Genomic DNA, 113,243 nt, shown 5'->3' with positions numbered 1-113,243 from the left:
GCGTGCTGCCCACCTTCCGGGCCGACAAGGCCATGGCCGTGGACGATGCCGCCAGCTACAACGCCTACCTCGACCGCCTGGGCCCCGTGGCCGCAGTGGACATCCGCACGTTTGCAGACTTGGAAACGGCGCTACGCCGCCGCCACGACTTCTTCGCCAGCGTGGGCTGCCGCCTGTCAGACCACGGCCTGGAGCAGATTTATGCGGCCGACTACACGGCGGCGGAAGTAGATGCCATCTTTAGCAAAATCCGCGGCGGCAGCGAGCTGACTCCGGCCGAGAACAATCAGTTTAAATCGGCGATGCTGGTGCTGCTGGCTGAGATGGACTGGGAAAAGGGCTGGACGCAGCAGTACCATATCGGCGCGCTGCGCAACAACAACTCGCGCATGCTCCGCGAGCTCGGCCCGGACACGGGCTGGGATTCCATCGGCGACTTCCCGCAGGGCCGGGCCCTGTCCACGTTCCTGGACCGCCTCGACGGGCAGAACAAGCTGGCCAAGACCATCATCTATAACCTGAATCCGGCCGACAATGACTTGATTGCCACAATGATTGGCAATTTCAACGACGGTTCCGTAGCGGGCAAAATGCAGTTTGGCTCCGGCTGGTGGTTCCTCGACCAGAAAGACGGCATGGAAAAACAGCTCAACTCGCTCTCGAACATGGGCCTGCTGCCCCGTTTCGTGGGCATGCTCACCGATTCGCGCAGCTTCCTCTCGTACCCGCGCCACGAGTATTTCCGCCGCGTGCTCTGCAACCTGCTGGGCAACGACGTGGAAAACGGCGAGCTGCCGGCTGATATGGAATTGCTCGGGCGCACCGTGCAAAACATTTGCTACGGCAATGCCAAGGAGTACTTTGGCTTCGGCAAAGTGACGGAAGCCGCTGCTGTAACCGCGTAGCTGCTGAGTAATCCAGACAATAACTCACCCGTCATGTCGAGCGCAGCCGAGACATCTCGCTCGAATCGTTGAACGATTGAATTACTACCCCACGCGAGATGTCTCGGCTGCGCTCGACATGACGTTCTAAGTACCCAAGACCATAAGTCCCTACGCATGAAGCAAGTTGTCACGTTCGGCGAAATCATGATGCGGCTCTCGCCGCCGCTGAATTACCGGTTCGCCCAAACTCAGAGCCTGGAAATCACCTACGGCGGCGGCGACGCCAATGTGGGCGCTTCGCTGGCGGGGTTGGGCGTGCCTGCTGCCCACGTCACTTGCTTTCCCGCCAACGACCTAGGCCATGCCGCGGCCCAGCAGTTCCGCGCCCTGAGTGTGAACATGGATGCCACCGTATTCCGGGGCGACCGGCTTGGGCTGTATTTCCTGGAAGTAGGAGCGGGGATGCGCCCCAGCAAGGTGGTATACGACCGTGCCAACTCTGCTTTCGCCAACCTCGACCCAACCGGCTTTAACTGGGATGAAATCCTGAAAAACGCTGGCTGGCTGCACTGGACGGGCATCACGCCCGCCATATCAGCCAGCACGGCCGAGGCCACGCGCCAGGCCATTGCCGCCGCGCGCCGCCTGGGCATCACCGTATCGGCCGATGTGAACTACCGCCGCAACCTGTGGCAGTACGGCCAAACGGCTCAAGCTGTGATGTCGGAGCTGGTGGAAGGCTGCGACGTAGTGGTGTGCTCCGAAAACGATGCCGACGATTTGTTCGGCATCCAGCCGCTGCTCGGCACCGACAACAAGTTCGTGTCGGTAGCTCAACAAGTGATGGCGCGCTTTCCGCAAATCAAGCAGGTCATCACCACACACCGCATCACCCACAGCGCCTCCCACAACGGCCTGAAAGGCCTGTGCTACGACGGCCGGCAGTTCCTCGAAACCGTCACCTACGACATCAACCCCATTGTGGACCGTATCGGCGGGGGCGACGCTTTCATGGCCGGCTTCATCTACGGTTCCTTGGCTTACAACAACCCGCAGCAGGCGCTTACCTTCGGCGTAGCGGCTTCGGCGCTCAAACACACCATTCACGGCGACATCAACCTCGTGACAGTGGCCGAAGTGGAAGAAATCATGAAAGGCAACACCAGCGGCCGTTTGCTGCGCTAAAGCTCAATTAGACATAATGGCTCAACTCACCGCCTCCGCCGATACGCTAGCCACCTTGCTGCGCTATCCCGTGGTACCCGTGTTCTACCACGCCGACGCGGCGTACGCCCAGCGCATGCTGCAGGCCTGCTACGCTGGCGGTATTCGGGTGTTTGAATTCACCAACCGCGGCGGCAACGCCCTCGAGGTATTCACGCAGCTCCAGGCCTACGCCCAGGAAAATTGCCCCGATATGGTGCTGGGCATCGGCACGCTGTTCACGGCCGAGCAGGCCGAGCAGTTCATCGCAGCCGGCGCGGCCTTTGTGGTGCAGCCCTGCGCCACGGCCGAAGTGGCCGAGGTGTGCCGCGCCCACAACATTCCGTGGCTGCCCGGCGCGCTCACACCCACCGAAATTTATCAGGCCAGCCAGATGGGGGCGGCCGTGGTCAAAATCTTCCCCGGCAACGTCGTCGGGCCTGATTATGTGAAAGCTCTGCGCGGCCCCATTCCCCACATCAAGCTCATGGTGACGGGCGGCGTGGAGCCCACCCGCGAGAGCGTCAGCGCCTGGTTTGGGGCTGGCGTGAGCGCCGTGGGCATGGGCTCGCAGCTCTTCAAAAACGCCGACGATACCGACGCGCTGTCCGCCAGCATTAGCGAGCTGATGCAGTTTGTCGAAACGTTGAAAAAATAGTTGCCAGCGGTGCGCGTGGCGCGCCTTTGGTTCTTTTCCGAGTATTGCCCTGGTTTCAAATTCCCGAACTCGATGAATCCTACTTCCGCTCAAGCGCCGCCCGATTCCCCGCTGGCTTCCGCCAATGCCGTGATGGGCAAATTCCGCTGGACCATCTGTGCCCTGGTGTTTTTTGCGACCACCATCAACTACCTCGACCGGGCCGTCATCTCGCTGCTCAAGCCGTACCTCGAAACAGAGTTTCACTGGAACGCGGGCGACTACGCCAACATCGAAATTGCCTTTAAGCTGGCCTACGCGGTGGGCATGGTGGGTGCCGGCCGCATCATCGACAAGCTGGGCACCAAAATTGGCTACGCTCTTTCCACTGCCCTGTGGAGCGTGGCCGCCATGGGCCATGCCCTGGTGAGCAGCACGTTCGGCTTTGGCATTGCGCGGGGATTTCTGGGCATCACGGAGGCCGGTAACTTTCCGGCCGCCATCAAAACCACGGCCGAGTGGTTTCCGCAGCGGGAGCGGGCACTGGCTACCGGCATCTTCAATTCGGGCTCGAACGTGGGCGCCATCGTGGCGCCGCTCACCGTGCCGCTCATTGCCGAGTCCATTGGCTGGAAGTGGGCCTTCCTCATCACGGGCGCGCTGGGCTTTATCTGGCTGGTGCTGTGGATGGTGTACTACGAAACGCCCGCCAAGCACGCCCGCTTGACAAAGGCCGAATTTGACTACATCAACGCCGACATTCCGGTGGGCCTGCCAGCCGAGGGCGTGACGGAAGAAAAACCTAAGGCTTCGTGGGCTAAGCTGCTTACCTTCAAACAAACCTGGGCCTTCGTCATTGGCAAGTTCCTGACGGACCCCATCTGGTGGTTCTACCTGTTCTGGTTGCCCGATTTTCTGGGCAAGCAATACAACCTCAAGGGCACGGCCATTGCCCTGCCGGTAGCGGCGGTGTACGTCCTGTCGAGCATCGGCAGCGTGGGCGGCGGCTACTTGCCGCTGGGCTTCATCCGGCGCGGCATGCCCGCGTTTCAGGCCCGCAAAACATCGATGCTCGTCATTGCCTTTTGTGTGTTCCCGATTGTGTTTGCGCAGTGGCTGGGGCACCTGAACATGTGGCTGGCGGTGCTGGTCATTGGCATTGCCGCGGCCGCGCACCAAGCCTGGAGTGCCAATATTTTCACCACCGTCTCGGACATGTTTCCGAAGCGGGCCGTGGGCTCGGTCACGGGCATTGGCGGCATGGCCGGCGGCCTGGGCGGCATTGCCCTCACGGCCCTGGTGCAGAAGCGCATGTTTGTGCACTACGAAAGCATTGGGCAAATCGACAAGGCCTACTACATCATGTTCTTCATCTGCGGCGCCGCTTACCTGGTGGCCTGGGCCCTGATGTTCACCCTGGTGCCGCGCATGGAGCCCATCACCCTCGACGACGAACCCACCCAACCCGCAGCCTAGCGCTAGCCTCTTGCGATGAAAAAACTGATAACGCTGGCGCTGCTGCTCGTGCTTGGCCTGGCCGCCGTGGCCCCATCCATGGGTACCCAGCCGGCCCACAACAAGAATGACAAAGCCGCCAAAGAAGTGGAAGCCCTGGAGCGGCTGCGCTTCGAAGCCCAGGTAAAAAAGGACTACGCCTTTCTGGAGAAAGCCTTCGCCGATGACCTGGTGTACACGCACTCCAACGGCAAGCAGAACAACAAAACGGAGTACCTCCAGAGCATCCGCGACGGCAAAAGTGTGTACGATAAAATAGATGTGGAAAACATCAATGTGCGTGCCTACAACGACGGCAAAACGGCGGTGGTCAATGGCCAAATCACTATTTACCAGCCCAACAAGCCCGACGGCTCGCCCAACGTCGCCCACCTCAAATACGTGGTGGTGCAGGTGAAGAACAAGCAGGGCTGGCAGGTGGTGCTCTGGCAATCGCAGAAACAGGCCAGCTAACTATGTAGCGTGGACTCTGCGAGTCCGCGCGTAATAAGAATGTTCCTACACGCGCGGACTCGCAGAGTCCACGCTACCTGTCCCACCCATGTCCCAGACCACTGAAAATACCCTGGCTACGCCGGTCGGCACCACGCTGGAGCGCTACATCATGCGCAAGCAGGCCGAATTTGCCTACGCCACCGGCGAGCTCGCAGCTGCTGCGCGACATTGCCTTGGCCGGTAAAATCGTGAACCGCGAGGTGAACCGCGCTGGACTGTCGCGCATCACGGGGGCCATGGGCGAGAAAAACGTGCAGGGCGAACATCAGCAGAAGCTCGACGTGGAAGCCAACATCCGCTTCGTGCGCGCCCTCACCAATGGGGGAGAGGCCTGTGCCGTGCTGTCGGAGGAAGACGAAGAAATTATCCAGACCGGCAACGTGAACGGCAAGTACGTGGTGGCCATCGACCCGCTCGACGGCTCCTCGAACATCGACGTGAACGTGAGCATCGGCACCATTTTCAGCATCTACCGCCGCGTGTCGCGCATCGGTGGGCCACTCGCAAGGAAGACTTCCTGCAAGGGGGCCGTGCGCAGATAGCAGCGGGCTACGTTTTGTATGGCTCCAGCACCATGCTGGTGTACACCACGGGCCACGGCGTGGCGGGCTTCACCTACGAAAACTCGCTGGGCGAATTCTTTCTTTCGCACCCCGACATTAAGATTCCGCGCCAAGGGCCGGTGTTTTCCTGCAACGAAGGCAACTGGTTTGATTACCCGGAGTTTGTGCGCACTTTCCTCACCACCTGCAAGGAGCGCCGCCTCACGGCCCGCTACGTGGGCTCGCTGGTGGCCGACTACCACCGCAACCTCTTCACGGGCGGCATCTACCTCTACCCGCCCACTGTGGACAAGCCCGGCGGCAAGCTGCGCCTACTCTACGAATGCTACCCGCTGGCCTATCTCATTGAGCAGGCCGGCGGTGTGGCTGTGACTGGGGCCGATTTGGTGCTCGACGTGCACCCGACTTCCGACCTGCACCAGCGTGCTCCGCTCTTCGTAGGCTCTGCGGATTTGGTGGAGGAGCCTGCGCTGTAAAGCGACGAAATAAGGCCTATTCCATGCGTGCCAAGGCCCTTCTGCTTGCTCTGGTGGTCCTTGCTACGGGCTATTCGGCGCGTGCGCAGCAGTCCAGCTCAACCGTGCTGGATTGGAAAGCCCCCGCCACGCTGAGCACCTACCTATTGCAGCAGATGCACGCGCAGTATGCCCCGCGTGCGGCCGAGCTGGACCGGGCAGCGCAGTCGGCAGCCGGTGCGGCAGCCTACCGCGATAGCGTACGGGCGCGCTTCCGGCGGGTGCTGGGGCCGCTGCCGGCGCGCACGCCGCTGCGGGCCAAGGTCACCGGCAAGCTCACGCGCGACCGGTACCGCATCGAGAAAATCATCTACGAAAGCACGCCGAACCATTACGTTACGGCCAACCTGTACGTGCCCGCGGGCAAAGGCAAGAAACCGGGTGTGCTGCTGTTTTGCGGGCACGAGCAGGAGTCCAAGGCCACTGTGTCGTACCAGAAAACGGCTATTCTTTTTGCGCAGCACGGCTTTGTGGTACTGGTCATTGACCCCATCTCGCAGGGCGAGCGCATGCAGCTCACTGACGCGGCCGGCAAGCCGCTGGCCCGGGGCGGCACCACCGAGCATACGTTGCTCAACGCCGGCGCGGCTTTGGTAGGCGAAACCGTGCCGGCCGAACAGTTCTGGGACAACGAGCGCGGCCTCGACTACCTGCTCACTCGCGCCGAAGTGGATACCGCCCGCTTGGGCTGCCTCGGCAACTCGGGCGGCGCTACCCAAACGGCCTACTTCATGGCCCTGGAGAAGCGGATGAAAGTAGCGGCGCTGTGCAGCTACGTGGCTAGCGGCGAGCGCAACCTGGAGCTGACCGGCCCCGCCGACGGTTGCGTGATGCTGCCCGGCGCCGGCCGCGCCCGGCTCGACCTGGCCGACTGGCCCATCATGTTTGCCCCCAGGCCCCTGCTGATGCTGGCCGGTCGCTACGATTTCGTGGATTACACCCAAATCGAAGCCGCCACGGCCGAAACTCGCCGCATCTACGCTGCCTTGGGTCAGCCCGAACAGCTCAGCTTATTCACTTATGACGACGGGCACGGCATATCCCAGCCCAAGCGCGAGGCGGCCGTGACGTGGTTCCGGCGGTGGTTCTATGGTGATGCCAGTCCCGTTCGGGAGGGCGCCTTGGCTACGCTGTCGGAGAAAGAGCTGCGCTGCACGACCTCCGGCCAGGTCAATACCGCTTTTCGCAACGAAGCTAATCTGGCCACCATTCATTTGGCCAAGGCGCAGAAGCTGGCACCGGCCCGGGCCGCCGCTACACCGGAAACAGTAGGGGCTCTGGTGCAGCGGGAGCTGAACATTTCCTTTAACGCCAATGGCCAGCCGTTGTCCATAGCGCTTCTCGACACCCTGCGCCGCGATGGCCTCCTGCTGCAAAAGCTGATTCTGCGCCGTGAAGGCGAGCCGCCGCTGCCGGCGCTGCTGGCCCTGCCATCTACCCGGCCCACCCGGTTACTTATCTGGCTGCCGGAAGCGGGCAAAGCCGCTGTTCTCGATAGCGCGACCCAGGTACAGGCCTACCTGCGCCAAGGCACGGCCGTGCTGCTGGCCGACCTGCGCGGCATGGGCGAAACCACAGACCCCGCGGCGTTCAACGACCCCAAATACTACAACCGCGAGTACCGCAACGCCATGCTGGCCCTGCACGAAGGCCGCCCACTGCTGGCCCAGCGCGTCGAAGACCTGAACTCCATCCAAACTTTTGTGCGCAACCATGCGCAACTTAATGGTCTGCCCTTGGAAATAAGAGCCAGCGGGCGGGCCGTAGGGCCGGCACTGCACGCCGCGGTGCTTTGGCCCGTATTCAGCCGCGTGGTGGTTGAGCAAGCGCCCCGCTCGTATCAGCAGCTTCTGGCGCAACCTACGGCCAAGGATGTCTATTCGGAAGTGCTGCCGGGCGTGCTGCGGCGCTACGATTTGCCGGATTTGCAACGGGCACTTGGTAGTAGGTTAGTGCTTCCACAGAGCCGATAGCGAATAATACTTGCTAACAGAGCAAGGGCATTCGGCAATCAGCTCAGTTCTCCAATTTGGAAATGCAGGGGTCTACCGGTCATGTTATGAAGTTCACAAAACTCATGTTCAAATACATTTTCAGTACTTTGATTTAGTGAACCAGTTTTCTGAACTCAATCTGGGCTGGGAGTTACTTCAGCAGCTCAATTACTGATTACTAGCCTACCATTCAGGAAAAGGAGAGTTTAGTTACTTACTATCTAAGCAGTCAAGGCCACAAGCGCCATCGGTTCGTACACCCACCTTGTTTCGATTTAAATCGGCTACCAACTCGTCCAAGGTGTCGTGCTGCCACCCGCTAAAGCTAGGAGCTAAAATGGCTCGCAAGGTCCCGCGTTCGTAGACCCGAACTTTAAGTTGGTGGATGCCTTTGCCGACCAGTTCTTTACGATAGGTGACTTCCAAGTCAGTATAAGACACCCGGAGTGCTTTCCTCCGTCCGCCGAAACGGAACGTGGACAGCACCATTGCCTGCGGCTGGACCAGTACCTGGTAGACCCGCCTTGGGATGAAAAACGCCAGCAAAGCCACGGCATAGATGCTAGCTATCAGCCAGCACAGCGCTTGAAATGAAAGGGAGAGTTGGGAGAGACAAATAAGGAGTAGCAGATTCAGGGCCGCAAACTCCAAGGCAATTTTGCGGTAGCTGATGGTGTACATCCGAACGAATAATATTGCTGGAAGTAGGAAGAATTAGGGTCAAAAGTAATTATGCATTTCCAACGATACTTCACTTACACGCAGTTAGATGTGTTCAGCCAACTGGTGGAATTTCTTAACGCGTCGTCACTGATTATGGAAATCGCGACAATGCGAGACGCATTCTACCACGGTCTTGCGTTTGTGCCCGGCTACTCTACCGCCCGCTCTCAGTCGGGCCCTCCAGCAGCTCGTTTTGCCACAGGAGCTGCTCCTCGCGAATGGGGTAGGGAGCCCCGTGGCGAATGGTTTGGAACACCGCTTCGAATAGGTTCATGTAGTCACCCGGTTCGGCCGGGTCAGGTCGGGTGGCGATGGTGCCATCGAGCCCAGCCAGGGTCAGGCGGCCTTCCTGGCCGGGCTGCTCGCGGCCATATTCGGGGGCTAGTGGCGACATGCCCTGGAGCAGCTGAGCTTCCTGGGGGTCGGTGCGGCCTTTTTGGTAGCTGCCGTGGGTGCCGTGTAGGATGAAGGCGGGGCCGGGGGCGGCCACCAGCAGGCTGGAGGTGAGCCACACGTTCAGGCCCTGCGGATAGCGCAGGTGCAGTGAGAAAAAGTCGTTGACCTGGCTGCCGGGGCGGTACTGGCCCAGGGTTTTGTGGAAGCCGAGCGGCTGGCCAAACAAATTGATGGCCTGGTCGATAAGGTGCGGGCCCAGGTCGTAGAGCAGGCCGCTGCCGGGCAGGGACTCTTCCTTGAATTTCTTGGAGTTGAGCTGGGGTTTGTAGCGGTCGAAGCGAAAGTGCGCTTCGATGAGCTGGCCCACTGCCCGCTTTCCACCACGCGGCGCACGGCGCCGAAGTCGCTGTCCCAGCGGCGGTTTTGGTACGCCAGCAGGTGGCGGCCTTCCTGCTTGGCCAGGGCCCACAGCGCCTGCATTTCGGCCACCGACGTAGCCACGGGTTTTTCCAGGAGCACGTGCTTGCCGGCGCGCAGGGCCTGTTGGGCCAACTCGGCGTGCGTGTTGCTGGGCGTGTTCACCACCACCAGGCTCAATGGTGGGGTCGGCCAGCACTTCGGCCACGCTGCGGTAGCTCCGGATGCTGGGGTAGTCGTGGCGCATGCGCTGCTCGGTGCGCTCGACCACGGCCTGCAGGGCAAACCCGGGATGGGCGGCAAGAAACGGCGCCTGGAAAAGCTTGCCCGACATGCCGTAGGCCAGCAGGGCGGTGCGAATGGGGGCAGTGGTCATGCTCCAAAGTAACGCCGTGGCGTTTCAACGGCCCAACGCCGCAGTCCCCGGGGTGCAATCGCAAAGGCAATTCCGCACCTGCAGGAGCGACTCCCGAAAAAATGGGATAATGCAAGAATAGTAAAAAGGACGTTGTTGAGAATATTATTGATAATCAATAGGTATCATTCCTTAAGTACTACAGTTGGTGGATTGCTTTATTGATTGTGCCTAACTTGTACCGGGTTTTTTAGCGCAGCATTGGGCACTATACTTGCTGCTAGGCGTTTGCGTTAAAATAAGCAGCCCGCCAACTCAGGCCCTTGTCTTTCGCTAACGTGCGGGGCAGGGCAGAAGCGACTCAGGAAATATTTACAAAAGCGGGGGCGGCCCGCGGTTTGCCGGGCAAGCCCATTACTACAGACGAGAACTAGCCGATATGAAGCATTTAGTTATCCTTTCTGCGTGGCTGAGCCTGATGCTGGGCGGCTATTCGTCGGCCCAGGCCCAGACGAAAAAGCCGGCTCCCAATGCCGCGCCGGCTGCCGCCGCGCCCGCCGCCCTGCCGCGCTACCAGGTGGGCAAGCTCTCCACCGAGCCAGCCCAGTACATGCTCGACGTGCAAAGCATGATGGCCAGCACCAACAATGCCAACGCCCGCGCCCTGGCGGCCCGCCTGAAGGAGCTGTGGGGCACCAACCGGCTCACTTCGTCGCAGCAGGCCCGCATCGTGGCGCTGTCGCAGACCATGCTGGCCAAGCGCTTCCGGCCCCGGCCGCACTTCGAGATGCTGTTTGGCGCCATTGTGGGCGGGGCCACCACGGCCAAGCTCAGCGACCAGCAGATGGACCAGTACCTCGACGTGCTGGGCCAAATGCTGGAAAAGGAGCAGCCCCGCGAGACCGAGAAATTCATGCTCAGCAGCTCGCGCTTCCTGAACGGCGGCTACCTCTACCGCACGGGCTACAACTCCCTGCGGGCCGTTGGCGGCACGGTGTCGTTTGACTATACGCCCATCGCTGCGCCCGTGTCCAACTTCGAGTTTGGCTCGCCCGCGCCGAAAGCCGAGCCGCAGCCCGCAGCCCAACCGGCCGCTAAAAAGCCTGCGGTAGCCAAGGCTCCGGCCAAGGCCGCACCGAAACCGGCCGCCAAAAAGAAGGCCAGCAGCAGCGGCTGGGATACGGCCGACTTGTGGTCGTCGCCCTCCGGGGGCGGCTGGGGCGATACCGACGACGGCTGGGGAGCCCCGGTGAAGAAAAAGCACCGGCCAAAAAGCCCGTCGCCAAGGCAGCTCCGGGCAGGGGCGCGGCGCCCGCCAAAACCGCGGAGCCGGTGGTGAAAGCTTCCGATTTTGAAACGCCCACGGCTTCGTTTGCGCCATCGGCGTTGCCTTATGAAGAGTACATGGCACCACCCGCCCGGGGCGGGGTCATCGTGGTGAAGGATGCCGACCTGCACCTGGCCACGGCCGGCGACTCGGTAGTGCTGAAGAAAGTGAGCGGCACGGCCGTGCCCAACTCCAACCGCTTCATTGCCACGGGCGGACAGCTCGGGTGGTCCATCAAAGGCAACCCGGTGACGGCCGACCTGGCGGGCTTCGACTTCGACTTTACCCGGCCGGAATTCACGGCTCAACCCGTAACGCTGACGTACCCGGCCCTGCTGGAAGCGCCCGTGAAAGGGGCCCTGAGCTACAAGAGCCAGCGGCGCAAGGCCGGCGCGCCCGACACCGGCTACCCGCGCTTCATTTCCTTACCAACGACGCCCGCATCAAGAACCTGGGCGAAAACCTGAAGTACCGGGGCGGCCTGTCGATGGCGGGAGGCAATGTGCTCAGCGCGGCCCTGGACGGCTCGCTGTCGAACCTCATCGTGAGCCTCGACGGCAAGCCCAAGTTTAAAGCCGCGTCGCGGGCCTACGTGCTGGGCGACTCCCTGATTACGGCCAGCCGCGCGGCCGTGACCATTTACCAGGGCGCAAAGGACTCCGTGACGCACCCCGGCACGCAGCTCAAGTACTCCAAAAGTAAGCAGCAGCTCAAGCTGGCTCGCGAAGACGGCCTGTATAAAAACACGCCCTACAGTGACTCGTACCACCAGATGGACATCCGCACCGAGGCCCTGACGTGGAACCTGCGCCAGCCCACCATCGATTTCGCGGTGCTCTCCTCGAAGAACCAGCAGTCGGCCAATTTCGAAAGCAAGGAGTTCTTCACCAACAGCCGCTACCAGCAGCTCAAGAGCATCAACCGCCTGCACCCGCTGCAAATGCTGGTGGGCTACAGCCAGAGCCACGGCAACGTGAAGACGGTCAACGTCAAGGAGCTGTCGACCAATCTGCAGACCTCGGAGCCCAACATGCGCAGCGCCATGTCGGGCCTGGCCCGTGACGGCTACGTGCAGTGGAACCCCCAGACCGGCGACGTCACCATCCTGCCCAAGGGCGCGCACTACGTGGCCGCCGCCCGCGATAGAAAGGACTACGACCACATTGCCATCAAGTCCTTGTCGGGCACGGGCCGCAACGCCACCCTCAACCTCAACACCAACGAGCCTGCTGGTGCGCGGCGTGGACCGCTTCAACTTCTCCGACGACTCGGCCGCGGTGTTTGTGCAGCCGGACAGCTCCATTATCCGCATCCAGAAAAACCGCGACATCAAGTTCAACGGCACGGTGGTGGCCTCGGCCATGCGCTTCAAGGGCCGTGAGTTCAAGTTCGACTACGACGGCTTCTACGTCGACATGGCCAAGATTGACTCCATTGTCATTCGCAGCGAAGCCCGCGATGCCAAAGGCAAACCCACCGGCAAGCGCGCCGACTTTGCTCTGACCAACAAGGGCAAGGTGTCGACGGGCCGCCTCTTCCTGAACGACCCCAAAAACAAGTCGGGCCGCAAGAAGAAAGGCCAGTACCCAGCCTTCGACTCGCAGAGCGGGGCCAACGTGTACTTCGGCCACCAGGGCGTGCTGGGCGGCGCCTACGATTCCACCATGGTGTTCGACATTCCGCCGTTTAAGCTCGACTCGCTCAACGGCATCGGTAAGTCGGCCTCGGGCTTCGATGGCACGTTCCGCAGCGGTGGCATCATCCCCGACATCAAAACCAAGCTCACCGTGCAGGAAGACGGCTCGCTGGGCTTCGTGTACGACGTGCCCAAGGACGGCTTCCCGCTCTACAAGGGCCGCGGCCGCGTGTTCAACAAGGTGAAGATGAACAGCAAAGGCCTGCAGGGCGACGGCAGCATCACGTACCAGACCGGCACGTTTACCTCGAACCAGTTCGTGTTCTACCGCGACTCGGTGGTGACGGTGGGCCGCTCGGGCATGATTACCGCCAAGAAAGAAGGCAATGTCGAAATCGCCAAGATGACGCTGCCGCCCAACTACCTCATGAACTGGAACGTGCGCCGCGACTCCATGTTCCTGAGCACGCCCCGCACCGGCGAGCCCATTCGCCTGTACAGCGCCGCCAACCAGAAAGCCAAAACCGTCACCTCGTACAACTTCAAGGGCACGGCCCTGCTCACGCCCCGGGGCACGGGCGGCACCGGCACCCTCGACGGCCCGCAGTCCTTCATCAAGTCGCCGGAATTTGTGTTCAAGACCGACAGCTACTCCGGCCGTAAGGCCACGCTCAACGTGAAATCGGGCGAGGTGAACAAGCCGGCCCTCACGGCCAACGACGTGGCATTTGACTACAACCTGAGCAAGGGCTACGCCGACTTCAAGCGCGAGGAAGGCAGCAAAGCCAGCATCGACCTGCCGTACTCCCGCTTCAAGACCACGCTGAGCGGCGGGCGCTGGGACTTCAAGAAAAAGCAGGTGAAGCTGCGCGTAGCGGCCAATGCCGACTCGACCAAATCCTACTTCTACAGTACCAACCCCGACCAGCAAGGGCTGAAGTTTAAGGCCGCGACCGGCGTCTACGACCTGGCCAAGTACCGCATGCAGGTGGGCGGCGTGCCCTACATCGCCGCCGCCGATGCCTGGATTATGCCGGACTCGGGCAAGGTCAACATCCTGGCCAACGGCCGCATTCAGAACTTCAAGAATGCGACCGTGGTGCTCGACTCGCTGGGCAAGTTCCACAAGCTCGAGAAAGGCACCATCGAAGTGGTGTCGCGGCTGGCCTTCACGGGCAATGCCCTGTATAGCTACAAAACGGCCCGCGATACCGTGGCCCTGCGCTTTTCCAACTTCGAGCCCGACCCGGCCGCTATTCTGGCGGGCAAAGGCCGTGGGGTGAAGCTGCTGCAGCGCGACAAGAAAGACGAGTTTGAGACCAACGCCAATGCCCCCGGCCCGCCCACCGTGGCCACGGCCATCGTGAACACCAAGTTTCAGCTCACGCCCCGCATCGGCTACCGCGGCAACGTGCAGCTGCACTCGCTGCGCCGCGGCTTTGTGTTCGACGGCCAGGTGCAGCTGCAGTTCGGCAAAAACCGCAACTCGGCGGCCTGGGTAGCGGTGAAAGACTCCATCGACCCGCGCAACTTTAGCCTCAACCTTAAGGACATTAAGTCGGAGAACGGCACGCCGCTCGTGACCGGCCTGTTCCTGTCGGACGAGACCAACAAGGTGTACCCGCTGTACGCCGCCACGGTGCCCAACGAGTCCGACGTGCCCCTGCTGAAAGTAGACGGCGACCTGCGCTACGACGACAAGAAGGGCGTGTACACCATCTCGCGCAACGACCCCAGCGACGTGAACGCCTACGAAGGCAGCCTGCTCACGTACACGGACGCGACCAGCGCGCTGGGCTTCCGCGGCCCGATGACCTTCATCAAATCGAACAAGAACTACGGCATGGTGGGCAGCGGCGTGGGCACGGCCAACCCCGACAGCGCCCGCTACGCGGTGGACGCGCTGCTGGGCATCGACATCAACATGCCGCAAAAAGCCATCGATGCGATGGGTGCCGAGCTGGCCAGGGTGACCAAAGGCTCGCCCGAAGCCCAGGACGGCTCCATCAACGAGCTGTACAAATTGGGCCAGTTCATCGGCAACAAAGGCGTGGAAGCCTACAACATGCGCAAAGGCGCTGCCGACCCGTATATGAAGCTTTCGCCCAAGCTGATGCACACCATCATGCTGAGCAAGGTGAACCTGCGCTGGAACGAGAAGCGCCGCGCCTGGTACTCGGTGGGCAAGATTGGGCTGGCCGGCGTGGGCAAGCAGGCCCTCAATGCCCTGATTGACGGGTACGTGGAAATCCGCCGCGAAAACTCCATCGATGTGGTGGAGCTGTACCTCGAGGCCGAACCCCAGACCTGGTACTACCTGAAGTATTCCAACAACCTGCTGCTGACCAAGTCGCCAAACGAAAACTTCGAGAACGAAATCAGGGCCAAGGCCAAGTACGACTACAACACGGCCACCAGCTACGGCGCCTTCGTGGGCGACTTCTCGGATGTGGACGCCTTCCGCTCGCACTTCCAGCGCGACTACCTGGGCAAGAGCGGCAAGCTGGCCGCCCGCCCGACGGGCCCGGCAGCGCCCACCGGCAACTTCGACGAGTTTGAGGGCAAGAAGAACAAGAAGAAAAAGAACAACGACGACGCCTTCGGCACCACTGACCCCGCCGCTAACCCTGGCGCGGCAGAACCGGCACCCGAATCAACCAAGAAGAAGAAAAAGGCCAAAGCCAACGACCCCTTCGGCGACGGCGTAATGGAAGACCCCAAAGCGACAACTGCACCCGAGCCGGAGCTGAAAAAGGTAAAAACCAAAACCAAGGAAGGCGACGCTCCCGCTACCGAAGCTGCTCCCGACCCCGCTCAGGACAAGAAAGAATCCGCCCGTCTCGCCAAAGAAGCTGAAAAGCAGAAAAAGGAAGAGGAAAAGCGCAAGAAAGAAGAAGAGAAGCGGAAAAAGAAGGGCACCGAAGACCCCTTCGGCGACAGCTAAACCCGTAACGTTTGGCCGCCCAGCAGGTCATGCTGAGCGCAGCGACGGAACCTCACCCCGGCCCCTCTCCAAAAGAGAGGGGAGCCTGACGTAAAGCATTCGCATTACGAAAGCCTCAGCTCAATTGAGCCGGGGCTTTCTTTTTAAGAATTGAGCTAAACCTTACGCCGCCGTGGCTCCCCTCTCCGCGGGCTTCGCGCATCAAGCGAACCGGGGCCGGGGGTGAGGTGTCCCCACGCGAGATGCTTCGACTTCGCTCAGCATGACGTACTGTTTTTTACGGCACCTTGGTTATGCCTTTAAGCGGAACTGCACGCTACTTTTATCCCCGCATGAACTACCTCTACATCTTCCTGGCGCTTTTGGCCGCCTACCTCCTTGGTTCTATCCCTACGGCGCTGTGGGTGGGCCGCCGCTTTTTGGGCTGGCCGACATCCGCGAGCACGGCTCCGGCAACGCCGGCGCCACCAATACCTTCCGCGTGCTCGGGCCCAAGGCCGGCTCGGCGGTACTGCTCATTGATGCGCTGAAAGGCTTTGTGGCCGCGTACTTTTTGCCGGCGTGGCTGGTAGCTCAAGGCGCCATTCAGCCCGAGCACGAGTTGTACTTCAAGCTGATTTGTGGCGTGCTCGCCATTGTGGGGCACATCTATCCGGTTTTCGCGCAGTTCCGGGGTGGCAAGGGCGTGGCCACGGTGCTGGGCATGATGCTGGGCGTGGCTCCGGCCACGGTGGGCGTGTGCATGCTGGTGTTTATCGTGATGCTGCTCCTGTTCCGCTACGTGTCGCTGGCTTCGATGACGGCGGGCCTGACCTTTGCGCTGCTACAGCTGCTGCCCCAGTTTCGGCCAGCCCAACCGTTTATGGTGTGGGTGGGATTTGTGCTGGCGGCCCTGCTCATCTACACGCACCGGGCCAACATCGGCCGCCTCCGCGCTGGTACGGAAAGCCGCGTGCCGCTGTTTGGGCGGAAGTAAGAGCGCAGGGCGGGTAGTTGCATTTCTGCTGAAACCCGCTTAAGTTTCTGCACTTACACACTCCCAACCCGGCCCATGCTTCGTCTCCTGTTTCTGCTGCTCCTCGCGCTGCCCGCTGCCGCGCAGAAATACAACACCGCCCTGGGCACGGCCCCGGCTGGCTTTCGGTGGCAGGCGCTGCCCGATGTTAAGGCCGCCATGCCCTTGCCCGAAGGCTGGTACTACAAGGCGGAAGGGCAGAAAGGAGCCACCACTTTCTACCTCACGCAGGACGAAATAGGGGAGAGCGGCGAATTTCAGACCGGGGCCTCGCTGAATGTGGTGCGCAAAGTGAAAGCCAAGACCGGCCGCCAGGCTCCGGCCTACGCCGAGCTGCTGATGATGCGCACCGGTTTCGGCCAGGGCCAGCAACAGCTGGAAAAGACGTCGACGGCCGATGGCCCCTTCTATAAGCTCGCCGTGCGCTACCGGGATGCGCCCTCCGAAGCCGAGCCCCGCGTGGTGTACCAAATGGCGCTGGCCAACGCCAAGACCGATACGCTCTACCTGCTCACCTTCGAAAGCCCCGAGAAAAATTGGGCCGAAGCCTGGAAGCTGGGCGAGCAGATGATAAAAGAGTTGGTGCTGGATGCGCGGCTCTAGAGGAGCTGCTGAGGAGCACAGGACTCCGGGTATAGCCGAGCCAAAACCCCCGAAACGTGTAGGAGCCGTATCGGCTGCGCCCGCTACTTTTACTCCACAGTTCCCAACCCACCACCATTCAACTCCTGCCTCGCATGGCCAATTACCTCGCCGATAACCAAACCCGCTTCCTCAACGAGCTGATTGACTGGCTCCGCATTCCTTCGGTTTCGGCCGACCCCAAGTTTCACGGCGATGTGCTGCGCGCGGCCGATTACCTGAAAACGCGCCTGGAAGAAGCCGGCGTGCAAAACGTGGAAATCTGCCCCACGGCCGGCAACCCCATCGTATACGGCGACTATATCACCGATGCGAGCAAGCCCACCGTGCTGGTGTACGGCCACTACGACGTGCAGCCCGCCGACCCCTACGAGCTGTGGACGTCACCGCCGTTTGACCCCGTTATCAAAGACGGGAAAATCTACGCCCGCGGTGCCTGCGACGACAAAGGCCAGGTGTACATGCACGTGAAAGCCTTCGAGATGATGATGCGCGACGGCCAGGGCGGCGTGCCCTGCAACATCAAGTTCATGTTTGAGGGCGAAGAAGAAATTGGGTCCAACAACCTCGAAATCTTCGTGAAAGCCAATAAGGCGAAGCTGAAAGCCGACGTCATCCTGATTTCCGACACCGGCATTCTGGCCAACGACGTGCCCAGCATTGAGGTGGGCCTGCGCGGCCTGAGCTACCACGAAGTAACCGTGACCGGCCCCAACCGCGACCTGCACTCCGGCCTCTACGGGGGAGCCGTGCAAAACCCCATCAACGCCCTGTGCGAGATGATTGCCAGCCTGCACGACGAAAACGGCCACATCACCATCCCCGGCTTCTACGACAACGTGGATGAGCTGAGCGCCGAGGAGCGCGCCGAAATGGCAAAAGCGCCGTTCTCGGAAGAGGAGTTCAAGCAGAGCATCGGCCTGCCCGCCAGCTACGGCGAGAAAGGCTACAGCAGCATGGAGCGGACCAGCATCCGGCCCACGCTCGACGTGAACGGCATCTGGGGCGGCTACACCGGCGAAGGCGCCAAAACCGTCATCGCCTCGCAGGCCCACGCCAAAATCTCTATGCGCCTGGTGCCCCACCAGACCTCGGCCGAAATCACGGCACTGTTCCAGAAGCACTTCACGAGCATCGCGCCTGCCGGCGTCACGGTGGAAGTACGCCCCCACCACGGCGGCGAGCCCGTGGTGACGCCCACCAACTCGGTGGCCTACAAAGCTGCGGCCGACGCCATGGAGACCACCTTCGGCAAGCGCCCGGTGCCCACGCGCGGCGGCGGCTCCATTCCCATCGTGGCCATGTTCAAGTCGGAGCTTGGGCTGGATACGGTGCTGCTGGGCTTCGGCCTCGACTCCGACGCCATTCACTCGCCCAACGAGCATTTCGGCGTCTTCAACTTCCTGAAAGGCATCGAAACCATCCCGCATTTCTACCGCAACTATGCCGCGGCGCAGGTCTAGCCGGTAGGCACAGCTCAATAAAAAAGCCTGGCTTCCATTGCGGAGGCCGGGCTTTTTGATGGGCTGCTGCCAGGGCTAGCGGCCGTTGAAGGAATACGTGAGGTACAGCTGAAAGGCGCTGTTGCGGGCCCGGATCTGGTACGTGGTGCTGCCCACCGTGGTCTCTTTGCTTACGTTGGTAACGCCGCCGTTGTAGCGCAGGCCCACGCCCAGGCCGGTTTTGCGCTGGTAGCCCAGGCCGGCCAGGTAGCCCACGTCTACGGTATTATAAGCGGCTTTAACATCGGTGGAAGCACTGCCCAGCTTGGATTGAGCAGCGGCCAGGAACCCCACTTGCGGGCCCGCTTCAAAGAACAGCCCGTCTACATTGAGGTGCAAGGCCAGCGGCACGTCCACGTAGTGCAGGCGGTAGGTGAGTTTGTCGGTGCTGCCGTCGAGGGCTGCCTGGGCACCTTTCTGCGAATAGAGCAGGCTCGGGCTGGAAGGCAATGTGGTTGGTGAGGCTGAGGTTGGCCAGAACGCCGGCGTGGAAGCCGAAAAGATTTTTCATCGACGTCGCATCTGCTCCGGAGAAAGTCGATAGCGTGCCGCCGGCTTTCAGGCCCAGGGAAAGGTTGCCGCTTTGCGCGTGCGCGGCGCCGTGCAGGCCGGCAAGTAGTAGAAGAGAAAGGAGGGCTTTTTTCATATTTCGGCGGGTTAAATGCGGCTGTAAAGCTACAGCGGCGGTTTTTTCGGCCTGACAAAAATCGTTTTAACCCAACGAAAAAGCCCGGCTCTGGGGAGAAGCCGGGCTTACTTACAAGCGCGAAGCGCAAGCCAAATTACTTACCGCCAAACATGTAGCCCAACTGGACTTGGAATACCGAATTGCGGTTTTTCTCGGTCGTCGACGGGTCGCTCAGGTCGCTGATGCCGCCGTTGTAGCGCAGGCCCAGGCTGGGGCCGCTGGCCGCCTGGTAGCCCACGCCCAGCACGTAGCCCAGGTCCACCTTGCGGGTGCCATCGGTGCTGGTGCTGGAGTTGGTTACGCCGCCAATGTCGTAGGTCGTCTTTTGCGACACCAGGAAGCCTACCTGCGGGCCCGCCTCGAAGAAGGGGCCGTCGGCGTTGAGCTTCAGCAGCAGGGGCACGTCGAGGTAGTTGAGCCGGCTTTCAACCTTGTCGCCGCCTTCCTCGAGCTTGGCGCCTTTCATCGAGTACAGCAGCTCGGGCTGAAACGAAAGCAGGTCCGAAAAGCCGAAGTTGGCCGCGACGCCGGCGTTGGCGCCCACAAGGCTCTTGAAATTGTCGGTGTTGTCGCCCGACACGTTGGACAGGTTCACGCCGGCTTTGATGCCGAACGTGACGTTCTGGGCTTGGGCCGCGGTAGCCGCGCCAACCAACACCGCCAGGGATAGAACAATCTTTTTCATTTGGGTGAAGAAAAAAGGTGAAGAGAATGGGGTTCGCTGCAAATCTATAACTAAATCTTTCGCAGCATCCCCGAGGCTTTTTCATTCGTTACGTCGGCCATTTCAGCCCAATGGGCTACTACTCATCCGGCCTGAAAGTGCAAGGCCGCGCCTGGCCCACAAAAAACGCTGGCCGCCCGGAGGCAGCCAGCGTTTCAATCCTGAGCTAAATTCTTATTGCCCGAAGGGCAGCAAGTAGCCCAACTGCAGCGTAAAGGCGTTGTTGAAGGCCTTGGGCTCGTTGTTGGTGTTTTTGGAGTCAATCAGCGAGTTAAAGCCGCGGGCGTAGCGCAGGCCCAGGCTCAGGCCACCGTCGGTCATGTAGCCAACGCCGGCCACGCCCGAGATGTCGAATTGAGCCAAGTCCGACTTATCGGCATCGCCGCGCGACACGCCGGTGTAGTCCAGGAAGCTGCTGTCGTCCTGCACCTTGTCCTTGTCGCCGTTGCTGAACTTGGTCGTGGTCTGCTGCTTGTTCTTCGAGCCGAAGAGGTAGCTCACCTGCGGGCCGAGCTCAAAGAACAGGCCGTCGGCGTTGATGCGGGCCAGCAGGGGCACATCGATGTAGTGCAGCACGCGCTGCTGCTCGCTCTCGACGCTGGACACGCCCGCGGGCAGGCCGCTCTTCTGCGTCGACTTTATCTCGTAGCCTTTGCGGTTGTACAGCAGTTCGGGCGCAAACGAGAAGAAGCCGTCGCTGCTTATCGGAAAGCTCGTGCCGATGCCGGCGTTGTAGCCCAATTTGTAGGAACCCAGGTCGGTGTTGAAATTAGGCCCGGTGATTTGGGATACCTGGTCGCCCGAAATGCTGGAATACGTGGCGCCTATTTTTACGCCGAGGCGAATTCCGCCGCTGTCCTGAGCATGGGCAGCCGAAAGGCCGAGCAGGGACAATCCTAGTAATGCGAGTTTTTTCATGGCCGATAGTGATTAGTAAGGTTTAGTGAAGAGAATAGATGTATGAGTAAATCTGCCGTTTCTTCCGGCGAATTCGGCCCTCTTACCCCATAAGCTGGGGCAGGGTTGCGGTTGAGCTGCAACTCCTCATTCCGCTGGCTGGCAGCCATGCGCAGCGTCCGCCGTCCGTAGCGCGGGTAAAGGGGCAAGAGTCAGGGGGTTCGCAATTACTGGTTCTCACGTCTGGCTTCTTTTAAAATGCCCCCATTTTTGTCATAAGCCATTTGCTGTTCTGGTCGTCTTCAGCCCTGAAGGCCGGTCGTTTCAGTGGTGCTTTGCGGGCATGAAGCCGTCACGCGTCTACAGGCCCGGCGGTGTGGTCCTGCCTGTGCAGAAGGCTTGGTTGCCGGCGCGCCGGGCCCAAACCATGGGAGGGAGTCAGTAGGGAGCTATCTCGGGATGGACAAGACGAGGAAAACGGGTGGGACCATAAATTCAAAACCATAAATTCGTTGCTGCGACTCAGCCCGTAGGCCGTTGGCTCATAGAGGTTTTTGAATCTTCATATTACTTAAAAATACAAAATAATTTACGACATAACAAGCTGTTAATGCAACTGTTGAGCTGTAAATTTGACGCTACTCTCTAGCTTTGATTATGGGGCCTTTCGTACTGCTGCGGCTGCTCAGGGGCCGCTTCTGGGTGGCCTTGCTCTGGCTGATGGCGGTGCCGGCGGCGGCGCAGGTTGGTTCGGCCGCGTTGCCGGCCGCAACACGCTCGCCGCTGATGCTGGGGGCCTACGCGCAGGGCAGCATCTTGGTGGCGCACACCTACGCCATCCGGCAATTGGTGGCCTCGCACCCCACGGGCTTCGAAATCAACCTGCAGCGGCAAACCACCGGCGCCGCGCCCTGGCACGGCTGGTACCAGTACCCCAAAGTGGGCTTGGCCCTGACTTACTGCGATTTTCACAACCCCGGCTGGGCCACCTGGTCGCGGCCAGTCCCTACCTCAATAAGTCGTTTTCGCGCGGTCCCAACCACGATTTCAGCTTCCGCTTGGGCGCGGGCCTGGCGTACCTCACCAACCCGTACAACCGCGACACCAACCGCAAAAACAACATCGCCAGCTCGTTTCTGAACGCTACCCTGCAGCTGCGGTTTGAGTACGACTATGCCCTCACGCCGCACCTGGGCCTGCTCGCCGGCCTGGGCCTCAACCACTATTCCAACGGCGCCACCACCAAGCCCAACTTTGGCGTAAACCTGCCCTCGGTGGTGCTGGGGCTCAACTACCACGAGCAGCGCGCCGCACCCCGCACCAACGCCAACGCGCCCGACCCGGCCGAGGTCGGCGGCTACTTCTTCAACCTGAGCAGCAGCCTGGGCTACAAGCAGCGCAACGGAAGCGACCCGAAAAATACCTCGTGCACTCGGCCACCGCCGCCGTGGGCCGGCGCGTCAACCGCAAATCCAACCTGCTGGCGGGCGTGGAAGGCTTCTACGACCGGTCGCTGAAAGCCACTCTGGAAGACACCACCCGCGCCGGCCTCAGGCAGCCCGACGTAGCCAAGGCGGGCGTTTTTGTGGGCCACGAGCCTGCTGTTCGGCCAGCTGGCGTTTGTGTCGCACTTGGGCCTGTACGTGTACGCGCCCTACAAATCGAGCACGTTCTACTACGAGCGCCTGGGCCTGAAATACCACTTCAACGACGTGGTATTCGGCGCCGTGGACCTGAAGATTCACCGCGGTGCCGCCGATGTCATTGAATTTAAGCTGGGCGCTAAGCTGTAGCTATGGCTCCGGCAGCGGCATCCGGGCAGCATTGTTGAGCTAGCCCTGAGCCTTGACCAGTGCTTTGTTTATCTGGTTCACCAGCGCCGGCCCCTCGTAAATGAACCCGGTGTAGAACTGCTCCAGCGCTCGGCGTCGAGGTTGAAGAAGAGCAGGTTTGACTAGCGCCTTGTACATGGAGATTTAGCCAGCCCAGCCTTCGCGGTCGAGGCTGCGGTACTGGATGGCTTCGGCCAGGTGCTGAATCTGGATTTCCTCGGTTCCGGCCAGGTCGGCAATGGTACGGGCCACTTTCAGAATGCGGTCGTAGGCACGAGCCGAGAGGCCCAGGCGCTCCATGGCCGTTTTCAGGAGCGTGCGGCCCTCCTCGCTGATTTGGCAAATGTCCTTCACCATTTGCGGCGGCATCATGGCGTTGGAGTGAATGTCGGCAAATTCTTTAAAGCGGGTTTCCTGCACCTGGCGGGCCTGGTCTACGCGGGGCTGAATGTCGGCGCTGGTCTCGGCCTTGCGCGTCGCCGTCATCTGGTCGAAAGTCACGGGCGTGACCTCCACGTGCAGGTCGATGCGGTCGAGCAGCGGGCCGGATACCTTGTTCAGGTACTTCTGCACCACGCCTGGGCCGCAAACGCATTCCTTCTCGGGGTGGTTGTAATACCCACACGGACAGGGATTCATGCTGGCGATGAGCATGAAGTTGGCCGGGAATTCAATGCTCACTTTGGCCCGCGAAATCGTGACGCGGCGCTCTTCCAGCGGCTGGCGCATCACCTCGAGCACCGTGCGCTTAAACTCCGGCAGCTCGTCCAGAAACAGCACGCCGTTGTGCGAAAGCGAGATTTCGCCTGGCTGCGGGTTGCCGCCTCCGCCCACCAGCGCTACGTCCGAAATGGTGTGGTGCGGCGCGCGGAAGGGCCGCGAGCTCAGCAGTCCGCCGCCGGCCAGCTTGCCCGCTACCGAGTGAATTTTGGTGGTTTCCAGCGCCTCCTGCATGCTCAGGGGCGGCAAGATGCTGGGCAGACGCTTGGCTAGCATGGTCTTGCCCGCGCCGGGTGGCCCAATCATAATCACATTATGGCCGCCGGCCGCGGCTATTTCCAGCGCCCGCTTGATGTTCTCCTGGCCCTGCACGTCGGCAAAATCGGCAGTGTACTTGTTCACCGAGTGCTGAAACAGGTCGCGGGTGTCCACCTTCAGCGGGGTGATTTCCTGCCGGCCCTCGAAGAAGTCGATGGCCTCCTGCATGCTGCCCACCGGAATCACGTCGAGGTTGTTGACGATGGCCGCTTCCTCGGCGTTTTCCTTGGGCAGGATGATGCCCTTGAAGCCTTCTTTGCGTGCCTGAATGGCAATGGGTAGCACGCCGCGAATGGGCCGCAGGTTGCCATCGAGCGACATCTCGCCCATGATGACGTATTCCGACAGCCGCTCGGTATTGAGCTGTTGCGAGGCGTGCAGAATGCCCAGCGCAATGGGTAAATCATAAGCAGCGCCTTCCTTGCGAATGTCGGCCGGCGCCATGTTCACCACCACTTTGGTACGCGGCATGCGGTAGCCGCGCAGCTTCAAGGCCGCCTCAATGCGCTGCTGGCTTTCCTTGATGGCATTATCCGGCAGCCCTACCACGTAAAACAACGTCCCGGCCGTCACCACTACCTCAATGGTGATGGTATAGGCATTGACGCCCTGCACAGCCGAGCCGAATGTTTTGGTGAGCATGTGTTTGGTAGAGTTAGGGTTGCCAGGAGAAGCGGAAAGACTACCGCAAAGCTAGAACGCTTTTTCTCTATGTCTTCACGCCTAATCTACTATGAAAAAAGAACGTCATGCTGAGCCTGTCGAAGCATCTTTACCTCAATACTAAATTGAATTAGTTGCGCGGTAAAGATGCTTCGACAGGCTCAGCATGACGTTCGTGGAGTATGACGTTTGTCGCTTAGCCAATCACCAGCTTTTCAATCAGCAGTATCAGAATGTGAATCACCTTGATGTGAATCTCCTGGATTCTATCCGCAAAGCCGAAGTGCGGCACGCGAATCTCGACATCGCTGAGGCCCGCCAACTGCCCGCCGTCTTTGCCGGTGAGCGACACTACCAGCATCCCGGCTGCTTTGGCCGCTTCGGCCGCGCGCAATACGTTGGGCGAGTTGCCGCTGGTGCTGATGGCCAGGAGCACATCGCCAGGCCGGCCCAGGGCCTCCACAAAGCGGCTGAAGACGAACTCGAAGCCGTAGTCGTTGGCCACGCAGGTCATGTGCGAGGCGTCGGTGAGGGCGATGGCGGCCAGGGCGCGGCGGTCCTGGCGGTAGCGGCCGCTGAGCTCTTCGGCGAAGTGCTGGGCGTCGCAGAGGCTGCCGCCGTTGCCGCAAGTCAGAATTTTGCCGCCGTTGCGCAGGCTCTGGGAAAACAGCTCTGCAGCCTCGGCAATGCGAGTCAAATTGGCCGGGTTGGTCAGAAAGCGGTCGAGCACCGTGTGGGCTTCGGTCAGCTCAGCGCGGATAAGGTCGGGGAGCAGGGTAGCGTCTTGCACTTGAGAAATAACTCGGGATAGAATACTCGGTATCAGACCGGTCGTTGTGTTTGTGCGCGTTTGTTCGCACTGTCGCCCCACTACTTAACTGTCATGCTGAGCGGAGCGAAGCATCTTATCACCGCAGAACGAATCGTTGAGCCGTGAGAAGATGCTTCGCTAGCTCAGCATGACAGACATAAAAAAGGCAGATGCGATTGAAAGAAAACTACAGCAGCGGCCGCTCAGCGGGAGGCGTGTTGGGCAGGCTGGGGTCGTTTTGTGGAAACGTGGGCCGGGGCAGGTGGTCAGGCGTCAGCGTTTCAGTTGAGCTAACGGTGCCGGCTGGGCGGGTTTCCGTCACCGGAACGCCAGCGACGCGGCCATCAACGGTGCGGCTGGTCTGGGTTATAGGTGCCGGGGCAGTGGTCCGCTGCTGCAGGTCGTAAAGCTTGGCTTTTAGCTCGTTAACTTTCATTTCCTGCTGGCTCACCGAACGGCGCAGCATTACACTGTCCATGTTTTCGGTAATCAAATGAATGGCCAGGATAATAGCGCCAATTACAAACATGGTGTAGTAGAACTGCCGCTCCTGCTCCAGGGCCGAAAGGCCGGTGCCCATGCCCATCACGGAGGTGCGCACCGCGGGAGCGAGGATGAACAACAGCGCCAGCAACAGGTAAACCATTACGGCGACGGTGACAATGCGTTTGAGGGCAAGCATGGCGAAAAAGGTTGGTTAGGGGCGAAAGATAGGGTTTCTTATACCAGAGCCGCGTTGGTCTGCATGGAGCTCAGGCGCTGGTATACGCCGCCTTTGCGCCGCACCAGGTCGTCGTGGGTGCCGCGCTCCACAATGCGGCCGTGCTGCAGCACCACGATTTCATCGGCGTGCTGCACGGTGCTCAGGCGGTGGGCAATCACGAGCGAGGTGCGGTTCTGCATCAGGCGCTGCAATGCCTCTTGTACGAGTTTTTCGCTTTCGGTGTCGAGGGCCGAGGTGGCCTCGTCCAGAATCAGGATGGGCGGGTTGCGCAGAATGGCGCGCGCAATGCTCAGCCGCTGCCGCTGCCCCCGAAAGGCGCGAGCCCCGGTCACCAATTACCGTCTGGTAGCCTTCGGGGCTGGCCAGGATGAAGTCGTGGGCATTGGCAATTTTGGCAGCTTGAATAACCTCGGCCTCGGTGGCCTGGGTGTTGAAGCGGATGTTATTGAAAATGGTGTCGTTGAACAGAATGCTCTCCTGCGTGACGATGCCCATCTGGTCGCGCACCGAATGCAGCGTGCAGCCGCGCAGGTCGTGGCCGTCAATCATAATCCGGCCCGCGCTGGGGTCGTAGAAGCGCGGCAGCAGGTCGGCCAGCGTGCTTTTGCCGCCGCCACTGGAGCCCACCAGCGCCACGGTGCTGCCCTTGCGGATTTTTAAGTTCACATCGTACAGCACCTGCGAGTCGCCGTAGCTGAACTGCAGGTCTTGGAACTCAATTTCGTGCTTGAATGGGGGCAGTACCTCCGCATTGGGCCGGTCCCGAATGGCCGGCACCGTGTCGATAATTGAGAGCACCCGCTCGCCGGCCACCAGGCCCCGCTGAATATTGCCAAACGACGAAGACAAGGACTTGGCCGGGGTCAGGACCTGCGAAAACAGGATGATGTAGCCAATGAACTTGGCTGCCGTCAGGTCCGACTGCCCGCCCAGTACCAACGCCCCGCCGAAGTACAGTAAGCCCGCCACCACCGTTACGCCCGCAAACTCGGAGAAGGGCGAGGCCAAATCCCGGGTGTTGTCGATGTTGCGGGAGGTGCGCGCGTACTGGTCGTTCTGGTCCATGAACTTGCCCAGAATGTACTGCTGGGCATTAAACGCCTTGATGACGCGCACGCCGCCCAGCGTTTCGTCAATCACCGACAGCATCGTGCCCAAGGTTTTCTGGCTTTGCTTGGCCTGCTGGCGCAGCCGCTTGGATACCAGGGCGATGATGCCGCCCGAAATCGGCAGCAGAATCAGCGAAAACAAGGTCAGCTTGGCCGACATGGTGAACAGCACCACGAAGTAGAACACAATGGTGAGCGGGTCGCGGATGACGCCGGTCAGCGTATTCACTACCGAGGTTTCCACTTCCTGCACGTCGCTGGTAAAGCGCGACATCAAATCGCCCTTGCGCTCACCGCTGAAGAAGCTGAGCGGCAGCTGCAGGATGCGCTGGTACAAATTGAGCCGCAGCCCGCGAATCACGCGGGCCCGCACCCGGGCAATGAGCCGCAAGCTCAGGTAGCGGAACAGGTTGCTGAAAAACACCGATGCTACCACTATCGCGCACACAAACGTGAGCGCCCCAATGCGGCCGTGCTCGGCGATAATCTGGCCGAAGAAGAATTTGAACGAGCCCGTGACGTACTCTATGCTGAGCGCAAACTTGGGCAGCACCGCCGGGGCTTCAGCCACAGTGGCCTTGGTCGTGTCAAAAAGCACGTCCAGTAGCGGAATGATGAGCGTGAAATTGCCGATGCTGAAGAAAATCGTCAGCAGCGTGTAAAGCAGGTACAGCGGCAGAAAGCTGGCAAAAGGCCGAGCGTACTGCAGAATTCTAAGGTAGGTCTTCATCGAGAGGCGCTTACAGCAAGGTTAAGAACGCCGAAACTCAGCTATTACTTCAATCAGGCCTTCAATGTGTTGATTGAAGGTGGACAATTCTTCGGCGGGTACCCATAGCTCGTCGTGCTTTTGGTCGCCAACGTTTTGAACCGGGAACTGCCTTAGATACTCAGTGTTCACGTCAAATCGAACCACGTAGCCTATCCCATAATAAGGGACGTTCCAGTCGCGGCTGATTTGAGTGGCATACTCCTCGTTCAGTACCGGATAAAATATCGGCTGCTCGGGCAGACGCGGCGGAAAGGCTTTCCAGCCCAGGCTCGGCAATCAGGTCAAGCTCGTGCTGATTAACGGGGCGGTAAAGGAGCGTGGTACCGGACATGACTTAAAACTCGTGGAGGCGCTGCGCAATGTTCCAGCGCAGGGCCAGGGAGGCATACACCTCGTTGCCATCCAGAGCCGGGGTGCGCACGTAGGTTTGGTGGCGGGCAATGAGCTTGGCGTCCACAAACAGGTTCAGGCGCGGCTGGTAGGTGGCCGTGAAGTCGGCGTGCAGCAGGCGGCTTTTGTTGCCCTGGGCCACGCGGTTGTCGTACTCTTTCGCGCGGGTGTTGTACGACTTGAGCACGTTGCCGCCGTAGTTCTGGAGGTTAACATCCGCATCGTTCACATCGAGGCCCTGGTGCGAGTAGAAGGCCTTGCCCACCAGCATGAGGCGGGGCAGCGGCTGGTAGCTGAGCACGCCCAGAATCTCGGCAATGTTGGCACCCATGGGGTGGGCCAGGGGCTGCTGGTAGTGCTGGTAGTTGGTGTAGCTGTCCGCGTGCTGGTAGGTGTAGGGGCGGATGTAGTTGAACTCCACCTGCAGGTCGAGGTTGCGCAGGCCTGCTACGTCGATGTACTTGGCACCCAGCTGAACAGCCTGTTTGTTGGCCCACCAGCCGTTGCCGGCGCGTACCTCGCTTATTTTGAACTCATCTAGCACGAACTGCCCGTAAAGTTGGGCTGTGTGCAGGATGTTCCATTTGAAGTCCAGGCCCAGGATGGCGTTGTCGGCCGAGCCCGCGTTCTGTTCCACGGCCCGGTAGAAGATGATGGGGTTCAGGTACTGCAGGCTCGAAGCCGCGGCCCACTCGCCCGGGCACAATTTTGCCGCCGGCTGTCACGCTGTCGGGCTCGGCGTTGCGTCCGCCCAGTACCGTGCTTTCAAACACGCCAATGTTGAGCGTGGGCGTCACGTCGAAGCTGAGGTGGTGCATGGCCAGGTACTTCTTAGGGTACACCTGGTCCTGGTTTTTGCGCTCGGCCGTGAGCTCGGCAAACAGGTTCTGGTAGTTGAACTTCCAGACGCGGGTATTCACCTTCAAAAAGAAATACGGCGCGCTGTAGTCCGAGAGAATGAGCGAGCGGTAGCCGTTGCCGATGAAGTTGCGGTCGTGGGCCAGCTGCAGGTTGATGTGCTTCGTGGCGGCGTAGGTGATACCGCCGCGGGCCGTGAAGAAATCGTATTGGTCGGGCTTGTCCTTGAAATTCTTCTTGAATCCTTCGTGGGGCACAATGTCGTCGCGCAGAATCCGGGTCTGCACGTACTGCGGCACGGCCTGCTGGTTGTCGGCCAGAAACGTGTAGAAGCCGAGCTTTTGGTCGATGGTGCCTTCCAATTGCACGCCCCGGGTGTTCACGTAGCGCAGGCCGTCGCTCTCGGTGTCCTTGCCGGCCTGCAGCAGCAGCACAGGGTTTACGCGCAGCGTAAAGTCCTCGTTCTGGACGTGGTAGAGGTCGGTTTGATTGCGGTAGAAATTCGTGAGAAAAGGCTTCTGGCTTTCATTGATTTCCGCGCCTCGGGAGCTGTTAGCCCAATTGTCTTTCAACAAGTACTGGGCATTGAAGCGGTCGGCGCGCGACAGCGTGCCGCCGGAACGCGACGCACTGTCCGGCGAAAGTATCCGAGCACCTAAACGGGCGGCTGCGGCGCGGGTGTAGGGCCGCACGCTGGTGTGCGGGTCACTTAGGGAGTCAGCTCCGAATTTGATGGCGTACCGGTCGAGCAGCCGGTAGGTGTCCGGGTCCAGCGGCACGTAGTTGGCGCCCTGCGTGGTCTTGGCGGGTACTGCTGCAGGCTTGTCGGCCACGGGCTGGTCAAACACTATCCAAGGCGAATTGGCGTCCTTGGCGGGTTGGGTGGGCGTAGCGGGAGCGGGGCGCGTGGTGGTGTCTACCGGGGTTGGGGGCGTGGCCGGCACTGTTTGGGCAGCCAACGGGGCCGCCACCAGACCCATAGCGGAAGACAGGAGCAGAGCTTTATGCATAAAAACAGATAGTTCTCATAAAAAACGAAACCGCGGGGCCGGGAAAAACCAAGGGCAGCAATTTCTTAACAAACCTACGCAGCAAGCCGTTGGCACGGGTAAGCTGAACCTCTCCCGCGCCTGGTCCAAGCGGCGTTGGGCTGGCGGCCAGGCGGTAGGCCTCGAAGACTAATCCGCCGCAGCCTTCTTGCCTGCCCCCGGTTTTTGTGCCAACTTCGGGGCTCCGGCCAGGTTATTACGCTTGGCTCCACTTCCTTTTCCCTTGCAGCATGGCCAAAACTCCCCTTCCTACCGCTTCGTCCAACGCTGCCGTTCCCAGTGCTTCTTCCGACATGAGCGAGGCCCTGGCCCACGTGCACGTGGTGTGCGCTGAGCCCAGCATCGCCAACCATTTCCTAGCCGAGCTGCGCGACAAAGAGGTGCAAAAGGACAGCCTCCGCTTCCGCCGCAACCTGCAGCGCCTGGGCGAAATCATTGCCTACCGCATCAGCACGCACCTCAGCTACACCGATAAGCTCATCCAAACGCCGCTGGCTGAAACCACGGGCAAGCTGCTGCACGACTTCCCCATTCTGGCCACGGTGCTGCGCGCCGGCCTGCCTTTTCACCAGGGCTTCCTCAACTATTTCGACCAGTCGCCCAGCGCTTTCGTGGCCGCCTACCGCATCGAGGGTACGGCCCAGGTGCAGGTGCAGGTCGATTACCTCTCGGCCCCCAGCCTCGATGAGCGGGTGTTGATTTTGGCCGACCCCATGCTGGCCACCGGCAAAAGCCTGGTGCAAACCTACCGGGCCATGCTGCGCTTCGGTATGCCGCGGCAGGTGCACATCGCCGCCGTCATTGCCTCGCCCGAGGGCCTAGCATACGTGGCCCGCGAAATTCCCGAAGCCAACCTGTGGGTGGCCGCCATCGACGAGCGGCTGAACGACCAAGCCTACATCGTGCCCGGCCTGGGCGATGCCGGCGACTTGTCCTACGGCAGCAAGCTGTAGTGTCGGCTCCGTTCGAACAGTAAATCAGTGCGTTAAATCCAGCCTTCTCGGCTTGGCTCAACATCGTATTTCAGCTCAACATGCCGGCTGGGTCCTTGCCGCGCGCTCCGGTTTGAGCAGCACGCTGAGTTACAATAAACGGAGTGTGCGCAGCGTTTAAGGAACCCCCGCTGTTTAAAGTTGGTATCTTTGCAAACGCGCCTACCCCGCGTTGTTGCCTAGTTCTCACGCCTGCTTTTCCCTTTTGTTTTGCTCCATCCCGCCGTTAAATGCGCGTCCGTGTTTCTGCTGAGCACGGTCAAGTTTTTAGGCGGCCCCTTGGCCGGGACTTCCATGGGACTGCACTTTTGGCCCACCATGGGGCTCACCGTGGCAGGCATGATGACGAGTGTGTTCATCTTTTCGGGCATTGGCCGCGTCTGGATGCAGCACCGCCAGAAGCAGCGACGCCTGCGCCGCGAACCCATCTTCACGAAACGCTCGCGCAACATTATCAAGGTGTTCCGCAAGTTCGGCATGGGCGGCATCGCCTTCCTGACGCCGCTTCTGTTCACGCCTATCGGCGGCACCGTCATCGCCACGCTGCTCGGCGTGCCCCGGCCGCGCATCCTGCTTCATATGCTATGGAGTGCAATATTCTGGGGCGGCGTCTTCACGTTTGCCAGCGTACACTTCGGGCATTTGTTCGGTCACTAAAGACTCCATCAGCTACTTTTTCAGACCTATCAAAAAGCCCCGGTGGGGCGACACCTGCATAAGCAAGTGCCGCCCCACCGGGGCTTTCGATTTATAAAATTGAGCTGAAAGGGGAGAAGGGCCTAACTGGCAACCAAGCTCTACCGCCGCTTCCGCGCCTTGATGGCTTTCACGCCTGGCGCCGAGCCGCCTTTCTTGCCCACGTTGGCCTTAGAGCCTTTGGTGCTCTTTTTCTGGCCTTCCTTAAATGGTTTGCCCGTACGCTTGTCAATGGTCACGCCGGGTTTAATCCACTCTTTTTCTCGTGGAAAGCACCCTGAAACGTGGGGTCCAGCTTCTTGCGGCGCTCGTCGAGCTCGCGGCCCATTTTCTGCTGCTCCTCAAACGGGGTCTCCTCGATGGTGACTTCTTCGGGCCTGCAGTACCTCAATCTTCTGGTTGATAAGCGTCTCAATCTCGCCAATGTGCACCATTTCGGCCTCGTTGGCAAAGGTGATGGCGGCGCCGATGTGCTGGGCCCGGCCGGTGCGTCCGATGCGGTGCACGTAGTCGTCGTGCACAATCGGCACGTCGAAGTTGATAACGTGCGTCACCTGCGGCACGTCGATGCCCCGGGCGGCCACGTCGGTAGCCACCATGTAGCGCACCTCCCCGGCCCGGAAGGCGTCCATGCTGTTCATGCGAGCGTTCTGGCCCTTGTTGCCATGAATCACGCGCACCTCACCGGCGGGAGCCTTGCGCTCCAGAAAGTGGGCTACCTGGTCGGCGTGTTCCTTGGTGCGGGTGAAGAGCAGCACGCGCGTCATGGTTTCGGCGTCGCGGTGCAGCAGGAAGTTGAGCAGATTGATTTTGGTGAGCAGGTTGGGTGCCTGGTACAGCGTCTGGGTTACCGTAGAAGCGGTTTTAGCGGGCGGGCTCACTTCCACGCGCACTGGGAATTCCAGGAACTCCTCGCTCAGCAAAGTCACGCGCTCCGGCATGGTGGCCGAGAACAGCACGTTCTGCCGCTTGCGCGGAATAATCTCCAGAATGCGCCGAATCTGGGGCATGAAGCCCATGTCCATCATCTTGTCGGCCTCGTCCATCACGAAAGTTTTCAGCTCGCGCAGCACCAGGTCGCCCTTCAGGTAGATTTCCATCAGGCGGCCCGGCGTGGCGATGAGCACATCGACGCCTTGGGCAATGGTTTCAATCTGGGTTTTGGGACCCAGTCCGCCGTAGATGGCGAAAATGCGCAGGTCGGTATTCACGGCCAGCGCCTTCAAATGGGTTTCAATCTGGATGGCCAGGCTCGCGCGTGGGAGCCAGCACCAGGGCCCGGGGGTTGGTGCCCTGGGCATATTTGGCCTTCATCAGCAGGGGCAGGCCAAAGGCGGCGGTTTTGCCGGTGCCGGTTTGGGCAATGCCCAGCACGTCGTGTCCGGCCAGCAGCAACGGAATGGTCTGTTGCTGCACTGGCGTAGGCTCCGTAAAGCCCGCTTCGGCTACTGCTGAAAGAAGTTGTTTGTTGAGTTTAAAATCGTTGAACGATGGGGTGGTAGTGGGTTCCATTCTGCAAAGGTCGGGTTTTTGAGGCGCACGGTTCGAAAACGCTTAAAAAGAACGTCATGCTGAGCGAAGTCGAAGCATCTCGCTCGCATCGTTGAGTCAATGGATTACTGCTGCACGCGAGATGCTTCGACTTCGCTCAGCATGACGGCTTCTATGCCGTTGAAGCATCAAATACACCTCCCTCAGAACTTTTTTGCCCAATCCCGCTTCCTTTTCTATCTTTGCACCACCAAAACCAACACGGTAGATATAGCTCAGCTGGTTAGAGCGTCGGATTGTGATTCCGAAGGTCGTGGGTTCGAGCCCCATTATTTACCCACTAATTAAGTCCCCGGAGATTTCCGGGGACTTTTTTTAATTGCCGAACGTTGTAGTGTGGATTGCGGTGCCGTGATTGGCTTGAGCCAACCAGCAGGCGCCATAATCTTACCTGATTGAATCGATAAAAACCTAATAACCAATTTCATGAGTCTACTCGTCATCGGCAGCGTTGCATTCGACGCCATCGAAACGCCTTTCGGCAAAACCGACAAAATCATTGGCGGGGCCGCCACGTTTATTGGCCTTTCGGCTTCTTATTCGCTAAAGCCCGTGAAATTGGTGGCCGTAGTGGGCGAGGACTTTCCGCAGTCCGACATCATGCTGCTCGAAGAGCACGGCGTCGACGTGGAAGGCCTGCAGGTGAAGCAGGGCGAGAAGTCGTTTTTCTGGTCGGGCAAGTACTCGCGCGACCTCAACTCGCGCGAAACCCTCGTGACCGAGCTCAACGTGCTGGCCGACTTCGACCCCATCATTCCCGATAGCTACCAGGACTGTAAGTACCTGATGCTCGGCAACCTGGCCCCGCAGGTGCAGCGCCTGGTTATCCAGCGCCTCGTCAATCGGCCCAAGCTGATTGTGATGGACACCATGAACTTCTGGATGGACATTGCCCTGGAAGACCTCATCGCCACCATCGAAATGGTAGACGTGCTCAGCATCAACGACGAAGAAGCCCGCCAGCTCAGCGGCGAGTATTCGCTGGTGAAGGCCGCCAAGAAAATAATGGGAATGGGCCCGAAGTTTCTCATCATCAAGAAAGGGGAGCACGGCGCGCTGCTCTTCCACAAGAACAAGGTGTTCTACGCTCCGGCATTGCCCTTGGAGGAAGTGTTTGACCCCACCGGCGCCGGCGACACGTTTGCGGGCGGCTTCATCGGCCACCTGGCGGCTACCGACGACATCAGCTTCGAAAACATGAAGCGCGCCGTGATTCACGGCTCGGCCATGGCTTCATTCTGCGTCGAGAAGTTCGGCACCGAGCGCCTGCTCAACCTCACCGCTGAGGAAGTAGAAGCCCGCGAGGCTCTGTTTGCGGAGCTGGTACGGGTGGTGCCGGCTGCCGCGCTGGCCAACGTGCCCGCGGTTTAAGCTGGCGGCAAGCTCAAAAGCACAACTCTTTCGAGACGGTGTGGGTAAAAGGAATATCATTCCACCTTTTGCCTTCCACGCCATGACTGATAAGAAAAATCCCATCCAGAACGAGGAGAAGCCTTCGGTAGTGCCTTTCGAAAACGAGCAGCACAAGAAGACGAAGACTCCGAAAGTGGACTCGTCGACCAACCAAAACGTCAACCAGAACCACATTACCGAGCAGGGCAACGAAACCAAGGGCAACACCCCCGGCGGCAACTTCAACGAAGTGCGCCACACCCAGGCCAACAAGCCCCGCAGCAACCCGCAAGGTAACGCGCCCATGTCGATTGATGCGACCAACGCCAAGAAAGGGCCCGGCCGCAAAGCCGATTAACTAAGTTTTTGAACAGCAAAAAGCCCCGCCAATTCAGTTGGTGGGGCTTTTTTGTGACTAAAGAATTCGCCTAAAATTCCCAGCCCAACCAGTTGCGGAAGCCTTCCTGCTGGGCGGCGTCGGCCGTTTCCAGCTGGTCGACGGCGTACTTCTGCCCAAAGCTGATGCCGGGCATGGCCGCCAGGCTTACCGTCAGCAGCCGGTTTTGGCGGAACACGGTGACTTCGTAGCTCGGGGCCGCGTTGTTGAAGAGCGACTGCAGGTTCATGTCGACGCGGCGGCCGTTCACAGCTACTATTTCGTCGTCCACGGTGAGGGCCGCGGCGGCGGGCGAGTTGGGCCAGATGGCCGTCACTTCCGTGCGCTCGTTTTTCACCACCGTGCGGAAGCCAAAGGTGCCTTCCGACGCCGAAGCGTTTTCCGCTACCAGCAGCTGGCAGCCCACGGTGTGCAGCACCTTGTTCAGGGGCTCGGTGAGCGGGTCGGTGCCGTAGATAAACTTGTCGAAGTAGGTGCGCATGTCGCGCCCGGCTACTTCGTTCACAATGCGGATGTAGTCGGCCTCGGTGTAGCCAATGCCGGTTTTGCCGAATTCATCGTACAGCCTCCGCATCACGTCGTCGAGGCTGCGGGCGTGGCCGGAAAGCTGCCGCAACGTCAAATCCAGAATGAGTGCTGCCAGCGCGCCTTTGTGGTAAACCGACACCTTGCGGTCGGGCACGCCCAACTTGTAGCCATCGAGCCAGAGGTCCATGGAGGCATCGGCCAGCGAGAGGTTTTCGCCGCCCGCGTCGTCGTAGTGCTTGCGCAGCACCGTGTTCAGCTCCTCAAAATATTGGGCTGGCGTGTGCACGTGGCAGCGGGCCAGCAGGTATTCGCCGTAGTACGTGGTGATGCCTTCGGCAATGAAGCAGGTGCGGAAGTAGTTCTCGCGGCTGTAGTCGTAGGGCTGCATCTCGGCCGGCCGGATGCTCTTGATGTTCCAGGTATGAAACAGCTCGTGGCAGCTTATGCCCAGCAATTCCTTGTACAAGCCCTCGCTCATAATCAGCTCGGCCGGCCCCAGCGTAATCACCGTGGAGTTGTTGTGCTCCACGCCGTGGTAGTGCTTGTAGGGCAGAAACTGGTTCAGGAAGTGATAATCCGCCACCGGAAAGCCGCCGAATAACTGCAGCCTGCGCTCCCGAAAAGGCCTTGAAATCGGCCAGTATCTTCGGCCAGTTCAGCTCGGCGTCGCCCTGTACCCAGACGTGGAAAGGCAGCCCGCCAGCCTCGTACTGCTGGTGCACCAGCGTGGGGCTGGCAATGAGCGGCGAATCGGCCAGCTGGTCGAAATCCTGCGCGGTGAGGACATTTGGGGCCGTTTGGGGGAGGCCGCAGGCTATTTGCCAGCCTTCGGGAATGGCTAGGGTCAGGTCGCAGGCTTCCTGCTGGCGGTCTTCCACGTACATAAAGGCCTGCACAGGGTTCAGGTACAGCTGCGACTGGTCGAGCCAGGAGCCGCCGGCGTCCATCTGGTGGGCGTAGAAGTTGTAGCGCACCCGCACGGTGAGGCCCGCCACATCAGCCACTTCCCAGCGGTCTTTGGTGAGCTTGCGAAAGGGCAGGGGCTGGCCGCTGCCATCGAATACCTCGACCCGGTGAATCTTCTGGGCAAAGTTTTGGAGCTCGTACCGGCCCGGGCGCCAGGCGGGCGCTGCAGCTCCAGGGGAGCGGTGGCCTCGGCGGGTACGTCCAGCGTCAGCTCAATTTGGAGGTAAAACGTGAGGGGATTCTCGAAGGAAACGCGGTAGTGAATCATCGCCGAAAGGGGGTAAAAGTGGCTAAAGCTACTGCGAGCACGCCTATTGCCGGTAAAAGTGGCTGAGGACCTTGCCTTTTCCAGAGAAAGCCCGTACCTTTGCCGGCCCAACTCGAAACTAGACTTACCATGAAACGTACCTATCAGCCTTCGAAGCGCAAGCGTGTTAACAAGCACGGCTTCCGTCTCCGCATGGAAACCGCCAACGGCCGTAACGTGCTGGCCCGCCGCCGCGCCAAAGGCCGCAAGCGCCTCACCGTATCCGACGAAGGCAAGCACAAGCGCTAGCAGTAGGCTATTAGCTGAAAGCTGTTAGCTAATAGCTCACTTTATGCAAGAACCACAATCGCCGGGCTCGCCCTCTCCACCGGAGAAGGAGCCGGGGGCTGCGGTTACCGGAACAGCGCCCCCGCGGCGCTATACCTTCCCGAAAGAGGAACACCTGTGTCGCAAGAAGCTCATCGAAGAGCTTTTTAGCAAGCAGGGTTCCTCTTTGGCGTTTATCCCCTGCGCATTGTGTGGGTGGCCAGCCCGGCGCCCACGGCCGCGCCGCCGCAGGTGCTCATCAGCGTGAGCAAGCGCACCTTCAAGCGGGCCGTCGACCGCAACCGCCTCAAACGGCTGATTCGGGAGGCGTACCGGCTCAATAAATATCGGTTGGTGGAGCAACCCGGCGGGCATCAAGTCGCTCTTCTAGGTATTATCTTCACGGGTAAGGAAAAAGTCCTCTATCGTTGGTGGAAAAAATTAATTTCCGCAATCCATCGTTTATCAGGCACAACGGCAGGGTCGTCCGCTCCGCCGCCCGCCCCGTAGATTCGCCTACTTGCTACTTGTATTTTTATGACTATCCGTAAAAAACTACTCGCTACCCTGGCCTTAGGTACGCTGGGCTTGGTGTCTTTCCGGGCTGCTTCCGACAACGAGCGGTACTTTGAGATTGCCAAGAACATGGACATCTTCGTCACCTTGTTTAAGGAGGTGAATACCTACTACGTGGACGAGATAACGCCCGCCAAGCTGGTGAAAACGGGCATCGACGGCATGTTGCGCTCGCTCGACCCTTACACCAACTACATTCCGGAAGACGACATCGAAGACTTCCGCACCATGACCACCGGCCAGTACGGGGGCATCGGGGCGTCGGTGGTGAAGCGCAACGGCAAAACCGTGGTACAAACTGCCTATGAAGGCTATCCAGCTCAAAAAGCCGGCCTGCTCCCCGGCGACGAAATCCTCGACATCAACGGCGTGGTGGTGGATAAAAAGAGCAACTCCGATATCAGCAAGCTGCTCAAGGGCCAGGCCAATTCGGTGGTGAAGCTACTGGTGACTCGCTACGGGCAGGACAAACCCGTGCAAATCGATATCACCCGTGACCGGATTCAGGTAGACAACGTACCGTATACCGGCATGATTTCCGGCGACGTGGGCTACTTCCAGCTCGGCGGATTTACCGTCGATGCGGGCCGGGAAGTGCGCACAGCCGTGAACAAGCTCAAAGAGCAGGGCGCGAAGAAAATCGTGTTCGACATTCGGGATAACCCCGGCGGTTTGCTCAACGAAGCGGTGAATATTTCCAACCTCTTCATCGACAAAGGCCTGGACGTGGTGAGCACCAAAGGCAAGGTGACCGAGTGGAATAAAACCTACAAAGCCCTCGACCAGCCCCTCGACACCCAGATTCCGCTGGCCATCATCACGTCGAGCCGCTCGGCTTCGGCTTCCGAAATCGTGTCGGGCGTGTTGCAGGATTACGACCGCGCCGTGCTGGTTGGCGAGCGCACCTTCGGCAAAGGCCTGGTGCAGGCCACCCGGCCGTTGAGCTACAACTCGCAGCTGAAGGTGACTACCGCCAAGTACTACATCCCCAGCGGCCGGTGCATTCAGGAAATTGACTATGCCCACCGTGGCGACGACGGCTCGCTCGGCAAATTTCCCGATTCCCTGCGTACAGCTTTTAAAACCACTGCTGGCCGTACCGTGTACGATGGCGGCGGCGTAGCTCCCGACATTGAGGTACAGGACCGCGAAATTGCTGACATCACGCGCATTCTGCTCCAGAAAAGCTACCTCTTCGATTACGCCACGCGCTTCCGCGCCGAGCACGCTTCGATTCTGCCGGCCCGTGCCTTCAAGCTGACTGATATCGATTACCAGAAGTTCGTGAACTACCTCCAGGGCAAAAACCTGAGCTATAGCACCGACGCCGAAAAGGCCCTCGCCGACCTTGGCAAAAAGGTAAAAGAAGAGAAGCACTTCGACGACGTAAAGGCCGAGCTCGAAGCCGTTCGCAAGAAAATCACCGTGAACAAGGCCAATGACCTGCAGCGCTTCAAACCCGAAATCAAAGAGCTGCTGGAGCAGGAAATCGTGTCGCGCTACTACTTCGAGAAAGGTCGCACCGAAGCCGGTTTCGACGACGACCCCAACATCATCGCGGCCGTGGCCGTGCTCAATGACCCCAACCGCTACTCAGCGCTGCTCAAACCCACCGGGCAGGCTGCCAGCGCTAGGAAGTCGACCGGAACTCGGTAGTAATTTTGCTCAATCAAACGAAAAGCAGACTCTCGTAGGGTCTGCTTTTTTGTGTAACTCCAAATGCCGACGCTCCTTCTTTCTCTCGAAACATCGTCCCCAGTCTGCTCCGTTGCCCTGCACCGAATAGCCGACTGCTCTCTGGTTGGGCAATCTGAACTGCGACTTGATAAGTCGCACTCCACCCACCTCACCGTCTTGATTGAGCAGCTGCTCGAAAATACGGGCCATCAGTTGAGCGACCTTGCGGCTATTGCGGTGAGCGACGGGCCTGGTTCTTATACAGGTCTGCGCATTGGCGGTGCCGCGGCCAAGGGCTTGTGCTTTGCGCTGGACATTCCCTTAATAGCTATTAGCACGCTGCGCGCGCTGGCAGCCCAAGTAGCCGCTGGCACCGCTTCACCCGAGAATTTCCTGTATTGCCCGATGCTGGATGCCCGGCGCATGGAAGTCTACGCTGCTCTTTACACCCACGAAGGGCAGGAAGTGCTGGCGCCAACGCCGCTTCTGCTGGACGCCGACACGCTGGCCGAACAATTGGCCCACCATTCCGTGTTATTCTTTGGCCACGGCGCTACGAAGTTTCAGGCGCTGCTAGGCGAGCATCTCCACGCTGGTTTTCTAACGGGCATTGAGCCATCGGCCATATCTGTAGGGGCGCTGGCTGTAGGTGCGTACCACCGCCAGGAATTCCAGGACGTGGCCTATTACGAGCCGTTTTATTTAAAAGAAGTATACACCACTACGCCGAAAAGCAAGTAGCGCGAACTTTGTAGTTCGCGTTCCCGCGCCTCTCGCATCGTTCTGGCACGCGAACTACAAAGTTCGCGCTACATCGCACTAACTATGGAACCCCTCTTCGTCAACCGCGTCGCCAATAGCGGCCTCGTTACCCTGAATCTGGAAGAATTCATTCATCCCGGCGAGCGGGTGGTGTACGACATCAAGGAAAACCTCTTCCACGGGCTCATCCTGCGCGAAAAGGATTTCCGCGAGTTCATCAAAACCAACGATTGGGCGCAATACAACGGCAAGAACGTGGCCATCATCTGCTCGGCCGATGCCATCGTGCCCACTTGGGCCTACATGCTGCTCGCCACCAAGCTGCAAAACCACGCCCACCGCTACGTGTTCGGCAATCTGGAAGCATTGGAGCAAGCCTTGTTTCAGGAAGCCATTGCCGCCATCGACGCGGAAGAATACCGCGATGCCAAGGTGGTAGTAAAAGGTTGCGGCAACGTGCCCGTGCCCACTTACGCCTACGTAGCCATCATGCAAAAGCTGCTTCCAGTCGCCAGCAGCATCATGTACGGAGAGCCGTGCAGCACCGTGCCCCTCTACAAAAAGCCCAAAGTAAGTAGCGAACCGGCTTGAGCTAAAACGGGTAATTCCTAACGCTACGTGGAGCTATTAACCCAGTTCAAGCAGTCGTTGTAGCATCAATGCCAAGACTACACACAGGGCTTACTGACCAGTAATCCCGGCAGATGCCCGCATCTTTGAGGAGTTAAGTTCCTCAGTATGCCCTCCTCGCTCAACGCTCCTTACAAAATCACCTTCCTCACCGGCGCGGCCATCGTCATCGCCAACATGGTGGGCACGGGCGTTTTTACCAGCTTGGGATTTCAGGTGATGGGCATCCAAAGCGGTTTCGCGCTGCTGATGCTGTGGTTAGTTGGGGGGCTTATTGCGCTGTGCGGGGCTGTGTGCTACGGCGAACTGGCCGCCGCCATGCCTCGCTCGGGCGGCGAGTACCATTACCTGAGCCAGATTTATCACCCCGCGCTGGGTTTCCTATCGGGCTGGGTATCGGCCACCGTCGGCTTTGCGGCCCCCACGGCCCTGGCTGCGTTGGCGCTGGGTGAATACGCCAAGAGCCTGTTTCCCACGCTGCAGCCCACCTGGCTTTCGGTAGCCGTGGTGCTCTTCTTAACTGTTGTTCATGGCAGCAGCACCCGCATCGGTAGCCGGATGCAGGTAATTATCACCGCCCTGAAAGTGGTGGTGCTGGTGGTTTTCATCGGTGCCGGCATGGTAGTAGGAGAGGGGCAGCCTCTCAGCTTCCTGCCCGATGCGGCCGGTTGGCAGGCGATGCTCAGCCCAACTTTCGCCGTTTCGCTGGTTTATGTGAGCTACGCCTACTCCGGTTGGAACGCCGCAGTGTACGTCACCGGCGAAATCGAAAATCCCAAGCGCAACCTCTCGCGCATCCTGCTGGCCGGGACTACCGTTGTGCTCCTATTATATGTAGGGCTCAACTATGTGTTCCTTCGCTCCACGCCGCTGGCCGGGCTGAATGGGCAGGTAGAAGTCGGCTTTGTGGCGGCAACTTCACTTTTTGGCCCTTTCGGTGGTCGGCTGATGGGAGGTGTAATCGCGGCCTTGCTCGTTTCCACCATCAGTTCCATGATTTTCGCCGGTCCCCGCATCGTCCAAACGATGGGGGAGGACATCCCGGCCTTGCGCTGGCTGGCTCCGCGCAGCCGTGCCGGCATCCCCGTGCGAGCGCTCCTGCTCCAAACAGTCATCACTCTGGCTTTTGTGCTTAAGCCCAGCTTCAAGGAAGTATTGGTTTACGCGGGCTTTGTGCTCAACCTATTTACGTTCCTCACCGTGCTGGGCCTGTTTGTCCTCCGGTGGCGCCGGCCGGACTTGGAGCGCCCGTACCGCGCGTGGGGCTACCCCATCACGCCCCTCATCTTTCTGGGCTTGAGTGGCTGGACGCTGGCATTTATTCTGCGCGACAAACCTACCGAGTCGCTCTACGGCCTGGCTACTTTGGGCGTGGGGCTGCTGGTGTACTTCCTGGCCATGCGCACTGCTCGCCCCGTGCCGGTGCCCAAGGCTAAAGCCCTGCCGTAACTTGCGGCATCATCTGCCGGCTTCATTCTCTGCTGCCGGTTGTTTTTAATACACTACTATATAATGTATTTCCGCACCGCTGCGCTTCGGTTCCTGCCGGCCGCTTTGCTTCTGCTCACCGCTTGCTCCGAGTCGAACACTAAGACCGAAACGGTTTCTAAAACCGCGCCTGCCGCCGAAGAAACCATGGCTTCTACGGCCGAGGCCATGGATTCCACCAAACCCGCAACTCCAACTGCTGCCACGCGTCCCAATCGCCTCACCGCGCCGGATACTGCGTACGCCCAGGACGTCGCGTCCTTTCTCGGCGGCCAGCGCCCCAGCCAGCACAGTGACCTCACCAAGCTTGCCGAGCAACCCGCCTGGCAGGCCTTCGCCACCGACCAGGACAAAAGTTGGGCTAAATACCGCGCCACCCACACCACCAGCATGACCAAGTGGGCCAGCACCGAGCTGGACGAAGTGCACCGCAACAGCCCCACCATCTTTTACCCCTTCAGCGGCCCCGATTTCCTGAACGTCTTCACGATGTTCCCCACCAGCCAGACCTACGTGCTGATGGGCCTCGAGCCCGTGGGCAGCGTACCGGCCCGCGCTTCTCTGGAAAACCCCAAGCTGTTTCCCGCCGTCAAAGCCTCGCTCTGGTCGGTGCTCAATTTCAGCTTTTTCCGGACTAATGACATGGCCGTGGACCTGAAGTCCGTAGAGCTCGACGGCGCCCTGCCGCTGATGATGCTCTTCGCCGCGCGCACCGGCAATCTAATCACGGCTATCCGCCCCGTGCAGGCTCGACGCCACCGGCCAACTCACCGACGCGCCCACCGATACGACCCAGGCCGCCCACCCGAAATCCGTGCCCGGCGTCGAAATGAAGCTGCGCGGCCCCGACGGCCAGCCCAAGACCGTCTATTACTTTTCCACCGACCTCAGCAACCACGGCCTGCAGGTCAAGCCCGCGCCCATTCAGTTTGTGCGTTCCCTGGGCCCGCTGACCACCTACGTCAAGTCGGCCACGTATCTCATGCACAAACTTTATTTCAGCGAGGTTCGCCGCTTGGTGTTGCGCCACAGCCGCTACATCCTGCAGGACGATTCCGGCATCGCCATGAAGTTCTTTCAAAAAGGCGCCTGGCAGTTCAACTACTACGGCACCTACAAGCGCCCCATCAACCTGTTCGCCAAGCACTACCAGCCCGAACTCACCGCTGCCTATACTGACACCCTCCACCGTCCCAAAGCCCTGCCCTTCGGCACCGGCTACAACTGGCGCCAAACCGACTCCAATCTCCTCCTGGCCCGCCGCCTCATCCCATTGGCCGACTAGTTCTCCATAATAACTGCCTCCCAGGGCCGTGGTGGCAACACCACGGCCCTTTTTGTTTCTGGCTGCTATGAAATTAACCAATCCATTGCGCGTTTATCGATACTACTATATAATAGGAGTGGCCTTTGCGCTGCTTATCGCCGCTTTGGCAGCTCAGGCCACTACTACACGTCTGGAGCCCCTTCTATATGGTAAAGAGGGAAGGGGAGAGGGCGAAACTTCCCCCGACTCGCCCTTACTGGACAGCCTGCTCCACGCCAATCCGCAGTTAGCCCAAGTGCTAGCCCGCCCCGATACCTACGAGCTCCAGATTATCTACACCCAAATCAACCGCGACGCCCAAAATCGGCCCACCTTCACTCCCCACACCTACCACCTCAACCCCCGCCAATACTTCAACCCCGCCAGCCTGGTCAAGCTCCCGGTGGCCGCTCTCGCCCTCGAAAAGCTGAATCAGCTCAATAAGCCCGGAGTGAACCGCCGCACTATCATGGCCACCGGCACCGCCTTCCGCTGCCAAACCCCCGTCCGCTTTGCCGCTCCCGCCGATTCCGACCAGGCCGCCACCGTCGGCAACTATATCAAGCGAATGCTGCTGGTGAGTGATAACCTCGCCTACAACCGCCTCTACGAATTCCTGGGCCAGCGTCCCCTCAACGACCGCCTCGCCCAGCTTGGTTACCCCAACGCCCGCATCACCCGCCGCTTCGCCCCCTGCGATACCACGGCCAACCGCCACACCAATCCCATCGGCTTTCACACCCGCCAAGGCGACACCTTATATAAGGTGCCAGCCCAATTCAACCCAATCCCCTACGCCAGTCCCCTCGGCCGGGTCCTCAAAGGCCGCGCCCACCAAGCCGGTGGCCGCATTATCCCCGAGCCCTACGATTTCACTACGGCCAACCATCTTCCCCTGACCGATATCACCGCGCTGCTTCAGAGCATTCTGTTCCCGGCCTCCGTTGCCCCAAGCCAGCGGTTTAACCTAACCCCGACCGATTACGCCTTTCTGCGTCGCTACCTCCACGCCACCCCGCATCAGTCCGGCTTCCATCCCTACGCCGCATCGCGCTACTTCGACGCTTATAAGAAGTACCTCTACTACGGCCGCCGCCCCACGCTTCCCCGCCAATCCACCCTGCACATCTATAATGTAGTGGGCATGTCGCACGGCTACCTCGCCGACGTCGCCTACTTCGCCGATTCCCTCCACCAGTCCGAATTCATGCTTAGCGCCGTACTGTACGTCAACCGTGACGGCATCATTAACGATGGGGCCTACGAATACGACTCCATTGGTTTGCCATTCCTAGCCCAACTCGGTCGCTCCATTCAGCAATACGAATCCCAGCGGCCCCGCCAGTTCCGCCCCAACCTGGCCGAGTTCTTCGCATCTGAACCGACCCGTTAAAAAATCTCAAAGAAAGTGACATGGGTAAGTGACTGATTTATAAACGACCCTCGAACCGAAAGCCTCTACTGCGGGCTTCAATGAGTAAAAACATTAGCGCAGCTCTTTTCTGCCCCGAAAAAACCACTACTTTTGCAGTCCCAAATCGTCAAACGGACATTGGGTTCTTCAAATCAGAAAGCTTCTGAAGAAAATTGAGAGTTGCGGAACTTCACAGGTGGTTTAGTTGTCTTACCCCTCGTGCTGCCTGAGCAAAGTCCTAGAAAAGTTATTTTCGAAAGAGGTTGCAAAAGCCGAAAAAAGTGCCGTACCTTTGCACCCCGCTTCGATAGGAGGCGGAAAGGCTTGAAAAGCGAAACAGGAAAAAACTTAAAAACTTCCTACGAAAGCTTGTCAATTCAAAATTTCTTCTTAGCTTTGCACTCCCAAAACGAAAGAAGGGGGGACGAAGAGGAGAAAGGTACCGGTCGCAAGGCCCCACGGTTCGCTCAAATGGGGCGGGCAGACGTTCTTTGAATGCTTGGAAAAGACAAATGGTAAGACTTGCTTCGGCAAGTTGACAACCAAACGTAACATTGAATAAAAACTCGTCAAATACGAGTCGGATTCGCACTCGACATCAGCCCGTCTTCGGATGGGTGTAGAACATTTTACAATGGAGAGTTTGATCTTGGCTCAGGATGAACGCTAGCGGCAGGCCTAATACATGCAAGTCGAACGGTGGTAGCAATACCATAGTGGCGCACGGGTGCGTAACGCGTAACCAACCTACCCAGTTCTGGGGGATAGCCCGCCGAAAGGCGGATTAATACCGCATAAGACCATAGTATGGCATCATACAGTGGTTAAAGATTTATTGGAATTGGATGGGGTTGCGTGCCATTAGCTAGTTGGGGGGTAACGGCCCACCAAGGCGACGATGGCTAGGGGAGCTGAGAGGCTGGTCCCCCACACGGGCACTGAGATACGGGCCCGACTCCTACGGGAGGCAGCAGTAGGGAATATTGGGCAATGGGCGAGAGCCTGACCCAGCCATGCCGCGTGCAGGATGAAGGCTTTCTGAGTCGTAAACTGCTTTTGCCAGGGAAGAATAAGACTCATGCGTGGGTCGACGACGGTACCTGGTGAATAAGCACCGGCTAACTCCGTGCCAGCAGCCGCGGTAATACGGAGGGTGCAAGCGTTGTCCGGATTTATTGGGTTTAAAGGGTGCGTAGGCGGCCGTTTAAGTCCGGGGTGAAAGCCCACTGCTCAACAGTGGAACTGCCCTGGAAACTGGACGGCTTGAGTACAGACGAGGGTGGCGGAATGGATGGTGTAGCGGTGAAATGCATAGATACCATCCAGAACCCCGATTGCGAAGGCAGCTGCCTAGACTGTAACTGACGCTGAGGCACGAAAGCGTGGGGAGCGAACAGGATTAGATACCCTGGTAGTCCACGCCGTAAACGATGGATACTCGCTGCCGGCGATACAATGTCGGTGGCTTAGCGAAAGCGTTAAGTATCCCACCTGGGGAGTACGCCCGCAAGGGTGAAACTCAAAAGAATTGACGGGGGCCCGCACAAGTGGTGGAGCATGTGGTTTAATTCGATGATACGCGAGGAACCTTACCTAGGCTAGAATGCGCGTGACCGCCCCAGAGATGGGGCTTTCCTTCGGGACACAAAGCAAGGTGCTGCATGGCCGTCGTCAGCTCGTGCCGTGAGGTGTTGGGTTAAGTCCCGCAACGAGCGCAACCCCTATGTTTAGTTGCCAGCGCGTAATGGCGGGGACTCTAGACAGACTGCCTGCGCAAGCAGTGAGGAAGGCGGGGACGACGTCAGGTCATCATGGCCCTTACGCCTAGGGCTACACACGTGCTACAATGGACGGTACAGCGGGTTGCCAACCAGCGATGGTGCGCCAATCCCGAAAAGCCGTTCTCAGTTCGGATCGGAGTCTGCAACTCGACTCCGTGAAGCTGGAATCACTAGTAATCGCGTATCAGCAATGACGCGGTGAATACGTTCCCGGGCCTTGTACACACCGCCCGTCAAGCCATGGAAGTTTGGTAGACCTGAAGCCGGTGCTCGTCACAGAAGCCGGTTAGGGTAGAACAGGTAACTAGGGCTAAGTCGTAACAAGGTAGCCGTACCGGAAGGTGCGGCTGGATCACCTCCTTTCTGGAGCAGTTCGACTCGTGAGTTTTTATAATAGTATGTTACGGTTGTCACACCGTTTGTCTTTTCCTTCATTCAAATAATTTTTGAATCCGAATACGGGCTTGTAGCTCAGGTGGTTAGAGCGCTACACTGATAATGTAGAGGTCCGTGGTTCGAGTCCACGCAGGCCCACTTGGTTTACCCAGGTGGTCTGAAAGGTTCGGGATTCAGCAATAATTAGACGAATGCAATAGGCATTCTTCTACGATGTCATTAAACACCAGAATGACAAACGTTCTTTGACGTAAGGGGTAACAAAAACGAAGCGTAGCGCGCTTGGTCTGGCAACAGACAAGCACAACTCTAGCAATAGAGTAGCGATACGAAAGCGAAGTAAGCAAGAGCACACGGGGGATGCCTAGGGTCTGAGAGGCGACGAAGGACGCGATAAGCTGCGATAAGGCGTGGGGAGAGGCACATACTCTGTGATCCGCGCATTTCCGAATGGGGCAACCCCTGCCTGGAAGAGGCAGGAACCGACTCGCTTGACGAGCGGTGGCAAACGCCGGGAACTGAAACATCTAAGTACCGGCAGGAAAAGAAAATAACAATGATTCCCCAAGTAGTGGCGAGCGAACGGGGAGGAGCCCAAACCGGGTTGGTTACGGCCAGTCCGGGGTTGTAGGGTCGCGACATCTGATTGAATCGAGTTAGCTGAAGCTGTTGGGAAACAGTGCCAGAGACGGTGAGAGCCCGGTAAGCGACAATTCTGATTCACGGTAGCGATACCCTGAGTAGGGCGGGGCCGGAGAAACCCCGTCTGAAGCGAGCGGCACCATCCGCTAAGGCTACATACTCCTCAGACACCGATAGTGAACTAGTACCGTGAGGGAAAGGTGAAAAGAACCGGGAATACCGGAGTGAAAAGAACCTGAAACCGTGTGCTTACAAGCAGTTAGAGGGCTTTTGTGGCCTGATAGCGTGCCTTTTGCATAATGAGCCTACGAGTTACTCCTCCCCGGCAAGGTTAAGCGATTGTAGTCGCGGAGCCGCAGCGAAAGCGAGTCTGAACAGGGCGCGGAGTCGGGGGGTAGACGCGAAACTTGGTGAGCTACCCATGAGCAGGTTGAAGGTGCGGTAACACGCACTGGAGGACCGAACGAGTTTCCGTTGAAAAGGATTTCGATGACTTGTGGGTAGGGGTGAAAGGCCAATCAAACTGAGAAATAGCTCGTACTCCCCGAAATGTATTGAGGTACAGCGTCGTGGTGAGGTCGTTGGAGGTAGAGCTACCAATAGGACTAGGGGGTGTCAGAGCCTACCGAATCCTGATGAACTCCGAATGCCAGCGGCTATACACGGCAGTGAGGCCTGGGGTGCTAAGGTCCCCGGCCGAGAGGGAAAGAACCCAGACCATCTGCTAAGGTCCCTAAATCTAGATTAAGTTGAACAAAGGAGGTCCAGTTGCTTTGACAGCCAGGAGGTTGGCTTGGAAGCAGCCATTCCTTTAAAGAGTGCGTAACAGCTCACTGGTCGAGCGACCGGGCATCGATAATACGCGGGCATCAAATCTAGTACCGAAGCAATGGATGTAGCATGCAAGACTGCTACGTGGTAGGGGAGCATTCTCCTTGCGGTGAAGGTGCGTCGTCAGGCGTGCTGGAGCGTGGAGAAAAGCATATGTAGGCATGAGTAACGATAATGGGGGTGCGAAACCCCCACGCCGATAGACTAAGGTTTCCAATTCAACGCTAATCGGAATTGGGTTAGTCGGGACCTAAGGGGCAGCCGAAAGGTGAACTCGATGGACAGCAGGTTAATATTCCTGTACTAATGTTAAAAAGTGATGCAGTGACGCAGAAGTGAAAGCACCGCGGGCGGACGGAAGTGCCCGTTGAAGGCCGTAGATATAGGAGAGGTAGTTAAGTACGCCACTCTTGTCGAAAGCTGATAGTACCGCACGTCCTTCGGGACACGCGGATAGTGTGCCTAATCCGACTGCCAAGAAAACCTGCTAAGCGTTTTAATTTTAACATTACCCGTACCGCAAACCGACACAGGTAGTCAAGGAGAGTATCCTGAGGCGCTCGAGTGAATCACGGCCAAGGAACTCGGCAAAATGGACCTGTAACTTCGGGAGAAGGGTCGCTTCCTCGCAGCAATGCGAGAAGCCGCAGTGAAAAGGCCCAGGCGACTGTTTAACAAAAACACATGGCTTTGCTAACGCGCAAGCGGACGTATAAGGCCTGACACCTGCCCGGTGCCGGAAGGTTAAGAGGGGAACTTAGTGGCGCAAGCTGCGAAGGTTTGAATCGAAGCCCCGGTAAACGGCGGCCGTAACTATAACGGTCCTAAGGTAGCGAAATTCCTTGTCGGGTAAGTTCCGACCTGCACGAATGGTGTAACGATCTGGGCGCTGTCTCAGCCGTGAGCTCGGTGAAATTGTAGTCTCGGTGAAGATGCCGAGTACCCGCCACGGGACGGAAAGACCCCGTGCACCTTTACTATAGGTTGCCATTGGTGTTGGGTTCGGCATGTGTAGCATAGGCGGGAGGCGCTGAGCCGGGGACGCTAGTTCTCGGGGAGCCACCGTTGAAATACCGCCCTTGCCGTGCCTGATGCCTAATCCTTCCAAGAAGGAGACAGTGGCTGCTGGGTAGTTTGACTGGGGTGGTCGCCTCCAAAAGAGTATCGGAGGCTTTCAAAGGTCCGCTCAGTACGCTTGGTAACCGTACGCAGAGCGCAATAGCAGAAGCGGGCTTGACTGTGAGGCCGACTAGCCGAGCAGGGTCGAAAGACGGATATAGTGATCCGGTGGTTCCGCATGGAAGGGCCATCGCTCAAAGGATAAAAGGTACGCCGGGGATAACAGGCTGATCTCCCCCAAGAGCTCATATCGACGGGGAGGTTTGGCACCTCGATGTCGGCTCGTCACGTCCTGGGGCTGGAGAAGGTCCCAAGGGTTCGGCTGTTCGCCGATTAAAGTGGCACGCGAGCTGGGTTCAGAACGTCGTGAGACAGTTCGGTCCCTATCTGTGGTGGGCGTTGGAAATTTGACAGGACCTGTCCTTAGTACGAGAGGACCGGGATGGACCAGCCGCTGGTGCGCCGGTTGTACCGCCAGGTGCAGCGCCGGGTAGCTACGCTGGGACGAGATAAGCGCTGAAAGCATCTAAGTGCGAAACTCACCTGGAGATGAGATTTCCCAATATGAAGGCCCGTCGGAGATGACGACGTGGATAGGCGGCAGGTGAACCAGCAGAAATGCAATAGCTGAGCCGTACTAAGTGGCCGAGGGCTTCGCTACTTCAAGCAATTGAATTCATTCGTCGAGCGCGCAACACACGCTTCGTTTTTGTCCCCTTATGTCAACGTTATTGAGTCCTGCACGAACACGCAGTGACCCGCCAGCAATGGTGGCTTTAGCCCGGGTGTTCACCTCTTCCCATTCCGAACAGAGCCGTTAAGCCCCGGTGCGCCTATGGTACTGCCTTCACCGGTGGGAGAGTCGGTCGCCGCCAACCTTTTTGTAACGCCTGCCGCTTTCACCAGCGGCAGGCGTTTTGCTTTTACCCCGCCCCAAGCCGACAAGCATGAGCACACTTATATCTGAAACGATTATCAGGTGGCAATAAGCTTAGGAGAGAGGATAGATGCTGTTTTAAGTGGTAAATTTGTGTAAGCATCTAGTTGTCATTATTTGTGCAAGTTTCACCAGCACGTTATAGCCGTAGTATCGATTGGTTGACAGTGCTGCTTTATGTAGTTCTGGTCGGCATAGGATGGGTTTGCATTTATGCTTCTAGCTACTCGCCCGAGGCACCGTCAAATCCGCTGGGAAGCTTGAGCTTTGACAAGCTTATGGCCTTCAACTGGTTTAAACAGTTATTGTGGATTGCAACAGCGGTGGTGCTGGTAGTGGTGCTCTTGGTGGTAGATTACAAAGCCTACGATACATTGGCTTATGCCATGTACGGTGGCATGATTGTGCTGCTAGTGGTCACCATGTTTGTGGCGCGGCCCATTGCGGGGTCACGCTCGTGGCTGGAACTTGGGCCGGTGCGCTTGCAGCCGGCGGAGTTTGCCAAGTTTACCACAGCGTTGGCGGCATCCCGGTTTATGGCTAGTATCAACCTGCGGTACCAGAATTGGCGGGACCAACTGGTATTGGCTGGTTTGACGCTGCTGCCTCCTTTGCTGATTATTGCCTCCAATGAATCAGGCCAAGCATTGGTATTTGGAGCTTTGCTGCTGGCCTACTTTAGAGAAGGCATGTCTCCATTGATTTTGCTTCTGCTCGCGGCAGGTGCGGTGATATTGTTGTTGGCCCTGCTAGTGCCGAAGCTGTGGTTAGTCGCGGCATTTACAGTAATACTGGTGGCAGTTGTGGGACTTAACCGGCGAATACTACGGCACCACTTGCCGCTAGCGCTGGGGGTGTGGGTGGCAGTGGTGGGAATGGTAGTAGGGGTTGATTTCTTCTATAATCAGGTATTGCAGCCTCATCAGCGGCAGCGGATAGAGATATTGATTAATCCATCGGCTGACCCATTGGGCAAGGGATGGAACGTGACTCAAAGCAAAATTGCGATTGGGTCGGGCGGCTTCGTGGGCAAAGGTTTCCTGCAAGGCACGCAGACGAAGTTTGATTTTGTGCCCGAACAGAGTACAGATTTTATATTCTGTACTGTCGGGGAAGAATTTGGCTGGATGGGCAGCTTTGTAGTGATTGCTCTCTACATGACGCTGCTTTTGCGCATCATCTATGTAGCGGAGCGGCAGAAGTCCGTTTTTGGGCGAACCTACGGGTATTGCGTAGCCAGCGTACTGTTCTTCCACATCACGGTAAATATGGGAATGACCATCGGCCTGGCGCCCGTCGTGGGAATTCCACTGCCATTTTTTAGCTACGGTGGGTCGTCGTTGTGGTCATTTACCATTCTGCTGTTTAGCCTGCTGGCGCTCGACGCTTACCGCAAGCAGGACCTGTTGCGTTGATGGCGAGTGGGCGAGTGCCGGGGTGGGTATGGGCCATATTAGTAGGAGCACACGCGCTGGCATTGGGCTGGGCGTTGCACCAGGGCAGTTGGGCCTTCCCTGACTCGGGCAGGTACTTGCAGGCGGCACATAATGTATGGCAGCACGGAGAGCTTTATGCAAGGCCGTGGCCGGGGAGCATGCCGCGAGGGCAAGCGATGCAGGAGTTCACGATACGCCCGCCGGGCTATCCGCTCGCTTTAGTAGCGCTAAGAGCCGTTCATAATTACCCGCTAATTCTGTTGATAGTGCAGAACTTGGTAAGCTTGCTCAACCTAGCACTGGTGTTGGTGGTGGGCCCGCCGGGAGCGCCCAGCCACCCGTAATTGGGGAGCAGCTATACTTCTTATTCTCACGTTTCCGGCTCAACTCATCTATGCAAATGCAGTCATGAGTGAAATCATGCTGCAAATGGCGGTTGTGGCCATGGCAGCAGCCAGCCTGCTTTTGCTCAGGGCCCGCAAAAGACGGTACCTCGTTAGCTTAGCTGGAACTGTAATAATAGCGTTGCTGCTCAAGCCTGTCTTTTATCCACTAGCGTTGGTGTTAGCTGGCTTTAGTGGCTGGCTGGCTTGGCGCAGCAGGCGCGGTGAGTTTATGCTTATTGGGCTAATGCCGCTGCTGCTGGTGGGGCTATACATGGGGTGGAACAGCACTAGAACGGGGTATTTTCATTTCTCCAGCATTGCCGAAATCAATCTGCTGCATTACAACGCTGCCGGCGTGCTGCGCCAGGTGGAAGGACCCACGGCGGAAGAGCGCTGGGTGGCGAGTGTGCTGCGCGAGGCCAATACACAAGCTACTTTCGCCGCGCGACAGCAATTGATTCGGGCCCGGGCCGGGGATGTATTGCAGGCGCACCCGCTGGTATATGCTGGCCAGCATTTGCAGGGGATGGCCGCGTTGTTTCTCGACCCGGGGCGGTATGACATTGCCCAGTTTCTTGGCGTCAAGCCTCCGGCGGGAGGGGGCTTTTGGCTCAAGTCCGGACGGGCGGCCTGGGGCGTGCGTTGGGCCAATTGCCCCTGGGTATGATGGGGATATTGGCTGTGGTATTGCTGGCCAATGTTCTGCGTCTGGGATTGGCCGCGCGTGGGTTTTTGCAGCTCAAATACTACGGGCCCACTTTGCGCTACGGGCGATGGATAGCCATAGGGTTATTGCTGTACGTGGCGTTGCTAACCGGCCCATTGGGGGCGGCGCGGTTTCTAATGCCGGTGTGGCCCCTGTTGCTGGGCTTGACTTTGGTTGGGCTGACACGTGGAAAGACCCGGACCGAATCAGGCGTTGAGCAAGCGGCGCCAGTGCGTGAAAGCCAGCGCTAAAGCTGCGCAAGCAACCGGAGCAGCCAGGTAGCCCATGCGGCCCAGGTCACCCGATAGGAGCATGTGCACAGCGACGACTCCCAGTAAGCTCACTTCTGCCCAGCCCACAAAGCCATAAACACGAGCAGACGAATCGCTTGCGTGGCGCTTTTCCAGCCAATAGGCTGCCGGAATAATCAAAACGAAGAAGCCAAAGATGCTGAGCAATTCGCCCAAGCCTTTGAGCGAGGCGGCTCGCTGCAGTGAATAGTTGATGTTCTCGAAATGCTCCAGCGCGTTGGAAATGGCTTGGGCGCTGGCCGCCCCGATGCGACTGTCCACCAGGGTATGTACGAGGAGTAGGGCTGCGGACCCGCCGGCCAGTGCCAGGACCTGCCTGGGCCAGGCCATGGTTTTACGACCAAACCAAAGCAGCCACGGCAACAGAAATATAAAAGACTCTTTAGCCAGCGGGCCCAGCAGCAGCGCCAGCGCCAACGCCCAGACGCCCTGCGGGCCGCGGCGAATGGCATAGTAGCCCAGCCCAAAAACCAAGAGATACAAGCTGTCGATAAGCGGGAGGCCGGCAGCGTAGACTGCCCAGCGACTGGTGAGCAGTGCCACCATGGCCAAGGCGGCCGCTAAAGAAGAAGAACCCACCAAGCGGGCCGCATTGAACCAGCAGGCACCTGCGGCTGCTAGTAACAGGCAGTTAACCAGGTAAAAGGCGAAGCGCAGGGGCCACCGCCCATCCGGCCGTTGCGGCCATATGTGGCCATAAACTTGAGCTATCGGAGCTGCCACTACGGCCGCAGCGGCCGGCACCAGCACCCGGTAGCGGTGAGTCACCCGGACACTGTCGAAACGCCCAGCGGCCATGCGCAGGTAGCTGCGGGTATCGGGGGAGTGCGAGAAATCGAAGTGCGCATACATCGGGTAGGCCAGATTGGCCAGCGCCGCCACTGCCAGAAGCCACGGCAGCAGCCAGCGGCGCAGCCGGGGCCTGGCAGTGGCAATCCCGATGCGGGTCTAGGCAAACTTGCGCTCAATGAGCTTCAGAAGTTTGTTGACGTGCTCGTCCTTGCGGCTCCAGTCATAGCGCTGCGACAAGTCGCCGGTGACGTAGGCGCGGGCCTGGTCGGCGGTAGGCAGGGAGTCGAGGTGCTGGATGGCGGCGTGGTATTCCATGTTTTCGCCCCCAAACAACTCGTTGATAAAGCTGAAGCGCTGATTGATGGAAATGGCTTCGCGCAAGGTTTCGACTTTGGGCCCGGCTCGCTCGGCAAGCGGAGCCGGGGCTGCGGTCGCGCGCAGAGTTTCGGCCAGGGGCGCGGCGGTGGGCTGGCCGGCTTTTAGCTTTTCGTGCAGCGGTACCGTAATCACATCCGATGAGGCTGGCGCGCTTACGAGTGGAGCCGGGGCCGATACAGCTGGGGCTACTGGCGCTGCTTCAGGCGCTGGCTGCGGGGCTACGACAGACGAGGCGGGTGCGGCCGTACCGGCCGGATAGGCGACAAACTTGGGAATAACCACCGGCGCGGGCTCGGGAGCTTTGGGCGCGGGCGTAGCAACAGGCTCGGCCACGGGAGCCGCCGGGGCAGCGCCGGCCGAAACGGGACCGTCCTCCAGCAAATCGGCGGTGGTGAGGGGAAGCAAGGCGCTGAACTCGGTGACCAGGCGCTGCATGGGCTGGTGGGCCTTGTAGTTGGCCGCGAGGTAGAGCTCGAAGCGGTGAGCCAGAAAGTCCTGGCTGAACTCGCTGCTGGCGGGCAGGCTATCCACAAAGCCTTGGTAGAAAGCTTTGTCGATGTCAAGATAGCGCAGGTTGTCACGCAAACCCGCCGGGGTGATGGGCTCGGCGTTGCCGAGCAGCAGGCGCTGGAAGCTGCCCGCGGGGTCGGCTACCATGCCGAGCGTATCGGCAGCGGCTTGAGCCAGCAAGGGCTCAAAAGCCTCCCGGCCCAGGCTGATGTGACGCGACAACACGTTCATGAACTGAGTAAGGGCAGCCTGCACGGGCGCGGCTTCAAAATCGAAATAGGGGCTGCGCAAGCGGGCTGTTTCGGCCTGCCACTGGCCCAGTAGCTGACGGACTACCAGCAAGTTGAGCTGGCGAATGGGAGTGAATTTGAGCACCGCAGGACCATCGAGGGTGGCGGTGGGCTGAGAGCCGAAGTGCTGGTCGCATAGACGAGCGGCCAAGCGGCGACCGTATTGCGCGCACTTGGCGAGGCTATATTTGTCGTTCATGAAAAAGGCCGGTTTCGGTGGCCGAAGTTAGGCACAAATGGCCCTGTTGAAGATTGAAAACTTGTTTGGGGCGGTAGTGGACGTGCCCGCCGGCAGCACGCTGCTGGCCGCGCTCCAGGCCGCCGGGCACGACTGGATGCACGCCTGCGGGGCCAAGGGCCGCTGCACCACCTGCCGCTTGCAGGTGCGTGCCGGGATGGAAAACCTCAGCCTGCCGACTGATGCGGAGCTGCGCTACCGGGCCGCCGGGCGGCTGCTGGCCAATGAGCGGCTTACGTGCCAGGCCCGCCTGCCGGCCGGGGAAGTTACGGCCCGCGTGCCCGATGCCACGAAGCTGCCCCACGTGCAGTACAGCTGAACCCTAACGCCGGATGGCCGGAATTATTGGCCAGCCGGCCTCAATAGCAGAGCCACAGGCGGTCAATAAGTTTGCCATGCCCGCCCCGAAAATGAAGCAGGGGCGGGGCTTCGTGCTCCGCCGTTCGTTCCTAACTTTAGGTTTCTAAACCCTCCCAATCCCGCCTGTACCTTGTTTATTGAACCCCGCGTCGGCAACCGCCACAACGCCCCCGCCGGGGATGGATAGAAGTGGTCTGTGGCTCCATGTTTTCGGGCAAAACCGAAGAGTTGATTCGCCGCCTCACCCGCGCCCGCATTGCCCGGCAGCAGGTCGAAATTTTCAAGCCCGCCATCGATACGCGCTATGACATCGAGGACGTGGTGAGTCACAACGCCGCCCGCATCCGCTCGACGCCGGTGGCCGTGGCGTCGGAAATCCTGCTGCTCGCGGCCGGCTCCGACGTGGTGGGCATCGACGAGGGCCAGTTTTTCGATGACTCGCTGGTGGACGTGTGCCGGCAGCTGGCCAACAACGGCACGCGCGTCATCGTGGCCGGGCTCGACATGGACTACCTCGGGCGGCCGTTCGGCCCCATGCCGGCCTTGCTGGCCACGGCTGAGTACGTAACCAAGGTGCACGCCGTGTGCGTGTGCTGCGGCGAAATTGCCTCGTACTCGTACCGCATCGCGGCTAGCGAACACCAGGTCATGCTGGGCGAAACCGATTCGTACGAGGCCCGCTGCCGGCCGTGCTTTCTGGAAGGCATGCAAGCCAAAGCCCCGGCCCCGGAGGTGCGCTCGGAGGCCACGCACTAAAGCGGCTGGCGTTGCGTTGGCAAAGGCAGCTTTGCTTCTCCTTAACCTGTGTTTTTGCTGAGCGTATGTTGCACATCTTCCGTTGGTTGCTGGGCTTGACCGGGCTGCTTTTCCTGGCTTTGCCGGCTTGGGCTCAGGGCACGGCCGGCTACGGCGACTGGCAGCTGCACCTGCCCACCAACCGCCCGCTGCACCTAGCCGATGCCGGCGACCGGGTATACGTTGCGACGGAAAATTCCTTTTACTTTCTGGACAAAAAGCTCAACACCACGCAGGTGCTTTCGCGCCGCGATGGGCTGAACGACGTCGGCGTCACCGCCCTGGCGTATGATTCCGTGACCCAGCAAACCGTACTGGTTTACCGGAATGCCAACATCGACATACTGCGGCCCAACGGCAGTGTGCGCAACCTCAGCGACGTGCTTCGGAAAACGGTGCAGGGAGCTAAGGAAATCAACCGGGTGTCAGTAGGGGCGGGCAAGGCCTTTGTGTCGACGAGCTTCGGCCTGGTATTGCTGGACCTGGCAAAGCTTGAAATCAGCGAAACGTACAGCAACATCGGCCCGGGCGGGACCATGGTGGCCGTGTACGATGCGGCCATTGCCAACGGGGCGCTTTTTGTGGCCTCCTCGGCAGGCTTGCTGCGGGGCTCCCTGACCAGCAACCTGCTCGACTACCGCAACTGGACCGTGTATCGGCCGGTGCCGCTGAGCGCCAACCCCGGGCAGCGCATCTACCCTTTTCTGGCGGTGTATGCCGGCGAGGTGTACGCCGCCGTGGAAGGCAGCGGCGGGGCCGTGTATAAGTTCGTTCCGGGCAATCCCGGCGCCTGGCAGGCGGTGTCGGGTACGGGCAGTGCCCAGTTCCGGAACCTACGTGCGACCAGCACCGGTGTGTTCATTATCGATGATAATTCCGGGGTCCGCCGGCTGGACCGTGCGGGCGTGGTGACGCAGGTGGTGCCGCCCACCCCCGGCACCTTCACGCAGGACGCCGTGCGCTCGCGCGACGGCAGCTACTACGTGGCCAACTACCAGATTGGGCTGCAGCGGGTGCGGCCCGGCACTGGCCAGGCTCCGGAGCTTTTTGTGGCCAATGGACCCGAAAGCAGCTTGGCCTTCAGTATTCTGGCCGATGCCCGTACCAACACGGTGGATGTGTTCACTGGTGGCTACTCGGAGCGGTACCTGCCAACGGGGCGCCGGGCGGGATTCTACGAATTTGCCAATGGGCAGTGGGCCAACATTACCGCCACGGCCCTGCCCGCGGCCAGCTTTCCGAACCCCACCAGCCCCGTGCGCGGCACCCGCGCGCCCGACGGCACCCTGTACGTGGGCACCTACGGAGGTGGGCTGCTGGAGTGGAAAGGGCCGGGGAAATTCCGGCAGTTTGGCGAAGGCACCCCGGCGGGCAGCCCCTTGCTGGGTACGTTTGTGAGCAACAAGGACCGGGTGGAAGTAACCGACGTGGCGGCCACCGCCGAGGGCCAGGTATGGGTCGTAAACCGGCACCTGCAGTCGCAGAAGTCGGGCCTGTTCATCCTGGACCCCGTGGCCACCACGTGGCGCACCCTGCCCTGGGTGTCGGGCTTCGAGGCTCTCGAGCGCATCGCCCTCGACGACCACGGCTACGCCTGGGTATCTGTATCGCGCAAAACCGACCCCACCAACGCGGCGTTGGGCATTTTTGCCGTTGACCCCGCTACGGTCAATCCCAAGGCCCCGCGCTTTTTCCACGGCCTCGGGCTTGCCCGACAACCAAATCTATGAGCTGGCCAAAGACCGGCGGGGCTCCATCTGGGCCGCGACCATCAAGGGCGTGGCCGTGTTCAACGACCCGCTGGGGCCGTTTGATGCCACTACCAAGTTCATCCTGCCCTATGTGACGCGCGGCGAAGGGGCGAATTTTCCGGCCTTGTTCACCGAGGCGGTGCGCACCCTGGCCGTGGACGGCGGCGACCGCAAATGGTTCGGCACCGACAACGGCCTGTGGCTGTTCAGCCCCGATGCCGACGAGGCACTGCTGCACTTCACCACGGCCAACAGCCCGCTGCCCTCCAACCGCATTGTGGACGTGAAGGTGAACGACAAAACCGGCGAAGTCTGGGTGGCTACCGACGCCGGCGTGGTCACGTACCGCGGCGCGGCCAGCATCACCGAGGGCAAGCCCAGTTGCGCCGCCGTGTGGCCCAACCCCGTGCGGCCGGAGTTCACGGGCACCATGGGCATCACCGGCCTGGCCAATAATGCACTGGTGAAAATCACCGACGTGGCCGGGCACCTGGTGTACGCTACCAAAGCCAACGGCGGCACCGTTACCTGGAACCTGACCAACCCTGAGGGCCAGCGCGTCCGCTCGGGCATTTACCTCGTATTATCGTCCGACGCCGACGGTAAAAACGGCTGCGTGAGCAAAGTGGCGGTGCTCAGCAAATAAAATTGAAATGAGGAATGAAGCATGAGGAATTGAAACCGGCCAAGTTGAGCCAATTCTTCATTCCTCATTCTTCATCCTTCATTCTCTTTTAACATGTTAATTAAGACCCGGGGCATCGTCCTCAGCTACCTCAAATACCGCGAATCGAGCATCATTGCCCGCATCTACACCGAGCGGCTGGGCGTGCAGACCTACGTGGTGAACAGCGTGCGCAAGGCCAAGCCGCCGGGGCGCATTGCCTTGTTTCAGCCCTTTACGCTGCTCGAGCCTGGTGGCGTACGTGGCGCGGGGCAGCAGCGGGCTCACCCGGCTGTCGGAGTTTCGGTGTGCCGAGCCGTTTGTCTCGCTGCCCTACGAGGTGCAGAAAAGCAGCGTGGTGCTGTTTCTGTCCGAAGTAGTGGGGCGGGCCGTGCGCGAGGAAGAGCAGAACGAGCCGCTCTTCAACTTTCTGCACGACTCCATCCTGGCCTTCGACCAGCAAAAGACCGGCACCGAGAATTTCGCCTTGGTCTTTCTGCTGCAGCTGGCCACGTACCTGGGCTTCGGGATAAGCTCCGGCGCCGAGCTCACCGACCAGGTAATCATGGCCGGCCACGCGCCCACCACCATGGGCACCACGGGCCCGCCCACGCTCCGCCTGCGCGAGTTCGAAATCTACTTCGATGAGCTGCTGCGCGACCCGGCCACCAGCACCATTCCCAACGGCCGCGTGCGGCATGAGCTGCTGAACGTAATTATTCGCTTCTATCAGCTGCACGTCGAGCAGCTCGGCGACATTCGCTCGCTGGATATCCTCTCGCAGGTGCTGGCGGAATAATTGAGCTGAAAATGAGCGTGGTTGAGAGCAGTTGAGCTGATTATTTGAAATCAACCAGCTCAACTTCAAAGCGGAGCACGGCGTTGGGCGGAATGTCGCCACCTGCGCCGCGAGGGCCATAAGCCAGCGGCGAGGGAATGAGCAGCACCGCTTTGCTACCCTTGGTGAGCATGGCAATGCCCTGGTCCCAGCCGGGTATCACCTGGCCGGTACCCAGTGGGAAGGCAATGGGCTCGTTGCCGTGCTTGGCGGAGGAGTCGAACTCTTTGCCCGTAGCCAGCACGGTGCCGCGGTAGAGCACGCGCACGGTTTGGCCTTTTTGGGCGGCAGGCCCTTGCCGGGCTTGGTCACGATGTAGTAGGTGCCGCCGGCCGTTTTCTTGGCCACCAGCTTGTTCTTTTTCAGGTAGGCCTGAATCTGGGCGTCGTCTTTGGCCGATTGCGCCACGGCTTTCTGTTGGGCTTGCTTGGCTAGCTCGGCTTGCATCTTTTCCTGGCGCGCCATCATTTCGGCCATGGTGAGCAGCTCACGGGCGCTGGCGTGCACCAGCATGACATTGCCGCTTTTCCGGATGAAGGACGGCACGGGCTGGCGGAAGGTTTTGGCAAAAACGGTATCGGCCGGGAAGCGGAACACGGCGCTGTCGCCGGGCAGCAGCAGGCCCAGGGCTTCTTCTATGCTGCCGCGTTCGGGCTGGGCGGGCAGCGCTATGGGCTGCGGCGTGGGCAGCATCTGGCGCGACTTCATCAGCACCGAGTCGCGGCCGGTACGGAACTCCAGGTAGACGGTGAGCACCTGCCCGGCGCGGCTGGCGTAGGGCGCATCGGTGGGCGCCAGGGCCCGGGGCTGGTAGCGGCCCGTGGCGTCTTTGCGAAAGAGGCGGTACTCGGTGCCGGTGGGCAAACGAGCGAAGTCGGCCCCCGGCGTCTGCGCGTTGGCTTGTTGCAAAAGCAACCAGCGCACATGCCGCGCCGAGAAGAAGATGTCGCATAGAAGTTAAAATTGAGCTGGAATTGGGCGCAAGGAAGTATGGTGGGCAAACTCCGTAGCCGGCAACGCGCGGCTTAGCGCACGCTCACAACCTCCAAATCAAACACGAGGGCCGCATTGGGAGGAATCAGGTAGCGGGTGTCGTCGTCGGGGTCGCGCACGCCCGCGGCGCCGTAGGCCAACTCGGCCGGAATCCAGGCGCGCACCCGGGAGCCTGCCGGCACCAGCAGCAAGAGCTCATCCCAGCCGGCAATGACCTCTCGCCGGCCCACGCGGAAGCGGAGCGGCCCGCCCGAAGTCACCGTGGCATCGAAGATGTGCCCATCGGGCAGGAAACCGGTATAGCGCACCGCCACCCGGCTCCCGGTCTTGGGCTGAGTGCCCGTGCCGCGCTCCTGAAACACGAAGCGCACCCCACTGCGCGTGATTTGCGAAGCAGGGTGCGCCGTGGTGTCGAAACCGGTAACGGGAGCGCTGGGCGTAGAAGGTACGGCGGGCTTGGTGCCCGACTGAGCATTGGCGGCCGTAGCGGCCAGCAGGCACAGGCCAGTAATTGCGCGTCCTAGGCTGGTAGCCACGCTCATCGCTGAAAACTTAATAAACGTCCAGAATTTCTACGTCGAAAACCAGCGCCGCATCGGCGGGGATTCCCGAGTTGCCGGTGGGGCCATAAGCCAGCTTGGAAGGGATGAGCAGCAGCTTGCGGTCGCCCTTGCGCATGAGCAGCAGACCTTCGTTGAAGCCGGCGATGGCGCCGCTGCCCCCGGTGAAGACCGCGCAGCCGCACGCCGAGCGGTTATCGGCCGAGTTGTCGAAGATGCTGCCGGCCGGATAGCGGGGGTCGCCGGCTGACTTCGGATAACCCGACGACTCGGGGTGGGCGCCGTTGCTCAGGAAGCGGCCTATGTACTTTACGCTCACCTGCTTGCCCGCCGTGACCGGCGTACCCTGGCCCTGCGTGATGGGCACTAGGTACAAGCCCGAGTTGGTGCGCACAGCGCTATTCAGCAGCCCATTATCCTTTAAATAATTGACAATCGTGTCCTCGTCGATGCGCTTCATCTGCTCTTCGTGTTCACGCAGCGTCTTCTGGTAGGTCGTTTCGGTGTTGCAGCTCCACAAGGCCGGAGCGGCTAACAGCAGACCTGCCGCGAGCAGCAAAATCCGCGAACGTAGCAAGAGGTTTTTCATGGCAAAGGGGTAAAAATATTCCGACCAACGGAGGCCCAGGCAACTATGCCGCGCCGCCCGTTGGTCGGAATCAGAAATGATAGAAGACTATTGGATATCAACCAATTCTACTTCGAAGCGCAGAGGCGCATTGGCCGGAATGTCGGCGCCCGCGCCGCGCGTGCCGTAAGCCAGCGACGAAGGAATGAGCAGAATGGCTTTGCTGCCCTTGTTGAGCAAAGCAATGCCCTGGTCCCAGCCCGGAATTACCGCGCCCTGGCCAATGGGGAAATCTATCGGCTTGCCGGTTTTTCCGACGAGTCGAACAGCTTGCCGCTGAGCAGCGTGCCGTTGTAGTTCACGCTCACGGTCTGGCCGGGCTGGGGCTTGGCGCCGGTGCCGGGCTTCAAAACCTGGTAGTAAATGCCCGAGGGCGTCTTCTGCACGGTCAGGTTGTTTTTCTTGATGTAGTCCTGCAGCACCGCGTCGTCCTTCTTGAGCTGGGCCACTACCTCGGGCGCAGCCAGGGCTTTGGCCTGGGCGTCGGCCTGCTCTTTCATCTGCTTGGCGTACTCGGGCGAGGCCATGCGCTGCTTCATCTGGGCGGCCATGGCGCGCTTCTGCAGCTCGGGCTGCATGGCCTGGGCTTCTTCCTGGGTGATGAGCTTGGGCGTGGTGGCCACGTACATCAGCACCACGTTGCCGCCTTTGCGCAAGAATGGGGGCACCGGCTGGCCCGACTTGGGCTTGATGAGCGAGTCGACCTGGAAGCGGAACACGCCGCTGTCGCCGGGCTGCAGCATCGAGAGGGCCTCGTCGGGGGCGCCTTTCTGCTTCAGGCTCGAGCAGGGGCAGGGGCACGGGCAGGCCCACGTCGCGGCGGGTGTTCTGCAACACCGAGTCCTTGCCGGTGCGGTACTGCATGTTGCCTAGCAGGAACTTGCCCACCCGGTCCTTGTAGGTCGGGTCGCCCTCGGGGCTGATTTCGCGGCGCTCGTAGCTGTTGCCGACTTTCTTGAAAATCTTGTACTCGATGCCAGACTTGGTTTTGGCATAGTCACCGCCGTCTTTGTTGCAGGCCGTGAGAGAAGCGACGCCCAGCAAGCTGGCCCCCAGGGCCAACTGCCGCGCAGAGCGGGAGGAAAAACGCATGAATAAAAAAGAAGTGAGAAGTCAGAAACGATTCAAAGTTACGCCACTGGCGGCGCTACGGCCGCGGGCACGCCCGTAAGCTGCTCCTTGTACTCGGGAAGGATGCTCAGGAAGCGCTTTACCGTTGCATCGAGCGAGGCGTAACTAATGCCGCCAGCGGCGTTGTGGTGCCCACCACCGTCGAAATGCCGGCGCGAAAAGTCGCTCACCGAAAACTTGCCCACCGAGCGGAAGGAAATTTTTACGGCCACGCCCCGGTCGATAAACACGGCGGCAAACACGATGCCCTCGATGCTCAGCGCGTAGTTGACCAGGCCCTCGGTGTCGCCGGTTTTGCTTTCGTACTGGCGTAGCTCGTCCTGCGTGATGGCGATGTAGGCGGTGTTGAACTCGCGGTTGACCACGAGCTTATCTTTCAATACAAAGCCCAGGAAGCGGAGGCGGATTTCGGAGTGCGAGTCGTAGATGCGGCGGTGCACCGACGAAAGGTCGATGTTGACCTTGAGCAGCTCCGCGATGATGAGGTGCACGTTGCGCGAGGTGCTGGGGTGCCGGAACGAGCCCGTATCGGTCATGATGCCCGCGTACAGCGCCTCGCCGATGCCCTTGGTGATGAGGTGCTGGTCGCCCAGGTCGCGGATGATTTCAAAAATCAGCTCGGCCGTAGCTGCCGCGGTGGGCACCGAAAAAACAATGTCGGCGAAGTCTTCGGGCTCCTGGTGGTGGTCGATGAGGACCTTGGTGGCCGAGGACTGGCGCACGTACTCGCCCAACTCGTTGATGCGGCCCAGGCAGCTAAAATCGAGGCAGCAAATGACTTCGGCGCGGCTCACCAGGTCGCGCACCTGGCGGTCGTTCTGGCGGCGGTCGTACACCACCACTTCGTCGTTGCCCTCCATCCATTCGAGAAATGCCGGATAGTCGGAAGGGGTCACCACCGTCACGTGGTGGCCTTTCTGCTTTAAGTAGCCTGCCCAGGCCAGCGACGAGCCCAGCGCGTCGGCGTCGGGCTTGTGGTGGGTGGTAATAACAACCTGCTTGGGCTGCGCGAGCAAGGCCTGCAGGGCGGAAATAGGAGTTGACATCGACAACGTGAATGGCCCCAAAAAATAACTGAGGGCCGGTGGCTTACGAATAAATGGGGCGGCAAAAGTCGGAAGAAATCTTTTCTTAACAGCCAGCCCCCCGGAAGGTTCTCCCAAATCCAACGAACGGGCGAGCATGCCAAGCGAGTGAAAAGGCGGGTTTATCCTCCATATTGCCATTTCGTCCACTACTTGTAATGCGCACTATTTTCTTTGGGGCCGCTCGAATAAAAGACGGGGGAGGGGCCTGCTGGGCGCTGCTGGCAGTATTGCTGGGGCTGAGCGCCTGGTTCTACCACGATTCCATCCGGCTGTATCCGTCGTTTAATCATGCCTGGGCCCAGGCCGATTGGCTGGCCATCGCGATAAACTTTCGGGCCCGCGGCTACGATTTTTTCATCCGGCAACTTTTAATCTGCTTACCGACAACGGCATTACCGGCGCGGGCTTTCCGGTGCCCGCGTACGTGGCCGCGCTGCTCATGGGCCTTGTCGGCCGCGACGCGCCCGGCCTCATGCGCGCCGTGACGCTTGCCTTCAGCCTGGGTGGCCTCCTGGCTTTGTTTGGACTGGTGCGCCGGGCCAGCGGCTCTGCCTTCAAAGGGGCGGTAGCGGCGCTTTTCGCCTTCTGCAGCCCAATTTATGTGTTCTATCAAGCGAACTTCCTGCCTTCGGTTCCGGGCTTCGCTGCCGCTTTGGTGGGGTACTACTGGTTTTACCGAACCTTAGCGGAAGCTAACGCGCCTCCGACAACGCGCCGCCACCTGGCAGCGGCAGTGGCTTGGCTCACCCTGGCCGCGGCCATGCGCACCCCGTTTGTGCTGCCGCTGCTCTGCACCCTGGGCCACTTAGCGGTGCTTAGGCCGCGCCGCACAGCGGCTGAAGTAGGATGGCGAGCCGTTGGGCTACTGTACGGGGCGGCTTTCCTGGTATTAGGGGCTGACTTTCTGTATAATGAATACTTGAGCCACGCCTACCACGGCTCCATGTTCCTGGCCCGGCCGCGGGCTTTTTCATCGTGGGCCCAGGCCATGGAGGTGACCAAAACGGTGCGCGAGTATTGGCTCTGGAGTTTGCTGAGCAAGCCCCAATGGCTGCTGTTCTGCGCCGCGGCCGGGACCATGGCGGTGCAGCAACGCCGCGCGCTGCTGCAGAGCAGTTGGGCTGGCCACTGGCTGGCGTTGGTTGCCGGGGGCCTGGCTTATTACGGCCTGATGGGGCAGCAATACGCCATCCACGATTACTATTTGCTCGATACCTTCTTTCTGCCTCTCGTGCTCGGCTTTGGGGGCAGCCTCGCCGTGCTGCGGCTGGCGTGCTCAAGCCGCTACGGCTGGCGCTGGCCATGGCCGTGCTCCTGGTAGGCGCCCTGGCCGCCTGGCAAGCCCGAGCCGAGCAGGCTGCGCCGGATTTCTCCTCCGCCAACCGACAAGAGCGTGCTCACGCGCGAAAATTTTGAGCGAAGTGCGCAATGGCTCGACTCGCTCGGCGTACCCCGTACCGCTACCGTGTTGGTACTCGACGCCTACTCTTACAACCTGCCCCTGCTGCTGGCCCAACGGCGCGGCTGGACGATGTTGAAAAACAGAAAGTCGCCGGAGGACTTATCCGCTGAAAACCTGCGCCGGGCCATGCGGCTGCCGGCCAGCTACGTCATCACGCAAAATGCTACCTATGCTGCGGAGGTAGTGGATGTTTTTCCCGGCATTGCTGCCTACTTACGCCCGCTTGCCAACAACGGCCGCTTAACCTTGTGGCAGCTTCGCAAGTCTCCGTTGGCAGCCCGATGGACCGTCTACCCCGATTCTGCAGCCCAATCTGCCCCTGCCTGGCGAGCTGCTTCGGCGCACGTAACCGCAGGCCCGCCTGCTTTGGCTCAACCCGATGATGCACGCCTCCCCAACGGTTGTGCACAGCGCCTTATCTGCAGCTATTCCGCGCAGGCCGTCGGCATCAGCCCTGGCGAACAGCTGCTGCTGGCCGCCCGGTACCAGGCCGGCCCCGACACCGGCGCCTACCTGTCAGTTTGCCTGGAAGCCGGCCCCGGCGGGGCCTCTTACTGGCAGGAAAGAGTTGACTGCCGGCCTACACGTCCGGGCGAATGGGAGCCCGTGGGCGCTGCGCTGACCTTGCCCGCCCGGCGCGCTGCCACGGATATCCTGAAGGTGTACCTGATAAAAAAGGGCACGGGTAGCGTGGTCTTTGACGCTATGGAAATGAGTGTTTTACCAGCAACACCGCGCAGTTGACGACCGTTGGGTTGGGCGCCGGCCCGGGATTTGGTACTTTTGCTCTTTCAATTCTTCATTTTTATTCGAATTACCCTGCCCATGGCCACCAACCGCACATTCACGATGATTAAGCCCGACGCCGTCCAGGAAAACCACATCGGTGGTATCCTGAACATGATGGAAGAAGGCGGGTTCCGCATCGTGGAGCTCAAAAATTGACCCTGACGGCCGAGCGCGCCGGTCAGTTCTACGCGGTGCACGCCGAGCGTCCTTTCTACAACGACCTGGTGAAGTACATGTCGAGCGGCCCCATCGTAGCCGCTGTACTTGAGAAAGACAACGCCGTAGCCGATTTTCGTACCCTCATCGGCGCTACCAACCCCGCGCAGGCGGCCGAAGGCACCATCCGGAAGAAGTACGCCAAGAGCATCGAAGCGAACGCCGTGCACGGCTCCGACTCCGACGAAAACGCCCAGATTGAGGCCGACTTCTTCTTCGGCGCGAAGTAATCGCCAAGCGCTTAGCTCAACAAAAAGTCAACAAAAAGCCCGCCCTGCATTGCGCAGGGCGGGCTTTTTGTTTGTGCCAAAAGCTGACTGTTTTTGTACCAATTTTGTATTGTTGAGCTTAGTTTACCGGCTGAAACCGATGCGACCGGGTGTTTTCAGCTCGCTGATGAAGTCGGTTTTCTCGCGGTTGTAGAGGTCGGCCAGGGAAGTAGGCTCGGTTACCGGCTCGGTTTGGCCCAGGATGGTGGCCAGGGCCTGGGCCTTTTCCTGAGCCAGCGCTTCGAACCGGTAGGAGGCAATCAGGCGCCCCTTGCGCAGCAGGGCTTTGTCGATGCGGGCCAGGTCGGCGTTGAAGGTGCAGATAATCTGGATGTGGAAGCCGTCGGAGAGCAAGCCGTCGGAGAGGTTGAGCAGGTTGCTCACGGCGTTGCCGCCGTGGCCGTCGCGCTTGGCCAGGAGCTCCTCGGCGTCCTCGATGAGCAGGATGGAGTTCGTGTTGTCGTGGAGCAGGTTGATGAATTCCGGGTCGGCAATGCGGGTGGCCAGGTTGGGCGGAATAAACAGCTTGGGTTTGTCGGTGAGGCCGCAGAGGTGGCGGATGTAGCTGGTTTTGCCGGTGCCGGGCGGGCCGTGCAGGATGATGATGCCTTTCTCGTCGGGCTGCTGCAGGCGCCGGAGAATGGCCTCGTGGGCGGGCAGCAGGTCGTCGTTGTAGTGGCTGGAGAGGTCCAGCGCCGGAATCTTGATGGGCAGCGGCGAAAACTCCAGCTCACCAAAAGCCAGCCGCAACACTTGGATGCGGTCGTGCTCCAGCTTGCCGGTATCGAGTTGGGCCGCCAAGAGCTCCTGCACCAGCGCCAGCGGGTGGGGTCGGTCTGCGGGGAAAAGAACAGCTGGCCGGCGCGGTCGCCGTAGGTGCCGCGCTCGTAGAACCACAGCAGCAGGTGCGGCGCGAGGCACAGGGCGTAGTGACTGATGTCGGGCGCTTTGTCTTTCTTGTCCAGGTACACCGCGTGGGCCACGGTGGCCTGCTCCAGGTCATACGTCTTGGCTAGCGCATCCAGGATGGTCTGGCGGGCTTCGGCGCTGGCTAGCTGGTAGATTTCACGGCGCGGCAACACTCCAAACGCCGAGTAAAACCAGGAGACGGGCTGGAAATAAGTGTCTCTATCGAAAGATTGCGAGAGGTCGGGAGTGGCAACCGGAGGCAATGCTGTTTTCTTGCCGTTGACTTTCATTCCCAAAAATACATTTATCAGGTTGGAAAGCAACCCCGCTGGTCAGCCAATAAATGTGGGGATAGTGCCCCGAAAATCACAGGTTTATAGAAGGGATTTGGCCCAATATGCCCGGCTCAGGGGTGGAGCGGGCCGATAACGCCTTGTTAAGCGCAAGCATGGAACCGGACGTTATTTCACCAAAAAAGCCTCGCAATTGCGAGGCTTTTTTGGTGAAATAACGAAGAATGTCAAATCCAGCCCAACGGCGCCTGGCTATACTTGCTCTACCGTGAGAAGGCCCTCGGGGTGCGCTTCTGCGGTTGGCTGGGCGCTGTGCTTGTGCTTGAAGAAGATGACGAACAGCACGGCAATTGCCAGAGAGTAAGCAGCGAAGGAGAGCCAGATGCTGGGCCAGTCTTTGGCACCGCTGGCATCGGTGAAGAACTCCTGGATGACGATACCGCTTACCGAACTGCCCAGCACGGCCCCAAAGCCGTTGGTCATCATCATAAACAAGCCCTGCGCGCTGGCCCGGATGCTGGGCTGTGTCTGGGTTTCGACGAACAGCGAGCCGGAAATGTTGAAGAAATCGAACGCCATGCCGTACACGATGCACGAGAGAATAATCATCCACAGGCCCTCGCCGGGGTTGCCGTAAGCAAACAGGCCGAAGCGCAGCACCCAGGCTATCATGCTGAACAGCATCACCTGTTTGATGCCGAAGCGCCGCAGGAAGAAGGGAATGGCCAAGATGAACAGCGTCTCGGAAATCTGCGAGATGGACATGATGATGGCCGGGTACTTCACCGTGAGGGTATCCTGGTAAGCCGGAGTCTTGTCGAAATCGTGCAGGAAGGTGTCGCCGTAAGCGTTGGTGAGCTGCAGAGCGGCCCCCAGCAACAGCGCAAACAAAAAGAAGGTGAGCATCTTACGGTCGCGCAAAATCGCAAACGACTTGAGGCCCAGGATTTCCATCAGGCCCTGGCTGGAAGTATTGGTGGACTGCGGCGGGCACTTGGGCAGCGTGAAGGAATAGAGGCCCAGCACGAAAGCCGCGCCGGCCGCCACGTAGAATTGGCTGGCCGATTTTTCGAAGCCCAGCAAGCTCACCGTCCACATCGCCACAATGAAGCCGATGGTGCCCCACACGCGAATGGGCGGGTAGTCCTTCACCACGTCCAGCCCCTGGGTTTTCAGCACCGAAAACGACACGGCGATGGAGAGTGACAGCGTCGGCATGTAAAAAATCATGTTCAGCAGCATCACCCAGAACATCGTGGTCGGGTTGTCGACCATCGGAATGGTGAGTAGCGTAAGGCCGCCCAGAATGTGCAGGATGCCGTACAGCTTCTCCGCGTTCACGTATTTATCAGCCACAATGCCCATAAGCGAGGGCATGAAAATGGACGCAATGCCCATGGTCGAGAAGATGGCGCCAAACTGCGCCCCCGACCACTGCTTGGTTTGAAACCAATAAGCGCCAATTGTTATCAACCACGAGCCCCAGATAAAGAATTGTAAGAAACTCAATACAATGAGGCGCAACTTAGTATTCATGCGGAGGCGGGATAAAAGGAAGGTGGGATTTAGCCGATAAAGATACACGGCTTCCCGCCACAAGTGGCAAAGCAGCGCGGTTACTGCGGTGGTTTTGCCCGCTGGGCCTTAACAAAGGTTAGCTCAGGGCCTTGCCTGATAATTAATGCCTGGTGCCGGAACTCGGGCCTGCATATTTAGCTCAACGACATTTCTTGGGCAGTAAAAAAGCCCCGGCCAATGAAGGCCGGGGCTTTTTGTTGTTAACGGAAGCGGGGGCTGCCTATGCCTGATAGCTGGGCGAGAACGTACCGGCCGGCTGGCCATCGGCCATCGGGTAATCGGTGTAGCCGTCGGCAAAGCCGTTGGGGCCGGGTGCGTAGAAGGTCGCCTGGTCGGCTTCGGCCAGCGGGGCGCCACTCTTGAGGCGCTCCACAAAGTCGGGGTTGGCGATGAAGGGACGGCCCACGGCCACGAGGTCGGCGCGGCCACTCTCCAGGGCCTCGTCGATGGCTTCCAGCGTGGTGTAGCCGCCGCTCAGAATGAGCGTGTTGGTGAATTTCTCCCGGATGGTGGCCACCGTCTGGGCGGGCACGGCCGGGGCGCCCATGCTTTCGTGGTCGACCAAGTGCAGGTACACCACGCCGATTTTCTGGAGCTCCTCGGCCAAGTAGGCGTAGGTCTCGTCGATTTCGGGGTAGTGCGCCATGTCGCTGGCCATGCCCCAGGGCGAGAGGCGGATGCCGGTGCGCTCGGCGCCAATGGCGTCGGCCACGGCCTTGGTTACTTCGAGCACGAAGCGGGCGCGGTTTTTTACGCTGCCGCCGTACTCGTCGGTGCGCTGGTTGCTGTTGGGGTTCAGGAATTGCTCCAGCAGGTAGCCGTTGGCACCGTGCAGCTCCACGCCGTCGAAACCGGCTTCAATGGCGAGCTTGGCGCTGTGGACGAATTCGTCGCGCACCTGGGCCAACTCCTCGGTGCGGATGGCGCGGGGGCGGGCTGGGGCTGCATCTGCTCCTGGTCGGTCCACATGTCGCCGGCGGCAGCAATGGCCGAGGGGGCTACGCCTTCGGCCCCTTCGGGCAGGTTGTGCGGATGGAAAATGCGGCCGGCGTGCATCAGCTGCACAAAAATGTGGCCGCCGTGGTGGTGCACCGTTTCGGTGACGCGCTGCCAGTTGGTTACCTGCTCCTGGTTGAACAGGCCCGGGATGCGGGCGTAGCCCAAGCCGTTGGCGGCCGGGGAAGTACCCTCTGTGATGATGAGGCCGGCCGTGGCGCGCTGGCGGTAGTACTCCGCCATCAGGCTCGTTGGGCACGTTGCCCAGGGCGCGGCTGCGCGTCATGGGGGCCATTACGATGTGGTTGGTAAGGGTCAGGGAACCCAATTTGGCGGGCTCAAATGCTTTGTTCGACATAGGATAGGATAAGCCGCGGTGCGTGGGCGCGGCGGCGAATGAATGAAACGCGGTAATAAACCAGGTACGTACACGAATTGTTTGACAAATGGTTGTATTGAGCTGGGCATTAGGCTGAGCATCAGGCAGAAAAAGCCCGCCCCACAAAGTGGAGCGGGCCTTCTCAGGGCAATTCACCGGTGAAACCAGCAAGCGGCCGGTTTACATGGGCGTGGCTTCGGCGAAGCGGCGGTTCACCTCGTCCCAGTTGATGAGGTTGTAGAAGCCGGCGATGTAGTCGGGCCGGCGGTTCTGGTACTTGAGGTAGTAGGCGTGCTCCCACACGTCGAGGCCGAGCACTGGAATGCCTTTGCAGCCCGCGTCGGGCATCAGCGGGTTGTCCTGGTTGGGGGTTGAGCAGATTTGCACCGAGCCGTCGGGCTGTTTGCACAGCCACGCCCAGCCCGAGCCGAAACGCGTGGTGGCAGCTTTGGTGAATTCCTCCTTGAACTTGTCGTAGCTGCCAAAGGTGCTGTTGATGGCCTCGGCCACGGCGCCGGTGGGCTGTCCGCCGCCGTTGGGCGACATGATGGTCCAGAACAGGGAGTGGTTCCAGTGGCCGCCGCCGTTGTTGCGCACGGCCACCGGGGCCTTGGCAATGTTGTGCATGATTTCCTCGAGCGACTGGTTTTCCATCTCGGTGCCCGCAATGGCCGCGTTCAGGTTGGTCACGTAGGCCTGGTGGTGCTTCGTGTGGTGGATTTCCATCGTTTGCGCGTCGATGGTGGGTTCCAGCGCGTCGTAGGCGTAGGGGAGTTTGGGGAGTTCGAAGGCCATAATTGAAGTGTTTTGGGTGGTCGGGATGTGAAAAACTATCCGGGCAAAAACAGCCCAACTAGCTACCTAGTTACGACCATTTTCAGCCCAAGTTCAAAAGTAGATTTATTTACGTTTTAAACTAAAGAATTCTTGCATCAACGCGGCGCATTCGGCGGCCTGCACCCCGCCGCGCAATTGCGTGCGCGGGTGCAGCAGCTGCCCGTGCCGCCGAAACCCCACTTTGGGCTCCTCGGCCCCGAACACCACGGCCTTGAGTGAGCCCAGTAGCTGGCCCCGGCGCACATCACGCACGGCTCAATGGTGACGTAGAGCGTGCAGTCGGCCAGGTATTTATTACCCAGGTGGTTGGCGGCGGCCGTCAGGGCCAGCATCTCGGCGTGGGCCGTTACGTCGCGCAGGCTGCTCGGTCTGGTTGTAGCCCCGGCCTATTATCTGCTTCTCAAATACCACCACGGCGCCGATGGGAATCTCCTCGGCGGACAGCGCTTTTTCGGCTTCGGCCAGGGCTTGGAGCATGAAATAGTCGTCGGTCATGGTAATTAGAGCCCGGGCGATGCGGGTCCGACAAAATTAGCCCAATAAAAGAAGCCCCGGCGCTGCGCAGCGCCGGGGCTTCTTTATTGGGCTAAAGAAAAGTCAAGCCAGGAAAGAAATTCGCCTGTGCCGGCTGCCTTACTTCAGGGTGATGGCATTCATCACGGCCTGAGCCGTGGACTGCCATTGAGTCTGCTCTTCGGCCGGGGCCACAAAGGTGAATACGTACAGCTGCTGGCCCTGAATGGCGTACTGCACGGCCTGGTAGCGCTTGATGGGCGCCAGGCGGGCGGTGCGCCGCGCATCCGATACGGTCGACACGAATTCGAAATAGATGAAATCGCGCCCATTTACGGTGCGGATATCTTCCTTAATAAAATCAACCTTGGTATACAGGCGCTGGATGCTGGATTTGTAAATCTTAATCAAAACGCCATAGTCCATGCTTTCGAAGGTGGTGGGGCGCACGGCCACGCTGTAGTCCACGCGCCCGCTGGGGTTGGAGTACACGGCCAGCGGCTTGCGCGGCGAGGGGTACTTCACGGCAATGCCGTCGTCGGGCAGGGGGCAAAGCCGGCCGGTACGCCCACCGTCAGGCCCGAGCCCAACTTCACATTGGTAAGCTTGGGCTTGGGGGCAAAGGCGGTTAGGCCGAGAATCAACAGTAAAAACGAGAAAACCTTCATAGTAAGCAGCAACGATGCGGGGATAAAAGTAGTGCCACGGCTTAGGGGCCGTGGCACTGCCGGGAATAGGAAGCAGCGCTTAGCGCCGCGCGGCGGGGTACTTAATCCGCACCTTCTTCCAGTACACGTAGTTGCCGGTTTTGGCTTCTACCAGGTAGGTGCCGGCCGGAATCTTGCCCAGGTCCACGGGCGCGCCGGTGTTGTTGACCGGGTCCAGCTCGGTTTGGTAGATAACGCGGTTTTTGTAGTCGGTCATCACCAGTGTGCCGGGTTTGGTAAACTGCTGCGTAAAGCTGAGCAGGATACTGGTGGAGTTGGGCTTGGGGTACACGTCGATGCCCGACAGGGTTTCGATGCGCTTGATGGGCCCCTCGAGCGTCACGGCCCCGGCCGAGCCCTTGGACTTAACGACCGTGCCCGACTCGTCGGCCTTGCTTTTGGTTTTGATTTTGGTTTGCGCCTGAGCGGTGCCGGCAAACAAGAGAGCGGCCGCGAGTGCGAAGGAGGGAAGGAATTTCATGACAATTGAAGGATTGAGAAGACAAAGGAACGCACTTGCCGTCGGCCTTTGCATACTCCGTACCAAAGTTTGAGTTTCGACCCGCGAGCCCAGTGGCTAACTTCGCGGCAGATTCAGTTAATAGTTAGCAGTGAACCGTTAACAGGGCAACCGGTGGATAAACAACTGGTGAACCCTGGAAAGCGCAGCCTGGTAGTTGTTAATTGTTCACTGCTAACTGTTAACTGAAAAATGCTCCGTACCCACACCTGCGGCGAACTCCGCCCCGAACACATTGGTCAAACCGTCACGCTTTGCGGCTGGGTGCAGCGCACCCGCGACAAAGGCGCCATCCTCTGGATTGACCTGCGCGACCGGTACGGCCTCACCCAAATAGCCCTGGAAGAAGGCGTGGAAGCCAATGAAGTGCGCGAAACCGCCCGCACGCTCGGCCGCGAGTTTGTGCTGAGCGTGACCGGAAAGGTGGTAGAGCGCCATTCCAAGAACGACAAAATGCCCACCGGCGCCATCGAGATTCGTCCCGAAAAGCTCGAGATTCTAAATGCCGCCAAACTCCCGCCCTTCCTCATCGAAGACGAAACCGACGGCGGCGACGACCTGCGGATGAAGTACCGCTACCTCGACCTGCGCCGCACGCCCGTGCGCAACAACCTGATGCTACGCCACAAAATGGCCCAAGCCGTGCGCCGCTACCTCGACGGCCAGCACTTCATCGAAGTCGAAACGCCGGTGCTCATCAAGTCCACGCCCGAAGGCGCCCGCGACTTCGTGGTGCCTTCCCGCATGAACCCCGGCGAGTTCTACGCCCTGCCGCAGTCGCCGCAGACGTTCAAGCAGCTGCTCATGGTATCGGGTTTCGACCGCTACTTTCAGATTGTTAAGTGCTTCCGCGACGAAGACCTGCGCGCCGACCGCCAGCCCGAGTTCACGCAGATTGACTGCGAAATGGCCTTCGTGACCCAGGAAGACATCCTGAACACCTTCGAAGGCCTCACCCGCTACCTGTTCAAGGAAATCAAGGGCCTCGACTTCCCCACCGTGCCCCGCATGACCTACGCCGACGCCATGCGCCGCTTCGGCAACGACAAGCCCGACACGCGCTTCGCCATGGAGTTCGTTGAGCTAACCGACATTGTAAAAGGCCAGGGCTTTCCCGTATTCGACAACGCCGGGCTGGTTGTGGGCATCAACGCCGCCACCTGTGCCCAATTCACCCGCAAGCAGCTTGACGAGCTGACGGATTTCGTAAAGCGCCCCCAGATTGGCGCAACGGGCCTCATCTACGCCCGCGTCGATGCCGGCGGCGAGGTGAAATCATCGGTTGATAAGTTCTACTCGCAGGAAGAGCTGCAGCGCTGGAAAGCAGCCTTCCATGCCAACGAAGGCGACCTGCTGCTCATCATCGCCGGCGAGCCCAATAAAGCCCGCAAAGCCCTCAGCGAGCTGCGCCTGGAGATGGGCCAGCGCCTCGGCCTGCGCGACAAAGACGATTTCTCACCGCTGTGGGTGGTCGATTTTCCCCTGCTCGAATACAGCGAAGAGGAAAACCGCTACTTCGCCATGCATCACCCCTTCACCTCGCCCAAGCCCGAAGATGTGGCCCTGCTCGACTCGCCCGAAACCATCGGCCAGGTCCGCGCCAATGCCTACGACCTCGTGATTAACGGCGTGGAAGTGGGCGGTGGCTCCATCCGCATTCACGACCGCGCCGTGCAGGCCCGCATGTTCGGCCTGCTCGGCTTCACCCCGAAGAAGCCCAAGCCCAGTTCGGCTTCCTGCTCGACGCCTTCGAGTACGGTGCCCCGCCCCACGGCGGTATCGCCTTCGGCTTCGACCGCCTCTGCAGCCTCTTCGGCGGCGCCGATTCCATCCGCGACTTCATCGCTTTCCCAAAGAACAATTCCGGCCGCGACGTGATGATTGATTCTCCCTCGCCGATTTCGGGCGCTCAGTTGAAGGAGTTGAGCATAGCCACGGCGGTGGTGGCGAAGTAGTATTTAGAAACAGTAGAAACAAAAAGCGGCGGCTGATACTTCAGTCGCCGCTTTTTTATGCCCAATTAAGTAGTGCTGGTATTCATTTATTATATAATCTGAATATTTGGCCGGTTAAAAAGAGACCGTTCACCGAGTAACCCGAATCCTTCAGCGAGGTGGTAAATCCGAAGGCAGACCCGCCCAGTAAGTTTGAGCAGTTATCCTCTTAAACGCTGTCTGCTCGTGTCTAAATTCTACGCCTTCGCCGCCTTGGTTCTGTTTATGGGTTTGAGCACTTCGCTTATTCGCCTGCAACTTGTGTCGTCGCCCGTATCGAAGATGCGCGTGCCTACTTACCGCTCCGTATCGGTGGCCTCGCACGCCATGGTGCAGGTAGCCCGTCCCATCGTTCGTATTTACAATTAAAGAGCCATTGGCTACTTAAAGCATTCTAGCCATTTGCTGCAAACAAAAGAGCCGCTCCCATAAGGAAGCGGCTCTTTTGTTTGCGGGATATCAAAACTTAGAAGTTCCGCTCGCCGGTCTCACGTTTACCCAGCATCACCGAGCCCACCATGGCTGCCAGCAGCAATATCGAGGCAAGCTCAAACGGCAACGCGTATTGCTGAAACAACACCAAGCCCAACCGGTCGACCATACCAATCTGCGAATCGAAGCTAGCGGGGTCGTAGCCAGCCGGAGCGATGTCGCGCATAGCGGCCACCAGTATCAGCAGCAGAGAGCCGCCAGCTATGGCGGCCGCAACCTTGGCCAGGGCCGGCTTGTGGGGCTCGGTTTCCTCATTCAGGTTCAGGAACATAATCACGAACAGAAACAGCACCATGATGGCACCAGCATACACGATGATGTTCACGGCGGCCAGGAACTGCGCGTTCAGCAGCAGATAGTGGCCGGAAAGTGTGAAGAACGTGAGGATGAGGAAGAGTACGCTGTGGACCGGGTTTTTGGCCAGTACCACGCCCAGCGCACTCAGCAAGGCCACGAACGAGAGGAAGAGGAAGAGAGGGGACATAGGTAGCGTGGACTCTGAGAGTCCGCGTTTTGGACGGTGTGAAGGAATTACTGCAAAACGCGGACTCTCAGAGTCCACGCTACAAGATGTTACGCCATTTGAGCCCGTAGCTTGTCAGCTTGCTCGGGCGTGAGCTGGATGCCGCGCTTCGAGCGGTTGTCCGGCGTCACGGGCTCTACCAGCCGGTCTTTGCCGTAGATGAATTCGTCGCGCTCGAAGCGCGGCGGGGCCATTTTGTCGGCTTGCAGGTACACAGCGGCTTTCGGGCAGGCTTCTTCGCAGAGGCCGCAGAAGATGCAGCGCAGCATGTTGATTTCGTAGCTCACGGCGTACTTCTCCTCGCGGTAGAGACCTTCCTCGCCCTTCTTGCGCTCGCCGGCCACCATGGTGATGGCCTCGGCGGGGCAGGCCACAGCGCAGAGGCCGCAGGCGGTGCACCGCTCGCGGCCGGCTTCGTCACGCTTGAGCACGTGCAGGCCGCGGAAAACGGGGGAGAAGGGACGGGTCTCGTCGGGGTAGCGAACGGTGACTTGCTTCTTGGTCGCAGCCCGGAAAAAGTGCCGCATCGTAATGGTAAGGCCCTGGAAAATAGCCGGTAGGTAGGCCCGCTCGGCCAAGGTCATGGGCTTCTTTTCGAGGACTTTGGCGCGTTTGCTTAAGGATTCCATGGTCGTTAGTTAATTACGCCGAACGTAATCAGGCCGCCCGTAAGTAGGATGTTGAAGATGGCCAGAGGGATGAGGATGGTCCAGCCCAAGCGCATCAGCTGGTCGTAGCGGAAGCGCGGCAGGGTCCAACGCACCCACATGAAGAAGAAGATGAAGGCGAAGATTTTGGCGAACAAGCCCACCAAACCGAGGATGGTGATGATGTTCTGAGCCGTCACCAGTTCTAGGCCTTGCGACGATACCAGCCAGTTGCGCAGCTCGGCTTGGAACGGAAAGTTGAAGCCGCCGAAGTACAGCACGCTCATCACGGCCGAAGCCACGAACACGTTGATGTACTCTGCAAAGAGGTACAGGCCCATTTTCATGGAGCTATACTCCGTGTGGTAGCCGCCAATCAGCTCAGTTTCGCACTCTGGCAAGTCGAAGGGCGTCCGGTTGGTCTCAGCGAAAGCGCACACAATGAAGATGATGAAGCCCAGCGGTTGCTTCATTATGTTCCAATTGAAGATGTCCTGCCATACAAAAGAGGCATCCGACGTCTGCTGGAAGGTGATTTCACGCAGCGACAGCGTGCCCGACATCATCAGCACGGCAATCAGGGCGAGGCCCATGGCGATTTCGTAGCTGATGTTTTGCGAGGCCGCGCGAATGGCGCCGAGCAGCGAGAACTTGTTGTTCGAAGCCCAGCCGCCAATCATGATGCCGTACACGCCTAGCGAGACCATGCCGAACACGTAGAGCATGCCGACGTTGATTTCAATGCCTTGCAGGTGAATGACCGTATCCCCGAATTGCAGCACGTTGCCGAACGGAATTACCGCCGATGACATCAGGGCCGTGGTCATGGCCAAGCAGGGCCCAAACACAAACAGCGCCCGGTTAGCACCAGCGGGGAAGAATTCCTCTTTAGTGAAGAGCTTCACGGCATCGGCCAGCGGCTGCAGCAAGCCGAAGGGACCCGCGCGGTCCGGGCCCACCCGGTCCTGCAGAAATGCGGCGATGACGCGCTCGGCATAAGTAGAATACGTGGCAATCAGCAGCGAAACGCCGAAAACTACCAGAACGACGAGGCCTTGCCAGCCCAGAGCGGGAAGAGTCATATGTTATAATCGTTTGTCATGCTGAGCGCAGCCGAAGCATCTCGCTTGCACAACTAATTCAATCGATTGAGTTACTACCACACGCGAGATGCTTCGACAAGCTCAGCATGACGTTCGGTTTTAATTAGCCATTGATGCCGCCCAAGCGCAGGGGCGGGTTGCGTTCCAGTTCGCGGGTGGTGCTTTCGGGCAAGTCCAGAATTACCTGCGGGTTTACCACTGGCAACTCGTAATGATTCTGTGAGATAACCGAGGCGCGGTTGATGTGCGCCGGCCCTTCCAGTGTCCAATCCGAGGTTTCCTTTTTATCGAAGCGGCAGGTGTTGCAAATCCACTCCTTTACTTCTCCGTACTGGTCTTTGCGGGCCGTCACGCGAAGCACGTCCTTGCCTTTATACCAGAGGGTTACTCTGCCGCAGCACTTCTCGTTTTCGCAGTCGCGGTGGGCGTTCACGGGTTTTGTGAACCACACACGCTGTTTGAAGCGGAAGGTTTTGTCGGTCAGCGCGCCCACCGGGCAAACGTCGATGACGTTGCCGCTGAACTCGTTGTCGATGATGTTTTCGATGTAGGTGCCGATTTCCGACGCATCGCCGCGGCCCAGTACGCCGTGCACGCGCTCGGGAGTGAGTTGGTCGGCGGTGTACACGCAGCGGTAGCACAGGATGCAGCGCGTCATGTGCAGCTGGATTAGAGGGCCGATGTCGATTTTCTCGAAGGTCCGGCGCTCTTCCTCGTAGCGGGTGGTGCTCACGCCGTGCTCGAAGGCAAAGTCCTGCAAGTCGCACTCGCCGGCCTGGTCGCACACCGGGCAATCGAGCGGGTGATTGATGAGCAGCATTTCCACGATGCCCTTGCGCACGTCCATCACCTGCTGCGAGGTGGTGTTCTCGACCACCATGCCGTCTTGCACCGTCGTGATGCACGAGGCCACCAGCTTGGGCATGGGGCGTGGGTCTTTGGCCGAACCGGCCGCCACGCGCACCAGGCAGGCGCGGCATTTGCCGCCGGTGCCCTTCAGCGGGGTGTAGTAGCACATGGCGGGCGGCACCACGCCCCCGCCAATCTGGCGGGCCGCGTTCAGGATAGTGGTTCCGTCCGGAACCTCTACCTCAATGCCGTCAAAGGTAATTTTAGCCATTGTATGGGAGGATAATCGTCAAGGATATTAGGCCAGCACCGGGGCGCCGCGGTACGCCGCGCCGGGCATGGTGGCCTCTTTGGGGTTGGTCACGTGCCACTCAAACTCGTGGCGGAAGTGACGCACGGCCGCAGCTACCGGCCACGCCGCGGCTTCGCCGAGCGGGCAGATGGTGTTGCCTTCAATTTGCTTGGCCACGCTCACAATCAGGTCGATGTCGTGCATCGAGCCGTGGCCGTGTTCGAGGCGGTGCAATACTTTTTCCAGCCAGCCCGTTCCCTCACGGCAGGGCGAGCACTGCCCGCACGACTCGTGATGGTAGAAGCGGCTGAAGTTCCAGGTGTTTTTCACGATGCACGTGGTTTCGTCCATCGCAATGAAGCCACCGGAGCCGAGCATAGTGCCCGTAACGAAGCCGCCGTCCGACAGCGACTCATAGGTCATCAGACGGTTTTCGCCGGCGGCAGTTTTCAGGATAAGCTCCTTGGGCAGAATCGGTACTGACGAACCACCGGCCACTACGGCCTTCAGGTCGCGCCCTTTCCAGATGCCGCCACAGTACTCATCGGAGTAGATGAATTCCTCCACCGGCACGCCCAGCTCAATTTCGTAGATGCCGGGCTTGTTCAAGTGGCCGCAAGCCGAAATCAGCTTGGTGCCCGTGCTTTTGCCCACGCCGATTTTGGCGTACTCGTCGCCGCCTTCGTTCACTATAACGGGCACGGCCGCAATGGTTTCCACGTTGTTTACCACCGTGGGACGGGCGTAGAGGCCCTGCACAGCGGGGAACGGCGGCTTGTTGCGCGGGTTGCCACGCTTGCCTTCCAAGGATTCAAGTAGCGCGGTTTCCTCGCCGCAGATGTAGGCGCCGGCACCGGGGTGCACGTGCAAGTCGAGCGAGTAGCCCGAGCCGAGGATGTTTTCGCCCAGAAAACCGGCCGCATAGGCTTCGGCAATGGCTTTTTCCAGAATGCGCAGCACGTACAACAACTCGCCGCGGATGTAGATGTAGCTGGTGCGCGCGCCCAAAGCATAGCTGCCCGTAATCATGCCCTCGATGAGCAAGTGGGGCAGTTTTGACATCGCTGACGGTCCTTGAAGGTGCCCGGCTCCGATTCGTCGGCGTTGCAGACGAGGTAGCGCGGCACGCCCTCGGGCTTAGCCAGGAAGCTCCATTTCATGCCCGTGGGGAAGCCTGCGCCGCCGCGGCCGCGCAGGCCCGACTTCTTCACTTCTTCCACCACTTCGTCGGGCGTCATGGTTTTGAGCGCCTTCTCTACGGAGCGGTAGCCGCCGTGCTTGCGGTAGACTTCGAAGGTATCGATGCCTTCGACGTTGATATGTTCAGTTAATAGCTTGCGGCCCATAGTGGTAAGCGTTGTGCTGATGGCCAGCCGATTAGTAGTTCTTCAAGGAGTTGGGCAAGCCCGTTTCTTCCCATGGCAAAATGGGGCGGTGTACCAGACTCTTCAATTCGCTGAGCATGGCGTCCACCGCTTCCGGGGTATCCAACTGCTCGTAGTATTTCTCGCGCACCTGCACGATGGGGGCGAAGCCGCAGGCAGCCAGGCACTCTACTTCTTTCAGGGTGAAGGTACCGTCGGGCGAAGTGCCGCCCACTTTGGCGCCGGTGATGCGCTCGAGGTGCGCCGTCAGCTCGTCGGAGCCGCGCAGCATGCAGGGGCCCGTGCGGCAGATTTCCAGCACGTGCTTGCCCACCGGCTTCAGGTTGTACTGCGTGTAGAAGGACGATACTTCGTACACTTCAATGGGCTTGATGCCAAGGGTTTCAGCTACCAAGTCCTGTACTTCGGGGCTTACCCAACCGCCGAACTCGGCTTGCGCAATGTGCAGAATCGGCAGCAGGGCCGACTTGCTCCGGTCTTCTGGATAGTGCGTGAGCAGGCGCTTGATTTCCGCTTGGGCAGCGGGGGAGAATGTCGGTTTGGTGGGCGCGGTGGTCGGCTCCATATCAATCAGATTCAACGAAAACTAAGCGTCCAGCTCGCCAGCGATGACGTTCATGGACGAGAGAATGACAATGGCGTCCGAGAGGTGGTGCCCACGGCCATTTCTGGGTAAGCTTGGTAATAGATAAAGCACGGCCGGCGGAAGTGCAGGCGGTAAGGCGTGCGGCCGCCGTCCGAAATCAGGTAGAAACCCAACTCGCCGTTGCCGCCTTCCACCGAGTGATATACCTCACCAACAGGCGCATCAATCTCGCCCATGATGATTTTGAAGTGGTAAATCAGGGCCTCCATGTTCTTGTACACTTCCTGCTTAGCGGGCAAGTAGTAGTGCGGGGCATCGGCGTGGTAGGGGCCTTCGGGCAGGTTTTCCAGCGCTTGCTTGATGATGCGCAGGCTCTGCCAAATCTCCTCGTTGCGGACGATGAAACGGTCGTAAGTATCGCCATTAGTGCCCACCGGAATGTCGAACTCGAAGTCTTCGTAGGAAGAATAAGGGTTCATGGCGCGTACGTCGTAGTCGACGCCGGCCGCCCGCAGGTTGGGACCGGTGAAGCCGTAGTTCAACGCCTTTTCCGCCGAAATTGGGCCCACGTTCACCACGCGGTCCATGAAAATGCGGTTGCGATTGAACATCGACTCGAACTCCTTCATCACGGCCGGGAAGGTCTTGAGCCAGTCGCGCAGCTTCTGCAGCGCCACGGGCGAGAAATCCCGCTCCATCCCGCCCACGCGGCCCATGTTGGTGGTCAGGCGCGAGCCGCACACCTCCTCGTATATTTCGTAAATCTTCTCGCGCTCCTGGAACACGTATAGGAAGCCGGTGAAGGCGCCGGTGTCCACGCCGAGGATAGAGTTACAAATCAGGTGGTCAGCAATGCGGGCCAACTCCATCATAATCACGCGCATGTACTGTGCTCGCTTGGGCACGGTCACGCCGAGCAACTTCTCCACCGTCATGTGCCAGCCCATGTTGTTGATGGGCGACGAACAGTAGTTCATCCGGTCGGTGAGCGGCGTGATTTGGTAGAACGGCCGGCGCTCCGCGATTTTCTCAAACGCGCGGTGGATGTAGCCGATGGTGGGCACGCCCGACACAATCCGCTCGCCATCCATTTGCAGGATGTTCTGGAAAATGCCGTGCGTAGCCGGGTGCGTGGGGCCCAGGTTCAGCGTCGTCAGCTCCTGGCTGAAGTCGTTGAGCAGGGGCATGAGCTGGCCGTGGCGCTGGGCGGCGGCCTCCTCGTGGATTTTATGGGTGCCTTCCAGCGTGTCGTTTACTGCCATGATATATGTATCAGGGGCCTATCGGCCGAAAAACAGGTCGGTTTTGTCCTCGCGGGTACCGTCTTCGAGCGGGTATTCGCGCCGCATCGGGAAGTAGTCCATGTCCTCGACGTTGAGGATGCGAATGAGATTGGGGTGGCCGGTAAAGATGACGCCGAAGAAATCGTAGGTCTCGCGCTCCATCCAGTTGGCGGTGGCGTAGAGGTCCGTGAGCGTTGGCACCACCGGGTCGGCGATGGGGAAGTAGATTTTAATCCGCAGGCGGATGTTCTGCGTGAGGCTGTGCAGGTGGTAAATCATGCCCAACTCCTTGCCCTCGTTCTCGGGGTAGTTGATGCCACACATCGTGGTCAGGAAATGGAATTTGATTTCCTGGTCTTGCTGCAAGCCGGCGATGATGTCGTGGATGCGCTCCCGCGTGGTGGTCACCGTCAGCAGGCCGTAGGGCTCCTCCACATCGGTGAAAGTGGCCTCGCCAAACAGGCGGGTGAGCAAAGCCAGCACCCGCGCATTCTGGACCTTAATCGGGTCTTCGGCAACAGCGACTTCGGGAGCGGCGGCAGATTCCTGAGGATTCATTCGGGGTTGGTAAGGGCCGGTAGTCGGAAAAAGGCGGCCTTTCTTCCGACTACCCGCTACCTGATGCAGATTACTTAATGTTGTACGACGCCAGCAGGGCCTGATACTCAGGAGCGTTGCGGCGGCGGAAAGATTCGTTCTTGGCCAGGTCCTGCACGCGCATCAGGCCGTCGAGCACTTGCTCGGGGCGGGGCGGGCAGCCGGGCACGTACACGTCGACCGGGATGATGCGGTCGATGCCTTGCAGCACCGAGTAAGAGTCGAAAATGCCGCCCGAACAGGCGCAGGCGCCCATGGCCAGCACCCAGCGGGGCTCGGCCATTTGCTCGTACACTTGCTTCACGATAGGAGCCATTTTCTTGGCAATGGTGCCCATTACCATGAGCAAGTCGGCCTGGCGGGGTGAGAAGCTGGGCCGCTCGGAGCCGAAGCGCGAGATGTCGTAGTGCGAGCCCATGGTGGCCATGAACTCAATGCCGCAGCAGGAGGTAGCGAAAGGCAAGGGCCAGAGCGAATTGGCGCGGGCAATGCCCACCACTTTCTCCAGCGAAGTGGCAAAGAAGCCAGCGCCTTCAACGCCCTCGGGAGCCTCGACAGTTTTGATTTCCGGAACTCGGGTATCCATAGTTGAGATAGGTCTGATTTGGGGGCCTAATGGCCTATTTGCCAACACAAGCTGCGCGGCAAAAGTTTGGCTGAATTAGGCTTCGTTCCAGCGCAGAATGCCCTTTTTGATGATGTAGAGGAAACCCGCGAGCAGGAAGAACATGAATAGTATCATAGCGATGAAACCATCGGTGCCAAGGGCCCGAAAGTTCACCGCCCACGGATACATGAAGATGACTTCCACGTCGAACAGCACGAACACAATGGCCGTGAGGAAGTACTTCACCGAAATCGGCGTGCGGGCGTTGCCCACCGACTCGATGCCGCACTCGAAGGAGGCGTCTTTCACCGTGCTGTGACGTTTCGGGCCCACGAGGTGGGAAACAATCATGGCGAAGGCCACAAAAGCCAGCGCCAAGCCGAATTGAATGAGAATGGGGAGGTAATCGGAAGGCTGATAATTGGCAGCCGGCAGGACTAATAACATAACAATCAGACTAGTGGCAAGCAGGCCCCAAGGGCGCTGAAGGGCAAAGGTAGCGCGCACGGGTTTGGGGCGCAATGTTGGGGCTATGCGCAGGCCAAGAACCGATATCAGGAACGCAAGCTGCTACAAAAGCTGCGCCAATCGCAATCGGGTAACTATTTGTAAATCAATAATTATTTGCGGCTTCCTGCTGGCAATAATCAGGAGCTTATCACGCCTGGCTCAGCAAAACCCTTGACAACTATTCTACGCCTTGCCAGAAAGCGGTACGGTAAGAGGTGCTGCGCAACGTCCCCTGGATTTCGGTCATGCCGGGAGGCGCGCAGTTGATGCTGATGGATTAGCGCCAATGTGCTTTCTTTAGCAATGCAACCCGCTGGGCAGGTCTACACCCGCGGCGGGCTCTGGTACGACGAACTTCTCCAAACCATGCTAAACCGCGAAATGCCGGTGGACAGTGCGCCTTTCGAGCAAAGCGCGGAAGCCGTTTTTGTGCTGGACCAGGCCGGGAATTTCAAGCGCGCCAACGCCAGCTTTGCGCACTTGTTGGGCTGCGCCCCGCGCAATTGCCGGGCACGGCATTTTTGCAGTACCTCGCTTCGGGCGAGACGGAGCGGGGCGAGCAGCACCTCGCCCGGGCCGCCGCGGGCGAAATTGTGCGCTACGAAACCAGCGTGACGGCTGCCGCCGGACCCCTGAAACTGAATCTTGAGCCTGCTGCCGGTACTCACCGAGGCAGACCAACTCGCGGGCGTCTATGGCATCGCCACGCCGGTGCCTGGCCCACCCACCGCCACCGAGGCGTTGGTGGCGCGGGAGCATCAACTTTCCGTTATTTTCAATACCATTGCCGACGTCACTTTCGTGCTCAACGTGGAAGAGGATGGCCGCTACCGGTTCATTTTTGCGAACAAAGCCTTTGAAAGAACCACCGGGGTGCCGGCCGAAAAAGTGGTGGGCAGCTACGTCGACGAAGTAATTCCGGAGCCGTCGCTCAGCATGGTGCTGGCCAACTACCACCAGGCCGTGACCACGCTGGAACGGGTAATCTGGCAGGAAACGTCCGATTACCCGACCGGCCGGGTCACAGGCGAGGTGAGCGTGACGCCCGTGTGCGACGAGGCCGGCCGCTGCTTCCAGCCTGGTGGGAGTGGTGCACGACATCACCAAGGAAAAGCAGGCCGAGGAAGAGCTGCGCCTCAGCAACGAGCGGTTTGCCTACGCCCTGAAGGCCACTTCCGATGCCATTTACGACTGGAACGTGACCAACGACACGCTCTATTGGGGAGAAGGATTTGCGCACTTGTTCGGCTACCGGCTGGGGCAGAACCCGTCGCCCTTCAGCGATTGGGCCGATTACATTCATCCCAAGGACAGCCACCGCACCGTGACGGGCCTGCTGCACACCGTGTACGAAACCACGGATACCTTCTGGGAAGACGAATACCTGTTCCGCCGGTCCAATGGTTCCTGGGCCGTGGTAGCGGACCGGGGCAACATCCTGCGCAATGCCAAAGGCCAGGCCGTGCGGATGATTGGGGCGATGCAGGACATTACCGAACGCAAGAAGGCCGAGGTGCAGCAGCAGGCGATGGCCGAAAAGCTCATAAAGCAAAACGCCTACCTGCAGCAGTGCGGCTTCATGGTATCGCACAACCTGCGCGCGCCGCTGGCCAATGCCTTGGGCTTCGCCGATTTGCTTTCCCGCATCGACAAAGAGTCGCAGGTATTTGCCGATTCGCTGGCCAACCTGCGCATCAGCCTCCGCCGCCTCGACGACGTGGTGGCGGATGTCAACACCATTCTGTCTATCCGGGACCAGCAGGATGCCGACCTTACGGAGCCCGTGGCCCTGGCGGCCGTGTGCCGGCAGGCCCTCGAGCACGCCCGGCCCGACCTGGAGCAATGCGGTGGCGAAGTGCTTAGCTCAATTCCGGAAGCGCTGTACGTGGACGGCAACCGCGCCTTTTTCTCAGTATTTTCGACAACTTGCTTTCCAACGCCATCAAGTACCGCTCGGCGGCGCGTCCCTTGCGTATTGAGATTACGGCCTCGTGGACCCCGGCCAGGGCATCACCATTAATTTTCGTGACAACGGTTCCGGCTTCGACCAGGAGCAGGCGGGCGGCGACGTTTTTCAGCTTTACCGGCGCTTGCACGCCGACGTGCCCGGGCGTGGAATTGGGCTATACCTGGTGAAAGCGCACGTCGAAGCCATGAACGGACACGTCTCCGTCCTGAGCCAGGTCAACGTAGGAACCGAATTTACCCTCCAATTCAGGCCCCGTGCGGATGAGAACCTATCTGATTGACGACGACTACCTCGCCATTTACCTCACCGAGCAATTGTTGCGGGCCGAAGGCTTTTCCAATTCCATTTGCACATTCCGGTCGGCCGAAGAAGCCCTCGATACGCTGGTAAAAGGCGAGCAAGAGGTGCCGCAGGTCGTGTTTCTGGACCTGAACATGCCCGTGATGGACGGCTGGGAGTTTCTGGAGGCCCTGGCGCCCTACGAGAAGAAACTGCGCGGCAACTGCCACATCTACATCCTCACCTCGTCGCTGGCCCTCACCGACTTGGAGAAATCCAAGCACTACGACCTGGTAGCTGGCCTGATTCACAAGCCCCTCGACAGCGAAGAAATCCGCGCCATTCAGGCACAGCTGGAAAATGACTTGGAGGCTTGATAAAAGCCAGATAGCCTGCAGATTGAGCTAAATTAAAACCAAGATTCGTGGTAAAGCAAAAGCCGCCTCCAGTGCTGGAAGCGGCTTTTACATATTGAACTGAATTTAAATCAGTTCCAGGAAAACGCTCTTACAAGCCTTTGTCGCGGTTCAGGTCTTCGGCCGGCTCCGAACCCAGGAAGGGGTAGCGGTAGTCGGTAACCGGCACGAAGGTTTCCTTGATGGCGCGGGGCGACACCCAACGAATCAGGTTGAGCTGCGAGCCGGCTTTGTCGTTGGTGCCGGAGGCGCGGGCGCCGCCGAAAGGCTGCTGGCCCACCACGGCGCCGGTGGGCTTGTCGTTGATGTAGAAGTTGCCGGCCGCGTTCATCAGGCGCTTGGAAGCCAGGTCGATGGCGTACCGGTCCTGGGCAAACACGGCGCCGGTGAGGGCGTAGGGCGAAGTGGTGTCCACCAGCTCCAGGGTCTCTTCAAACTTGGTCTCGTCGTAGACGTGTACCGTGAGCACCGGTCCGAACAGCTCCTCGCACATGGTCACGTACTTCGGGTCTTTGGCCACGATGACCGTGGGCTCGATGAAGTAGCCTTTCGACTTGTCGTGGCCGCCGCCGGCAATGATTTCCACGTTCGGGTCGGCCTTGGCGTCGTCGAGGTACTTGGCGAGCTTATCAAAGGAAGCCTCGCTGATAACGGCGTTGACGAAGTTGCCGAAGTCTTCCACGTCGCCCATTTTAAACGAGGCGAGGTCTTCCTTCACGTAGCCCAATATTTCGGTGGCCGTGTTCGACGGCAGGTACACGCGCGACGCAGCCGAGCATTTCTGGCCCTGGTATTCAAACGCGCCCCGGCTCATGGCCACGGCCACGGCTTTGGGGTGAGCCGAATGGTGAGCCAGGATGAAGTCCTTGCCGCCGGTTTCGCCCACGATGCGCGGGTAGGATTTGTAGAGGTGAATGTTCTGGCCGATGGTCTTCCAGATGTTCTGGAACACGCCGGTGGAGCCCGTGAAGTGGATGCCGGCAAAGTCGCGGTGTGCGAAGATGACGTCGCCGGCCGTGGGGCCGTCCACGTACACGAGGTTAATCACGCCGTCGGGCACGCCGGCTTCCTTGAACAGCTCCATCAGCACCTGAGCCGAATAAATCTGGTGTTGGCGGGCTTCCACACTACCACGTTGCCCATCATAGCGGCCGACGACGGCAGGTTGCCGGCGATGGACGTGAAGTTGAACGGCGTGAGGGCAAACACGAAGCCTTCCAGCGGGCGGTGCTCCACGCGGTTCCACATGCCGGGCAGGCTCTCGGGCTGCTGCTTGTAGATTTCCTGCATGTAATACACGTTGAACCGGAAGAAGTCAATCAACTCGCAGGCTGCATCGATTTCAGCCTGAAACGCATTCTTGCTCTGGCCCAACATGGTGGCCGCATTGATGCGGGCGCGGTACGGGCCAGCCAGCAAATCAGCTGCTTTCAGGAACACGGCGGCACGGTGCTCCCAGGGCAATTCAGCCCAAGCCGTGCGGGCAGCCAGGGCGGCCTCAATGGCGAGGGTAACGTGACTGGCGTCGCCGGCGTGGAAATGGCCAATGGTGCGCTGGTGGTCGTGGGGCGGGCTGATGCGCTGCGTCTTGCCGGTCCGTACTTCCTTCCCGCCGATATACATCGGAATGTCCAGCTCCAGCTGCCGCAGGCTCTTGAGCTGCTGCTGCTCGAGCTTCTCTTTGGAGCCCGGCGCGTAGCCTTTCACGGGTTCGTTAATCGGGACGGGGACGTTGAAAAAGGCGTTGGCCATAAGGTGCGGGTTAGGTGTTTATGGAGTTTTGAGTGGGAGGAAGCAAAGGTAAAGCGAATCTCAAAGCCGTTTCGCCAGCTCCTTTACTTGCTGCTCCAGGTCCTTGAAAGAGCCGGTATTGTAAATCGTAAAATCAAAGTGCTGATACGTATCCATCGCGGTTTCGCTGGGATGGTTGTCGTCGCGGGTGCCGTCGCCGCGCTGCTTGAGCGGGTCGCCTTCGATGCGCAGCATCAGGCCGCCGCGGGCCCGGATGGGGTCGGCTTCGTTGGCGAAGCGCACGTCGGGCACCAGCACACAGGCATCGTGCGGCAGCGCGGCAAAAAAGGCATCGACCCACACCATGGGCTCCCACACGCGCAGCGCCTGGCCCACTTGCTGCAGCATTTCGCCCCGGGTGCGCTGGAAGGTGGGCACCAGTGGGCCTTGCCTTTCTGGGTGTAATAAGGTGCCACGTCTTCGCCCGTGAGGGCCGCGCAGACCGACTTGATAGAATCGCCGAAGGAGCGGATTTGCCAGAGGCGCTCGGGCTGCTGGCGCTGCAGCAGGCGCGCCACGGTGTCTTTGCCGCTGCCCCGGCGGCCCGACATGCCAATCAGATGTATCATAAGGGGGCTATAGAATGTGCTTCAATTCGCTCAGACAGCTGATTTCGTGCGTTATCTGGTTGAAATGGCGGCGTTTGTCGGGGTTGAAATATACCTGGTCGATGCCGGCGTTGTAGGCGCCCAGCACGTCGCATTCCAGGTTGTCGCCTATCATCAGGCTTTCGGCAGCGGTGGCGCCGGTGCGCTCCAGCGCGTGCTGGAACATGCGCGGGTCGGGCTTGAGGTGGCCGCTGTGCTCGGAGGTAATCACTTCCTCGAAGTAATGCGTCAGGTTCGACGAAGCCAGCTTGATGCCCTGGATGTCGTTGAACCCGTTCGTTATTAAGTGCAGGCGGTAGCTCAATTTCAGGTAATCCAGCACCTCGTGGGTAAAGGGAAATACCGCCGATTTCTGCGGCAGAATGTCGGTGAATTCGGCCGAAATGGTGGGCGGAATATCCGCCTCCGCTACGCCCAGCTTGGTCAGCGTCCGCACAAAGCGGACCTCCCGCAGCTGCTTTTGCGAGATTTTATTGCTTTGGTACAAGCGCCACAGCGCGTGGTTAACGTCGCTGTACACGTTGATGAATTCCTCCACGGTGAAGGTGCTGAAACGGGCAAAATTGTGCCGGTCGTAGAGCGTGCGCAGCGTCTCGTTGGCGTTTTTCTCGAAGTCCCACAGTGTGTGGTCGAGGTCAAAGAAGAGGTGGCGGTACGTTTTCAAACAGCAAATACGAATAGTGAATAATTAACCGACGCTCCCGGCCAGCGCCATGCTCAGCACCCCCGCCAGCATAATGCCCTTGCACCAGGCACTGAGGTGCTTAAAGTGACGCCGGCGGTCGGCGCGCAAAAGCAGGCGGGCCAGCTGCGCCAGCGGTAGCAACACCAGCAGCAGCAGCCACGTGCCCAGCGGCCAGTGCCCGTTCATCAACAACCGCGCGGTGGCGCCCATGGTTAGCAAGGCCAGGCAAGCCAGGAAGATGCCGGCCACCCATTTGGTTTGGGCCACGCCCACCACGAGGGGCAGCGTGCGGCAGCCGTGCTGGGCATCGCCGCGCATGTCCTCCACGTCCTTCACAATCTCGCGCACCACCGTGAGCAGAAACGCGGCCAGGGCATACGGCCACACCACGCTGTTGCTGTCGTTGCGCTCGAGCTGCAGCTGCAGCTCGGGCAGCAGCACCAGCGCCGCCGTGAGCGTGGCAATGCTCACATTGCCCACCAGCGCCACCCGCTTGAACCGGGCCGAGTAGCCCCACAGCAGCAGGGCCGTACCCAGCGTGACGGCCCCCAGCACCGGATGCAGCCAGCCTGCCAGCAGCACGCCCACGCCGCTGAGTAGCAAGTGGGCCAGCATGGCCTTGCGGCGGCGCACCACCCGCCCAATCACCAGCCGGTCGGGCCGGTTGATGGCGTCGATTTTGACGTCGTAGTAGTCGTTGATGATGTAGCCGCCAGCGGCCACCAGCAGCGCCGCCAGCACCAGGAGCCCGAAGCGGGCATTGAGCAGGGCCGTGGACAGGGGCAGCTCCGGCAGCAGCAGGCCGGCCCGCACCAGCACCAGGCACAGCAGCATGATGAGCAGGTTGGGCCAGCGCACCAGCGTGGGCAGGGCCGTGCCCAGCCCGGCCGCTGGGGGCGGGGGCACGGCAGCAGGCAGCTTGGGCGGGCGGGAAGTCATGGGGTGCACTTGCGGGGGCAAAGGTCGGCGAAAGTGGCGGAGCCGGCTGCGCGTTGGGCCGGCGAACGCAACAAAAAAGCTTCTCCGGAGGGGAGAAGCTTTTGGTGGGTTGCCCCGTTGTGGTTGAGCTGACTCAGACTTTGCGCACGTTGACGGCGTTGATTCCTTTGCGGCCTTCCTGTGTTTCGAATTCCACCCGGTCATTTTGTTGCACGGTCGCCCCGTTCAGGCCGGTTACATGCACGAAGAAGTCCTCCTTCGATTGGTCGTCGGTCACGAAGCCATAGCCTTTGGCTTCGTTGAAAAATTTAATGATGCCGGTTTTCATGCAAAAACAAAAATGGAAAGATGGGAAACTGCCCGGGTAAAGGCTGCAGGAATGCCTGAAACGGTTTTACGCATTTCAGGGCAGCTTACGCGGGAACTCAGCGGCGGGTTGGCTGGCCCGCACGCTAATCCCAGCCGTTATTTGTTATCGCGCCACTCGTACACCCACTTGGCCTGGATTTGCTCCAGGTGGCCTTCGGTGGCCTGCTCGCGGGTGCCGTCGAAATTGTGCAGGCTCAGGACCCACTCAATCAAATCGGTGAAGCGAATGCGGTAGATTTTGGCTTCGGTGAAGTCGTTGCCAAACTTCTCGTAGAGAGCCATGGCAATGTCCTCGTGGTCGGCCCAGTGCATGGGCGGCTCAAAGTGATTCATTCTCTTTAGGGTATGGGGGTAGGAGGGTAGGTGGGTAGGAGTTATTTTCAGCAGAGCGAGCGAGGTCAGCAAACTTCCCTCACACCCTCCTGCCCTCCTACCCCCGTACCCTAAAAAATTAGTGTCCCAGGAAGTGCTGGGGCGGCACGGTGACCACCGCCTGCGTGCCGGCTTGCACCACGCACTGGCAGGCCAGGCGGGAATTGATGCGCGGGTTTTCGGCGCGGTCAATGAAGTCTTCTTCCTTGTCGCTGATTTCGGGCAGGTCGTCGCCGCCCGAATTGATGTAGACGTGGCAGGTGCTGCAGCCGCACACGCCGCCGCAGTTGTGCTGGAGCTGAATGCCGTTGTTGAGGGCCACGTCGAGCACCGACTCGCCGGGGGCCGCCACGTGGGTTTGGGCCGGCTGGCCGTCGCTGAGTTGGAAGGTGATGGTAGTGGCGGGAACAGACAAAACTTAAAGCGAAAAATGCGAAAAATGACTCGGCGGTTGCCGCCGCAAAGGTACTCCGCCCGGCCCCGGCATCAAAGTTGGGCCTGAATGCTGGCGGTGAGCTGCGCGTAGAGGGCCTGCCACGCCGGATGCGCCGCCAGCGCCGCCTGGTGAGCCGCCACGGTGGGCGCATCGCGGCGCACGGCCGGCCCGGTTTGCACCGCGAAGGGCGGATTAGCCAGGGCTTTGTCCACCGTTTCGCGCACCAGCGGCGCCAGCAGGGCCGGCGGCAGGTCGGCTTCGGCCAGCAGGGCGTCGGCAATGCCCAACAGGTGGTTGGTGAAATTGTTGGCAAACACGGCCGCCACGTGCAGCTTGAGCCGCTGCGCCGAGTCGAGCCGCCGCACGTGCTGGCTCAGGCTGCGAGCCAAGTCCAGCAACGTGGCTTCGGCCGAAAGGTCGTTGGCTTCGATGCACAGCGGCACCGTGGGCCAGTCGATGGCCCGGCCGGGGCTGAAGGTTTGCAGGGGATAAAACACGCCGCCTCGCAAATTGGGCTGGCTGTCGAACACGCTGAGCGGCAAGGCTCCCGCCAAATGCGCGACCAGCGCCCCGGCCGGCCAGGTGGGGCCGGCCAGCAGCGGCGCCACCGCGGCATCGGGAACGGCCAGCAGGTACACATCGGCCGTCGGCAGCGGTGGAGCCAGGCTGCTCAGGGCCACTGCGCCGGGCAGTTGGGCAGCCAGGGCCGCAGCCGATTGAGCCGTTCGGCTCCACACAAAGGCCACGCTATGGCCCGCCGCTACCAGCGCCGGGCCCAGGTGGCTGGCCACGCGCCCGGCGCCCAGCAGGCCAATGCGTAATGAACCAGGAGTATCGTGCGGCATTACCGGCGAAAATCAAAAAGCAAGCTCGGCATGCCCGCAGATGGAAAATTGGGCTAGCCGACTGGCTGGGGTCGTACTGTGCGGGCCGGCTCGGGCGTGCCTGCGGCATCGGGGGCTTCGGCTACTGCGCCCTTGCGCCCGCGCTGGCGCACACTCAGGCCGAAGCCCAGCGCCATGAGCAGCGTGCCGCTCCACAGCAGGTTGATGAAGGGCTTTTCCATGGCTTTCAGAATGACATAGTCCTTCTGGGTGGTGCTCGCGGAGAAGGTGAACTTGCCGGCCACGGGGTCGATGTTATCCAGGGTCAGGCGCACACCCAGGTCGTCCACTTCGTCGGGCACGCGGCCCACCAGGCGGTTGCGCACCACAAACACGGGGTGCACGTGGTACTTCCGCTTTTCGCCGTGCACAATCATGTCGGCCTGCAGGGCGAGGTCGCCCTTTTTCAGGTTGAGCCCGGCCGTTTCGTGAGCCGGCTCAATGGCCCGGAACACGGCAAAGTAGTCGTTCAGGAAGATGGTGTCGCCCACGGCCAGCACGTGTTCCTTGGCCTCGCTCCACTGCTTTTCCTTGCGCGGGTCGAGCACCGAGCCTCACGTGCGAGTAGATGTCGTGGCCCCAGAATTTCTTGATGGCCGGCGAAGCCAGCAGACCGCCTTCGCCCATTTCGTCGTTTACCTGCGCGCGCGGGTAGAGCACAAACTGCTCGCCCGTTTCCTTGTCTTTGTAGGCAATGCGGTAGTAGGTGTTCTCGGGCATGATGGCGACGGTGTCGCCGGTCTTGTAGTAGGTCTTGCCGTTGGCCACGATGGGGGCGCGGGCCAGGGCCTTGTAGTCGTCGTCGGTGCGGAACAGGAACTGCTTGTCTACGTAGCCCGGCACGCCGGGTACGTCGAAGTACTGGCCAGTGTAGGTCAGCTCGTACTTCTGCATGGTGGTGGTTTCGTTGCGCCACAGCAGCACGTTGTCGCGGTTCAGCTCCTCATCGAACTCGCGCGAGTACAGCAGGCCCGACACGTTGCGCGAAATGATGTTAGAATACCCCGCCGAAGCCAGAATACCCAGCAACATCAGCGCGATGCCGAGGTGGGCCACGGCGCCGCCCGAAAGCCGCACGCCCCGGCGCAACAGGGTGAAAATGGTGCCGAAATTGGCCAATACGCCAAACAAGCCCGCCAGCGTGAGCACCACGTAAGCCGGCGAAATGCTGAGGCCATTGTAGCGAACCAGCAGTACCACCAGCGCCGTGCCCAGCAGGGTGAGCAGGGTAGGAGCCGTGAGGGAGTTGACCAGCGTGGTCTTGTCGTTGCGCTGCCACCACATGATTTGGGCCACGCCCGAAAGCAGGGCCACAAACACGCCCATCCAGAGCTGCATTTTGGAATAGTGGGCAATCTGGTCGGCGGGCAGGGCCACGTTGGTTTTAATGCCAATTAGGCCCATCAAAGAGTTGTAAACCGGAATACTGGTGGTGAACAGCACCTGGAACGCGCCCAGGCACAGCACCGTAGCGCCCACAAACACCCACAGTTCGGGGTTGTACACAGTCAGCTCCCGCTCAGAAACCGGGATTTCCTTCCAGCGGTACACCAGCAACGCAATGGCCAGCACCGAGAATACGGCCATGTAAATGAACAACTGGCCCGACAGGCCCAGGTCCGTAAAGGAGTGCACGGACGCATTGCCCAGTACACCGCTGCGGGTGAGGAACGTAGCGTATAGAATCAGGATAAACGTGGCCACCACCAGCGCAAATGAGGTGCGCAAGCCGGTGCGCCGCTTCTGCCAGAGCACCATGCCGTGCAGCGAGGCCACCAGCACCAGCCAGGGAATGTACACGGCGTTCTCGACCGGGTCCCAGTTCCAGTAGCCGCCGAAGTTCAGGGTTTCATAAGCCCAGTAAGCGCCCATCACGACACCCACGCCCAGCACACCGCCGCCGATGAGCGTCCACGGAATGGCGGGCTTTACCCAGGCGGTGAGCTCTTTTTCCAGAGGCCGGCAATGGCGAAGGCAAACGGCACCAGCGTGAGGGCAAAGCCCAGGAACAGCGTGGGCGGGTGAATCACCATCCAGTAGTTCTGCAGCAGGGCGTTGAGGCCGGTACCGTCCTTGGGCACAAAGTCAGGGTTCATCTTGAACACCGGCAGGTCGGTCATGAAGTCGCGCAACAGGATAAACGGCGACGAGCCGATTTTCACCCCGCCCAGCACCACGCCGAGAATCATGCTCACCAAAAACAGCTGCACGCCGCTGAAAACGGCCATCACGGGCGCTTCCCACTTGCGGTTGAAGCGCATGATGAAGAAGCCCAGCACCACATGCCAGAAAATCCAGAGCAGGAAGCTGCCTTCCTGGCCTTCCCAGAAACAGGAAATCATGTACTCCACCGGCAGGTGGTTGGAGCTGTGGCTCCAGGCGTAGTAGTACTCGTAGCGGTGGGCCTGAATGATGTTGAACAGAGCGCCCACCACCACCAGTACGGCTAGGCCGTGCACGAAAAAGCTCCGCGGGCGATGCGCAGCCAGTTGGTGTCGTCGTCGCCCAGCTCCCGGCCGCGTGTGGCCTGGAAGTAACTATAAGCGGCAACCAGCGCCGCCGCAAACGCCACGATGACGCTGAGGTGGCCAATGTTTCCTATTAATAAGTTCATACGCAAAGAATATCGGGCAAATTTACCGCAGCGCGGCCACAGGCGGCAGCACTAACAACAAGCGGTCGGTGAAAAAGTGACCACGCGGCGGATGACACGTGATTTCGACCGCAATTTTTTCTATTCCGGCCTCCTGCCACTTGCGTACCGGCAACTGGCCCTGTCGGCGGTTGGTGGGCTGGTTGACGAGCTGCCGGGACAATAACACCTGACCGTTGCCAGGGTTGGTGATGACCACCGATAAATTGGATTTGGCGGGGTACTTGCGCAGGGGCAGCGCCAGCACGGCAGAGTTGGCAGTAGCCACACCGGGCAGTGTAGAACCGGAACCGTAGCCGTACCACCACTGGCGCAGGCGGACGGGAGCCGGGCCGGTATCGCCCCGGGTCGTCACCACCTGGTAGTCGTAGATGCCGGGTCCGGGCAGGGTGTCGGTGATGACATACTCCAGCACGGGCCGGCCGTAGGTGTCGCGCTGCACGGGTACCAGGCGCACCTCGGTGCTGCGGTACTGGTGCACCTCGCGGCGCATCACCCGGCAAGCGGGTGCCGCGTCCAGGGAGTCGGGCAAGGTCCAGCGCAGTTCCACTACCGGGCTGGCGGTGGGCAGCACCCGGGTGGGGTTGGGCGGGAAATAGCTCACGGGCATGCCCGCTGCCTTCGTGCTCACTTGCAGCGTGAACTGACAGAAATCCTTGAGGTAGCCGTCCACGTCCAGCAAGTATGGCTGCCCAGCCCGCAGCGAATCCAGCGTGACAAACACGTCGTCCTGGGTGCCGAGGGAAGTACAACTCAAGATGCGGTAGGTGGCCGGCTGGCAGGGCTGGCCGGTGAGCACCACCAACTGTACGCCGCGTACGTCGCGGCATTTTTGCCCACCAATGTTTACAAAATAGCGCCCCGACGTGGCCGGGGTAAACTCAAACCACTGGTCGTTGTGGTACTCGATGCACTTGCCCGTCAGGCGTTCGTCCACGCAGTCGCGCTGCACGGTGCAGCCGGTGGTGCTGGACGTCACCACTTCTTCGGCCCGGAGCCGCTGGCGGTTTTCAATGTTGTCGTTGGGTACTTGAGCCGAGGCGGCTGGACCCAAAGCAGCCAGCAGTAGCACCTGAAAAAGCGCGCAGCACCAGAAGCGAAAAGTCGTTTCTGCAGCTCCGGGCTTTATCAATGGCTCGCTCCTCAATGATTATTTGGCCGATGCCGTGGCCCCGTCCAAATCCTTCTTCACGTACTTGCTGGGGCACTTGAGCAGGATTTTGTCGGCCATAAAGACCTTGCCGCGCATGTTGCCGGTAATTACCACCTGCTCCGAAGCGTCGAAGTCCTGCGGCTTGGGGCTGTTGTAAATAACCCGTTGGGCTACGTGCAGGGAGTCTACCAGCGTGAATGCGAAGTAGTTGGGGTCCTTCATGGGGTCGTATTCCAGGTCGATGGGGCGCTTCTGGCCGTCGCGCAGCAGCTTGCCCACCACGTGCACTTTGGTGGTGTTGCCCTCGGCGGCCCGCTGCCGGGCTTCGCCAAAGCCCACGTACACGCTGGCATCGGCGGTGGTGCTGAGGATGATGGCGGCGGCCACCGCAATAATGGCCAGGACGAAAAGGTGCGACTTCTTCATATGGGACGTAGTCGAATTTTTGGATAGCTCAACAGTAAACTGTTGCCACTACTAAGTTAGCAACAGACAGCGGCGGGGTTGGGTGCCCCGCTATTTTTTTATTTGCTGCTCGAGCCGGCTCACTTTGCGGTCGAGGGAAATGAGGTAGAGCAGAAGGCCCGTCACAATGACGGCCACCACGGCCACCACCACGTAGATTTTGCCGTTGGCGCGCAGGGCATCGGCCATTTCGGGGGCTTCGGCCGATTGGGCAAAGGCGGTGCCGGCCGAAAGCAGCAGGGGCAATAGCAGCAGGAAAAAGCCAGCAAGGCGCTGGAATGGGCTAGTTTTCATCGAGTTTAAGTTTCAGGAAAGCAAAGCGGCTGCTAACCTGGGTGAGCCAAAAGGCAAACAAAATCCAGCCAATCACGGCCGGGTAAAACACCTGGCGCATGGTCTGGTCGAGGTCGTACTGGCTGAAGCCGGGGTTGCCGGTTTGGCCGGGGTGCAGCGAGGGGCCGCTGAGGCGCGGCAGGATAAACAGAAGCGGAATGACCGCCGCAAAGGCGAAGATGTTGTAGATGGCCGACACGCGGGCTCGCTGCTGCTCGTCGCGGAAGGAGCCGCGCAGCACTAGGTAGGCGCCGTAGATGAGCATGGCCACGGCCGCCCCGTTCAGGCGCGGGTCGGGCGTCCACCAGGCGCCCCAGGTGAAGCGGGCCCAGAGGCTGCCGGTGGCCAGGCCCAGCAGGCCCAGCACAATGCCCGTCTTGGCCGACTCGTGGGCCAGAATGTCGAGCCGGGTCGAGGGATTGCGCAGGTAAAGAATCGAATACCACACCGACACCATCAGCACCATTATCATGGAAAACCACATGGGCACGTGGAAAAACAGGTTGCGGATGCTCTCGTTGACGATGGGCAGGGGCGGCACGCTCACCAGTATCCCGGCTGCTGAGCCGCCCACCAGCAGCAGCACCGTCAGGGCTTTCCAGGCCAGGCCAGTGCTGCGCTGCTCAATCAGCCGCTGACCGCCCCAGACGCCCGCCACCGTGAAGAGCAAGCCCAGCACACTGCCAATAATTTTTGCACTAGTCATAAGGAAATCAATGCGCGAGAAGCAGCGGGCTAGCCGCGCCACAGATAAGGAAACAACACGTAAGACAGCGCCCCCACCAGCATGTTGAGGGCCAGCAGGGTCAGCAGCGACTGCTCGCTCACGCTGCGGTCGAGGCCGTCGAGGGCATTTTTGCTCACTTTGATGAGCAGCAGCAGCATGGGCACCATCACCGGGAAGCCGAGCACGGCCATGAGCGTCGCGCCGTTGCCGCCGGCCTTGGCCGCAATGCCCGACACCAGCGTGAGCGTGGTGGCAAAGCCCACGGCTCCCAGCAGCAGGTTGGCCACAAACAGCGGCGCGTCCTGAATGGGGTTGCCCAGAAATACCGTGTAGAGAAACAAGCCCAAGAGCGCCACTACCATCAGCAGCAGGGCATTGTAGAGCATTTTGGCCAGGATAATGGCCTGGGGCCGCACCAGCGTGTAGTAATACAGGCGCTGGCCCGGGCTTTCCTGCATGAAGCCCTTGGCTACGGCGTTGATGGCCGCAAACAGCAGGATAACCCACAGCAGCGCGTTCCAGGCAGGCGGCGGCGGCGCGCGCGCCGCGCAGGCTAAAGCTCAGGAAACACACAAACACGGTGCTGCCCACGTACAGCAGCAGCCCGCCCAACGCCGACTTCTGCCGCCATTCGAGGCGGAAGTCTTTGGCTAGCAGGGTGGTAATTTCGCGAAGCAGGGGCACAGTCGAGGGTTCGGTTCCGAGCCGCAAAGATACGACCGAACCCGGCCGGAACGGCTGCAAAGAACGTCCTGCCGGGCAGAGCCGCAGCAGGACGTTCTGGCAAATCCTCGCCTTCTCTAGAAGTCGTAGCCCAGGGAGAAGTAGAACTTCGGGCCTCTGGTGACATAGTCTTCCTGGCCCCAGGCCACGTCTACTTTGCCGTAGAAGCCCAGCAGCGTGGTGCGGGCACCCACGCCGTAGCCGACCAGGAACGGATTGCGGAAGTTGATAACCGTGGCCGAGAAGAAATTGCCGGGCGGGAACACCGGCTGCGTGTTCGAAGAGTTGTCGGTGCCAAACGGGTTGCTGCCCGAATACGCCGTGCCGGCATCGGCAAAGCCGGTGAGCTGCAGATTGCGGAAGAAGCCCGAGTAGATGGGCTTGCGGGCGAAGTACTGCACAATGGGAATGCGCAGCTCGCTGTTGAACAGCACGTAGCGCGGGCCGCTGCGGGCGCTGTAGTCGAAGCCGCGCAGGTTGGTCACAAACTCCTGGTTGAACACCTGGTCGGGGGCCGAGTAGTCGAGCGGGAAGCGGGGCTCTTCGTAGCCGGCGTTGAGCCAGTTGTCCATGCCGCCCACCCGGAACTGCTGCTGCCGCCGCCCAAAGAACTGCCCGTAGCTGGCGCGGTTGGCCCACACAATGGAACGGCTCAATTTCTGGTAATGCCGCAAGTCAATCACAAACTTGCTGAAATTCAGGCGCTTATTGTCGAGGTTGTTCTGGCTTTGCAGGCTGGCTTTCATGCGCGTGCCCGATACCATGTTTACGCCGGTGGCAATGCTGTTATCAAATACTACTTCGCCGCTGTAGCCCAGGTAGTTGGAGCTCTCGTCTTCCTCGGTCGACACGTCGCCCAGGCGGGTCCGCGAAATGTTCACGAACCGGGGGCCGCCGCGCACGCTCAGGTTGTGGGTGAGCGGATACGCAATGGTGGGCGCTATTTCGTGGCGGCCGTAGCGGAAGTCGCCGCCGTTGATGTCGACGAAATACGCCTGCTTCTGGTACGCCACGCTCCAGTCGTAGCGGCGCGTGAGGTTGGTGTACGAAGCGCGGATGTTGCTGGTGCGCAGGTCAAACAAGCCGAATAAGCTGGCGTCGATGCGCTGGTTTTCGAGCACGTCGGTCAGGGCCGCTTTGAACTGCAAACCCAGCCCCAGCAATGGGTCGACGTAAAGGGCCGTCGACACATTGTCGGCCATAAACCGCGTGTCGTAGCGGTAGGGACCAGCCAGCGTCGTGGCTTCGGGAGTACGCTGGGCAGCGGTAGCCACCGAAGCGCGCCGCCGCTTGGCCTGCACGGCCTGCACCGGCTCGTCCTCCTCAAACTGGTAGTCGCTGGTGTTGACCTTGCCCTGGGCTTTGGCGGGCTGGGCGCGGCGGCCGGCAATGGTAGCCGTCGAATCGGCCGGGGCTGTGGCCGTCGAATCGACGCGCACCGAATCGGCCGGGGTCACGGCATCGGGAACCGGGGCGGGCGCCGGGGCCGGAACGGCCGGGCGGGGAGGCGCCGCGGCCTGGGGCGGCGCCGAGCGGGCTTCCAGGGTTTGCTGGCGGGCAGTTTTGGTGAGGGGCAGCCCCGCAGGCAGCGGGTAGGTGGGGTACACGTAGAGAATGTCGCGGGCCTGAGCCGGCGCCACAAACACCAGCGCCGACGTCTGCGGGCTGTAGTCGAAGTCCTGGGTGTTGGGCAGCCAGTTGGTGAGCAGGGTTTGCTGCTTGGTTTTCAGCGAGTAGCGGTACATGGCCCGCACGCCGCTTTCTTCGCCCAGGTACAGGATTTCGTCGTCGGAGATGGCGCGGGGCCGCGTTTCGTTCGAGATGGTGCTCACCAGCGTTTCCACGGGGATGGGCCGCCCGTCGAGGTGGTACACAAACAGGTCGTAGTTGTTCACCACGTTCTGGAACGTGGCGGGGCGGGCCCGGCCGGCTGAGTCGAGGTAGCGGTTGGAGCTGAACACCAGCCCCTGGCCACCGGGCAGGAACACCGGCTGCACGTCGTCGAACAAGTCGTTGGTGAGCTGCTCGGCCTTGCGGCTGCCGGCCCGCAGCAGGTAAATGTCGTTCTGGCCGTCGCGCACGGCGCTAAACACCAGCGCCTTGCCGTCGGGCGCATAGCTCATGCTCAGCACCTGGTCGTAGGCACCGAACAGCGACGCGGGCCGCGAAAACCGGATGGCCTCGCGCACCCGGGTCACGAGGCCGTAGCCGTCGGCGTCGCGCAGGCGCAGGGTCATTTCGCCGCGGCGCATCTCGGCCATGGCTACCTGGGAGTTGCCGCGCCAGGCCAGGGCTGGCAGGCGCGTTTCTACTTCCTGGTCGGGCGTTTTGTGGCCGCCGCGGCTGATGATGTGGCGGTGCGTGCCGTCGCGGTCCATCACCATCACGCGGTAGCGGCCCTGCTCGTTCTGGGCGTAGGCCACCTGCTTGCCGTTGGGGCTGATAACGGGCTGCGAAAACACGTCGGCGTGCCGGTTGCGGCCGCTCTGGCGGAACTTCTTGTCGGGCTCCACCAGCGTGGCAACGGGCTGGCCGTTGAGGTCGCGGTAGTACGCGAGCCAGTCTTTCATAAAGACTTTAAACGGCACATTCAGCGAAGAGCGATGCCCACTTCCACGTCGCGGGTGATGCGCGTCAGGTTCAGAATGTTCTGGATGGTGGTGTAGCCGTAGCGCTCGGCCACGTAGTTCCAGATGCTCTGGCCGGCCAGCGTGGAGCTGCGCAAGAAGTACGGAGCTGTGCGGTTGCCGGTGGGGTGCTGCTTGCTCATGTCGCGCATGAAGCCGTCCATGTCCACGCTCCAGCCTTCGGCGGCGTAGGCCGAGGCCCCGGCAATAAACCAGTTGGGCAGCTGCAGCAGGTAGCTGCTCTGCAGCACTTCCTTGAGCGAGCCGCCGTACATCATGTCGTTGAGCAATACCTCGGTAATCTGGGTGCTCAGCTCGCGCTTAAACTCGGTTTCCTGGCCGGCGAAGGCAATCTGCACCTTGCTCATGCGGGCCAGCGGGGTTTCGCCGCCGTTTATCTGCTGCTGGGTGGCGGTGAGGCCCACGTTGCTCTGCCGCAGGTCGCCCACCGAGTTGTAAAACAGCATGGTGGTTTTGGAGTAGGGGTAGTACCCAATCAGCGCCGTGATACGTTGCAGCTCCTTTTCGGCGTACTCGGCTGCCCGGCGGGCGCTGGCCTGGCCGCCGTCGTAGTACATCACGTTGAAGTTCTGGGTGCTCAGCTGCTGCCACCGAAACTCCTTGTACTGAATGCGCACCCGGCCAAACGGCTCCTGGGCCGTCTGGGCCCGGGCCGCCGGCGCATCGAGCAGCGGGCAGAGCAGCGCCAGCACCCCCAGCGTACGCTTCGTGTATAGTAGAATGTTCATAGAAGAAGCAACGAGCAAAGACGAAAATTAGTCCGCTGAAAGCGCCGAAATTTTGAAGGAGCCGCGCCCGGGTTTTGCTGGGTAGCAAAACCGCCCGGGCGTGCTGTAATAAAGGCTTTTACCGCGGATTTGTTCCAACCCCGCGTTTCGAAATTCAAAGAAGCTGCGGCCCCACCGGAGCCGGTATCAAATGGCTCAACTTACGCCAACCGGCTGCAGGGCGTTGTAGCGCAGCAGGCTCACGTCGGGCCAGATTTCGGCGCGGTCTTCCAGCCAGTCGGCCAGGAGCACGGCCAGCCGCGGGGCCAGCATCACGCCCTTGGAGCCGTAGCCCCGCAGAAGCTCAGCGACGGCACCACCGGGTGCGGGCCCAGCAGCGGCCGGCGGTCGCGCACGGCCGGCCGCACGCCGGCCCGCTGCCCCACCACGGCAAACGGCAAATCCGTAACCACCGTGAGCCGGGCCGCCAGTTCCTCGCGCCCCACGGCCGTAGGGCCTTCGGTAAACGGCGGCCAGCGGTAGGTAGCCCCACCCGGAACCGCTCGGGGCCCACCGGCACCACGTAGGCGCCCCGGTTGAGCACCTGGTCCGGGCTCAGGCCGGGGCATTCCACGTCCAGCACCTCGCCCTGGTTGGGCGTGATGGGCAGCCAGCTGAAGTAGGGGTTGCGCACGACCGCCGCGCCCTCGCAGCAGATGACGTGGCGCGCCCGCACCTGGCCGGCGTACGTGGCGCCATCGGCGTCGGTGCCGAGCTTAGCCCAATCAAAACGCTCGGTTCGCAGCCAGCCGTCGCGCATGCCCTCGGCCGCCAGCACGGCCAGCAGGCTCGCGCACCGCCACGTGCCCGCCGTGCTGCAGCCACGCGCCCCCAAACGGGGCGTGAATGCCGGCCAGGCCGGGTCGCTCGTTTCGAGGTCGGCTACGAAGTCTTCCCAGGGGTGGTCGGCGCTGCGGGCCAGAACGGCATTCTGCTCTTCCAGGGAGCTGAAAATCTTGAAAATCGGGGTTTCGGTGAAAAACTGCTGGCCGTAGCGCTGCTCCAGGCTCGCGGTAGAACGCGGCCGCGAAAGGCAGCAGGCTCGGCCCCGCGCCAGGTGAGGGCAAAGCGTTTGCCGGCCACCGGGTTCATGAGCCCGGCCGCGACGTTGGAGGCAGAATTGAGCTGCCCCGGGTCGTACACGAGCACGTGGTGGCCTCGCTCACGCAGGACGTAGGCCAGGGTAGCGCCCGCAATGCCGTGGCCTACTACCAGATAATCACAGTCTGTCATGGGTGGCAAGGTAAGGGACTTTGCGCTTAATTGAGAATGATAAGCATTATCCCGGCGCACTATTAATTGCGCCTTGATTGGTCGGGCTTAGCCTCAGCGCCGTAAAGGCAGGCGTCGTACCTTTCCGCATCGCTCAGAGACTCTATTTCGCATGACTGTCGCCGGTTTTACTTTCAACGCTTTTTCCGAAAACACCTACCTGCTGATTGACGACGCCACGCGGCAATGCGCCATCGTGGACCCGGGCTGCTACGCCCCCGCCGAGCAGCAGGCCCTGCGGCAGTACATCGAAACCAACGGCCTGCAGGTGGCGGTGCTGCTCAACACCCACGCCCACATCGACCACGTGCTCGGCAACCAGTTTGTGCTCACCACCTGGCCCGGCACCCCGTTTCTGCTGCACCGGCTGGATTTGGCTACGCTGCGGGCCGTGCCCACCTACGCCGCCAACTACGGCTTTCCGCAGTATCAGCCCGCCGAGCCTACCGGCGAGCCTGGTGGCCGGCCAGCCCGTCCGCTTCGGCGAAGTTGAGCTGGAAGTGCGGTTTGCGCCGGGCCACGCGCCGGGCCACGTGGTGTTCTACCACGAGCCCACGGCCACGGTCATCGGCGGCGACGTGCTGTTTCAGCGCAGCATCGGCCGCACCGATTTGCCGGGCGGCAACCACGCCGAGCTGCTGCACAGCATCGAAACCGAGCCTGATGACCCTGCCCGATGCCACGGTGGTGTATCCCGGGCACGGCCCGGCCACCACCATCGGGGAGGAGCGGCGCAGCAACCCGTTTTTAATGAGGAATGAAGGATGAGGAATGAAGAATTCCCATTCCTGATAATTTCTCAAGCTTCATTCCTCATTCTTCTTTGACTTTGAAAAGACACCTGCCCAACGCCATTACCTGCCTGAACCTCTTGTGCGGCTGCCTGGCGCTGACTTGCATCTTTAACGGCCGCCTGGACCTGGGTGCCTGGTTTGTGGCCGCCGCGGCCGCGGCCGATTTTGCCGACGGCCTCGTAGCCCGGGCCCTGCGCGTGTCGTCGGCCATCGGCAAAGACCTGGACTCGCTGGCCGATATGGTGTCGTTTGGGGTGGTGCCGGGGGCCATTTTCTTTCAGCTGCTGGCCCAGGGCCTCAAGCCAGGCGGGCTGCCCGAATGGGTGCCGTACCTGGGCTTTGCGGTGAGCATCTTCTCGGCCCTGCGGCTGGCCAAGTTCAACAACGACACCCGGCAGACTACCTCGTTCATTGGCTTGCCCACACCGGCCTGCACGCTGGTGGTGGCCTCGCTGCCCCTCATCCTGGCGTACGACCAGTTTGGGCTGGCGCCGATTATTCTGAATCCCTGGCTGCTGCTGGGCCTCACGGCGCTGCTGTCGGGGCTGCTGGTGGCCGAGCTGCCGCTTTTCGCCTTGAAGTTCAAAAACCTGCGTTGGGCTGATAACCGGCGGCGGTTTATGTTTTTGCTGCTGGCCGTGGGGCTGATACTTGTTTTGCGCGCGGCGGCGGTGCCGCTGGTGGTGCTGCTGTACGTGCTGTTATCGGTTCCGAAGACAGCCGCGCGGGGTGCAGAGTAATCAGTACTCACAATAATTCGATTATTTGGTTGTTATGAAGCTGCCACCGGGTGAACCTGCTGACGGGCCGTACTGTTGCGGAGCCTGTCGGCCCAGTCGCCGTGTCAGCAGCAGGGTCAAAACATTGTCTATGCGTCCATTTTTTCTCTTCGTTGCGTTTGCGGGATTAATAATGGAGGCGGTTGCACCGGCGCGGGCACAGTCGGTAGGAACGGCCATGGCGCACGGTATCATCAAGTGGGGCGGCTACGCCGAAGTGCCCAGCCTAAGCACGCGCAAGCAGAAAGTGCCCACCTTCAACGAGGCCCATCCGGCCTTCGACGACCAGGTAGGCTGGTATAGCCTGCGGCTCAACGGCGCGGTGGGCCAAGGCGAGCTGGTGAACCTGGTGTACGAGCCTTTTTCGGCGGCCGATACTAAGCTCTTCAACGCGGCCAAGCTGCCGGCCGGGCCCGAGCCCCAGCTCACGTCGGGCACCGAGATGAAGCAGGTGGTGACGCACCTGAGTTTGCGCCCCGTGCGCCGCAACCCCCAAACCGGCCAGCCCGAGCGCCTGCTTTCGTTTGATTATCGCTACACGCCCGGCGCCGGCAAAGCTGCCGCCCGCGGCACGGCGGCCCGCCCGCACGCCACGCGTTCGGTGCTGGCCTCCGGCGACTGGTACAAGCTGGGCGTGGCCGAAAGCGGCATCTACAAGCTCGACAAAACGGCGCTGCTCGACGTGATGGGCCTCAAAACCCTGCAGGGCATTAATCCCAACAACCTGCACGTGTACGGCAACGCCATGGGCGTGCTGCCCCAGCCCAACGCCGCCCCGCGCCCCGACGACCTGGCCGAAAACAACGTGCTGTTTGTGGGCAACGCCGACAATGTGTTCGACGACAACGAGTACGTGCTGTTTTACTCGCCCGGCGCCCATACCTGGGAAGCGCAGGGCGGCATATTCAAGCACCGCAACAACATTTACACCGACACCACCTACTATTTCGTGACGGTGAACAGCACGGCCGGGCGCCGCGTGCCCACGGCCGCCGCGCTGGCTGCCACCAGCACCACGCCCACTATCACCAGCTTCACGCACCGCGCCTTTCACGAGCACGACCTGCTCAACCTGATGCACAAGGCCGGCTCCAGTGGCTCAGGCTCGGGCCGCAACTGGGTAGGGGAGAGCATGGCAAACACCGGGCAGCTGGAAATTCCATTTAGCAGCATCCCCGACCTGCTGCCGGGCACGCCCATCCGGGTCACGTCGTCGGTGGTCGCGAATTCGGCGGCCGCCAGCGCTTTTCAGCTCACTTTGAACGGGGCCTCGCTGGGCAGTCAGCCCCTCGATGCCAAGCCCAACTACGAGTTTGGCGCCATTGCCACCGTGAGCACGGTCACCAAACAGGTGGCCCTTCCGGCGCCCGGGGAGGTGCTGCGGGTGGGCCTGAGCTACAGCAGCGGCGACCCCGGGGCTGTTGGCTACCTCGACTACCTGGAAATCAATGCCCAGCGGCAGCTGCTGAGCGGCGCGCAGCTGGAGTTTCGCTCCCTGAGCAATATCGCGCCCCAGGCCTTGAATCGGTTTGAGCTGGCGAACGCCACTGGGGCGGTGGTGTGGGACGTGACCAACCCCGCCGGCCCGTGGCCCGCCCGCTGAGCATGGCCGGGGCCACTGCCACCTTCGTGGCGCCCGCCGATACCCTGCGCGAGTACGTGGCGCTGCAGCCCAACGGCACGTTCAACCGCCCGCGGGCCTTTGGCAAAGTGCCCAACCAGGACCTGCACGTCCTCAACAGCAACCCCAACGCGCTGCTGGATTTGGTTATCGTGACCTATCCGGCGTTTAAAGGAGGCGCAGCGGCTGGCCAGCCACCGCGCCGCCCACGACAAGCTGCGCGTGGCCGTGGTGACCACGGCAGAAGTATACAACGAGTACGGCTCGGGCGGGCAGGACGTGACGGCCATCCGCGACCTGATGAAGCAGCTGTACGACCGGGCCCCGGCCGGCAAGCAAATGCAGGCTGCTGCTGTTCGGCGACGCTTCCTTCGACTACAAGTCGGGCCCTTACAACGACAAAGCATTCGAGCCCACGTGGTGGAAAGACCGCAGCCCGTTCAAATCCGACCCGGACTTTGACGCCGTCAACCAGAACTACGTGCCCACCTACGAGTCGCGCGAGTCGCTGGCTCCGTTTTATGGCGGCGCATTCGGGCAGGCCAGCTATTCTTCCGATGACTACTACGCCCTGCTCGACGACAACGAAGGCGAGTGGGACGAGCAGCGCCCCGGCAGCGAACTGCTCGACATGGGGTGGGCCGCCTGCCCATTCGCATGCCCAGGGGTGAGAAGACCAACGCCAGCCAGGCCAAGGTGGTAGTCGATAAAATCATCGGCTACGATGCGGTGCCGGCTTACGGCAAGTGGCGCAACCGCATTACGCTGGTGTCGGACGATGGGGAAGGGGATTTGTTCGTGGGCCAGGGCTCGGAGCTGATTGCCAAGAGCATCCAAACCGATTATCCGGTGTACAACGTGCACAAAGTGTACCTCGATTTGTACCCGCAGGTGGCCGTGTCGGCGGGGCAGCGCTCGCTGGAAGCCAGCCGCGCCATCGACCAGTCCATTGAGCAAGGGTCCCTGATTGTCAACTACCTGGGCCACGGCGGCCCCAAGGGCTGGACCGACGAGCAAATGTTGACCAACGCCTCGGTGCTAGCCCTGCGCAACGCCAACAACCTGACGTTCTTCACCACCGGCACCTGCGACTTCAGCACCTACGACAACCCCGATTTTACTTCGGCCGGGGAGCAGGCCCTCACCGATAACGCCACCGGTGGGGCCGTGGGGCTGTTTACCACCACCCGCGTGGTGGACGCCGGGCTCAATGCCGGGCTCAACCAGGCGTATTTCAACCGCGTGCTGCGGCCCGTGAACGGGCAGATGCCCAGCATCGGCACCGTGGTGATGCTGAGCAAGAACGACTACCCCGGCGCGGGCCAGCCGGGCGTTATCAACAACCGCAACTACGTGCTGCTGGCCGACCCGAGCATGACGCTGGCCTACCCCGGCAAAGCGTGGTGCTCGATAGCATCCGGACCCGCGTGGCCGGCGCCTGGGCGCCCGCCGATACGCTCAAAGCATTGGCCCGGGTGCGGCTGCACGGCCGCTTGCAGAACAATGGCGCGTTCAACAGTGCTTTCACGGGCCGGGCCCAGGTTTCTATTTACGACAAGCCCACCACCGTGATGACCCTGGGCAATGAATACAACCCGGCCGTTTCCAGTACGTTGCGCGACGCGCCCCGCCCGGTGGAGGTGCAGGAGAACCTGATTTATGGCGGCCAGGCCGAAGTGAAAAACGGCGAATTCAGCCTTTCCTTCGTCGTGCCCAAGGACATTAACTATAACATTGGGCTGGGCAAAATCAGCCTGTACGCCTTCGATGGCACCAACCGCGTCGACGCCAACGGCTACCAGGCAAATCGGTGGGCGGGGCGGCTTCGGGCGTGGCCCGCGACACCATTCCGCCGGTTATCAACCTGTTTATGGACAGCGAGTCGTTCGCGTTTGGCGGCCTCACCGGACAGAACACCACCCTGCTGGCCAACCTCAGCGACGACAGCGGTATCAACACCACCGGCGCGGGCATCGGCCACGACATCACGGCCGTGCTCGACAACGACCCCAACAAGCTGCTTGTGCTCAACGATAGGTACGTCTCCAACGTAGGGGACTTCCGGGCCGGCAAAGTCAATACCTTGTTTAAAGACCTGGCGCCCGGGCCCCACTCGCTGCGGCTCAAGGCCTGGGACACCTACAACAACTCGGCGGAACGAGAAATCGAGTTTGTGGTGGCCCGCGACGAAAAGCTGGCCCTGACCCACGTGCTCAACTACCCCAATCCGTTTGCCAACTCAACTACGTTCTTCTTTGACCACAACCAGGCCGGCTCCGAGCCGGACAACCTGGATGTGCAAGTGCAGATTTTACCGTGGCCGGTCATTTGGTACGCACCCTAACGGCCACGGTGCCCACTTCAGAGGCACATCAGCAAAGTATTACGTGGAATGGCCGCGACGAATACAATGACCAACTGGCCCGCGGCGTTTACGTGTACCGCCTGAGCGTGCGCTCGCAGCACAACGGTAGCACGGCTTCGAAGTACGAAAAACTCGTCATCCTCAATTAATCCGCCTTTATTTGCGTTCGGGCCGCGTCCGGCCTTCTTTCCCTCCTCTATGCAGCCTCTTTTTCCCCATTCGCGCTTGGCCCTGGTGGCCGGCTTGCTGGCCGTTGCGGCCACTTCCCACGCCCAAAGCCGCACCCAAAACCAAGGCACCATTACCACGGCCGTTCCCATTCTCACGCTCAGCCCCGATGCGCGCGGCTCGGCGCTGGGGAAGCCGGGGTGGCTACTTCGCCCGATGCGAACGCCGGGTATTACAACGCTGGTAAGCTGGGCTTTGTGCCCTACAAGTACGCGGCTTCGCTCAACTATTCGCCCTGGCTGCGCAACATTACCGACGACATGAGCCTGTCCTACATCTCGGGCTATGGCAAAATCGGGCAGCGCTCGGCCCTGGGCGCGTCGCTGATGTACTTTGATTTGGGTACCATCGACTACCGCACCGGCGGCAACCTGCCGGCCGGCTCGTTCAGCCCAAGGAGTACGCTCTCACGGTTTCCTACGGCCAGCAGCTCACCGACAACTTCGGCGTGGGCATCTCGGCGCGCTACGTGCGCTCCAACCTGGTGGGCACGGTACAGGGCAACGACGCCCGCCCCGGCAACGCGGCAGCCGTTGACCTGGGTGCTTACTACTCCAAGGACGCCACCATCGGCACGGGCTTGTACAACCTGGCCTTCGGTGCTTCCATCACCAACATCGGCAACAAGATTACCTACAACGACGCCGAGAACCCCAGCTTTCTGCCCACGACCCTGAAATTGGGCACGGCCCTGACCCGGGAAATTGACCAGTACAACAAGCTCACGCTCGTGTTCGATGCCACCAAGCTGCTGGTGCCCTCGCCGTACTACGATGTAAACGGCGTGCTGCTGGCCAACGACCCCATCGTAATCGAGCGCAACCGCGAGATTGCCGACAAGCCCATTGTGCCCGCCATCCTGGGCTCCTTCAGCGATGCCCCCGGCGGGTTTAAAGAAGAGCTGCGCGAAATCAACCTTTCTACCGGCCTGGAATACAACTACAACGACCTGCTCTATGCGCGCGGCGGCTACTTCTACGAAGCCCCCGACAAGGGCGACCGCCAGTACGCCAGCCTGGGCCTGGGCGTGCGCTACCAGGTGTTCGGCATCGATGGCACGTACCTCATTCCTATCGGCGACAACTCGCAGAACAGCCCCTGGCCCAGACCATCCGGGTGTCGCTGCACTTCAACCTGAACAAGCTCTCGGAGGCTTTTGACGAAAAAGGGGCCGGCGGCACCACCGGCGACGTACCTTCGAACTAAGCAGCCTTAATTTCGTTGCACAAGAACTCCCCTTCTCGGTTGAGGAGGGGAGTTTGTTGTTCAATACCTTCGCTGATTATCCTCTTTTAGCCTCTAATAGATGCTCGACCGTACCGTCGCTCCTCCCGTTCAGCCGCTGGCCCGCGTTACCCTGCCGGCGGCCGACGTGCTTACCCTTCCCAGCGGCGCGCGCCTGCACGTGCTGGCCAACGACGCCCAGCCCGTGGTGCGGCTACAAGCCGTATTCCGGGCCGGCAAAACTGCCGAGCCCCGTCCCGGCCTGGCCTCCGTCACAGCCCGCATGCTGCTGGAAGGCACCACCACCCGCACCGCCCGCCAAATCGCCGACGAAGTGGCGTTCTACGGCGCCTCGCTGGAGTGCGACGCCGGCTTCGACCGCTCCACGCTCACGCTGTACTGCCTGACCCGGCACCTGCCCGCCTTGCTGCCCCTGGTGACGGATGTGCTCACCAACCCCGCGTTTCCGGAAGCCGAGCTGCAACAGCTCAAAACCCGCACCATCCAGAACGTGAGCGTGGAGCGCCAGAAAACCAGCTACCTGGCTTCCGAGCGTTTCAACGAGCTGCAGTTTGGCTCGGAAACTCCGTACGGCCGGCCCTTCGACAGCGCCACGTACCAGGCCCTGACGGTGGCCGAAGCCCAGGCTTTTCACCAGACCGCCTACGCCTTTGGCAACGCCGAAGTGTTTTTGTGCGGCGATGTAGCCGCCGAGCGCGAGTGGTGGCCGCGGCGTTCAGCACGCCCCCCATCACGACCCGGCAGGTAGTGGCTTCGCCCATTTCCAACGAGCCTTCTGCGAACGGAAAAGCCTTTGTGACTCCCGCCAACCGCGTAGACGTGGCCGGCAGCTTGCAGGCCTCCGTGCGCATGGGCCGGTGGCCCAGCCCAAGCACCCCGATACCCACCGCCTGAAACTACTGGTGAACGTGCTGGGCGGCTACTTCGGCTCGCGCCTGATGCGCAACATCCGCGAAGACAAGGGCCTGACGTATGGCATTTACGCCAGCGTCGCGCCGCGCGAGTTGGGCACCTCCCTGCTCATTGGCACCGATGTTAAGGGTGAAAGCGCCGACTACGCGGTGAGCGAAATCGAGATGGAGCTGCGCCGCCTGCAGCAGGAGCTGATTCCGGCCGAAGAGCTGGAAATCGTGAAGAACTACATCCTGGGCAAGTTTGCCAATGAGCTGTCCACCGTGTTTGAGCAGTGCGACAAGTACAAAAACACGGTCTTCCTGGACCTCCCGGCCGATTACTACACCCAGTTTGTGGAGCAAACCGAAGCCGCCGATGCAGAAACGCTGCGCCGGCACGCTCAGGAATACCTCACGCCCGACAACATGCAAGTCGTGATTGCCGGTCCCGCCGCCGTGGCGGAGCCTACGGCGTAGGTGTAGAAAGCTCGCAGCCCAGGGCACCTCACCCCCGGCCCCTCTCCAAAAGAGAGGGGAGCCACGGCACAAGTGTTTAGCTCAATTGTAAAGTAAAAAGGCCCGGCTCAATTGAGCCGGGCCTCTTTTTGATTACCGTCAGGCTCCCTCTCTTTTGGAGAGGGGTCGGGGGTGGTGCCCCAGCC

110 protein-coding genes, 2 tRNA genes, 3 rRNA genes and 17 pseudogenes (1 of these 132 running past the window's edge) are annotated in these 113,243 nt (G+C 60.3%); 65 read left to right on the top strand and 67 right to left on the bottom strand.

All coding sequences use genetic code 11. From position 1 onward, the window contains the following. The 7 genes and pseudogenes from uxaC to ACFQT0_RS00630 form a co-directional block, all read left to right on the top strand. On the top strand, positions 1-905 hold the 3' portion of the coding sequence (gene uxaC, locus ACFQT0_RS00660) for a glucuronate isomerase (RefSeq protein WP_380199524.1). It extends 529 nt beyond the left edge of the window; 905 of the gene's 1,434 nt are visible here — the last part of the coding sequence; the start codon falls outside the window, past its left edge; it ends in the stop codon at positions 903-905. 156 nt (positions 906-1,061) lie between these two features. Continuing rightward, positions 1,062-2,072: a PfkB family carbohydrate kinase gene (locus ACFQT0_RS00655; protein ID WP_380199522.1), complete on the top strand. Its 1,011-nt coding sequence runs from the start codon at positions 1,062-1,064 to the stop codon at positions 2,070-2,072. Positions 2,073-2,088: 16 nt separating this feature from the next. Next, entirely contained in the window at positions 2,089-2,748 is a 660-nt protein-coding gene (locus ACFQT0_RS00650; protein ID WP_380199520.1) for a bifunctional 4-hydroxy-2-oxoglutarate aldolase/2-dehydro-3-deoxy-phosphogluconate aldolase, read from the top strand. A gap of 72 nt (positions 2,749-2,820) precedes the next feature. Next, the gene (locus ACFQT0_RS00645) at positions 2,821-4,203 is read left to right on the top strand and encodes an MFS transporter (RefSeq protein WP_380199518.1); all 1,383 of its coding nucleotides are present in this window, start codon (positions 2,821-2,823) and stop codon (positions 4,201-4,203) included. A gap of 15 nt (positions 4,204-4,218) precedes the next feature. After that, entirely contained in the window at positions 4,219-4,695 is a 477-nt protein-coding gene (locus ACFQT0_RS00640) for a nuclear transport factor 2 family protein (protein WP_380199516.1), read from the top strand. Positions 4,696-4,783: 88 nt separating this feature from the next. Continuing rightward, positions 4,784-5,776 (top strand): annotated as a pseudogene (gene fbp / locus ACFQT0_RS00635) (class 1 fructose-bisphosphatase). Positions 5,777-5,829: 53 nt separating this feature from the next. Further along, positions 5,830-7,788, top strand: coding sequence for an alpha/beta hydrolase family protein (locus tag ACFQT0_RS00630; RefSeq protein ID WP_380199514.1), 1,959 nt, complete (start codon positions 5,830-5,832; stop codon positions 7,786-7,788). A 231-nt stretch (positions 7,789-8,019) separates the two neighbouring features. Here the strand turns inward: ACFQT0_RS00630 and ACFQT0_RS00625 are convergent, their stop codons facing one another. The 3 genes and pseudogenes from ACFQT0_RS00625 to ACFQT0_RS00615 all read right to left on the bottom strand — a co-directional run. Next, entirely contained in the window at positions 8,020-8,490 is a 471-nt protein-coding gene (locus tag ACFQT0_RS00625; RefSeq protein ID WP_380199512.1) for a hypothetical protein, read from the bottom strand. A gap of 196 nt (positions 8,491-8,686) precedes the next feature. Next, a complete protein-coding gene (locus ACFQT0_RS00620; protein ID WP_380199510.1) occupies positions 8,687-9,295 on the bottom strand; it encodes a Gfo/Idh/MocA family protein in 609 nt (202 codons plus the stop codon). Between the two features lie 128 nt (positions 9,296-9,423). Next, positions 9,424-9,510 (bottom strand): annotated as a pseudogene (locus tag ACFQT0_RS00615) (Gfo/Idh/MocA family oxidoreductase); the annotation flags it as partial. On the opposite strand from ACFQT0_RS00615, the gene ACFQT0_RS00610 reads away from it, so the two are divergent. The 7 genes from ACFQT0_RS00610 to ACFQT0_RS00580 all read left to right on the top strand — a co-directional run bounded on the left by ACFQT0_RS00610 (position 9,503) and on the right by ACFQT0_RS00580 (position 18,727). Further along, positions 9,503-9,733: a hypothetical protein gene (locus tag ACFQT0_RS00610; RefSeq protein WP_380199508.1), complete on the top strand. Its 231-nt coding sequence runs from the start codon at positions 9,503-9,505 to the stop codon at positions 9,731-9,733. The pseudogene ACFQT0_RS00615 and the gene ACFQT0_RS00610 overlap by 8 nt on opposite strands. 445 nt (positions 9,734-10,178) lie before the next feature. Then, positions 10,179-11,039, top strand: a complete 861-nt coding sequence (locus tag ACFQT0_RS00605; RefSeq protein ID WP_380199506.1) for a hypothetical protein — start codon at positions 10,179-10,181, stop codon at positions 11,037-11,039. Next, complete coding sequence (locus tag ACFQT0_RS00600) at positions 11,036-11,494, top strand: hypothetical protein (RefSeq protein ID WP_380199504.1); 459 nt, start codon at positions 11,036-11,038, stop codon at positions 11,492-11,494. Before ACFQT0_RS00605 ends, ACFQT0_RS00600 begins: the two co-directional genes overlap by 4 nt. A 765-nt stretch (positions 11,495-12,259) precedes the next feature. Next, positions 12,260-15,607, top strand: coding sequence for a hypothetical protein (locus ACFQT0_RS00595; RefSeq protein ID WP_380199502.1), 3,348 nt, complete (start codon positions 12,260-12,262; stop codon positions 15,605-15,607). A gap of 400 nt (positions 15,608-16,007) precedes the next feature. Further along, positions 16,008-16,583, top strand: coding sequence for a glycerol-3-phosphate 1-O-acyltransferase PlsY (plsY, locus tag ACFQT0_RS00590; RefSeq protein ID WP_380199500.1), 576 nt, complete (start codon positions 16,008-16,010; stop codon positions 16,581-16,583). Positions 16,584-16,658: 75 nt separating this feature from the next. Continuing rightward, complete coding sequence (locus ACFQT0_RS00585) at positions 16,659-17,225, top strand: hypothetical protein (RefSeq protein ID WP_380199499.1); 567 nt, start codon at positions 16,659-16,661, stop codon at positions 17,223-17,225. Between the two features lie 134 nt (positions 17,226-17,359). Then, positions 17,360-18,727 carry a dipeptidase gene (locus tag ACFQT0_RS00580; protein ID WP_380199498.1) on the top strand — a complete coding sequence of 456 codons (1,368 nt, stop codon included), beginning with the start codon at positions 17,360-17,362 and terminating at the stop codon, positions 18,725-18,727. Positions 18,728-18,802: 75 nt separating this feature from the next. Here the strand turns inward: ACFQT0_RS00580 and ACFQT0_RS00575 are convergent, their stop codons facing one another. The 3 genes from ACFQT0_RS00575 to ACFQT0_RS00565 form a co-directional block, all read right to left on the bottom strand. Continuing rightward, on the bottom strand, positions 18,803-19,216 hold the full coding sequence (locus ACFQT0_RS00575; RefSeq protein ID WP_380199497.1) for a porin family protein: 414 nt from the start codon (positions 19,214-19,216) through the stop codon (positions 18,803-18,805). Between the two features lie 332 nt (positions 19,217-19,548). Next, positions 19,549-20,139, bottom strand: a complete 591-nt coding sequence (locus ACFQT0_RS00570; RefSeq protein ID WP_380199495.1) for a porin family protein — start codon at positions 20,137-20,139, stop codon at positions 19,549-19,551. 213 nt (positions 20,140-20,352) lie between these two features. Then, positions 20,353-21,096, bottom strand: a complete 744-nt coding sequence (locus tag ACFQT0_RS00565) for a porin family protein (protein ID WP_380199493.1) — start codon at positions 21,094-21,096, stop codon at positions 20,353-20,355. Positions 21,097-21,777: 681 nt separating this feature from the next. On the opposite strand from ACFQT0_RS00565, the gene ACFQT0_RS00560 reads away from it, so the two are divergent. From ACFQT0_RS00560 to ACFQT0_RS00550, 3 genes are all read left to right on the top strand, one after another. Continuing rightward, on the top strand, positions 21,778-22,215 hold the full coding sequence (locus tag ACFQT0_RS00560; protein ID WP_380199491.1) for a hypothetical protein: 438 nt from the start codon (positions 21,778-21,780) through the stop codon (positions 22,213-22,215). Then, a complete protein-coding gene (locus ACFQT0_RS00555) occupies positions 22,134-22,592 on the top strand; it encodes an acyloxyacyl hydrolase (protein WP_380199489.1) in 459 nt (152 codons plus the stop codon). Before ACFQT0_RS00560 ends, ACFQT0_RS00555 begins: the two co-directional genes overlap by 82 nt. Positions 22,593-22,658: 66 nt before the next feature. Continuing rightward, the gene (locus ACFQT0_RS00550) at positions 22,659-22,868 is read left to right on the top strand and encodes a hypothetical protein (protein WP_380199487.1); all 210 of its coding nucleotides are present in this window, start codon (positions 22,659-22,661) and stop codon (positions 22,866-22,868) included. A gap of 39 nt (positions 22,869-22,907) precedes the next feature. On the opposite strand, the gene ACFQT0_RS00545 is transcribed toward ACFQT0_RS00550, so the two are convergent. The 9 genes and pseudogenes from ACFQT0_RS00545 to ACFQT0_RS00505 form a co-directional block, all read right to left on the bottom strand. Next, positions 22,908-23,045 (bottom strand): hypothetical protein, encoded by a 138-nt coding sequence (locus ACFQT0_RS00545; RefSeq protein ID WP_380199485.1) that lies wholly within the window; start codon positions 23,043-23,045, stop codon positions 22,908-22,910. A gap of 6 nt (positions 23,046-23,051) precedes the next feature. Further along, the gene (locus ACFQT0_RS00540) at positions 23,052-24,587 is read right to left on the bottom strand and encodes a YifB family Mg chelatase-like AAA ATPase (RefSeq protein ID WP_380199483.1); all 1,536 of its coding nucleotides are present in this window, start codon (positions 24,585-24,587) and stop codon (positions 23,052-23,054) included. Between the two features lie 217 nt (positions 24,588-24,804). Further along, positions 24,805-25,398 carry a D-sedoheptulose 7-phosphate isomerase gene (gene lpcA, locus ACFQT0_RS00535; RefSeq protein WP_380199481.1) on the bottom strand — a complete coding sequence of 198 codons (594 nt, stop codon included), beginning with the start codon at positions 25,396-25,398 and terminating at the stop codon, positions 24,805-24,807. 208 nt (positions 25,399-25,606) lie between these two features. Further along, positions 25,607-26,101, bottom strand: a complete 495-nt coding sequence (locus tag ACFQT0_RS00530; protein ID WP_380199479.1) for a hypothetical protein — start codon at positions 26,099-26,101, stop codon at positions 25,607-25,609. Positions 26,102-26,139: 38 nt separating this feature from the next. Further along, a complete protein-coding gene (locus ACFQT0_RS00525; protein ID WP_380206143.1) occupies positions 26,140-26,301 on the bottom strand; it encodes a hypothetical protein in 162 nt (53 codons plus the stop codon). Positions 26,302-26,433: 132 nt separating this feature from the next. Continuing rightward, positions 26,434-27,982: pseudogene (locus tag ACFQT0_RS00520) on the bottom strand (ABC transporter ATP-binding protein); the annotation flags it as partial. 21 nt (positions 27,983-28,003) lie between these two features. Then, positions 28,004-28,300, bottom strand: a complete 297-nt coding sequence (locus ACFQT0_RS00515; protein WP_380199477.1) for a hypothetical protein — start codon at positions 28,298-28,300, stop codon at positions 28,004-28,006. Between the two features lie 58 nt (positions 28,301-28,358). Continuing rightward, positions 28,359-29,051: a hypothetical protein gene (locus ACFQT0_RS00510; protein WP_380199475.1), complete on the bottom strand. Its 693-nt coding sequence runs from the start codon at positions 29,049-29,051 to the stop codon at positions 28,359-28,361. Continuing rightward, entirely contained in the window at positions 28,948-30,252 is a 1,305-nt protein-coding gene (locus ACFQT0_RS00505; RefSeq protein ID WP_380199473.1) for a hypothetical protein, read from the bottom strand. The genes ACFQT0_RS00510 and ACFQT0_RS00505 overlap by 104 nt, the downstream gene beginning before the upstream one ends. A 299-nt stretch (positions 30,253-30,551) precedes the next feature. Between ACFQT0_RS00505 and upp the strand changes: the two genes are divergently transcribed. Together upp and ACFQT0_RS00495 are read left to right on the top strand one after the other, a co-directional pair. Continuing rightward, entirely contained in the window at positions 30,552-31,274 is a 723-nt protein-coding gene (gene upp, locus ACFQT0_RS00500; RefSeq protein ID WP_380199471.1) for a uracil phosphoribosyltransferase, read from the top strand. A gap of 333 nt (positions 31,275-31,607) precedes the next feature. Next, positions 31,608-31,970, top strand: a complete 363-nt coding sequence (locus ACFQT0_RS00495) for a hypothetical protein (RefSeq protein ID WP_380199469.1) — start codon at positions 31,608-31,610, stop codon at positions 31,968-31,970. A 140-nt stretch (positions 31,971-32,110) separates the two neighbouring features. Here the strand turns inward: ACFQT0_RS00495 and ACFQT0_RS00490 are convergent, their stop codons facing one another. Beyond that, entirely contained in the window at positions 32,111-32,248 is a 138-nt protein-coding gene (locus ACFQT0_RS00490) for a hypothetical protein (protein ID WP_380199467.1), read from the bottom strand. Next, positions 32,245-33,521, bottom strand: a pseudogene (locus tag ACFQT0_RS00485) (DEAD/DEAH box helicase). Before ACFQT0_RS00485 ends, ACFQT0_RS00490 begins: the two are co-directional and overlap by 4 nt. A gap of 243 nt (positions 33,522-33,764) precedes the next feature. On the opposite strand from ACFQT0_RS00485, the gene ACFQT0_RS00480 reads away from it, so the two are divergent. The 3 genes from ACFQT0_RS00480 (at position 33,765) to ACFQT0_RS00470 (ending at position 35,310) form a co-directional block, all read left to right on the top strand. Then, positions 33,765-33,838 (top strand) — tRNA-His (locus tag ACFQT0_RS00480). Between the two features lie 148 nt (positions 33,839-33,986). Then, a complete protein-coding gene (locus tag ACFQT0_RS00475; protein WP_380199465.1) occupies positions 33,987-34,931 on the top strand; it encodes a PfkB family carbohydrate kinase in 945 nt (314 codons plus the stop codon). A gap of 82 nt (positions 34,932-35,013) precedes the next feature. Beyond that, the gene (locus ACFQT0_RS00470; RefSeq protein WP_380199463.1) at positions 35,014-35,310 is read left to right on the top strand and encodes a hypothetical protein; all 297 of its coding nucleotides are present in this window, start codon (positions 35,014-35,016) and stop codon (positions 35,308-35,310) included. A 70-nt stretch (positions 35,311-35,380) separates the two neighbouring features. On the opposite strand, the gene ACFQT0_RS00465 is transcribed toward ACFQT0_RS00470, so the two are convergent. Together ACFQT0_RS00465 and ACFQT0_RS00460 are read right to left on the bottom strand one after the other, a co-directional pair. Next, on the bottom strand, positions 35,381-36,460 hold the full coding sequence (locus ACFQT0_RS00465) for a M61 family metallopeptidase (protein ID WP_380199461.1): 1,080 nt from the start codon (positions 36,458-36,460) through the stop codon (positions 35,381-35,383). A gap of 208 nt (positions 36,461-36,668) precedes the next feature. Further along, positions 36,669-36,956 (bottom strand): annotated as a pseudogene (locus ACFQT0_RS00460) (M61 family metallopeptidase); the annotation flags it as partial. 284 nt (positions 36,957-37,240) lie between these two features. On the opposite strand from ACFQT0_RS00460, the gene rpmH reads away from it, so the two are divergent. From rpmH to ACFQT0_RS00390, 14 genes are all read left to right on the top strand, one after another. Further along, entirely contained in the window at positions 37,241-37,399 is a 159-nt protein-coding gene (gene rpmH, locus ACFQT0_RS00455; RefSeq protein ID WP_046246180.1) for a 50S ribosomal protein L34, read from the top strand. A gap of 228 nt (positions 37,400-37,627) precedes the next feature. Then, positions 37,628-37,927, top strand: a complete 300-nt coding sequence (locus tag ACFQT0_RS00450; protein WP_380199459.1) for a ribonuclease P protein component — start codon at positions 37,628-37,630, stop codon at positions 37,925-37,927. Positions 37,928-37,954: 27 nt separating this feature from the next. Next, the gene (locus tag ACFQT0_RS00445; protein WP_380199457.1) at positions 37,955-39,649 is read left to right on the top strand and encodes a S41 family peptidase; all 1,695 of its coding nucleotides are present in this window, start codon (positions 37,955-37,957) and stop codon (positions 39,647-39,649) included. Positions 39,650-39,712: 63 nt separating this feature from the next. Further along, positions 39,713-40,411 carry a tRNA (adenosine(37)-N6)-threonylcarbamoyltransferase complex dimerization subunit type 1 TsaB gene (gene tsaB / locus ACFQT0_RS00440; protein ID WP_380199455.1) on the top strand — a complete coding sequence of 233 codons (699 nt, stop codon included), beginning with the start codon at positions 39,713-39,715 and terminating at the stop codon, positions 40,409-40,411. An 84-nt stretch (positions 40,412-40,495) separates the two neighbouring features. Continuing rightward, positions 40,496-41,023 carry a DUF2480 family protein gene (locus tag ACFQT0_RS00435; protein ID WP_380199453.1) on the top strand — a complete coding sequence of 176 codons (528 nt, stop codon included), beginning with the start codon at positions 40,496-40,498 and terminating at the stop codon, positions 41,021-41,023. A 147-nt stretch (positions 41,024-41,170) separates the two neighbouring features. Then, positions 41,171-42,511, top strand: a complete 1,341-nt coding sequence (locus tag ACFQT0_RS00430) for an APC family permease (RefSeq protein ID WP_380199451.1) — start codon at positions 41,171-41,173, stop codon at positions 42,509-42,511. A gap of 853 nt (positions 42,512-43,364) precedes the next feature. Further along, positions 43,365-43,835, top strand: a complete 471-nt coding sequence (locus ACFQT0_RS00425) for a hypothetical protein (RefSeq protein ID WP_380199449.1) — start codon at positions 43,365-43,367, stop codon at positions 43,833-43,835. Between the two features lie 67 nt (positions 43,836-43,902). After that, entirely contained in the window at positions 43,903-45,249 is a 1,347-nt protein-coding gene (locus tag ACFQT0_RS00420) for a serine hydrolase (protein ID WP_380199448.1), read from the top strand. A gap of 652 nt (positions 45,250-45,901) precedes the next feature. Then, positions 45,902-47,414: ribosomal RNA gene (locus tag ACFQT0_RS00415) — 16S ribosomal RNA — on the top strand. A 97-nt stretch (positions 47,415-47,511) separates the two neighbouring features. Beyond that, positions 47,512-47,585: transfer RNA gene (locus ACFQT0_RS00410), tRNA-Ile, on the top strand. 195 nt (positions 47,586-47,780) lie between these two features. Continuing rightward, positions 47,781-50,700, top strand: a 23S ribosomal RNA gene (locus ACFQT0_RS00405). Between the two features lie 105 nt (positions 50,701-50,805). Further along, positions 50,806-50,917: ribosomal RNA gene (gene rrf / locus ACFQT0_RS00400) — 5S ribosomal RNA — on the top strand. Together the 16S, 23S and 5S rRNA genes with 1 tRNA gene alongside form the textbook arrangement of a ribosomal RNA operon. Before the next feature lie 226 nt (positions 50,918-51,143). Beyond that, the gene (gene rodA, locus ACFQT0_RS00395; protein ID WP_380205876.1) at positions 51,144-52,391 is read left to right on the top strand and encodes a rod shape-determining protein RodA; all 1,248 of its coding nucleotides are present in this window, start codon (positions 51,144-51,146) and stop codon (positions 52,389-52,391) included. Positions 52,392-53,042: 651 nt separating this feature from the next. After that, positions 53,043-53,465 carry a hypothetical protein gene (locus ACFQT0_RS00390; protein ID WP_380199447.1) on the top strand — a complete coding sequence of 141 codons (423 nt, stop codon included), beginning with the start codon at positions 53,043-53,045 and terminating at the stop codon, positions 53,463-53,465. A gap of 245 nt (positions 53,466-53,710) precedes the next feature. Here the strand turns inward: ACFQT0_RS00390 and ACFQT0_RS00385 are convergent, their stop codons facing one another. Beyond that, complete coding sequence (locus tag ACFQT0_RS00385) at positions 53,711-54,697, bottom strand: hypothetical protein (protein WP_380199446.1); 987 nt, start codon at positions 54,695-54,697, stop codon at positions 53,711-53,713. A gap of 66 nt (positions 54,698-54,763) precedes the next feature. Further along, the gene (locus ACFQT0_RS00380) at positions 54,764-55,984 is read right to left on the bottom strand and encodes a hypothetical protein (protein ID WP_380199444.1); all 1,221 of its coding nucleotides are present in this window, start codon (positions 55,982-55,984) and stop codon (positions 54,764-54,766) included. Between the two features lie 37 nt (positions 55,985-56,021). On the opposite strand from ACFQT0_RS00380, the gene ACFQT0_RS00375 reads away from it, so the two are divergent. The 6 genes and pseudogenes from ACFQT0_RS00375 to recO all read left to right on the top strand — a co-directional run bounded on the left by ACFQT0_RS00375 (position 56,022) and on the right by recO (position 60,392). Then, complete coding sequence (locus ACFQT0_RS00375; protein ID WP_380199442.1) at positions 56,022-56,342, top strand: 2Fe-2S iron-sulfur cluster-binding protein; 321 nt, start codon at positions 56,022-56,024, stop codon at positions 56,340-56,342. Positions 56,343-56,513: 171 nt separating this feature from the next. Further along, positions 56,514-57,139: pseudogene (locus ACFQT0_RS00370) on the top strand (thymidine kinase). Between the two features lie 65 nt (positions 57,140-57,204). Continuing rightward, positions 57,205-58,908: a PorZ beta-propeller-like domain-containing protein gene (locus ACFQT0_RS00365; RefSeq protein ID WP_380199440.1), complete on the top strand. Its 1,704-nt coding sequence runs from the start codon at positions 57,205-57,207 to the stop codon at positions 58,906-58,908. Continuing rightward, complete coding sequence (porZ, locus tag ACFQT0_RS00360) at positions 58,886-59,575, top strand: type IX secretion system anionic LPS delivery protein PorZ (RefSeq protein WP_380199438.1); 690 nt, start codon at positions 58,886-58,888, stop codon at positions 59,573-59,575. The genes ACFQT0_RS00365 and porZ overlap by 23 nt, the downstream gene beginning before the upstream one ends. A gap of 93 nt (positions 59,576-59,668) precedes the next feature. Then, positions 59,669-59,782, top strand: a pseudogene (locus tag ACFQT0_RS00355) (recombination protein O N-terminal domain-containing protein); the annotation flags it as partial. A 64-nt stretch (positions 59,783-59,846) separates the two neighbouring features. Next, entirely contained in the window at positions 59,847-60,392 is a 546-nt protein-coding gene (recO, locus tag ACFQT0_RS00350; protein WP_380205875.1) for a DNA repair protein RecO, read from the top strand. Between the two features lie 40 nt (positions 60,393-60,432). On the opposite strand, the gene ACFQT0_RS00345 is transcribed toward recO, so the two are convergent. The 7 genes from ACFQT0_RS00345 to ACFQT0_RS00315 form a co-directional block, all read right to left on the bottom strand. Further along, complete coding sequence (locus tag ACFQT0_RS00345) at positions 60,433-60,675, bottom strand: FKBP-type peptidyl-prolyl cis-trans isomerase (protein WP_380199436.1); 243 nt, start codon at positions 60,673-60,675, stop codon at positions 60,433-60,435. After that, positions 60,591-61,355, bottom strand: coding sequence for a hypothetical protein (locus ACFQT0_RS00340; RefSeq protein WP_380199434.1), 765 nt, complete (start codon positions 61,353-61,355; stop codon positions 60,591-60,593). The genes ACFQT0_RS00345 and ACFQT0_RS00340 overlap by 85 nt, the downstream gene beginning before the upstream one ends. Positions 61,356-61,456: 101 nt before the next feature. Next, positions 61,457-61,960 (bottom strand): FKBP-type peptidyl-prolyl cis-trans isomerase, encoded by a 504-nt coding sequence (locus ACFQT0_RS00335; protein WP_380199432.1) that lies wholly within the window; start codon positions 61,958-61,960, stop codon positions 61,457-61,459. Positions 61,961-61,976: 16 nt separating this feature from the next. Further along, entirely contained in the window at positions 61,977-62,573 is a 597-nt protein-coding gene (locus tag ACFQT0_RS00330) for an FKBP-type peptidyl-prolyl cis-trans isomerase (RefSeq protein WP_380199430.1), read from the bottom strand. Between the two features lie 87 nt (positions 62,574-62,660). After that, a complete protein-coding gene (locus ACFQT0_RS00325) occupies positions 62,661-62,819 on the bottom strand; it encodes an FKBP-type peptidyl-prolyl cis-trans isomerase (protein ID WP_380205874.1) in 159 nt (52 codons plus the stop codon). A 26-nt stretch (positions 62,820-62,845) separates the two neighbouring features. Then, positions 62,846-63,355 carry an FKBP-type peptidyl-prolyl cis-trans isomerase gene (locus tag ACFQT0_RS00320; protein ID WP_380206142.1) on the bottom strand — a complete coding sequence of 170 codons (510 nt, stop codon included), beginning with the start codon at positions 63,353-63,355 and terminating at the stop codon, positions 62,846-62,848. 387 nt (positions 63,356-63,742) lie between these two features. Continuing rightward, the gene (locus ACFQT0_RS00315) at positions 63,743-64,789 is read right to left on the bottom strand and encodes a DHH family phosphoesterase (protein ID WP_380199428.1); all 1,047 of its coding nucleotides are present in this window, start codon (positions 64,787-64,789) and stop codon (positions 63,743-63,745) included. A 349-nt stretch (positions 64,790-65,138) separates the two neighbouring features. Between ACFQT0_RS00315 and ACFQT0_RS00310 the strand changes: the two genes are divergently transcribed. From ACFQT0_RS00310 to ACFQT0_RS00300, 3 genes and pseudogenes are all read left to right on the top strand, one after another. After that, positions 65,139-66,152: a hypothetical protein gene (locus ACFQT0_RS00310; RefSeq protein ID WP_380199426.1), complete on the top strand. Its 1,014-nt coding sequence runs from the start codon at positions 65,139-65,141 to the stop codon at positions 66,150-66,152. A gap of 72 nt (positions 66,153-66,224) precedes the next feature. Then, positions 66,225-67,037, top strand: coding sequence for a hypothetical protein (locus ACFQT0_RS00305; protein ID WP_380199424.1), 813 nt, complete (start codon positions 66,225-66,227; stop codon positions 67,035-67,037). A gap of 81 nt (positions 67,038-67,118) precedes the next feature. Continuing rightward, positions 67,119-67,528: pseudogene (locus tag ACFQT0_RS00300) on the top strand (nucleoside-diphosphate kinase). Between the two features lie 123 nt (positions 67,529-67,651). On the opposite strand, the gene ACFQT0_RS00295 reads toward ACFQT0_RS00300, so the two are convergent. The 9 genes and pseudogenes from ACFQT0_RS00295 to ACFQT0_RS00255 all read right to left on the bottom strand — a co-directional run bounded on the left by ACFQT0_RS00295 (position 67,652) and on the right by ACFQT0_RS00255 (position 74,260). Next, positions 67,652-68,380, bottom strand: coding sequence for an AAA family ATPase (locus tag ACFQT0_RS00295; RefSeq protein ID WP_380199422.1), 729 nt, complete (start codon positions 68,378-68,380; stop codon positions 67,652-67,654). Between the two features lie 641 nt (positions 68,381-69,021). Further along, on the bottom strand, positions 69,022-70,305 hold the full coding sequence (locus tag ACFQT0_RS00290) for a nucleoside permease (RefSeq protein ID WP_380199420.1): 1,284 nt from the start codon (positions 70,303-70,305) through the stop codon (positions 69,022-69,024). Positions 70,306-70,567: 262 nt separating this feature from the next. Next, positions 70,568-71,245, bottom strand: a complete 678-nt coding sequence (locus ACFQT0_RS00285) for an oxidoreductase (protein WP_380199418.1) — start codon at positions 71,243-71,245, stop codon at positions 70,568-70,570. Next, positions 71,143-71,586, bottom strand: a complete 444-nt coding sequence (locus tag ACFQT0_RS00280; protein ID WP_380199416.1) for an oxidoreductase — start codon at positions 71,584-71,586, stop codon at positions 71,143-71,145. Before ACFQT0_RS00280 ends, ACFQT0_RS00285 begins: the two co-directional genes overlap by 103 nt. Before the next feature lie 316 nt (positions 71,587-71,902). After that, complete coding sequence (locus ACFQT0_RS00275) at positions 71,903-72,517, bottom strand: superoxide dismutase (RefSeq protein WP_380199414.1); 615 nt, start codon at positions 72,515-72,517, stop codon at positions 71,903-71,905. A gap of 105 nt (positions 72,518-72,622) precedes the next feature. Beyond that, positions 72,623-73,054 (bottom strand): annotated as a pseudogene (locus tag ACFQT0_RS00270) (nucleoside deaminase). Between the two features lie 138 nt (positions 73,055-73,192). Next, positions 73,193-73,597 (bottom strand): hypothetical protein, encoded by a 405-nt coding sequence (locus ACFQT0_RS00265; RefSeq protein ID WP_380199412.1) that lies wholly within the window; start codon positions 73,595-73,597, stop codon positions 73,193-73,195. Beyond that, positions 73,594-73,716 carry a hypothetical protein gene (locus tag ACFQT0_RS00260; RefSeq protein WP_380199410.1) on the bottom strand — a complete coding sequence of 41 codons (123 nt, stop codon included), beginning with the start codon at positions 73,714-73,716 and terminating at the stop codon, positions 73,594-73,596. Before ACFQT0_RS00260 ends, ACFQT0_RS00265 begins: the two co-directional genes overlap by 4 nt. Before the next feature lie 103 nt (positions 73,717-73,819). Beyond that, positions 73,820-74,260: a T9SS type A sorting domain-containing protein gene (locus tag ACFQT0_RS00255; RefSeq protein ID WP_380199408.1), complete on the bottom strand. Its 441-nt coding sequence runs from the start codon at positions 74,258-74,260 to the stop codon at positions 73,820-73,822. 231 nt (positions 74,261-74,491) lie between these two features. Between ACFQT0_RS00255 and aspS the strand changes: the two are divergent. Beyond that, a pseudogene (aspS, locus tag ACFQT0_RS00250) lies at positions 74,492-76,254 on the top strand (aspartate--tRNA ligase). Positions 76,255-76,479: 225 nt separating this feature from the next. Beyond that, positions 76,480-76,662, top strand: a complete 183-nt coding sequence (locus ACFQT0_RS00245; RefSeq protein WP_380199406.1) for a hypothetical protein — start codon at positions 76,480-76,482, stop codon at positions 76,660-76,662. Between the two features lie 97 nt (positions 76,663-76,759). Here ACFQT0_RS00245 and ACFQT0_RS00240 read toward each other — a convergent pair whose 3' ends face one another. The 10 genes and pseudogenes from ACFQT0_RS00240 to ACFQT0_RS00195 form a co-directional block, all read right to left on the bottom strand. Beyond that, entirely contained in the window at positions 76,760-77,269 is a 510-nt protein-coding gene (locus tag ACFQT0_RS00240; protein ID WP_380199404.1) for an NADH-quinone oxidoreductase subunit J family protein, read from the bottom strand. Positions 77,270-77,358: 89 nt separating this feature from the next. Then, a complete protein-coding gene (locus ACFQT0_RS00235; RefSeq protein WP_380199402.1) occupies positions 77,359-77,937 on the bottom strand; it encodes a NuoI/complex I 23 kDa subunit family protein in 579 nt (192 codons plus the stop codon). A gap of 5 nt (positions 77,938-77,942) precedes the next feature. Beyond that, complete coding sequence (nuoH, locus tag ACFQT0_RS00230) at positions 77,943-79,037, bottom strand: NADH-quinone oxidoreductase subunit NuoH (protein ID WP_380199400.1); 1,095 nt, start codon at positions 79,035-79,037, stop codon at positions 77,943-77,945. Positions 79,038-79,161: 124 nt separating this feature from the next. Next, positions 79,162-80,178: a 2Fe-2S iron-sulfur cluster-binding protein gene (locus ACFQT0_RS00225; protein ID WP_380199398.1), complete on the bottom strand. Its 1,017-nt coding sequence runs from the start codon at positions 80,176-80,178 to the stop codon at positions 79,162-79,164. A 27-nt stretch (positions 80,179-80,205) separates the two neighbouring features. Then, positions 80,206-81,545: pseudogene (nuoF, locus tag ACFQT0_RS00220) on the bottom strand (NADH-quinone oxidoreductase subunit NuoF). Between the two features lie 31 nt (positions 81,546-81,576). Then, a complete protein-coding gene (locus ACFQT0_RS00215) occupies positions 81,577-82,149 on the bottom strand; it encodes an NADH-quinone oxidoreductase subunit NuoE family protein (protein WP_380199396.1) in 573 nt (190 codons plus the stop codon). A 21-nt stretch (positions 82,150-82,170) separates the two neighbouring features. After that, a pseudogene (gene nuoD, locus ACFQT0_RS00210) lies at positions 82,171-83,357 on the bottom strand (NADH dehydrogenase (quinone) subunit D). A 93-nt stretch (positions 83,358-83,450) separates the two neighbouring features. After that, the gene (locus ACFQT0_RS00205; RefSeq protein WP_380199394.1) at positions 83,451-84,011 is read right to left on the bottom strand and encodes an NADH-quinone oxidoreductase subunit C; all 561 of its coding nucleotides are present in this window, start codon (positions 84,009-84,011) and stop codon (positions 83,451-83,453) included. Positions 84,012-84,081: 70 nt separating this feature from the next. Then, positions 84,082-84,636 carry an NADH-quinone oxidoreductase subunit B gene (locus ACFQT0_RS00200; protein ID WP_092674994.1) on the bottom strand — a complete coding sequence of 185 codons (555 nt, stop codon included), beginning with the start codon at positions 84,634-84,636 and terminating at the stop codon, positions 84,082-84,084. Between the two features lie 75 nt (positions 84,637-84,711). Beyond that, positions 84,712-85,104 (bottom strand): NADH-quinone oxidoreductase subunit A, encoded by a 393-nt coding sequence (locus ACFQT0_RS00195; protein WP_380199392.1) that lies wholly within the window; start codon positions 85,102-85,104, stop codon positions 84,712-84,714. Positions 85,105-85,533: 429 nt separating this feature from the next. Here ACFQT0_RS00195 and ACFQT0_RS00190 point away from each other — a divergent pair, with 429 nt between their 5' ends. The 5 genes and pseudogenes from ACFQT0_RS00190 to ACFQT0_RS00170 all read left to right on the top strand — a co-directional run bounded on the left by ACFQT0_RS00190 (position 85,534) and on the right by ACFQT0_RS00170 (position 87,792). Beyond that, positions 85,534-85,782: a PAS domain-containing protein gene (locus ACFQT0_RS00190; RefSeq protein ID WP_380199390.1), complete on the top strand. Its 249-nt coding sequence runs from the start codon at positions 85,534-85,536 to the stop codon at positions 85,780-85,782. 96 nt (positions 85,783-85,878) lie between these two features. After that, positions 85,879-86,226, top strand: a pseudogene (locus ACFQT0_RS00185) (PAS domain-containing protein); the annotation flags it as partial. 22 nt (positions 86,227-86,248) lie between these two features. Continuing rightward, positions 86,249-87,187, top strand: coding sequence for a PAS domain-containing protein (locus tag ACFQT0_RS00180; protein ID WP_380199388.1), 939 nt, complete (start codon positions 86,249-86,251; stop codon positions 87,185-87,187). Continuing rightward, entirely contained in the window at positions 87,159-87,416 is a 258-nt protein-coding gene (locus ACFQT0_RS00175) for an ATP-binding protein (RefSeq protein ID WP_380199386.1), read from the top strand. The genes ACFQT0_RS00180 and ACFQT0_RS00175 overlap by 29 nt, the downstream gene beginning before the upstream one ends. Continuing rightward, the gene (locus tag ACFQT0_RS00170) at positions 87,397-87,792 is read left to right on the top strand and encodes a response regulator (RefSeq protein ID WP_380199384.1); all 396 of its coding nucleotides are present in this window, start codon (positions 87,397-87,399) and stop codon (positions 87,790-87,792) included. The genes ACFQT0_RS00175 and ACFQT0_RS00170 overlap by 20 nt, the downstream gene beginning before the upstream one ends. Positions 87,793-87,922: 130 nt before the next feature. On the opposite strand, the pseudogene pruA reads toward ACFQT0_RS00170, so the two are convergent. The 20 genes and pseudogenes from pruA to ACFQT0_RS00070 form a co-directional block, all read right to left on the bottom strand. Next, positions 87,923-89,583: pseudogene (pruA, locus tag ACFQT0_RS00165) on the bottom strand (L-glutamate gamma-semialdehyde dehydrogenase). 60 nt (positions 89,584-89,643) lie between these two features. Beyond that, positions 89,644-90,000, bottom strand: a complete 357-nt coding sequence (locus ACFQT0_RS00160) for a hypothetical protein (RefSeq protein ID WP_380199382.1) — start codon at positions 89,998-90,000, stop codon at positions 89,644-89,646. Positions 90,001-90,198: 198 nt separating this feature from the next. Next, complete coding sequence (locus tag ACFQT0_RS00155; protein WP_380199380.1) at positions 90,199-90,894, bottom strand: YjjG family noncanonical pyrimidine nucleotidase; 696 nt, start codon at positions 90,892-90,894, stop codon at positions 90,199-90,201. 24 nt (positions 90,895-90,918) lie between these two features. Then, positions 90,919-91,854 carry a geranylgeranylglycerol-phosphate geranylgeranyltransferase gene (locus ACFQT0_RS00150; RefSeq protein WP_380199378.1) on the bottom strand — a complete coding sequence of 312 codons (936 nt, stop codon included), beginning with the start codon at positions 91,852-91,854 and terminating at the stop codon, positions 90,919-90,921. Between the two features lie 133 nt (positions 91,855-91,987). Further along, positions 91,988-92,182 carry a cold-shock protein gene (locus tag ACFQT0_RS00145; RefSeq protein ID WP_380199376.1) on the bottom strand — a complete coding sequence of 65 codons (195 nt, stop codon included), beginning with the start codon at positions 92,180-92,182 and terminating at the stop codon, positions 91,988-91,990. Between the two features lie 137 nt (positions 92,183-92,319). Then, complete coding sequence (gene iscX, locus ACFQT0_RS00140) at positions 92,320-92,556, bottom strand: Fe-S cluster assembly protein IscX (RefSeq protein ID WP_380199374.1); 237 nt, start codon at positions 92,554-92,556, stop codon at positions 92,320-92,322. Between the two features lie 118 nt (positions 92,557-92,674). Continuing rightward, entirely contained in the window at positions 92,675-93,010 is a 336-nt protein-coding gene (locus tag ACFQT0_RS00135; protein ID WP_380199372.1) for a 2Fe-2S iron-sulfur cluster-binding protein, read from the bottom strand. Positions 93,011-93,081: 71 nt separating this feature from the next. Continuing rightward, on the bottom strand, positions 93,082-93,876 hold the full coding sequence (locus tag ACFQT0_RS00130; protein WP_380199370.1) for a Rossmann-like and DUF2520 domain-containing protein: 795 nt from the start codon (positions 93,874-93,876) through the stop codon (positions 93,082-93,084). Positions 93,877-93,929: 53 nt separating this feature from the next. Then, positions 93,930-94,463 carry a hypothetical protein gene (locus ACFQT0_RS00125; RefSeq protein WP_380199368.1) on the bottom strand — a complete coding sequence of 178 codons (534 nt, stop codon included), beginning with the start codon at positions 94,461-94,463 and terminating at the stop codon, positions 93,930-93,932. Then, a pseudogene (gene ccsA / locus ACFQT0_RS00120) lies at positions 94,354-96,176 on the bottom strand (cytochrome c biogenesis protein CcsA). Before ccsA ends, ACFQT0_RS00125 begins: the two are co-directional and overlap by 110 nt. A gap of 185 nt (positions 96,177-96,361) precedes the next feature. Further along, positions 96,362-96,529, bottom strand: a complete 168-nt coding sequence (locus ACFQT0_RS00115) for a hypothetical protein (protein ID WP_380199366.1) — start codon at positions 96,527-96,529, stop codon at positions 96,362-96,364. A gap of 22 nt (positions 96,530-96,551) precedes the next feature. Further along, a complete protein-coding gene (locus ACFQT0_RS00110) occupies positions 96,552-97,622 on the bottom strand; it encodes a hypothetical protein (protein WP_380199364.1) in 1,071 nt (356 codons plus the stop codon). 96 nt (positions 97,623-97,718) lie between these two features. Next, the gene (locus ACFQT0_RS00105) at positions 97,719-98,147 is read right to left on the bottom strand and encodes a cytochrome c maturation protein CcmE domain-containing protein (protein WP_380199362.1); all 429 of its coding nucleotides are present in this window, start codon (positions 98,145-98,147) and stop codon (positions 97,719-97,721) included. Between the two features lie 90 nt (positions 98,148-98,237). Next, a complete protein-coding gene (locus ACFQT0_RS00100; protein WP_380199360.1) occupies positions 98,238-98,480 on the bottom strand; it encodes a CcmD family protein in 243 nt (80 codons plus the stop codon). Next, a complete protein-coding gene (locus ACFQT0_RS00095) occupies positions 98,470-99,225 on the bottom strand; it encodes a cytochrome c biogenesis protein (RefSeq protein WP_380199358.1) in 756 nt (251 codons plus the stop codon). Before ACFQT0_RS00095 ends, ACFQT0_RS00100 begins: the two co-directional genes overlap by 11 nt. 29 nt (positions 99,226-99,254) lie before the next feature. After that, positions 99,255-99,704, bottom strand: coding sequence for a heme exporter protein CcmB (locus ACFQT0_RS00090; protein WP_380199356.1), 450 nt, complete (start codon positions 99,702-99,704; stop codon positions 99,255-99,257). Positions 99,705-100,046: 342 nt separating this feature from the next. Next, positions 100,047-102,539 carry a hypothetical protein gene (locus tag ACFQT0_RS00085; protein ID WP_380199354.1) on the bottom strand — a complete coding sequence of 831 codons (2,493 nt, stop codon included), beginning with the start codon at positions 102,537-102,539 and terminating at the stop codon, positions 100,047-100,049. Between the two features lie 20 nt (positions 102,540-102,559). Beyond that, positions 102,560-103,345 (bottom strand): hypothetical protein, encoded by a 786-nt coding sequence (locus ACFQT0_RS00080; RefSeq protein ID WP_380199352.1) that lies wholly within the window; start codon positions 103,343-103,345, stop codon positions 102,560-102,562. Between the two features lie 343 nt (positions 103,346-103,688). Beyond that, the gene (locus tag ACFQT0_RS00075; RefSeq protein WP_380199350.1) at positions 103,689-104,219 is read right to left on the bottom strand and encodes a hypothetical protein; all 531 of its coding nucleotides are present in this window, start codon (positions 104,217-104,219) and stop codon (positions 103,689-103,691) included. Positions 104,220-104,266: 47 nt separating this feature from the next. Then, entirely contained in the window at positions 104,267-104,617 is a 351-nt protein-coding gene (locus ACFQT0_RS00070) for an FAD-dependent oxidoreductase (RefSeq protein ID WP_380199348.1), read from the bottom strand. A 151-nt stretch (positions 104,618-104,768) separates the two neighbouring features. Here ACFQT0_RS00070 and ACFQT0_RS00065 point away from each other — a divergent pair, with 151 nt between their 5' ends. The 13 genes and pseudogenes from ACFQT0_RS00065 to ACFQT0_RS00005 all read left to right on the top strand — a co-directional run bounded on the left by ACFQT0_RS00065 (position 104,769) and on the right by ACFQT0_RS00005 (position 113,058). Then, positions 104,769-105,149, top strand: a complete 381-nt coding sequence (locus tag ACFQT0_RS00065) for an MBL fold metallo-hydrolase (RefSeq protein ID WP_380199346.1) — start codon at positions 104,769-104,771, stop codon at positions 105,147-105,149. Beyond that, positions 105,115-105,417 (top strand): MBL fold metallo-hydrolase, encoded by a 303-nt coding sequence (locus ACFQT0_RS00060; protein ID WP_380199344.1) that lies wholly within the window; start codon positions 105,115-105,117, stop codon positions 105,415-105,417. The genes ACFQT0_RS00065 and ACFQT0_RS00060 overlap by 35 nt, the downstream gene beginning before the upstream one ends. Before the next feature lie 68 nt (positions 105,418-105,485). After that, complete coding sequence (locus ACFQT0_RS00055) at positions 105,486-106,190, top strand: CDP-alcohol phosphatidyltransferase family protein (protein ID WP_380199342.1); 705 nt, start codon at positions 105,486-105,488, stop codon at positions 106,188-106,190. 217 nt (positions 106,191-106,407) lie between these two features. After that, a complete protein-coding gene (porU, locus tag ACFQT0_RS00050) occupies positions 106,408-107,832 on the top strand; it encodes a type IX secretion system sortase PorU, long form (protein WP_380199340.1) in 1,425 nt (474 codons plus the stop codon). 177 nt (positions 107,833-108,009) lie between these two features. After that, positions 108,010-108,312 carry a C25 family cysteine peptidase gene (locus ACFQT0_RS00045; RefSeq protein WP_380205873.1) on the top strand — a complete coding sequence of 101 codons (303 nt, stop codon included), beginning with the start codon at positions 108,010-108,012 and terminating at the stop codon, positions 108,310-108,312. Continuing rightward, positions 108,197-108,553, top strand: a complete 357-nt coding sequence (locus ACFQT0_RS00040; RefSeq protein WP_380205872.1) for a C25 family cysteine peptidase — start codon at positions 108,197-108,199, stop codon at positions 108,551-108,553. Before ACFQT0_RS00045 ends, ACFQT0_RS00040 begins: the two co-directional genes overlap by 116 nt. Next, entirely contained in the window at positions 108,508-109,422 is a 915-nt protein-coding gene (locus tag ACFQT0_RS00035) for a C25 family cysteine peptidase (protein WP_380199338.1), read from the top strand. The genes ACFQT0_RS00040 and ACFQT0_RS00035 overlap by 46 nt, the downstream gene beginning before the upstream one ends. A gap of 238 nt (positions 109,423-109,660) precedes the next feature. Further along, positions 109,661-110,194, top strand: a complete 534-nt coding sequence (locus tag ACFQT0_RS00030; RefSeq protein ID WP_380199336.1) for a hypothetical protein — start codon at positions 109,661-109,663, stop codon at positions 110,192-110,194. 8 nt (positions 110,195-110,202) lie between these two features. Continuing rightward, positions 110,203-110,364 carry a hypothetical protein gene (locus ACFQT0_RS00025; RefSeq protein WP_380199334.1) on the top strand — a complete coding sequence of 54 codons (162 nt, stop codon included), beginning with the start codon at positions 110,203-110,205 and terminating at the stop codon, positions 110,362-110,364. A gap of 219 nt (positions 110,365-110,583) precedes the next feature. Next, positions 110,584-110,748, top strand: a pseudogene (locus ACFQT0_RS00020) (type IX secretion system outer membrane channel protein PorV); the annotation flags it as partial. A 119-nt stretch (positions 110,749-110,867) separates the two neighbouring features. Next, positions 110,868-111,581, top strand: a pseudogene (locus ACFQT0_RS00015) (PorV/PorQ family protein); the annotation flags it as partial. 168 nt (positions 111,582-111,749) lie between these two features. Continuing rightward, the gene (locus tag ACFQT0_RS00010) at positions 111,750-112,436 is read left to right on the top strand and encodes a M16 family metallopeptidase (protein WP_380199332.1); all 687 of its coding nucleotides are present in this window, start codon (positions 111,750-111,752) and stop codon (positions 112,434-112,436) included. 109 nt (positions 112,437-112,545) lie between these two features. Further along, complete coding sequence (locus ACFQT0_RS00005) at positions 112,546-113,058, top strand: M16 family metallopeptidase (RefSeq protein ID WP_380199330.1); 513 nt, start codon at positions 112,546-112,548, stop codon at positions 113,056-113,058. Positions 113,059-113,243 lie beyond the last annotated feature (185 nt).

Source organism: Hymenobacter humi, from assembly GCF_042665855.1.
Classification (GTDB): domain Bacteria; phylum Bacteroidota; class Bacteroidia; order Cytophagales; family Hymenobacteraceae; genus Hymenobacter; species Hymenobacter humi.
The sequence above is the reverse complement of the archived record's forward strand: the minus strand, read 5'-3'. Positions and strand labels throughout refer to the sequence as shown.

Excerpts from the sequence above, each read along its gene's own strand:
- ACFQT0_RS00375 (WP_380199442.1), top strand. The coding sequence starts at position 56,022 with ATGGCCCTGTTGAAGATTGAAAACTTGTTTGGGGCGGTAGTGGACGTG.
- ACFQT0_RS00225 (WP_380199398.1), bottom strand. The coding sequence starts at position 80,178 with ATGGCTAAAATTACCTTTGACGGCATTGAGGTAGAGGTTCCGGACGGA.
- ACFQT0_RS00150 (WP_380199378.1), bottom strand. The coding sequence starts at position 91,854 with ATGACTTCCCGCCCGCCCAAGCTGCCTGCTGCCGTGCCCCCGCCCCCA.
- ACFQT0_RS00235 (WP_380199402.1), bottom strand. The coding sequence starts at position 77,937 with ATGGAATCCTTAAGCAAACGCGCCAAAGTCCTCGAAAAGAAGCCCATG.
- ACFQT0_RS00585 (WP_380199499.1), top strand. The coding sequence starts at position 16,659 with ATGCTTCGTCTCCTGTTTCTGCTGCTCCTCGCGCTGCCCGCTGCCGCG.
- ACFQT0_RS00215 (WP_380199396.1), bottom strand. The coding sequence starts at position 82,149 with ATGGAGCCGACCACCGCGCCCACCAAACCGACATTCTCCCCCGCTGCC.
- ACFQT0_RS00645 (WP_380199518.1), top strand. The coding sequence starts at position 2,821 with ATGAATCCTACTTCCGCTCAAGCGCCGCCCGATTCCCCGCTGGCTTCC.
- ACFQT0_RS00365 (WP_380199440.1), top strand. The coding sequence starts at position 57,205 with ATGTTGCACATCTTCCGTTGGTTGCTGGGCTTGACCGGGCTGCTTTTC.
- ACFQT0_RS00090 (WP_380199356.1), bottom strand. The coding sequence starts at position 99,704 with ATGCAGGAAAGCCCGGGCCAGCGCCTGTATTACTACACGCTGGTGCGG.
- ACFQT0_RS00380 (WP_380199444.1), bottom strand. The coding sequence starts at position 55,984 with ATGAACGACAAATATAGCCTCGCCAAGTGCGCGCAATACGGTCGCCGC.
- ACFQT0_RS00545 (WP_380199485.1), bottom strand. The coding sequence starts at position 23,045 with ATGTACAAGGCGCTAGTCAAACCTGCTCTTCTTCAACCTCGACGCCGA.
- ACFQT0_RS00290 (WP_380199420.1), bottom strand. The coding sequence starts at position 70,305 with ATGAATACTAAGTTGCGCCTCATTGTATTGAGTTTCTTACAATTCTTT.
- ACFQT0_RS00065 (WP_380199346.1), top strand. The coding sequence starts at position 104,769 with ATGACTGTCGCCGGTTTTACTTTCAACGCTTTTTCCGAAAACACCTAC.
- ACFQT0_RS00530 (WP_380199479.1), bottom strand. The coding sequence starts at position 26,101 with ATGCTTGCCCTCAAACGCATTGTCACCGTCGCCGTAATGGTTTACCTG.
- ACFQT0_RS00505 (WP_380199473.1), bottom strand. The coding sequence starts at position 30,252 with ATGGGTCTGGTGGCGGCCCCGTTGGCTGCCCAAACAGTGCCGGCCACG.
- porU (WP_380199340.1), top strand. The coding sequence starts at position 106,408 with ATGGCGCACGGTATCATCAAGTGGGGCGGCTACGCCGAAGTGCCCAGC.
- ACFQT0_RS00100 (WP_380199360.1), bottom strand. The coding sequence starts at position 98,480 with ATGAAAACTAGCCCATTCCAGCGCCTTGCTGGCTTTTTCCTGCTGCTA.
- ACFQT0_RS00475 (WP_380199465.1), top strand. The coding sequence starts at position 33,987 with ATGAGTCTACTCGTCATCGGCAGCGTTGCATTCGACGCCATCGAAACG.
- ACFQT0_RS00200 (WP_092674994.1), bottom strand. The coding sequence starts at position 84,636 with ATGGATACCCGAGTTCCGGAAATCAAAACTGTCGAGGCTCCCGAGGGC.
- ACFQT0_RS00085 (WP_380199354.1), bottom strand. The coding sequence starts at position 102,539 with ATGAAAGACTGGCTCGCGTACTACCGCGACCTCAACGGCCAGCCCGTT.
- ACFQT0_RS00420 (WP_380199448.1), top strand. The coding sequence starts at position 43,903 with ATGAAATTAACCAATCCATTGCGCGTTTATCGATACTACTATATAATA.
- ACFQT0_RS00565 (WP_380199493.1), bottom strand. The coding sequence starts at position 21,096 with ATGAAAAAACTCGCATTACTAGGATTGTCCCTGCTCGGCCTTTCGGCT.
- ACFQT0_RS00445 (WP_380199457.1), top strand. The coding sequence starts at position 37,955 with ATGACTATCCGTAAAAAACTACTCGCTACCCTGGCCTTAGGTACGCTG.
- ACFQT0_RS00070 (WP_380199348.1), bottom strand. The coding sequence starts at position 104,617 with ATGACAGACTGTGATTATCTGGTAGTAGGCCACGGCATTGCGGGCGCT.
- ACFQT0_RS00605 (WP_380199506.1), top strand. The coding sequence starts at position 10,179 with ATGCTGGGCGGCTATTCGTCGGCCCAGGCCCAGACGAAAAAGCCGGCT.
- ACFQT0_RS00240 (WP_380199404.1), bottom strand. The coding sequence starts at position 77,269 with ATGTCCCCTCTCTTCCTCTTCCTCTCGTTCGTGGCCTTGCTGAGTGCG.
- ACFQT0_RS00625 (WP_380199512.1), bottom strand. The coding sequence starts at position 8,490 with ATGTACACCATCAGCTACCGCAAAATTGCCTTGGAGTTTGCGGCCCTG.
- upp (WP_380199471.1), top strand. The coding sequence starts at position 30,552 with ATGGCCAAAACTCCCCTTCCTACCGCTTCGTCCAACGCTGCCGTTCCC.
- ACFQT0_RS00320 (WP_380206142.1), bottom strand. The coding sequence starts at position 63,355 with ATGCTGCAGCCCGGCGACAGCGGCGTGTTCCGCTTCCAGGTCGACTCG.
- tsaB (WP_380199455.1), top strand. The coding sequence starts at position 39,713 with ATGCCGACGCTCCTTCTTTCTCTCGAAACATCGTCCCCAGTCTGCTCC.
- ACFQT0_RS00495 (WP_380199469.1), top strand. The coding sequence starts at position 31,608 with ATGGGACTGCACTTTTGGCCCACCATGGGGCTCACCGTGGCAGGCATG.
- ACFQT0_RS00470 (WP_380199463.1), top strand. The coding sequence starts at position 35,014 with ATGACTGATAAGAAAAATCCCATCCAGAACGAGGAGAAGCCTTCGGTA.
- ACFQT0_RS00080 (WP_380199352.1), bottom strand. The coding sequence starts at position 103,345 with ATGAACATTCTACTATACACGAAGCGTACGCTGGGGGTGCTGGCGCTG.
- ACFQT0_RS00540 (WP_380199483.1), bottom strand. The coding sequence starts at position 24,587 with ATGCTCACCAAAACATTCGGCTCGGCTGTGCAGGGCGTCAATGCCTAT.
- ACFQT0_RS00650 (WP_380199520.1), top strand. The coding sequence starts at position 2,089 with ATGGCTCAACTCACCGCCTCCGCCGATACGCTAGCCACCTTGCTGCGC.
- ACFQT0_RS00095 (WP_380199358.1), bottom strand. The coding sequence starts at position 99,225 with ATGACTAGTGCAAAAATTATTGGCAGTGTGCTGGGCTTGCTCTTCACG.
- ACFQT0_RS00570 (WP_380199495.1), bottom strand. The coding sequence starts at position 20,139 with ATGAAAAAGATTGTTCTATCCCTGGCGGTGTTGGTTGGCGCGGCTACC.
- ACFQT0_RS00580 (WP_380199498.1), top strand. The coding sequence starts at position 17,360 with ATGGCCAATTACCTCGCCGATAACCAAACCCGCTTCCTCAACGAGCTG.
- ACFQT0_RS00105 (WP_380199362.1), bottom strand. The coding sequence starts at position 98,147 with ATGAAGAAGTCGCACCTTTTCGTCCTGGCCATTATTGCGGTGGCCGCC.
- ACFQT0_RS00655 (WP_380199522.1), top strand. The coding sequence starts at position 1,062 with ATGAAGCAAGTTGTCACGTTCGGCGAAATCATGATGCGGCTCTCGCCG.
- ACFQT0_RS00390 (WP_380199447.1), top strand. The coding sequence starts at position 53,043 with ATGCCGCTGCTGCTGGTGGGGCTATACATGGGGTGGAACAGCACTAGA.
- nuoH (WP_380199400.1), bottom strand. The coding sequence starts at position 79,037 with ATGACTCTTCCCGCTCTGGGCTGGCAAGGCCTCGTCGTTCTGGTAGTT.
- ACFQT0_RS00130 (WP_380199370.1), bottom strand. The coding sequence starts at position 93,876 with ATGCCGCACGATACTCCTGGTTCATTACGCATTGGCCTGCTGGGCGCC.
- ACFQT0_RS00205 (WP_380199394.1), bottom strand. The coding sequence starts at position 84,011 with ATGAATCCTCAGGAATCTGCCGCCGCTCCCGAAGTCGCTGTTGCCGAA.
- ACFQT0_RS00330 (WP_380199430.1), bottom strand. The coding sequence starts at position 62,573 with ATGAAAAACCTCTTGCTACGTTCGCGGATTTTGCTGCTCGCGGCAGGT.
- ACFQT0_RS00190 (WP_380199390.1), top strand. The coding sequence starts at position 85,534 with ATGCTAAACCGCGAAATGCCGGTGGACAGTGCGCCTTTCGAGCAAAGC.
- ACFQT0_RS00170 (WP_380199384.1), top strand. The coding sequence starts at position 87,397 with ATGAGAACCTATCTGATTGACGACGACTACCTCGCCATTTACCTCACC.
- ACFQT0_RS00010 (WP_380199332.1), top strand. The coding sequence starts at position 111,750 with ATGCTCGACCGTACCGTCGCTCCTCCCGTTCAGCCGCTGGCCCGCGTT.
- iscX (WP_380199374.1), bottom strand. The coding sequence starts at position 92,556 with ATGAATCACTTTGAGCCGCCCATGCACTGGGCCGACCACGAGGACATT.
- ACFQT0_RS00195 (WP_380199392.1), bottom strand. The coding sequence starts at position 85,104 with ATGTTATTAGTCCTGCCGGCTGCCAATTATCAGCCTTCCGATTACCTC.
- ACFQT0_RS00435 (WP_380199453.1), top strand. The coding sequence starts at position 40,496 with ATGGAACCCCTCTTCGTCAACCGCGTCGCCAATAGCGGCCTCGTTACC.
- ACFQT0_RS00035 (WP_380199338.1), top strand. The coding sequence starts at position 108,508 with ATGCCCAGGGGTGAGAAGACCAACGCCAGCCAGGCCAAGGTGGTAGTC.
- ACFQT0_RS00315 (WP_380199428.1), bottom strand. The coding sequence starts at position 64,789 with ATGTCAACTCCTATTTCCGCCCTGCAGGCCTTGCTCGCGCAGCCCAAG.
- ACFQT0_RS00640 (WP_380199516.1), top strand. The coding sequence starts at position 4,219 with ATGAAAAAACTGATAACGCTGGCGCTGCTGCTCGTGCTTGGCCTGGCC.
- rpmH (WP_046246180.1), top strand. The coding sequence starts at position 37,241 with ATGAAACGTACCTATCAGCCTTCGAAGCGCAAGCGTGTTAACAAGCAC.
- ACFQT0_RS00115 (WP_380199366.1), bottom strand. The coding sequence starts at position 96,529 with ATGAACTTATTAATAGGAAACATTGGCCACCTCAGCGTCATCGTGGCG.
- ACFQT0_RS00255 (WP_380199408.1), bottom strand. The coding sequence starts at position 74,260 with ATGAAATTCCTTCCCTCCTTCGCACTCGCGGCCGCTCTCTTGTTTGCC.
- ACFQT0_RS00430 (WP_380199451.1), top strand. The coding sequence starts at position 41,171 with ATGCCCTCCTCGCTCAACGCTCCTTACAAAATCACCTTCCTCACCGGC.
- ACFQT0_RS00145 (WP_380199376.1), bottom strand. The coding sequence starts at position 92,182 with ATGAAAACCGGCATCATTAAATTTTTCAACGAAGCCAAAGGCTATGGC.
- ACFQT0_RS00280 (WP_380199416.1), bottom strand. The coding sequence starts at position 71,586 with ATGGCGGAGTACTACCGCCAGCGCGCCACGGCCGGCCTCATCATCACA.
- ACFQT0_RS00275 (WP_380199414.1), bottom strand. The coding sequence starts at position 72,517 with ATGGCCTTCGAACTCCCCAAACTCCCCTACGCCTACGACGCGCTGGAA.